Raw genomic sequence first — 115343 nt, 5'->3', positions numbered from 1 at the left:
ATCAATTAACCCACTGAGCAAGGCGCTCATCGCAGAATCACCATACATTTATCTGCACAAGCAGGCCCGGTTTGGCGAGATCGCTGATGCAGATGCATGTCCACGCAGGCCACCTTCGCAAGGAAAGCGGCCGTTTTCCTTGCGCTCAGTAAGGGCAGTACAACTTGTAGCCCACGCCGTGATGGGTGTGCAGCAGCGGCGTGTCAAAAGACTTATCGATCGCCTTGCGCAACAGGTAGATATTACTGCGCAAACTATCGGTATCCGGAGTATTGGTACCCCAGATTGCTTCTTCAAGTTCCTTTCGCTTTACCACCAACGGACTTTTGCGCATCAGCAATTCGAGAAATACCAGATTGGTCGGGTTCAGCTTGAGCAATTTGCCGCCACGACAGACTTCGAGAGAGTCCAGATCGTAGGTCAAATCGTGGACTTGAAGCATGCGATTACTTAACCCCGTTGAGCGGCGGGCGACCGCTTCGACGCGAGCAAATAGTTCGGATAGAGCGAACGGCTTGACGATGTAGTCATCCGCACCCACTTTGAACCCGGCCAGCCGATCACTCAATTCATCCCGGGCTGTAAGCATCAGGATGGGAACATGTTGCCTGGTATTTTCTCGCAGGTTTTTACACACCAGATTACCATCCATGCCGGGCAGCATAAGGTCCAGTATGATGGCATCGTAGTTGCCTGTTACTGCCAGATGCAGTCCCGCCAAACCGTCCAGGGCGCCGACAACTTCACACCCTTTAAGCGTGAAATATTCGATTATATTGGCGAGAATATCCTTGTGATCTTCGATAACAAGTATTCGCATATATCCCTCTTCATTATTATTCAAATGCGGCCCTGCCCATCCCTGTCGATAAACGGGACAAAACACGTCTGACTGTCGAATTGACTATAAGCGACCATTCGAATCAGCCTGTACGTACCGTTGAACCAGACGCAGGCCCGCCAGCGGCAGCCCGATACCCGCAATAAACATGCTCAACACAATGCCTTCGAGGCCGAACGCAATCAACGCTGCGCCCACGAAAGTTGCCGGCAATACCGGAAATAGCGCTATACAAATCAGTAATGCGTGAGGACCCAACAATTTTTTTAGTCGGCCTTTCGCGTTGAAGATGCAGACTATCCAGAGCAAAATCCAGAAACCGATGCTCACTAAATAAAGGGCTAGATGGAGTAAATCCCCCACCATTCCATACCCATGCATATCCATTCCTCCATACCCGCTTACGGCTAAACCCTTGAATCTGTAGACGGTTGCCTGCGTAGCGTACTCCATTTCCCGACAGTAAATGCGCAGCAATCCGTTGCGGGCCGCCGCGTCTGTCAACGGTCACTGTTTAGTTGGTGTTTAAATGATAGTGAACATCTGCAGGCAAAAACCAACTGCAGCGATCGTATCGTCTAACCATAGGCAGCCGTGTTTACGGCGAGGAGAGATAAAGCTCAGGCAAAGCTGCACAGCCCCAGGCTCGAATGGGGAATCGAGCCCGAAGCGCTTGAATCAGGCCGCCTCGGCTTCATTCTTGAGGCTGTTCATGTCAATCACGAATCGGTACTTCACGTCGCCTTTGAGCATGCGCTCGTAAGCTTCGTTGATGTTCTGGATGTCGATCATCTCGATATCCGAAACGATTCCGTGTTTGGCGCAGAAATCCAGCATGTCCTGGGTTTCCTGAATGCCACCGATCAACGAACCGGCCAGGCTGCGCCTTTTGAAGATCAGGTTGAACACGGTTGGCGACGGGTGCGGGCTGTCGGGCGCACCGACCAGGGTCATGGTGCCGTCGCGCTTGAGCAGCGAGAGAAAGGCGTCCAGATTATGCGGTGCGGCCACGGTGTTGAGAATGAAATCCAGGGTGTTGGCAAACTTCGCCATTTCATCCGGATTCTTCGACACCACGACTTCATCGGCCCCCAGACGCAGGCCGTCTTCGCGCTTGTTCGGCGAGGTGGTGAACAGCACCACATGCGCGCCCATGGCGTGAGCGATCTTGACCGCCATGTGCCCCAGACCACCGAGGCCTACAACGCCGACCTTCTGGCCTGGCCCTACTTTCCAGTGGTGCAGCGGCGAATAGGTGGTGATGCCGGCGCACAGCAGCGGTGCAACGGCTGCCAGATCGGCATCGTCATGAGCGATGCGCAGGACAAATTTCTCCTTGACCACGATGTTGTCCGAGTAACCACCAAAGGTGTTTTCGCCGCCGAAGACCGGACCATTGTAGGTACCGGTAAAGCCGTTTTCGCAGTATTGCTCTTCGCCTTCGGCGCAGGACGCACAGTGCTGACAACTATCGACCATGCACCCTACGCCAGCGAGGTCGCCGACCTTGAACTTGCTGACGTTGCCGCCGACTGCGGTCACGCGACCGACAATTTCATGGCCCGGAACCGAGGGGTACAGGGTGTTCTGCCACTCATTGCGTACGGTGTGCAGGTCGGAATGGCACACCCCGCAATACAGAATCTCGATCTGCACATCGTCGGCGCCTGGTGCGCGACGTTCGAAGGTGAACGGCTTGAGCGAATCTTTGGGACTCTGCGCTGCGTAGCTATAAGTCTTGGCCATTGCAATCACCTCTAGATAGACGTTGAGTACAAGCTGACCAGCATAGCGGCTCAATCGTTCAAGCGAATGACAGCCCGATCCCCGGCTACATTGCCGCCTTCACCAGCACGGGCTCATCCTGATAACGATCAGGATACAACTGCTTCAACTGCGCCACTTTGGGTAGATCGTTAATCACGATGTACGGATGCATGGGATGGCGGGTCAGGAAATCCTGATGTTCCTCCTCGGCCGGGTAGAAGCCATTGAACGATTCCAGCTTGGTCACAATGGGCTTGTTGAACGAATGCGCGGCGTCCAGCTGAGCGATGTAAGCCTGGGCAACACGCTGCTGTTCGTTGCTTTTGGTGAACAGTGCCGAGCGATATTGGGTGCCGCGATCCGGGCCCTGGCGATTGAGCTCGGTTGGGTTGTGGGCCACCGAAAAGTAGATTTGCAGCAAAGTGCCATAGCTAACTTGAGCAGGATCGAAGGTGACTTCGACGGATTCCGCATGGCCGGTATCGCCCTCGCTGACCCGCTCGTATTGGGCGGTGTCGGCAGCCCCTCCGGCATAACCGGAAACGGCTTGCTTGACGCCTCTGACATGCTCGAACACGCCCTGCACGCCCCAGAAGCAGCCACCGGCAAACACTGCCGTTTCACTGTGGGCCTGGGTCATTTCGTCAACGGCTGGCGGGGCCAGGAGCACCCCCTCTTCACCGGCAAAGGCGGCTACGGAGCATTGACCGATAAAGCCAGCTGCAGCCAGTTGCAACACAATCCGGCGCAACGTAAATGGGGTTTTCATGAGCGCGACTCCTGAATCAATGAATGATGATCAACCGAAAGTAAACGCATACGCCGACACGCCCGGATCGAGAAATTCGATGCTGAAGGTTCGGTCCTGCACGCTGCCGGGCTGGCGCACCAGCTGATACAAGCGTTGTTCTGTCACGCTGCCGCTGCCGTCAGGGGCTACGTCGCTACCGTGGGCGTCGCCGGGCGCTTTGCCGTCGATCAGCACCTTGAAGCGCACCGGTTTGCCATCGGCTCCAGGCCCGAGTACCAGATGCAGGTCCCGCGCATGAAAGCGGTAAACAATGCGACTCGCCGAGGCGTCGGCAGTGGCCTGCTCGGAGCCGACGGTCCATTTGCCTTCCAGACTCCAGTCATTGAGCGCCAGTTGCGGCGCCGGGCTGTAGGTCTTCACGGCGTCCGGCAACAGGCCTTTGGCAGGGACGAACTGCTCCGCGCGCTGGTAACCGACGTAGGTTTCCGGGGATTGCACGTCGTTCATGTCCGCCGCCTGTTGCACGCCCTGAGCGTTGGTAGTGATCAGGCCGTCGGCGACCTTGGCGGCACCCGCTTCACGCAGCAATTGCTGGATGACCCGTTCCGACTCAGCGTAATCGCCTTCGCCAAAATGGTGGTAACGAATACGCCCCTGAGCGTCGGCGAAATAGTGCGCCGGCCAGTACTGGTTATTGAAAGCACGCCAGATCGTGTAGTCGTTATCGACGGCCACCGGGTAATTGATACCCAGGTCTTTCATCGCCTTGGTGACATTGCCGATAGTGCGTTCGAAGGCAAATTCCGGCGCATGCACGCCAATCACCACCAAACCCTGATCGCGGTACTTCTCGGCCCAGGCTTTTACATAAGGCAGCGAACGCAGGCAGTTGATGCAGGAGTAAGTCCAGAAATCCACCAGCACGACTTTGCCTTTCAAAGCCTGGGCAGTCAGTGGTGGCGAGTTGAGCCACTGTACCGCGCCATCCAGCGACGGCAGATTGCCCTCGATCGGCAAGCTGTCCGACGCCTGATTGGCGGCTTTCATCATGCTCCCGCTAGCTGGGTTCTGCGCCATCATCGCCCCGCTGCTGCTCGGCGATTTACCGGCCAGCCGGCCAACCAGCGCCTGTTCGATACCGCCGGTTGAGGCCGTCGATACCTTGGCCAGAATTCCGGTATCCAGCCCCAGTGCAATCGCTGCCACGCCAGCCAGCATGGCGACGCCCAAGCCTCGCCTTACCCATTCGCCAGCGCCGATGGAACGCTTCATCGCCGCGAAAACCTTGCCGCCCAGCAGCAACGCAACCGCGAGTGAGGTGCAGGCACCTGCGGCGTAAGCCAGCAACAACAGGGTTGTACCGATACTCGCGCCTTGCAGCGCCGCGCCGGTCAGCACCAGGCCCAGAATCGGTCCGGCGCAAGGTGCCCAGAGCAAGCCGGTAGCGACGCCAATCAGGAACGACGCACCGGGACGCGGCCGGGGATCATTGCCCGCGGCTTCCGACAGTCGACCACCGGCCGCCACCAGTGGCCGGGTCAGACGCTCGGCCAGCTTTGGCAACACCAGCGTCAGGCCGAACAAGGCGACGAACAGCAACGCCAGCCAGCGCCCGTATTGATTGACCTGCACCACCCAACCGCCGCCTACCGCTGCCAGCGTGGCAACGAGAGCGAAGGTCAGCGCCATACCGGCCAACAGCGGCAAGCCACTTTTCATGAACGGCTGCCCGGTGCGGGCGAAGACAAACGGCAGTACCGGCAAAATGCATGGGCTGACAATCGTCAGCACGCCGCCAAGATAAGCAAGGATCAGAAGCCACATAAGTTCGACCTGCATCAAATAATTGAAAGTAATAAATCAGCGGTCATGCCGCCTGGGGTTTGAAGTTCATCGCCACGCCGTTCATGCAATAGCGCAAGCCGGTGGGTTTGGGGCCGTCGCTGAAGACATGGCCCAGATGGCCGCCGCAGCGCAAGCAATGCACTTCATCGCGTGATACCCCGAAAGACCGGTCAGTCTGAACCGCCACAGCCTTGTCCAATGACTGCCAGAAACTCGGCCAACCAGTGTGGCTGTCGAATTTGGTCGCCGAGGAAAACAACGGCAGATCGCAACCGGCGCAGACAAAAACACCGTCACGATGCTCGTCGCTCAGCGGGCTGCTGTAAGGTCGCTCGGTGTCCTGTTCGCGCAGCACCTGATATTGCTCGGCGCTGAGCAAGGCGCGCCATTGCGCATCGCTGTGCGTTACCTCGAACACCTGCGCTGCGCTGGCGTCATCGATCAGCATCGGGAACCGGCTCGACACGCCGAGCGCCAATGCTGCAAGGCCTGCCCCGCCGCTCACTATCAGAAACTGCCGCCGTGAAAACATGATCTTCTCCGAAACATCCAGGTGGATGGCATGCAACACAGCCTAGGCGCGCAGTGATCGCCAAATCCTCACGTGAAGTTAAACAATTCGTGATAACTCGGGCCGCGGAAAACCCGCACAATGGCGCCATCGCGTTGAAGGATTGAACGGAATGGAACAGACCAAACGGGTTCTCGTGGTCGAGGACGACGTGCATATCGCCGACCTTATTTGCCTGCATCTACGCGATGAGCAGTTTGAAGTCGTGCACTGCGCCGATGGCGATGAAGGCATGCGTCTGCTGCAGCAGGGCAATTGGGACGCGCTGATCCTCGACCTGATGCTGCCCGGTGTCGATGGCCTGGAAATCTGCCGCCGCGCCCGCGCCATGGCCCGTTACACGCCGATCATCATCACCAGTGCGCGGTCCAGCGAGCTGCATCGGATTCTCGGTCTGGAGCTGGGCGCCGACGATTACCTGGCCAAACCCTTTTCCATGCTCGAACTCGTGGCGCGGGTCAAAGCGCTGCTCAGGCGCGTGGACGCCATGGCTCGCAACCTGAAGATGGACGCCGGCAGCCTGATCACCGGCGGGCTCAATATCGATCCGATCACCCGTGATGTGTCCCTCGATGGTCGTCGCCTGGAACTCACGCCTCGGGAGTTCGACCTGTTGTATTATTTCGCCCGCCAACCCGGCAAGGTGTTCTCGCGCATGGACCTGCTCAACGCGGTATGGGGTTACAGCCACGAAGGCTACGAACACACGGTCAATACCCACATCAATCGCCTGCGGGCGAAGATCGAAGCTGATCCGGCACAACCGGCGCGCATCCTTACGGTATGGGGCCGAGGCTACAAATTTGCCGCCGCGGAGGAACAGCCATGAGGCTGACCCTGACCAAGCGTCTGTCGTTGGTGTTCGCCGTGTTGCTGCTGGTGTGCTGCGGCACGTCAGCGTGGATGCAGGTGCGCGCCAACCGGATGCATGAACTGGAAGTCGTACAAGGCCTGTCGCGAGATCTGGCGCAACACATTGCCCGGGATACGGTGCTGATGGACAGCAAAGGCATGATGCCGGGCGCGGTCCGCAACCTGTTCAATCAGCTGATGCTGGTCAATCCCAGCGTCGAAGTCTATCTGCTCGACACTGACGGGCGGGTCGTCGGCAGCGCTTCGCCCGAGGGTCGCATACGTCGGGACAGGATTGATCTGGCGCCCGTCCATCGTTTGCTTCAAGGCGATGCCTTGCCAATACTCGGTGACGATCCGCGCAGTGACCAGGCGCGGAAGGTGTTCAGCGCGGCGCCGCTGACCGTGGATGGCAAGCCGGCTGGCTATCTCTACGTGGTGCTGCTCAGTGAAGAACACGATCGTCTGGCCGAGCGCGGTGCCACCAGCGCGGCGCTCAACACCGCACTGCTGTCCATCGGACTGGTCGCGCTGTTGTGCCTGATCGCAGGCCTTACGGCTTTCGCCCTGATCACCCGACCGTTGCGGCGCCTCACCGAAACCGTCAGCCAGTTCGATATCGACGGCGCTCCAGTCGCTCCGCCGGCAACAGCACCCGCCGAACACGCAGCCAGCCACGATGAAATTGCCATGCTCGACGCCGCGTTCCGGCAAATGCAGGAACGCCTCAGTGCTCAATGGAATTCGTTGACCCGCCAGGATCAGGAACGCCGCGAATTGGTTGCGAACATCTCCCACGACTTGCGCACGCCGCTGGCTTCACTGCATGGCTATCTGGAGACCTTGTCGCTCAAGGACGCCACATTGTCCCCCGCTGATCGCCGCCGCTATCTGGGCATCGCGCTGGATCAGAGCCGCAAGGTCGGCGGGCTGGCGCAATCGCTGCTGGAACTGGTGCGGCTGGAGCACGGCTTCGTGCAGCCGGTGCTGGAGCGTTTCCCGCTGACTGATCTGGTGCAGGACATCTTCCAGAAATTCGAACTGACGGCCGAGGCGCGGCGCGTCGAACTCAAGGCGTCCTTCGCCCCCAACGTGTCTGCCGCCTGCGCTGACCTGGGGCTGATCGAGCGCGTGCTGACCAACCTGTTCGACAACGCCTTGCGCCACACGCCCGAAGGTGGGGAAATCGAGCTCAGCCTGCGCCCGCAAGGCGCCTTAATAGAAGTCACGATCAGCGACACCGGCCCCGGCATTGCTGCTGAACTGCGCGAAGGCCTGTTCCTGCGGCCGTTCAACATCGGCGGTTCACGGCGCGATGGTGGCCTGGGGTTGCGCATTGTGCATCGCATCCTGCAACTGCACGGCCGCGATATCCAGTTGGTCGACGTGCCCGGACGCGGCGCGACGTTCCGTTTCTCCCTGCCGGTGGATCAGCAAACGGCGGAGCAATGGGCGGTGCGCTCGATGAATGTGAATTCACTGGGGAAATAGCTGATCGTTTCGATCAGGGGAGGTTTAAACCACCCATTTGATCTTCGCCGGGAGTCGGGCAATAAAAGCTGTTCCCGCCTCCACAGTCGACGTCACGGTGAGACTGCCACCGTGTGCGCTGACAATCTGCGAGGCGATGTAAAGCCCCAGGCCCAGCCCCTCCCCGCGCTGTCCTGCTTCCGAACGGGTAAACGGCTCGAACAGCAACGGCATCAGTTGAGTAGGAATCGGCGGCCCTTGATTGATCACGGACAGGACGATCTCGTCATTTTCCGAATAGGCCCGAACCTCGACAGGTGTCCCGTTTGCCCCGTGAGTCACTGCGTTGCCCAGAAGGTTTGACAGGAGCTGCGTGATACGCAGCGCATCGCAGTAGACACCCGTCGGCAGGTCCAGAGAATGATCCAGAATTGCAAGCGGGTGCGAGGCTTGTACTTCATCCAGCGTCAACTTGAGCGTATGTCCCAGATCGTCGACCAGTTGGCGCTTGACGGGAATGCCGCCACCCATCCGCCCACGGGCGAAATCCAGGACATTCTCGATCAGGACGCCCATGCGTACCGAGCTGTTGCGGATGGCGGAAATCAGATTGAGTGATCGCTTTTCCGTTGTTTTGCTTTCCAACAGGTCCGCGCTCATCCGGATTGCACTCAAGGGCGTACGCAAGTCATGCCCCAGGACAGCAATGAACTGGTCTCGCAGCATTCCCGTTTCATTGGCGTTGACCAGCGCCGCCTGGGTTGCCTCAAGGTTGCTCTGGGTATCGAGACTCATCGCAATCAATTGGGCGAACAGCGTCAGGGTCTTGACGATAGCCGGTTCTTCAAGACTCGCCGGTACCGAATCGATCGCACATAACGTACCGAAGAAGTCGCCATTGGCCTTGATGATCGGGATGGAAATATAACTTTCCAGTCCATACAGCTTGGGGGTGTGGTGTGACGAAAAAACGGGATGCGCGCTGGCGTGTCCGAAGATCACAGGCCTTTGGTGTTGCCGAATTTCATGACAGATGGTCGACTCCAGCACCAGCTCGCCACCGGGCTTCAAACCAAAATTGATTGAATCATCGACAGCACACGCCACCCAGTTTTTTTCAGTGACCCTGGCGACAGCGGCGAAACGCATCCCGGTCAGGTGTTTGACCATGCTCAAAATGACCGGAACGGCTTCAATAGAGCCGACGGCTTCAATATCAACAGAAAATTCAGATCTGGTCATCGGTCAACGGGTCAAGTGAACGTGTGGCAAAGATTATCGTGAAACCTGCAGAGACTCCTAAACAAAAAGGTGGTCGGCAATCGCCTGATAGCCGATCGCTGCGAACGACTGAACTCATGGCACAACTGGCTTTTTGCCCATCAGCTGCAGCAGTGGCTCGTATTCCGCATGGCTGGCCGGGACAATACCGGAAGCGTCCTGAGCCTTCAGAAATGAGGCAAGGCCCTGCTGATCGTTCAACATCGCGGCGCGAATGCGTTCTTTCAGCAATGGACACAGGCTACCGCCGAACACATAAGGATCGTAGTAGATCGGAGTCGAGCGCCACAGCACGTTGAACGTGTCACGCGTGATCCGCCCGCTGTTCAGGTACGCGTCAACCCGCACGCTTGCCACAAATGCCGCGTCCACCCTGCCATCCAGGAGCGCATCCAGAGACTTGTCGTGGGAACCGGAATACACCACAGAGCTGAAAAACTGCGTCAGCGGCAACCCCGCTTGCGCCGAAAATTCGGCATTGGGCACGACACTGCCTGACGTGCTCGCCGGATCGCTCAGTGCGACCTGAGTGCCGCGCAATGCCTCAAGGCTAGTGGCGTCCTGGCGACGACTCAGCAAGAGTGACTGATAGTGATGCCCGGCCGGGGTGAAATAGCCGGGGCTTATGGTCAGGCTGGCGAACGGTTCAATACGGGGGTCGCGCTGGCGGGCGAGGATGTAGGACGCCGGTCCAAGCCAGGCAATGTCGACGCCACCGGAGACAATTGCATCGATCACGCTTTCATAGGAAGAGGCCGGGACTATTTCCACCGGAATTCCCAGCGCAGTGCTCAGGCGCGTCAGCAGCGGCTGATACTCAAGCACCAGCACTTCTACAGTCTTGTTGGTCTTCGGGATGATTGCGAAGCGCAGACTCTGTTGACTGCACTCGGCATGAGCCAGGGTGCTGGACAGCATCGTCATCAGCAGAACAGTCAAAAATATTACTGCGCGCATGCTTTTTCCATCGCGTTGGTAAAGGGGAGATATTCATGAAGCTGGGCCGACGACAGCGGTCGACTGAAGTGATAACCCTGAACCATGTCGCAGCCCGCCAGCTTCAGGCAAATGACCTGCTCGCGGGTTTCCACGCCTTCGGCGACCACCTCCAGCCCGAGGCGTTTGGCCAGAATGATGGTAGAGGCGACGATGGGGTTGTCATCAGGGCTGTTGGACAACGGCGCAATCACCGCGCGATCGATCTTCAACTTGGTCAACGGCAGCGATTGCAGGTGGGCGAAACCTGCGTAACCCTGACCGAAGTCGTCCAGGCTGATAGCCAGACCTGCGGCGCGCAGGGATTTAAGGTGCTCGATGCCCTGCCCTTCATGATCCAGCACCGAGGTCTCGGTAATTTCCAGCTCCAGTTGCTGCGGCTCGATGTCGTAGTGGTCAAGTTCGCTGAGGAGCCTTCGGCTGAAGTCGGCCTGGCGCAGCTGTATCGCCGAGATATTGATTGCCAGTCGTGCGCGATTGCCCTGTTCCTGCCAGCGCGCCAGATCCTCACACGCCAGGCGCAGCACTTCCCAGCCGAGCGCAATGATGAAACCGCTGCGCTCAGCCAGGGAGATAAATTGATCCGGATAGAGCAATCCGAAGTCAGGGTGCTGCCAGCGCACCAATGCTTCGTAGCTTTCCACGAGCATGGAGTCCAGGCGGATCTGGGGCTGGTAGTGAAGCAGAAACTGCCGCTCGCTCAGCGCCCCGGCAAAGGCCTGCTCCAGCGTGAACTCCTTGATGTCCGCGACGTTGAGCGACGGGTCGAAAAACCGATATTGTCCGCGCCCCGCTCTTTTTGCCGAATACATCGCCGCATCAGCGCAGCGGATCATGCCTTCGACGTCCTGGCCGTCACGCGGGCAAATGCTGACGCCAACACTGGGACTGGTGCTGAGCTCATGCTCTTCGAGGGAGTAAATCGCTGAAAGCTTGTCCACCAGCATTCGAGCCCAGGCGTCGATCTGCTCCTCACTTCGTTCTCCGGCCAGCAGCACGACAAATTCGTCGCCACCGAAGCGCGCCGCTGCGTCACATGGCTCCAGCAAGCGACTAATGCGTCCGGCAATCGCCTGCAACAGCAAATCACCGGTCCGGTGTCCCAAGGAGTCATTGATCGATTTGAAGCGGTCCATATCGATGAACAGAATGGCCAGCAACTGCCGCTTGCCACGCTGCTGCGTCAAAACCTGTGTCGCAACCTCCATGAACTGACGCCGGTTGTGCAGACCGCTCAAGTGGTCCGTGGCTGCGGCATGACTGCTGCGCCGGTGCTCTTCCTCCAGCCGGCTTATCAAGTCCTGATTGATTTGCTGGGCCTGTTCCAACTCCGCAAATGCTTCCTGGCGCCGGTGTAACACGCGCAGGGTCCAGATCAGGCTGCCCAGAATGAACAGCGTCATACAGAGATTCAGCCAGAGCTGCCGCTCATAGGTGAGTTGCGATGGGGCAAGGATTTCGTCGCGCTGTTGACTGACGATCACACTGAAGCCGCGCTGTGACGTGCGGCGATACAGGCTCTGGAATTGCGCGGTAGCGGAGTATTGGGTGATTTCCCCAGACTCAACGCCACTGCTCGACAGTTCCGGGTTGAGTGCCACGCCGGAAACCACAACGCCGCTGCTGGTCAGCCGCAACCGCTCATGGCCATCGTTATCGAGCAAACGCATCATGCCGCTGCGGCCCAGATCAATGTGTTCGAAGAGTGCCGCCAGGTAACCGATATCCAGCTGCACCAAAAGGATGCTGTCGAGCTCCCGCATCGAAGGATCGGCCAACGGCAACAGGAAAGGCAGGCGCCAGTTCGGCGGCGCGGATTCGTTTTGTGAGTCGGGCAACCCCGGCAGGAAGGGTTTGAGGCCGTTGCGATCAATGTGGTGCTGCAATTGCGCCAGCCAATCCCCGGGCAGTTGCTGTGGCTCGTCAACATGAGTGCCGGAAAGCAGACGCCCATCGCGGCTGTACAGGCTCATGCGCTTGAGCACCGGGTCTTCGGCAAGCATGCGCACCAAACCCCAACTGCGTTGGTCCCGGTCTTCGATGTCACTTCGCGCAACCTTGCCGATGGCCTGGGCGCGGTCGACCAGTTGACGCAGGTTTTCTGCAGCTATCGTAGCCAGGTTCAGATGTTCGGCCGCCTTGGCTGCCAGCGCTTCGTCATGGGAAGTGGCTTTCTGCTGGAAAAACAACCCCCACAGAAATACAAGTGTGGCCGCGCACAGCATCACCAGGAGCAGTCGCAACAGGCCCAGCGAGGAAGAAAACAGGCGAATCACTACTATTCTTCCAGCCGCGAGAAAGCGCCAAATTACTCCCGGTATGTAACGGAATTATTACACTAACGATTCTGCCATGGCCGCCGCCAGTCCCAGGATAATGGCGCCCACTGCTGTTGACCTTAATCCCTTGACCAAGCTGGCACATCAACTATGATTCAACTCCAATCACTTTGAATCAAACTGTTGAGGACTTGTCATGGGCCAGAGTACAGACACCCGCGTGGTCACGGCGCACGTTCCATTGCCTTTGGCGGAAAAAGTCGATGAGCTGGCTTTACGCCTCGAACGCTCCAAAGGCTGGATCGTAAAACAGGCCCTGTCGGCCTGGATTGATCAAGAAGAAGAGCGCAGCCGTTTGACGCTGGAAGCGCTAGCCGATGTTGATGCTGGACGTGTTATTGATCATCAATCGGTTCAGGCATGGGCCGATAGCCTGGCTACAGACACGCCCCTGCCGGTGCCCAAGTAATGGAATTGAAGTGGACCAGCAAAGCACTCTCCGATCTTGCCCGCCTTTACGAATTTCTTGCCTTGGTCAATCGCGCGGCCGCCGCCCGTACTGTCCAACAACTGACGTCTACACCAACGATGCTTCTCAACAATCCACGGCTGGGTGAGCGCCTTGAGGAATTTGCGTCCCGGGATGTCCGGCGATTGTTGATCGGGGGCTATGAGCTACGTTACGAAATTCAGGGCTCGACGATCTATCTGCTGCGGTTGTGGCATACGCGAGAAAATCGCTAAGACGGCTCCTGATTTTTCGCCGTCCGCGATCGAATGACTTGATTACGGCGCGGCATCTTCCTGAGACAACTGCGTGATCAACGCCACGGTCAGGTAAAGCCTCGGAGCAATGCTCGACAGCTCGATGTATTCGTCATCGGCGTGCAGGCCGGCACCGACGACGCCCATGGTTTCAAGCACGGCCGGTTTGGCGCTGTCCGGTACGTAGGCATAGCCTGCATCGGTGCCGAAACGCATGGCGATAGGCTCAATGTTGTGACCGATTTCGCCATAAAGCGCCTGTGCGGTTTTTGCCAGTTGCTCGGAGCCCGGATTTTTCGCCAATGGTGGGCGGCCTTTTTCCAGGCGCAACGTCACTTCAGTGCCATCAATGAGTTTTTTTGCCACGATGCGTTGGGCATCGGCGAGTACCCGGTCGGTTTCACTCAGGTCGGAGTAACGCATGTCAGCCTCGGCCGAGGCGCTGGACGGGATGATGTTGCGCTTCTCGCCGCCCTTGATCAGCGTCCAGTTGACCGTGGTGCCTTTGGCCGGATCGCCGAGATCCTTGAGCTGCAACATCTGGTGCGCCAGCTCCATGGCCGCATTGTGCCCGGCTTCAGGCGCGGAACCGGCGTGGGATGACTTGCCCTTCACGTCGAGAATCAAACCGTTGATGCCGTTGGTGGCGACAGTCACTGCGTCTCTGTCTGGCGGCTCAAACGAGAATACGTAGTCGTGCTGACGGGCCAGTTCAGCGATGATTTTTTTCGAACCAGCGGAGCCGGTTTCTTCATCGGGGTTGAACAGCACCGTGAGGGTACCGAAATCCTTGAACTTCTCATCCTGCAGCAACCGCAACGAATGCAGAATCATCGCCACGCCACCTTTGGCGTCAGCAACACCGGGACCATAGGCGCGTTCGCTGTCGAGTTTGAACGGACGTTTCGCCGCTGTGCCTGGCCCGAACACCGTATCGTAGTGGACCATCAGCAGAAAATTCTTGCTGCCAGTACCCTTGAGAGTGCCGACGATGTTGTCGCCAGCGGACGGGTTCGCAGGTGTCGTGGTGACTTCAGCACCCAACGCCTTGAGCCGCTCGACCAGCACCGCGCTGACGGTTTTCAGGCCAGGCGCCTGGCCGGTTCCGGTATCAATGTCCACCAGCTGTTTGACGGTGGCCAGATAGGATTTTTGTTCAGCCTCGGCTTTTTTCAGCAGTTGAGCCGGTGCCAGGTCATTAGCGAACGCGGTACAGGACAAGAATGAAAACGCGAGCGCGGCGGCGATGGGTGAGCGTCGAATAAGCATGCTGGTTCCTTCAGATCATTGCGAATTGAAGGTCCATCTTTACCCATTGATCCCCTCAACGCCACCTACCGCTGCAGGCGCTTACGTAAACCGGTCAAAAAATACCGGGCACTCATCGCCACTCGCGTAGTCTCCTTAAGACACTTCAAACCTGTCGCCGGAGACCTCATGATTACCGTCCACCACCTCAACAACTCCCGCTCGCAACGCATCCTCTGGCTGCTCGAAGAGCTGGGCCTGCCCTACGAGATCAAACGCTACCAGCGTGATCCGAAAACCAATCTCGCCCCGCCGGAACTCAAGGCCATCAACCCGCTGGGCAAGTCCCCGGTGATAGAGGACGGTCCCCACGTACTGATCGAGTCAGGTGCCATCGTCGACTATCTGATCCGCCGTCATGGCCACGGCAGGCTGCAACCGGACCCTGAGTTCGCCACCTACGATGAATACGTTCAATGGCTGCACTTTGCCGAAGGCTCGGCGATATTGCCGCTCATGCTTAACCTCTACGTCGGTCGCCTGGGCGATGCCGGCGCACCGCTGCTGCCGCGCATCAACTCGGAACTGGATAACTATCTTGGCTACCTGAACAACGCGTTGGGCCTGACGCCGTATCTGGTTGGCGAAGAACTCAGCGGTGCCGACATCCAGATGAGCTTTATCGGCGAGTTCGCCAAAGCGCAGGGCAAAACTGGCCCCTACCCGCATCTGGCGGCCTGGGTAGAAAGGTTTCAGGCGCGACCGGCCTATAAAAAAGCGATCAGCCGGGGCGGCGAGTACGCGTTCGCCAAATAAAGGTTTCGAGCCAGGCAACGATTCTGTTGTTTCCTGTGGGAGGTTCCGCCCCGTCTTCGACGCCGTGCTGTCGCGCAGCAAACACCGGCACCCGTTGGAGCGAGGCTTGCCCGCGAAGAACGATGACGCGGTAGCGCTGGGTCACCGAGGCGTCTGATTCGCGGGCAAGTCGGAACGCCGCCCGCTCGCTCCAACGGATCGTATTCCAGCCGATTAACCACGATGCGTGGATGACGCGATCACCAAAGCGCTGTTGATTGCAGGGAAGGATTCAATAAGCTGGGGCGCGCGAAACAATGTTGAGCGAGTCACCACCAAGGGAGTCACTTCATGTTCACCGGATTCCACAAAGACACACGCCAGGTCAACGGGGTCGAGATCAGTTATCGCAAAGGTGGCGCGGGTCCCGGCCTGTTGCTGCTGCACGGGCATCCGCAAACCCATGTGATCTGGCATAAAATCGCCGAACAACTCGCCCTGGAATTCTCCGTGGTTGCCGCCGACTTGCGCGGTTACGGCGACAGCAGCAAACCAGCCGCCAATGACGATCACAGCAACTACTCGAAACGGGAAATGGCCCGGGACGGCGTCGAACTGATGCAGGCGCTGGGCTTCAGCAAGTTCTCGGTTCTGGCCCACGACCGTGGTGCACGGGTCGCCCATCGCCTGGCGCTTGATCATCCCTTGGCGGTACAGCGAATGGTGTTGCTGGATATCGCGCCGACGCTGTCGATGTACGCGCAGACCAACGAAGCTTTCGCCCGTGCGTATTGGCACTGGTTCTTCCTGATACGCCCGGCCCCGCTGCCAGAAAGTCTGATCGAAGCCAATCCCGAGCTTTATTTGCGCAGTGTCATGGGCAGCCGCAGTGCCGGCCTGAAACCATTTACCGATGAAGCGTTTGCTGAGTATTTGCGCTGCCTGCAACTGCCGGGCGCGGCGCGAGGTATCTGCGAAGACTATCGCGCCGCCGCCAGCATCGATCTTGAGCATCATCGCGCCGACATCGCCGCCCACCATCATCTGAACCTGCCACTGCTGGTCATGTGGGGCGCAGAAGGCACTGTCGGTCGCTGCTTTGATCCGCTTAAGGAATGGCAGCAAGTGGCAACCGATGTGCGTGGCAAAGCCTTGCCAGCCGGGCATTACATCGCCGAAGAAGCCCCAGAGTTGTTGCTCGGCGAAGTCTTGCCTTTTCTTCGTTAAGCGCAGTCGAGCGGTCGCGTCAGCAATGCCCCCATTCGATGTCCCCGTCTAAAACGAGCAAACAATAACGAAATGTGAAAATTTCGTTATTGACTGATAACAATTTGCAATTACGCCTGATAGTATTTGCGCCTAAGAATCAATCGTATTGCCAGGGAGGCTTTTACCATTCTCACGCGTCTCAGGTATTCGTCCCATGGTCTTCGCATTTCCGTCGCGCCCTACCCTGCTCGCCCTCTGCTGCTCCGTCAGCTTCATGGCCCACGCCGCAGATCCGGTGGAGCTCGGTGCTACCGATGTCAACGCCGAAGCGGTCAAGGCAAACTCGAATACGTTGCCTGAAACCTTTGCCGGTGGGCAGGTCGCACGAGACGGGAAAATGGGTGTACTGGGTAACCAGGACAACATGAATGTGCCGTTTACCATGACCAGTTACACCTCGAAGCTGATCGAAGACCAGCAAGCCGAAGACGTCGGCGACGTGCTGCTCAACGATCCTTCGGTACGCCAGTCCTACGGCTTCGGTAACCAGGCTCAGGTGTTCGTGATTCGCGGCCTGCCGCTTAATGGCGATGACATTTCCTACAACGGCCTGTACGGTGTCCTGCCACGACAGATTCTGTCCACCGACGCCATCGAACGCGTCGAAGTGTTCAAAGGCCCGAACGCCTTCATCAACGGTGTCAGCCCGACCGGCAGTGGCCTGGGCGGTAGCGTAAACCTGCAACCCAAGCGCGCCGGTGACGTCCCGACGCGTCGCTACACCCAGGACATCAGCTCCGACGGTCGTATCGGCGAGCATCTGGACCTCGGCCAGCGTTTCGGTGATGACAACCGCTTCGGCGCGCGGGTCAACCTCAGCCAGCGTGAAGGTGAAACGGCGGTCAACGATCAGGATCAGCGCACCAAGCTGTTCGTTGCTGGCCTCGACTATCGCGGCGACAAGTTCCGCGTATCCACTGACTTCGGTTATCAGAAGCAGCGCATCAACCACCTGCGCAACACCGTGCAGCTCGGGACTGCGACCAGCATTCCGACCGCTCCAGATGCCAGCCACAACTACGGCCAGAGCTGGACCTACACCGAGACTGAAGACACCTTCGGTATGATGCGCGGCGACTGGGACCTGAACGACAGCTGGACCGCCTACCTCGCCGGTGGCGTCAAGCACACCCGCGAAACCGGGGTTTACGGCACCCCGACACTGGTGGGCAACACCGGTACCGCCACCATCAGCGGCTCGGAAATTCCGCACAATGAAGACAACACCAGCTTCAGCACCGGCCTGAATGGCCGCTTCCAGACAGGCCCGATCAGCCATCAGATCGCAATTGGCGCCACGACCATCTGGACCGAGCAGGAAAACGCCTACACCTTTTATCGACCTACCGTTGGCAATACCAATATCTACAACGCGAACAAACTGGCCAAACCTACCGACGGCTACTTGACCGGCGGCGACATGGGCGATCCTGGCGTCACCGGTAAAACCCGCAATCGCAGCCTGGCGATTTCCGATACCGTTGGCCTGTTCGACGACAGCCTGTTGCTCACCTATGGCGTGCGTCGCCAGCAACTGCGCGTGGAAAACTACCTGTACGACGGCAGCACCTCCAACGGCTTGGCCAACCCAGCCAACGACGGCAGCCGCAGCTCGATCTACGACGAGGCTATCACCACGCCGGTGTACGGCATTGTCTACAAGCCCACCGATATCATTTCGCTGTACGCCAACCGTATCGAAGGTCTGGCCAAAGGGCCTGTAGCGTCCGGCACAAACATCACCAACCTGGGTGAAGCTTTCCCGCCGGGTCGCACCAAGCAACTGGAAGCCGGCATCAAGCTGGACATGCAGACCTTCGGCGCCAATCTGGGTGTGTTCCGCATCGAGCGGCCTACCGACGGCTTCGTGGATGCCGCCAGCCGCTTGTATGTGCGTGACGGTCAGCAGGTCAACAAAGGGATTGAGTTGAGCGTATTCGGCGAGCCGATCGAAGGCCTGCGTTTGATGGCCGGCGGCACGCGGATGACCTCCGAACTGAAAAACACCTCCGGCGGCCTCAACGACGGCAACCACGCGATTGGCGTGCCGACCTTCCAGCTAAACGCAAGTGCAGATTGGGATATCCCTGGCCTGGAAGGCGCAGCGCTTAACGCTCGCATGTTGCGCACTGGCGGCCAGTACGCAGATCAGGCCAACAACCTGAGTCTGCCGACCTGGAACCGCTTCGATGCAGGCGCACGTTACAAGATGCGGGTTGAACAGAAAGACCTGACCTTGCGCGTGAATGTGGAAAATATCACCGACAAGAACTACTGGGCATCCGCCAACGGCGGTTACCTGACCCAGGGCGAGCCACGTCTGGTGAAATTCTCGGGCACCATCGACTTCTGATTCACCCGATCCACAGGACCGGCTTTAGCCGGGAGATTGGTCTCCCGGCTAAAGCCAGTCCTACGGAAATCATGGCGTTTCAGCGGGTTCCACGTTGACCTCCAGTGGATCGGGGAGATCAACGTGCTGCGCGACTGGCACATCTCTCGATTGTTCCAGCAAATCGTTCAAATCAGCATGCAAGCGTTGCAAAGCACCTTCCTTGTCGACCCACCATTCGGTGGACCACAACCGCAGCAAATCCCAGCCCAGACCGCGCAGTATCGCTCCACGCACCTTGTCGCGGTCACGGGCGGTTGCCGCGCTATGATAGGTCGCGCCGTCGCATTCGACACCCGCCAGGTAATCGCCGGGACGGTCGGGATGCACAATCCCCAGGTCAATACGGAAACGCGACACACCAATCTGCGACACCACTTGCCAGCCCATCCGTCGCAACCCTTGCGCCACCGCTTCTTCAAAGGGCGAATCGTAACCGCCCACCGAACCCTGCACCGCCTCGGCCAATGCCCTCGGGCCGCGCTGGGCGAACTCGATGAAATGCTTGAGATCACGCACTGCGCGGGCGTTGGTACGGTTGAGGTCAATCATTGAAGGATCGAACGACGAAAACACCAGCATCTCGCGACGCGAGCGGGTAATGGCGACGTTCAGGCGACGCCAGCCGCCGTCCTTGTTCAGTGGTCCGAAGTTCATCGACATCACTGGCGCACCCGGCTCGGTAGGCCCGTAGCCAATGCCGAGCATGATCAGATCGCGCTCGTCGCCCTGTACGGTTTCCAGGTTCTTCACCACAACCGGCTCAGTCTGGCTGTCCTGGAAGAAGGGTTCGATCTGCGGGTATTGCTGACGGGCAGCATCCATCAAGTCGTTGATGAGCTTCTGCTGATCGGAGTTCAGCGTGATGATGCCGATTGAGTAGCCCGCAGCAATGAACGCCGGATCGGTGAGACGCTTGACCGTTTCATGGACGATGGCCTCGGCTTCTGCCTGGTTGCAACGCCCCTTGCCCTTGGCATATACACCTTCGACGCGTCGCCACTCGACGGCGCTGGCCCGGGTTTCAGCGGCCGGAAAGGTGATCAGGCTGCTGTCGTAATACCGGTGATTGGAAAACGCGATCAGGCTTTCATGCCGACTGCGATAATGCCAACTGAGGCTGTGACTCGGTACACCGGCACCCAGGCATTCGTCGAGAATGCTTTCCATGTCTTCGGCCGTGTCGTCGTCCTCGGCATTTGCACTCCGGTTGAAAAAGTTGGTGGGCGGCATCTGGCGCGGGTCACCGGCAATGATCACCTGTTTGCCCCGCGCGATGGAGCCGATCGCGTCCCAGGGCGCGATTTGCGACGCCTCGTCAAAGATCACCAGGTCGAACGGCGGCTGATCGGCCGGCAGGAACTGGGCAATCGACAGCGGGCTCATGAGCATGCACGGCGCCAGCCGGTTCAGCGCATCGCCCATCTCGATGGCCAGTTGGCGAACCGGTTTATGCCGCCGGGATTTCTGTAGCTCATGCTTGAGGATGGCAAAGCCGCTGTTCTTGGCAATGTCGTTCTTCGACGGGATCAGGCCGCACAGTTTTGCGCGAATGTAGCGCACGGTTAGCTTCGCCAGCTCGTCGTCCAAGCGGTTGAACGTGGCGATGTCGCTCATATGCTCGGCAGCAACGAAGGTTCTCAGCAACGGCTCGCCGTCGATGCCAACCGTGGCAAACCAGTGCGAATACGCGGTAACAAACGTATCTTCGCAGGCCGACGGCAGCACGTTGCCGCGTTCCAGTGCCTGAGCCAAAGGTGCCAGACCTGCTGCGCCCGCCTGCTCGCGGACCCGACACCAGTCGCACCACGCCTTGAGCTGTCCTTCCTGTTGCTGGATAGCGGCACACGTCGCACGAAGCTCGGCAACGCCAGGGAGCATTTCGCTCGTGGTCACGGCCAGTTCGGCAAATAACTGAGCAGCGTCATCGTAGCGGGCCAAGGCCTGCTGCAAGGTCACCAGTGTCGTAGCGATCTGACCGCCCGCCCCCAGCATTTCATTGGCCTCGATCACCAACCGTGCCACGGCACTGCGCAAGGCGATCAACTGTTCAGGTGATTCAACCAGCGCCCTGAGCCGGGCACGCATACTTTCGGCCAGCACCACGGCCTTGAGCGTGCGCGAGCTGTCGCTGGCAAGTCCGTTCCAGCCGGGAATCGATTGCAATTCGGGGGCCAGATTGTCCAACTCCAGCAGCTGCGCCTGCAACCGTTCAAAGATCAGCAGATCACCTGGAACGTCCGGCAGACCCGCAGCACCACCGACCGAAGCCAGCTGCGTGGCGACCTTTTTCCTGGCGAGACTGGCGAAGAACCAGAACTTGCCTTCAGCCTCTTGCCAGTCCCTGCGCAGGGCCTCGAACGGAACCCGGCGACAGGCTTCGTCGGCGTAGTTCAGCGACAGACTCTCTTCCAGTTCGCGGTAATCAGCGAGCAGCTGGCAGGCGTGCCGGGCAGCCTCGATTCGCATCATGGCATCCGGCGCGAAGGCGAACGACAGGTTCACGCCATGGCTCTCAACGAGCAAACTGACCAGTTCCTCAAGCTGCACAAGTTGCGCCACTTCCGTCACCGGCAGCGACAAGTGCGTCAACGCCAGCATTCTTTCAGCAGCGCTGATCAGTGCATCAAGCGCCTGGGGCAATTCGCGGGCGGCGCTGACGATCTGCGCTTGCCAGGCGTTCGACCATTGCGTCTGCCCCAGCACACCGAATTTGCCCGACAGGTCACGAGCGGCGGCACCGTTGAGCCCCAGGCGGCGGGATAGGTCCAGCAACAAGGCGTACTCGTCCGCATCGTGTGCAGTGCCTGCCGACCACGCCAGACGCGGCGTCGTGGGGCCATGGTCGCGCACGACACGACCGATAGCCTGATGCAGCGACAGGCCGTTGGGCCAGCGTCGATGCAACACCTCGACCAGTTGATTGAGTCGCGAACGCAGCGTCTGCACGCGCTCGGCTTCACGCTGCCAATCCTCGGCGCTCAAGGTGTCGCGTACGTCCCAGGCACGGTCCAGTTGCTTGAGCACTTCGACCTTGGACGTCTTGCTTGAATGCAGCTCCAGGCAAAATTCGCCCAGGCCTTTCTCTGCCAACCGGCGATACACCACGTCGAGTGCTGCACGCTTTTCCGCCACGAATAGCACGCGACGACCGAGTGCCAGGTTGTGGGCGATCATATTGGCAATGGTCTGGGATTTTCCGGTACCGGGCGGCCCGTCGAGCACGAAACTATGTTTACCCGCAGAAGCCACCACTGCCGAGAGCTGCGACGAGTCTGCCGCTAACGGGGTAAACAACTGTGCCGGTGTGACGGTCGCGTCGAGTTGCTCGGGGCGCGGGAATTCATCGGACCCGGCAAACGCTTCGCCGCCTGAATCCCGCTCCAGCAAGTGCCGGACCAGCGGGCTTTGCAGCAACTGCGCTGCGTTGGCGTTGAGGTCTTTCCACATCAGGTACTTGGCAAACGAGAAAGTGCCGAGCACCAGTTCGGTACTGACTTCGAACCCTGGCACATCGCGTACGGCGCGGCGCACCTTATTCCAGATGCCCGCGACATCAATGCCGCTATCGTCGCTCGGCAACTCGCCGTCCAGCCCCGGAATGACCAGCTCGAAATCGTGGCGCAGAAGTTCCAACAACGTCAGGTTGAAGCGCGGCTCTTCGTCCAGCAGGCTCAGGGTTACCCCCGACAAGGCGCTTTTGCGTTCGAGTTTGACGGGCAGCAGAATCAGCGGCGCAGAGTAGGTTTTCGGGTCGTCGACACTTTTCTTCCACTTGAGAAAACCGATTGCCAGGAACAGAGTGTTCGCACCGCCCTCCTCCAGATCGCTGCGTGCCTTGCGGAACAGATCAATCAACGTCGCTTCGAGTTTGGGTTTTTCCAGACTGGCGAGCACTTCGCCACGGGCCAACGCCTGACGCGCAACTTCATCGACCAGACTTTCATGATTCTGCTGTTCATAGAGTGCGGTATCACGGCCGCTGCTGTTCAGGTCCGGCACGGCCAGCACGCGAATGCGCTGGCCGCTGGACAGCAGGTCTTCCAGAGCCGCCGGATCAGGACACAAAAGCCGCACGCCTTTGGCACTCTCCGGCAAGTGCAGCAAGCGATTGCGGGTGGTGAGGTCGAGAAGCTTGCGTTGCCAAAGCGTCAGCTTGCCTGCGGGTCCGTCGCTGCTATCGTTGATTTCTACGTCGAAACCAGGCAGTAGCGGCGCTTCCTCAAGGCTTTCGACGGTCGGTGGCGCGTCATCCGCCGCAGCAGGCGTGCTCGGGTCCGGCGCCAACGCAATCGGGCGAATCTTCTGCATCCGCGCGCGATGCACGTCAATGGCCATGATGAATTGCTCATCGTCCAGTTGCCGCTCAGCGGCGGCAACTGCCTGACTGAAACCTGGCACCGGCGCCTGAGTCGCCAGGGTGGTTTCGAACACCACCATCTCCTTCAGATCCAGGCGCTTGCGCACCGCCGAGGCTTCATCGGTCAATAGCTGCGAGAACTCTTGAGGCTGTAACCAGACACCGGCGAAAGCGTGGCCTTTAGTCATGATCAGCAAGGCATTCAACCCGGCCTGTTCCAGCGCGGCGGCAAACAGCAGCGCGGTATCCAGGCAAGTCGCCACGCCGTTTTCCAGGATCATGCCCGGCGGCCGGATTCTCTGCCCTTGCTGTTCGAAACTGGCGGGCGGCAGTGCGTAGCTCAGCTTGAAACTGCAGACTGCGGACCAGATCGCGGACGTCAGTTCCCAGGTCCGTGTGCGTGACTTGCTTTCATAGCCGTCGATGCCGTCTTTCTTCCCGGCGCGTCGCAATACCTGTGAAGCGGCTTTGAGCACACGGTCGACCGCAGGATCATTGGGCATGCAGAACGCGGCCAGCAACTCAGGCATGGCGCTGAGGCCGCCCCACTCCGTGCGCGCCAGCAGTTCAGTCACAACGCGTTGTTCGGCGATCAGTTCATCGCCCCGAGACAAGCGCAGCACAACTTCCGCGCCAAGGCTTTCAGTAAGGCCAGCCAGATAACCCGCGTTGAGTTTGATATCGCGTTCGTTGATGCTGAGACGATCGCCGGGATTCAAGCGATCGATGTTCCAGGTCCGGGTCTCGACAAAAGCAGGGTCGGTGCCGAGGCTCAGCACCAGGTCTTCAAAAGGTTGTTCGCTCTGGTTCCAGAGGCTCAGTTCACGTACCAGAGGCACGGCATTCTGGTGGGAGGCGAAGCCGATCTTGCGGGCGATCAGCGCCTCAATCTTGATGCTCATTCATGGGCTCCTCGAGCGGCCTGCGCTCGCCCCCCTGACGGGAGGGGGCGAGAAAAAGACGCCTATAGTCCATGACTGTCTGATGATTTGAAATGATTTATCCCGCAGGCCAGATGAAATCCGCCGAACGTCAGCGGCGAATAGAATCCGGATGCTCGGAATCGTCGCGCACCATCAGCATGATCGCGTCGCGTTTTTCCAGGAGATGGTGACGCAGAATGCTGCTCAAGCGCTTGCCGTCCCGCGTCTGCAAGGCCTCGATCATTTCTTCGTGATCGTGCAACGCCCTTTCCCACTTCGGCGCCTGTTGGTTGGACAGAAAACGCAACGCCTGAATGCGCCGGTTCAGTGACAGATACACCTGACGCAGCGCCGAGTTGCGCGCCGCAAGGTTGATCAGGTCGTGAATCGCCCGGTTGCGCTGGTAGTAACCCGGCAGGTCATTCTGATTCTTGCTGACCACCATCGCATAGTGCAGCGCCTTGATCTCATCAAGCTCTTGTAGCGTGATGCGTTCACAGGCCAGCTCACCGGCGAAGGCTTCGATGCCGCTCATCAGCTCGAAAGTTTCGCGAATTTCCAGCTCCGACATGCGCGCGACGCTCGCACCGCGGTTCGGATTGATCTCGATAAGGCCTTCGACCGCGAGCACCTTGAGCGCCTCACGTAACGGCGTCCGGGAAATGCCAAGGGTTTCGCACAGTTCGCGCTCGTTGAGCTTCCTTCCGGGTGCCAGCACGCCCTCGGTGATAAAGCTGCGCAGGTGCTCCACGACCGTGTCGTGCAAGCGTTGGCGTTCGACCTTGACCATCGGTCGGGGACTGCCAAGCTCGACCAGACCCTCAATATTTTGCATGCAAAATCCTCATCTGCATCGCTTGAGTGCGATGCCTTATTCGATAACAGCCCAACTAATGCCGAATATTAGCCCAAATATGACGTTTGACACAGCAGGAAGGCGTGCTAACGTATTTTGAATTCAAAATACAAAAACAAGAAGGAGTCACTCATGCTGAAGCTTGATTACCATCCCGCCGGCCGTCACTTCCTGCAAATTCCTGGTCCGAGCCCGGTCCCGGATCGCATTTTGCGCGCCATGAGTTATCCCACCATCGACCACCGTGGTCCGGAGTTCGGCGAACTGGGTCTCAAGGTGCTGGACGGCATCAAACAGATTTTCAAGACTCGTCATCCGGTGGTGATCTACCCCGCGTCTGGTACCGGCGCCTGGGAAGCTGCGCTGTGCAACACGCTGAGCACCGGCGATCAGGTGCTGATGTTCGAAACCGGCCATTTCGCGACGCTCTGGCAAAAAATGGCCCTGAGCCTGGGTCTCAAACCACAATTCATCGGGCATCCGGGCATCGAAGGCTGGCGCGGCGGTGTCGACGCGCAAATGATCGAGACACACTTGCGCGCGGACAGCAGTCACGCCATCAAAGCAGTCTGCGTCGTGCATAACGAAACCAGCACCGGCGTTACCTCCGATATCGCTTCGGTGCGCAAGGCCATTGACGCCGCCGGGCACCCGGCGCTGCTGTTGGTGGACACCATTTCCGGTCTCGGTTCTGTCGACTACCGCCATGACGAATGGGGCGTGGATGTCACCGTGTCCGGCTCGCAAAAAGGCCTGATGCTGCCTCCCGGTATCAGCTTCAATGCGGTCTCCCCCAAAGCGCTGGAAGCCAGCAAAACCGCAGGCTTGCCCCGCAGCTTCTGGGCCTGGGACGACATCATCGAAATGAACAAAACCGGCTATTGGCCGTACACCCCCAACACCAACCTGTTGTATGGCTTGTCCGAAGCCTTGGACATGATCCTTGGGGAAGGCCTGGAAAACGTATTCATCCGCCACAACCGCCTGGCCCACGCTTGCCGCACCGCGGTGAATGCCTGGGGCCTGGAAATCCAGTGCGCCGATCCAGCGGTATACAGTCCGGTGCTGACCGGAGTGATGACCCCAGAAGGCATCGACGCCGATGCCGTGCGCAAGATCATTTACGAGCGCTTCGATATGTCGCTGGGAACGGGCCTGGGCAAGATGAAAGGCCGCATGTTCCGGATCGGCCACCTGGGTGACTGCAATGATCTGATGCTGATGGCAACCCTGACCGGCTGTGAAATGGGCCTGCAAATGGCCGGGATCAAGCTGCAATCCAGTGGTGTATTGGCGGCCATGGATTATCTGGGAGGGCAATCCGTACCGTTGCGGCGCGAATGATGTGAAAGGAGCTGCGATCACCCGAATATCGCAGCTCCTCGATGTGACTCAACTATCCCGAATCATCGCGTTGGTCAGCGATAACAATAAGAAACTGGAGATAGATCATGAAGTTTTTACGTCTGCGCCCCACCACGGTGGTGCTGTTCATGCTGTGCGCCATGTACTTTATTACCTATCTGGACCGCGTCAACGTCAGTACGGCGGCGGTCGGTTTCGGCAAGGAATTCAACCTCACCAAAACGGAGATTGGCATTGTCTTCTCCGCGTTTGCCTATCCCTATCTGGTCTTTCAAATCATCGGCGGCTGGGTCAGCGACCGGTTCGGCGCCAAGCGCACGCTGATTGTCTGCGGGCTGATCTGGGCCGGTGCGACCGTCTTGACCGGGCTGGCTGGCGGCTTTATCTCGCTTATCGTGGCACGGGTGCTGCTGGGACTTGGCGAAGGTGCCACCTTCCCCGCTGCCACAGCGGCGATGTCGCGTTGGGTACCCAAGGAAAAACGCGGCTTTGCCCAAGGCATCACCCATGCGTTCGCCCGTCTTGGCAATGCGTTGGCGCCAGCGGCGATGATCGCGGTGATGGCGACTTATGGCTGGCGGGAATCGTTCTACGTGTGCGCCGGGATCAGCTTTGTCTGGGTCATGCTCTGGGCCGTGGTTTTCACCGAACTGCCAAAGGACCATCCGCGCATTTCGCAACAGGAGCTGGCGGTTTTACCGGCGCCTAAAGTGAAAAGCACTGTTCCGCTGGCCTGGGGACGATTGTTCAAGCGCATGGCGCCCGTGACCATCGTGTATTTCTGCTACGGCTGGACGTTGTGGCTGCTGCTCAGCTGGGTACCGATGTACTTCATGAACATGGGCCTGGATCTGAAAAACACTGCGATCTTCTCCTCGACGGTGTTCTTCGGCGGCGTGGTGGGCGATACCCTGGGCGGCATCGTCAGTGATCGCATCTACACCCGCACCAAAGACCTCAACAAGGCCCGCAGCCAGATGGTCGCCATCTGCCTGACGCTGACGCTGATTTCCCTGATCCCGTTGATGTTCACCAAGGACATGCATGTGTCCCTGGCGTGTCTGGCCATCGGCTTTTTCTTCTCCGAGATGACGATCGGGCCAATGTGGGCCATCCCGATGGACATTGCGCCCGATCATTGCGGTACGGCCAGTGGCATGATGAACACTGGCTCGGCCATGGCCGCGATTGTCAGCCCTGTGGCAGCGGGATTGTTGATCGACAAATTCGGCAACTGGCAGCTACCCTTCCTGGTCAGCATCGTGCTACTTGCGATTGGGGTGATTCTGTCCTTTCGCATGAAGCCGCAGAACAAATTCGAGTATGCGAAACCTGCGACCACGCGAGCGCCCGATCCGCAAGCCTCGACCATCATCAGCAAATAACCGGTAGCCAGCCTCCGCCTGCGGGCGGGGGTCTGGACACAAATGGAGCGCCCCCTTGAACTCAGCAACCTCACCTTCGCGCCTGGCGCAATTGCTTGTCGATGCACACCAAGAACGCAGCCCATTGGGCGAGTTCGACGCTGATTTGCAGCCAACTGACAAGGACGCTGCGTACCAGATCCAGCAGGACATCCTCCGTTTGCGTGGCGTGAAGCCCGGCGGTTGGAAGATTGGCTCGAAATCCCTTACCGGTCCGATTCAGGGATCGCCGCTGCCACAGAACTGCCTGTTCGCCTCGGCCAGCGAATTTGATCGCGCCGGTTACCCGCAGGTGGGCCTGGAACTGGAAGTCGCCTTCCGTTTCAATCGCGCATTTACTCCGCGCGACGAGGCCTACAGCGACGATGAGGTCATGGCAGGCATCGGTGAAATGGCCGCGACCATTGAACTGGTTTCCAGTCGTTTTGCCGCCTGGCCGAAAATCGAACCGCTGACGCAACTGGCCGACCTGCTCAATCACGGCGCGTTAATCGTCGGCGAATTTGTGCCTTACGAAGACAGCTTCGATTTCGTTAATCCAACCCTTGAGCTGACGCTGAACGGCGCCAGCATCGTGCCTTCGGCGGTCGCCAATCCAGCGGGTGATCCGCGACGTTTACTGCCGTGGCTGGTCAACCATCACACCCGCCAGGGTTTGACCGTCCCCAAGGAGTTCGTGGTTACCACCGGTTCTTACACCGGGATATTTTTCGCTGAAAGTGCCGGGCAGGTGCAAGGCCGGATTCAGGGCTTACCGGCGATCTCACTGACGCTTGTATAGCCGCACATGAGACGCGAGAGCTGAGTTCCTGAGCAAAAAAAATCCCGCCAATCCGGCGGGATTTTTCTGCCTCGGTGTTTATTCCGGGCGACGCTCGTAGTTCCGATAAACCGGATACCAGAAATGCTCGTCGATGGCGTCCCGCAGCGTTTGTTCAGACGCTGGCTCGGCGACCAGATCGCGCTGCGCAGCCAAACCGACCGCCAGGGCGATACGCTTGCTCACCGCCTGGACATCTCGCAACGGCGGCAACATCTGCCCCGCCCCGGCACTGTCGGCCAATGCCTGGGCCGAGGCCATGAGCATGCCGTCGGTGATACGCGTTGCCTTGCTGGCAATCGCGCCCAGGCCGATACCGGGGAAGATGTAGGAGTTGTTGCACTGCGCGATGGGGAAGGTTTTGCCAAACAGCTCGATAGGTAGAAACGGGCTGCCGGTAGCGACCAGCGCCTGCCCGTCGGTCCATTGCAGGATGTCTTTGGGATGGGCTTCGATCTGCGAAGTCGGATTGGACAACGGCATGATGATCGGTTGCGCACAATGCGCATGCATGGTCTGGATGATCGGCTGGGTGAACAAACCAGCTTTGCCTGACACGCCAATCAAAACCGTGGGTTTCGCATTGCTCACGACGTCCTGCAGCGACGGCCAGTCAGCGTCGAAATCCCATTGCGCCAGAGACTCGCTGGAATGTGCCAGGCGTTGCTGGAAATCGTAGAGATCCGGCTGGCGATCGGTCAGCAAGCCTTTGCTGTTAAGCAGAAATACCTGGCTGCGCGCCTGGGCGTCGCTCAAGCCTTCCAGTTGCATCGCCGCAATGATCTGCTCGGCAATCCCGCATCCGGCAGAGCCGGCTCCTACAAACGCAACGGTCTGGTCTGACAGGCGCTGGCCCTTGACCTTACAGGCTGCCAGCAATGTGCCTACGGTGACAGCGGCGGTGCCCTGAATGTCGTCATTGAAGCAACACAACTGGTCGCGATAACGCGCCAACAGCGGCATGGCATTGGTCAGGGCAAAGTCTTCGAATTGCAGAATCGCCTCGGGCCAGCGACGCTGAACGCCCTCGACAAAGGCCTGAAGGAAAGCATCATATTCAGCGCCGCGAATGCGCTGTTCCCGGCGCCCGAAATACAACGGATCAGCCAGCAAACCCGGATTATTGGTGCCCACATCCAGCACCACTGGCAAGGTGTAGGCCGGACTGATCCCGCCGCAGGCCGTATACAACGACAACTTGCCGATAGGAATGCCCATGCCGCCAACGCCCTGATCGCCGAGCCCCAGAATGCGCTCGCAATCACTGACGACGATGATTTTTACATGGTCTTTGGTGACATTGTTGAGGATCTCGTCGATGCGATCCCGGTCGGCAATACTGATGAACAAGCCGCGATGGCTGCGATAGATCCGCGAGAATTCCTGGCAGGCCTTGCCCACCGTTGGCGTGTAGATAATCGGCAGCATTTCATCGAGATGCTCGTCGACCAGGCGGAAGAACAGGGTTTCATTGAAATCCTGAATCGAGCGCAGCAGGACATGTTTGTCCAGATCGGTCGTACAGCCCTGAAACTGGTGATAGGCGCGCTGGACTTGTTGCTCGATGGTTTCAATCTGCTGCGGCAGCAGGCCTTGCAAATGCAACGTGTCGCGTTCGTGCTGGGTAAACGCCGTGCCCTTGTTCAGCAAGGGCGTACCGAGCAACGTCGGACCCACAAAAGGGACTAATAGGGCTTGATCGGTGGAATCACTCATTTCAATCTCCTGCGTCGTTTTTGTATTTTGAATTCAATATACACCGATGAATTCGGATTGAAAGATGACGTGCAGCAGAGAAGATAGTCCGTAGAAACGAACTTGTTCGTGAAGGGCTTGGTTTAGGTTTCGAAATAAGGGCGGACGTACCTACGATTCGCGGGCAAGCCTCACTCCAACAAAGCGTCGGCACAGACAATGAAGGCGGGGCAAGTGGATTGAGGTGGGCTGGCGTCTCGGGGACAAGTCCCCTCCTACCGGTTTTGCATCGGCCCGGTAGGACCGGACTTGTCCGGGAAGAACGATAACTCGGTAGGTCTAGCCCACCGAGGTGCCAGATTCACGAGCAAGCCTCGTACCGCGACCTGGAAACCGTTCTACCAAGAGCAAAGAGCTGGCGGATTCAGCACCACTCAGGCCCCGGTCATGCTGGCTCGCAAACTGCGCGAGTAGCCTTCACTCTGCTAAAAAATCAGAGCGAATAGCAATCCAAAGCTACTTAAGGACTTCCACACGACCAAAGAATCTCCAACGGGTAGAGGCGGTTCGCGAAGGGCTTTGTTTCGGTTAATGGGCAGAGGCCGGGCCGACGCATTGCACGTCGGCCCAGCCTGTCGGTTACCGCTACAACCTTACGGCTTGGCGATGTCCGTGCGCGACACCGCTGGCGATTCCTTCGGCAGCGTGTCTCGCAGTTGCTTGACCTGTGCGGCATTCACCGCCGGCGCCTGATTGCCCCAACTGCTGCGGATGAAGGTCAGCAGTTGCGCCACCTCTTCGTCCGACATACGCCAGGCGAAACCGGGCATGCCCAGTTCGGAAGGTGCAGTCGCGGTAGCGGGCAACTTGCTGCCTGCCAGTACCAGGCGAATCATCGACACCGGATCCTCCGAAAGCACCGATGAGTTGCCGGCGATTTTCGGGAAGACCCGCTCGTAGCCTTGACCGTTGGTGCGGTGGCAGGCGGAGCAGTTGTCGACGTACAACTCGGCGCCACGACTGGCCTCTTCCCCGGCAGCCAATGCTTTGGCGGTAGTTGGATCGGCCTTGAAATTCGATACCTGACGATCGCTGGCTGGCAGCGTTTTCAGGTAAGCGGCCACCGCTTGCAGGTCGCCATCGTTGAGGTGCTGGGTGCTGTGAACCACCACATCACCCATTGCGCCACCCAATACCGCATGGGTCGAGCTGCGTGCGCTGCGCAGTGTCGCGACGATGTCCTCGGCGCTCCAACTGCCCAGGCCGTCTGCCGGATTGCCACGCAGGTTGACCGCCAGCCAGCCATCAATCACCGGCCCGCCCGACAGGTAAACCGGACTTGACTCATCCAGCGCCTTTTCCTGCAAGGTCAACGCGCGCGGCGTGTGGCAACTGCCGCAATGCCCAAGGCCTTGAACCAGATAGGCACCGCGTGCCACCTGGGTGTCCTTGTAGCCGTCGGCCTTGAATGCCACTGCATCGGGCTCCGGTGCGAACACCTTGCGCCAGATCGCCAGCGGCCAGCGCATCGACAATGGCCACGCGACATCGTTGGCGCGGTTCTCGGCATTGACCGCTGTGACGCCGTGCATGAAGTACGCGTACAGCGCCCGCAAGTCGTCGTCACCGATCTTCGCGTAGGCCGGATAAGGCATGGCCGGGTACAGACTGTCGCCATTGGCAGCAATGCCGTGACGAATCGCGCGGTCAAAATCATCCAGCGAGTAAGCGCCAATACCGGAGGCCTTATCGGGCGTGATATTGCTGCTGTACAGCGTGCCGATCGGCGAGGCAATCGGTAGGCCACCGGCGAACGGCTGGCCACCTTTGGCCGTGTGACAAGCCGTGCAATCGCCTGCATCAGCCAGGTAACGGCCCTTCTCGATCAACGCCGCCTGCTGCGCTTCAGGTGCGGCCTGCAGCGCACGGGTGTGCGTCGGCCAGAACGCGAACGCCAACAACACGACCAGCACTACTACGCCCAGTCCAACCAGACTCAGGAGAAACTTTTTCATGGGTTTCGCTCCTTATGCCTGAACCAGCGGGCCGGGGTTTTTCAGGTACTGCTCGCGAATGGCCTTGGCAGACCAGTACGCCAGCGCACCCACCATTCCGGTCGGGTTATAGCCGTTGTTTTGCGGAAACGCATTGGCGCCGATGGCGAACACGTTATGCACGTCCCAGGATTGCAGATACCGGTTCAGCGCCGAGGTCTTCGGGTCGCTGCCCATGATCGCGCCGCCACAGGTATGGGTGCTCTGGTACTTGGTGATGTTGTAATGCTCGCCCGGTTTCTTCGCATCGCCAGCAACGGCAGTCGGGTTGAGGATTTTCGACATTTCCAGCGCCTTGCCTACCAGGAATTGCGAGGCCTTGATTTCATTGTCGTGCCAGTCGAAGTTCATCCGCAGCAGTGGTCGCCCGAAGCCGTCCTTGTAGGTCGGATCAAGACTCAAGTAATGCTGACGGTACGACATGCACGCGCCCTGCACTTCGAAGTAGAACGAGTGACGGAACGCATCGCTGGCCGCCTGTTTCCACTGTGTGCCCCAGGCTGGGGTGCCCGGCGGTACGTTGATCCCGCGCACCGGACCGGCACCGGGCTGACGGGCCCAGATGATGCCGCCACCGACAAAACCGGCCTTGGCATTGTCGAGCTGGTTGCCGTTGAGATTGTCCATGGTCGTGCCCGCGCCACCGATACCGATGAACTGGTTGGCTTGCACTTCCTTGCCGAAAAACAGCACCACACGATTGAGGTTCTGGTACGAGTAGTTGCGGCCGATGGTGCCTTCACCAGTCTGCGGGTCGTAGGGTTTGCCGATACCCGAGAGCAGCATCAGATGCACATTGAACAGGGAAAATGCGCAGAGCAGGACCAGATCGGCCTGCTGCTCGACTTCACTGCCCTGGGCATCCAGATAAGTAACGCCGGTCGCCTTCTTGCCATCGCTGTCGAGATTGACTTTCAGGACCTGCGCATTGGTGCGCAAGTCGAAGTTCTTGCGCTGGCGCAGCACTGGCAGAATGCTGATGTTCGGGCTGGCCTTGGAGTAGTTCAGGCAACCGTAATCGCTGCAAAATCCGCAGGCGTTGCACGGGCCCATCTGGCAGCCATACGGATTGACGTAAGGTGCCGATGCGTTGGACGCCGGGATCGGATACGGATCCCAGCCCATCTCGCGAGCCGCGCCGTAAAACATTTCGGCGCCGAGATAATTAGGATTCGGGCCCAGCGGGAATTCACGCGAGCGCGAGCCTTCAAACGGGTTGCCGCCCAGCTGTTTGGCGCCTTGAATCACACCGGCCTTGCCGGAAGTGCCGCACACGTATTCAAAGTGATCGAAGTGCGGTTCAAGGTCTTCGTAGGTGACCGGGAAATCCTGGATAGTCATGTCGCTGGGAATGAATTTCGCGCCATAACGCTGTTCGACATTGCTGCGCAGCTTGAAGTCTTCCGGCAACGCGCGGAAGTGACAGCCAGACCAGTGACTGCCCGCGCCGCCCACACCGGTGCCGGGTTTGAACGAGCCCATCTGCCGATACGGAACGGCGGTGGAAGTCAGGTTATGCCGCGCGGTGACGGTTTCCTGGGACAGGCTTTGCAGGTAGCGGCGATGCACCGAACCTTCGAGTTCATCGACGACTTTCGGGTAGGCAAAATCAGGTTGCGTGTCACGATCAGCACCGCGCTCCAGCACCACGACCGTAAGCCCCGCATCGGTGAGTTCCTTGGCCATGATCGCCCCGGTCCAGCCCATGCCGACAATCACTGCGTCTACTTTTGGTTTAACGCTTGCCATGCTCAACCCCTCCGCCCGGCCAGATCGACCGGGGGCAGCGGGTACGGCTTGTCACGCACCGTCACCCAATCCATGTAATCGGCACGCATGCCGGGATAACCGATCATCTTCCACGCGCCCATGTTTTTATTGCCGCCGTGTGAAGGGTCGGCGAAGTAGCCGTTACGCACCTCATTGAGCAAGTTGGTGAAGAACAACTTCGAAGAAATGTCCTCCAGCACCAACTTGCCACTCTCGGCATTCTTCAGCAGCTCTTCCTGCTGGGCAGTCGTCAGCTGGGCGAAGGTCTTGCCGGAAAAGGTTTTCTTGCAACTGGCGTCAACGGCCTTGATGCCGACCCGCAACGTTTCGCGCAGTGTCAGACGGCCCTGGTAACCGAATTCCGGTGCTGCCTGGATAAACGGGCCCTGCATGTACCAGATGCCACCGTTGGCGTAGGGCGTCTGCATGTGGCGGTCGAGAAACTCCGGCACGCCCAGTTCGACGGCGCCGGGACCTACCTGGTCGGACGGGATTAACCGGTCGCAGGCGGCAAAGAGGAATGCCCATTCTTCGGGTGTGAAAAACGTGGGTTTGTAATCGCTGGTTTTGACTGCCGACGACGCGCCTGACTGAGCGTCACTCGCGGGAGTCTGGGCGAAAGCGGAACTGGGAAGGCCGGCACTGGCCAGGGTTACAACGGGGATCAGCGTCAACGACTTACGCAAGAAGTCGCGACGGCCGGGGGAGGTATCGTTATCAGACATTACTACTCACTCCTGGATCTAAACACGGGTGTGCTTCGGTCTTTCTGATTTTTCTTATAGGTTGCCGCGTGGGCGGCAACTGGATTGCTGCCTAATCATGATCAAGCTAACTAATCAGTCATGACTAAAACAGTTATCGCTGCCTGTTGCCAGGCAAGCGGCAACTTAAACGTTTCATTAGATCTTGAATTGGCGAACCAGGCTGGCGAGGTTAGTGCCCAGCGATGACACTTCGCGCATGGTGCGTGCGCTCTGCTCGGTTTCGTCGGCAAGGCTCTCCACGGCGCCAGCGATCTGGTGCACGCTGCGGTTGATCTCTTCGGCGACCGAAGTCTGCTCCTCCGCTGCGCTGGCGATTTGCGCGTTCATCGCGTTGATCGTGCCGATCAAACCCGAGATCGAATCCAGTGACGCGCCGACCGCATTGGTCTGTTGATTGGCACCCTCGCCAGCTTCGGTTGAGCGCTGCATGGCGGCGACCGAAGCCGTGGTGCCAGCCTCAAGGCGGGTGATCATGCCCTGAATTTCCTGAGTGCTCTGCTGGGTACGGCTGGCCAGCGCGCGCACTTCATCAGCGACTACCGCAAAGCCGCGACCGGCTTCACCGGCGCGTGCCGCTTCGATTGCGGCGTTGAGCGCCAACAGGTTGGTCTGATCGGCGATGGAGCGAATCACGTCCAGCACCGAAACAATGGACCGCACGTCTTGCTGCAGGTTGTCGAGGCTGGTGCCACTCATACGAATGTCGGACACCAACGCGCTCATGCCAATAATGTTGTTGCCGACCACTTTGCGCGCGGCATGCCCTTGCTGATCGGTCTCAGCGGCAGCTTCGGCGGCCCGTTGGGCGCTCATTGCGACTTCCTGGGCTGCGGACGACATTTCGTTGATGGCGGTTGCCACCTGATCGGTCTCGTTGCGCTGGCGCTGCATCGCTTGCTCGGAGCGCAAGGTCTGCTGGGTTGCTTGAACGACGAGGCCGTCCAGCTCGGTGGTCATCTGCGCCACCTGACGGACCATGGCGTGGATTTTGTCGACGAAACGGTTGAACGACGCGGCGAGATCGCCCAACTCGTCGCTGCTGGTGATGACCAGGCGATGAGTGAGATCGCCATCACCGGCCGCGATGTCATCCAGGTTGGTCTTGAGCATGCGCAGTGGACGTACCACACCGTTAGCGGTCCAGATCCCCGCAGCGGCGGTTACCAGCAACAACACCAGGGTCACAAGGAAGATGCTGCCCAGCAAATTTCGGGTGCGCTCGGTAACCGCAGCCTGCTCCACGAGCATGGCGGCGTCGATGTCATCCATATTGATGGCACTGCCAAGCACCATGTCCCACTTTTCCAGGTAAACCGTGTAGCCAAGCTTGGGAACCTGAACAGTCTCCTGGCCAGGTTTGGGCGCAGCGTAATCAATATAGTGCTTGCCGTTTTTAGCCACTTCCACAAAGGTCTGGTAGTGGTAGGAACCGTCGGGATCCTTAGTATCCCAGAAACTCTTGCCTACACCTGCGGTGCTGTCGCCACGGAAGGTCCGTACGCCTTTGCCGTCGTAACCGAAGAAGTAACCCTCATCCCCGAACTTGACCGGCTTCAGAACTTCCAGCGCCTTGTCCCGCGCAGCCATATCGCCATTCGCCGACGCATCATGCAAAGGCTTGATGGTGGTCAGAGCGATGTCCACGTAGTTCTTCAGGATTTCGCGATTGCGCTTGACCAGACTGTCGCGGGTCTCACGCATTTCCTGATCGGCGCTGCTCTGTAACATCCACGACGCAAGGCCGCTGATGATCAATGCGAACAACAAAGCGGGGATAATGGCTAAGCACAGCAACTTGTGTTTGACGGTGAGTTTCATGAACTAGATGCCCTCCTGGTTAGTGTGGTTTTTGAGAGTATCGGCGCTGTAAGACCTATCTTGAAAAAATAGATGGAATTTTGGCGCCAATATTTAGTTGATGGCCATTTAACATCATGAGTCGTTTGGTTACAACAAAAGTAGCAACGAAGCGCCGTAGACAAAGGCCCCAACCAGAAACGTCGCGAAGGTAAAACCCAGTACCCGTTGCACGCCGACACCGGCCATCGCCACCACTGGCGCGGCCCAGAATGGCTGCAGCATGTTGGAGACCTGCTCGCCCATGGCCACCGCCATGGTGGTCCCCGGCAACGAAGCATGCAGCGTGACAGCCGCAGGAATGACGAAAGGCCCCTGCACCGCCCAATGACCGCCGCCGCTCGGAATCAGGAAGGTCACCACCAGCGAACAGATGTAGCTCCAGAACGGCAGCGTGTGCTCGTTGGAGATGGCCACGAACGAATTAGCGATCACGCCTGGCAAACCGGTGGCTTCCATGATGCCCATCAATCCCCCGTACAACGGGTATTGCAGCATCATCGATCCGCTCTGCCTGGCGGCATTCTTCACCGCATTGGCGTAGGCCAGTGGATAGCGATGTAACAGGATCCCGGCGGTGAACATCACGAAAATCACCGCGTTGACGCCGGTGAACTGCAACTGCCCGAAGTAGGCGAAAACCATCACCGCAATCCCGCCACCCCCCATCAGCACGCTGCCCAGCCATGAATACTCCAGACGCTGGGCGAAGGTCCATGGGCCTTCAGGCGGACGTTCAATAACCGGGTCCGGGTGTTTGCTGATGTCCAGTGCAATCACGTCATCGCCACGCGGGCGCAGCACAGCCAGGACGAACGGAATGACCAGCAACATCACCAGATTGGGCACCAGATTGAACGGTGCGAACACCATATCGCCCAGGTTCAGCACCTGACCGGTGACTTTCTCCACCACGTTCATCGGGCTACCAGCCGTCGATTGCGCCAGTACGATAGAGCTGGAAAGTCCGCCGGCCCAGACCACCCAGCCGGAGAAGCCTGCCGCGACGATCCAGGCGAAATCCACATGCATGCGTTTGGCGATTTCCCGAGCCAGCAGCGCACTCATCACCAGGCCAAAACCCCAGTTGAAAAAGGACGTCACCGCGACACTGACGAATATCAGCGCGCCTGCCTGTGCCGGTGTACGGGCCAGGCTGATCAACCGGGTGAAAAACCGCTGCACCACTGGCGCATGAGCCAACGCATGCCCGAGCACCAGTACCAAAGTAATCTGCAAGGCGAAGGTAAAAATGTTGAAGAAGCCTTTGTACCAGCCGGACAAAACGTTGGTGACCGAAGCCTGCGGGCCCCAGATCAGCGCCGCCAGGGCGATCACGAAAGTGAGGAAAACCGCCAGTACGAAGGGGTCGGGGATGGTGCGTTCGAACACCCGAATCGTATTGTCGGTCAGCCGCGTGCGCAGGCTGCGAGGTTTGCTGAGCGCTACAGTCATTCGGGCTTCCTCCGCGCAACGCGAGACAAGCCCAGGTATTGCACCAGGTTGATTGGCATGACGTGAATCCTATTGTGATTGTTATGGACATAGCTGCTCGGGCGCTCAGTGCGCCCGATTTACAAGGGTGATCGTTTTACAGCAGCGCTCCGCAATCGCGCAGACCGCTGATTTGTTCGTCAGTGAAACCATGGGCGCGCAGCACCTGGTCAGAATCCTGGCCAAACGCTGGCGCCGCGAAGGGTTGCGGGCCAGGCGTGCGGCCATAGCGGATCGGGCGAGTGAAGCCGCGATAATGTCCGACTACTGGATGCTGGTAGTCGGCGATCAAGTCTTCGGCCGCGCATTGCGGGTGGTCAAACATGTCTTCGATACGGCGCGACGCGGCGCACGGTACGGCGTCGCCAAATACGACTTCCCATTCCAGTGCGCTGCGCGCCGCCAGGGCCGCATGCAGTTGCGGAACGATGACCGCGTGCTGCTCGGCACGCTTGCGCACGCTGTCGTAACGCTCGTCCAGCAGATTGAGCAATCCGGTCTTCTCGCACAATGCTTGCCAGAAGTGCGGGGTATTGGCCGACAGATACAAGTGCCCTTCCCGCGTCGGGTGAATACCGGTGATGCCGCCGGAACGCATGTCGCGATCAATCTCGGCGGGCTCACCTTCCGCCCAGATCAGCCGCGCCGATTGCATGGTCAAGGCGCTGCGCAGCAGGGATACGCCAACGTACTGCCCTTCGCCGGTTCTTTCCCGTTCAAACAACGCCGATGACACCCCGCCCGCGACCAACGCCGCCGCGTAGTAATCCACCACCGAACCGTAAAGGACTTCCGGCGCGCCGCCCGTTTTACCTTGAGCGGCGCACATCCCGGTCATGGTTTGCAGCACCTGGTCGTAGCCGGCTTTTTCTTTCAGCGGGCCGCTTTCGCCATAACCGGTGACGGCGCAGTAGATCAGACGGGGGTTGAGTGCCTTGAGTGTTTCGTATCCGATACCCAGCCGACCCGGAACGCTGGGACGAAAGTTGTGCACCAGCACGTCGGCGTCTCGCACAAGCGCGTAAAGGGTCTGCAGCCCTTCCGGACGCTTGAGGTCAAGCACCACGCCGAGCTTGCTGCGATTGACGCCGAGGAAGGCGCGGCTTTCGCTGGCCAGGGTCGAGGGGTACTTACGCAGGTTGTCGCCGCTGGGCGGCTCGATCTTGATCACCTCGGCGCCTTGGTCGGCCAACAGCGAACAACCGTAAGGCCCGGCAATATAGGCGCTCAGGTCCAGCACCTTGATCCCGCTTAAAGGACCCGCCGGGCCCGAGCGTTCGAGGCGTGAAGAAGGGATTGGGCGCTCACTCATGAAATATCTCCGCAGTGCTTTTTATTCGTATGGCGCCCACGCGTCCCTCGGGATCGCTAATCGGCGCAGCATTGGAATAAAGTCTGAGCTTCGCAACAGGAGATTAAAAATAGTTTTCAATGGCTTCAGAGTGAAATAAAACTGAACCCTTATGCGTGTTTGCCGGCCGCTATCGGGTGTTCATAAAGCACTTCGCAGAACGCGTCGATCAACTTGACCTTGGCCGAATTGCGCTTCCACAGCACCCCGATGGGACGATGCAGGCCGGTGCCGGGCAAAGGCAACTGCGCCAGCGCATCCAGATTGGCGTGCAGCGGTTGCCAGCGCGGTACCAACGACACCCCAAGGCCGCCGCCGACCATGGCCGCGATTGCGTCTAGGGTATCGATTTCGAAACGTTCTCTGGGGGCAATCCCCGCTTCCAGCAAGTACCGATCCGCCAGCAGGCCACCCCAGGATCTGCGGTGGTAACGAATAAACGGCTCGCTGGCCAGCACTTGATGCGCCTCGCGACCTACCAGTTGCGCCGGGGCCAGCACCATGAACGGCTCGTCGTGCAGAGGTCGCCAAGTGAATTCCTTGGGAAGGTCGAAGCCAGGCCGGACCATGAGCCCGACGTCAATGTCACCCGCAACCACTTTGCGATACAGCTCAGTGGACACCGCAGGCTCAAGGTGCGTGCGCAGATGTTTGTGGCGTTCGATCAAGGTTGCCAGCACCCGTGGCACCAGATACGCCAGCGCCGTGGAGATGCAACCGATGCGCAAGTCTCCGGCGACCACGTCCAGCGCCGCGATGGCGCTCAAGTCCCGCGTGCGACGCACCAGCTCGCCCGCCGGCTCGATCAGCGCCAGACCTGCCGCAGTCGCCTGCATATTGCGTCCGGCACGCGTCAGCAGCGTGGCGCCGATCTCATGTTCCAGCGCTTTGATGCGTTGCGCGACGGCGGTGGGCGTGAGGTTGAGTGCGCGAGCGGCCGCAGCGGTGGAACCCAGCCGCGCAACCTGAAGGAAACTTTCGAGGTAACGAGTGTCCATAGTGAATTTTTTGTGGACTCTAATTCAAGTAATACGCACTTTAGTTATCTTCCTGCGATTTGCAATATAGATCCCGCCGCGTCTTCCTTGCCGTGGCCCATAAGAAAAACACCGAGGATCGTCAATGCGCAGCAAACTCTTCGTGCCCGGGTCGCGCCCCGAGCTCTTCGCCAAGGCCCTGGCTTCCAAGGCAGACGCCATCAGCTTCGATCTGGAAGACGCCGTCGACCCCAGCGCCAAAGACAGCGCCCGCCAGCAGCTTGCGGACTTTCTGCGCACCCTTGAGCCGACGACCAAGACCCTCGTGGTACGGGTCAACGATCAGTCGTCGCCGCATTATGAAAACGACCTGATTGCTCTGGTTGGCACTGCGATGCAGGTGATCAATCTGCCGAAAGTCGAATCCGCCGAACAAATTCGCTCTCTCGCCCTGCGCCTCGATGAACTGGAGGCGCAACACGGCATTGCTCAACCGATCATGATCCTGGCCACCATCGAGTCGCCCAAGGGTTTACGCAATGCGGCGGCGATTGCCGCCGCCAGCCCTCGGGTCAACGGCCTGCAATTGGGCCTCGCTGATTTGCTGGAACCGTTGGGCATTGACCGCAAAGACCCATGGACGCTGCATCAGATCCGCCTCAATTTGCGTTTGGCAGCCGGTGAAGCCGGTGTTGCGACCTACGACTCGGCATTCGCCCGGGTCAATGATCCTGAGGGCTTTGCCGCTGAGGCCAAGACTGCACGGCAATTGGGCTATATCGGCAAGTCCTGTATTCATCCATCGCAGATCGAGCTCGCCAACCAGGCCTTTCTACCCGATGCCGAGCAGATCGCCCATGCGCAGCGCGTCGTCGAAGCGGCGGCAAAAGCCGAAGCCGCGGGCATCGGCGCGTATCTGGTGGACGGCCAAATGGTCGACGGGCCGTTCGTGCGCAGCGCTCGGGCACTGCTCAGTCAGGCACGCAGCTCAGGCCTGACCCAGTAACAACTAACGCAGCAGATGACCAGAACGCAGCCGTTTCGATGCTGCGTCGAAAACAACAATAAAGAGGTGGCTATGCACAACGCCGAACCACTCGCTACGCCAATCGCACGTTCGCCGGCCAACACCGCCGCGTTCTGGCTGGAAACGCGTATCGGGTTTATTCCCTTGATTATTTACATTCCGTTGGCCTTGTTGATCGCGGGTCTGATTCTCACCCACGAGTTGAAAGCCGATCTGCCCATGATGATCGCCGTGATCGGCATGGGCGGCGCAACCTGCGCGGAGATCGGCAAGCGCATTCCGCTGCTCGGTAAAATGGGCGGCGCGGCCATCGTCTCCGCGTTTCTGCCCTCCTACCTGGTCAGCCTCGGCTGGGTTCCCGCTGACCTGATCAAGCCGGTGACGGATTTCACCAAAGCCAGCAATTTCATTTACTTGTTCGTTTCGGCCGTGGTGGTCGGCAGCATTTTCACCATGGACCGCGAGCTGATCATCAAGGGCTTCGCGAAAATCTTCCTGCCGCTGGTGGTGGGTTCGGTATTGGCGCTGGCGGCGGGCGCAGCGGTGGGTGTCGCGTGTGGCATGCCGCTGCGCCAGGTGTTGTTTTTCGTGATCATCCCGGTGATGGGTGGCGGGCTGGGCGAAGGTGCCATTCCGTTATCAGTCGGTTATGGCGAGGTCATGGGCGTCGACTCGGGGCGCATTCTGGCGCAACTGCTGCCGGTGATTCTGCTCGGCAACCTTACGGCAATCATGATTTGCGGCTTGCTCGACATGATCGGCAAGCGCTACCCGCAACTGACCGGCAACGGCCGCCTGCAACTGGGCGAAAAGCCTGCTGACGATCAACCCACAGCTACGGAGAAATCGACGCCGGACAGCGGTGAGCTGGTCAATGACGTGATTGCCGCCGGCATGTGCGCTATCGGGCTGTATCTGGCGGGGGTGATGATGCACGCCTTGTTCGGCCTTCCCGGACCGGTGTGCATGCTGTTTCTGGCGGTATTACTGAAACTGCTCAAAGCCATTCCGGCACGCCTGGAAAGCGGCGCGCGCACCCTGTTCAAATTCTTCACCACCTGCGTGACCTACCCGCTGCTGTTCGCCAATTCCATTGCCGTGACGCATTGGAGCGAGTTGAGCTCGGCGTTCCACGTCGGCAATTTGCTGACCATCGTCACCACAATCGGCGTACTGGTGTTGACCGGTTGCGTGATGGCGCGGAAATTGGGCATGTATCCAATCGAGGTCGGCATCGTCAACGGCTGCCACAGCGGGCTTGGCGGAACCGGCGATATCGCGATCCTGACCGCAGCCAACCGCATGCAACTGTTGCCCTTCGCGCAGATATCCACGCGCATCGGTGGCGCCATTACTGTCATGCTGGCATTGCTGCTGTTCTCGCAGCTGCCTGTCGCCTGACCCTGGAGCGAGCCTGATGAGCGTATCCGCAGTGCCTCACTCGTCGTGCATCGAGCGCCCAAAGCCCGTGCTGCCGACGAATGCGTGCGATGCCCATCTGCACATCCTCGATGCGCGCTTTTCGCCCGCCATTGCCGGCACGCGGACTCCGGCGAATATGCGCTGGGAGGATTACGGCGTTTTGCAGCGGCATCTGGGGTGCAGCCGCGCGGTGATTGTCCAGGCCAAACATTACGGCTTCGACAATGCCTGCCTGCTGGACGCGATTGCACGCAGCAACGGCCAGGCGCGCGGCATTGCCGTGGTCTCGACCGACATCAGTGACGCCGAACTGGAACGTCTTGACCGTGGCGGCGTTCGCGGGCTGCGTTTCAGTGTGTGGAACAGCCGCAATGCCGTCGCCAGTTGGGAAACCCTCGCGCCGCTGGCGGCGCGCATCGCCGAACTGGGCTGGCACATTCAGTTGCACGCTGCGGCTGATCAGTTGGTCGCGCACCAGCAACTGATCGCCAGCCTGCCCACGCCGTTGGTGATTGATCACATGGGCCGCTTGCCACCGCGCGAGGGGTTGCAGCACCCGGCAGCGCAGCTGTTACGCCGTTGGCTGGACGAGGGGCAAACCTGGATCAAGCTTTCAGGCGCGTACCTGAACAGTGACAGCGGCGCGCCGGACTATCCGCCGACGCTGGCCACTGCACGGCAGCTGGTGGAATGGGCGCCGACGCGAATGTTCTGGGGCAGCGACTGGCCCCACGTGACGGAAGATCACAAACCTGACGACACTCTTCTAGTGGACCTGCTCCAGCAATGGGCGGGTGAGCACTGGCAGCGGATTCTGGTCGACAATCCATGCGCGTTTTATGGTTTCAGCGAGGCTGGAAACCTTTAGCCTTCGCGGCACAATCGCACCATTTGGTCGGAGGCCATGGCAATCCACGGAACCGATTGTCCCGCGTTGCGCTCTGCATTCTAGTTGGCTCAACGCCTAGCCCTGGGGGTCGCAATGCTCAAGAATGTCGATGCAGGTGTGCTTAACATCACTTTTGATGAAACAGGGCCAAGCGATGGCTGGCCGGTGATATTGCTCCACGGCTTCCCCTACGACATCCACACTTATGACCAGGTCATCCCGATCCTCGTGGCACAGGGTGCGCGAGTCATTACTCCGTACCTCAGAGGCTTCGGCCCAACTCGCTTTCTGGACGAAGTCACACCACGTTCAGGCCAACAAGCGGCCATCGGTCACGACCTTCTCGAATTGATCAATGCGCTCCAGCTGGACTCGGCCTATCTGGTCGGATACGACTGGGGCGGTAGAGCTGCGTGTATCGTCGCCGCGTTGTGGCCGGAGCGGGTGCTTGGCCTTGTCAGCATTGGCGCCTATGCCATTCAGGACATTGCATCGGCGATGAAACCCAAGAAGCCCGAGGCCGAGTTTCCGTACTGGTATCAGTACTATTTCCACAGTGAAAGAGGCCGCAATGCGCTGACTGAGAATCGCCGGGCATTGTGTCATCTGCTCTGGCAGCAATGGTCACCCACCTGGAAGTTCTCCGAGCGCAGCTTCGAGCAATCGGCGCAGTCGTTCGATAATCCGGATTTCGTTGATGTCGTCATTCACTCCTACCGGCATCGATTCGGGCTTGTGCAGGGTGATCCGGCCTACGCACACACCGAAGCCAAACTGGCCAGGCTGCCCTCCATCCAGACACCGACCTTTGCCCTTGATGGCGCGGACAGCGGCTTCTCACAAGACGGTATCGAAGCCCACGCCGAGCGTTTCAGCGGGCACTATCAGCACCGCATGATCAAAGGTGCGGGGCACAACGTTCCTCAGGAAAAACCCGTCCAGCTGGCCGCCGCTATCGTTGAACTGAAACATCACGTCACGCGCACTATCCAGTGAACCCGCCCGGTAACACGGTGAGACGACGAATACCGAGCAACGGTCTATGTGAGGCGGGCAGACAAAACACCCGGGAAGGGTCGAAGTCTGCCGTCAAACCGCAGAACTTCGCTCCCTTCTCATTTGCGTGATCAAGGTAAAACGATCTTCAGGGTGAGTGGTTTCGGACACCACCATCACTGCGCCCTCCTCGTCCCTGTATTGACGAATGATGTTCAAACCTGGCGAGCCCGCCTCGGCATTGAGGCTCTTGGCAATATCGGCCGTCAGCAGCACGGCACGCACTTGTTGGTCCACCACATCGATATGCCGGCCAAAGTGTTGCTCAATCAACGCAGCAATCAACTCATCCGGATGCTGCTCAGCCAATTCGATGACCGCCGCATAGGTGTCCTGGGCGTAGACATCGGTCCAGCACAGCGGCGCCCGCAAGTTTTCTTCGTCGACCCGGATACTCGATACGCAAAAATAGTGCTCGCCGGGAATCAATCCCAGCCGACGGGCCAACGCAATGTCCGCGACAAAGTGATGGACCTTCTGAATGCTGCGAACCTGAGTTTCCGCCAAATGCACAAGGTCAGACACCGACGCCAGCGACTGCGAATAACCGCCCTTGGGCGACGCGGCTTCGACGCGCGTGCCCACCCGTTTGCGTCGGGAAACCAGCCCTTGGTTCTGTAACTGGGTGATGGCTGCGCGCACCGTGTGTCGGCTCACTTCGTAGAGTTCGCACAGCTCGAACTCGGTGGGCAACAGCGTACCGACCGGGTAACGACCGCTGGCGATCCCCTCCATCAAGTCCTTTGCAACGACTGCATAGCGCGTCTGGTTCATACCTTTCATCAGTCCCGAGCGATCACCGAGTTGACAGTGTATCAGCGAGCACGTAAGAATTATGTACGGACATATTTAATATGTCCGATCAATAACAACATATTCAGGATGTCCTCATGTCCAGCACCGTCTTTGACTCCGCCCTCTTCCGCGACATGTTCGGTACCGCCGAAATGCGCGGCGTGTTTTCCGACCAAGCCTTGATCGAACGCTACATCGAGGTGGAAGTGGCGCTGGCCCGCGCCGAAGCGCGCTGCGGCGTGATCCCTGCCGAAGCCGCCGAGCAGATCGCGGAACTGGCGACCTACGCTTCCCTCGACATGGCCCTGATGCAACACGAGACCGAAATTGTCGGCTACCCGATTCTGCCACTGGTGGAACAGCTGTCGAAAACCTGCGGTGAAGCCGGGCGCTATGTGCACTGGGGCGCAACGACTCAGGACATCATGGACACCGCCGTCGTGCTGCAGGTGCGTGCCGCGCTGGCCATTGTCGAGCGGGATATCCAGGCCGTACGCGGCTTGCTGGCTGACCTTGCCAAACGCTATCGCGACACGCCAATGGCCGGCCGCACCCATCTGCAACACGCGTTGCCAATCACCTTTGGCTACAAGTGTGCGGTCTGGCTGAGCATGTTCGACCGCCACGCCGAACGCCTGGTCGAGCTGCGTCCTCGGGTGGAGATCGGTCAGTTCGCCGGAGCTGCCGGCACGCTGGCGTCGCTGGGCGACAAAGGTCTGGAAGTCCAGGAAGCCTTGATGGACGAGCTGGGCCTGGGCGTGCCGCAAGCCACCTGGCACGTTGCCCGTGACGGCCTCGCTGAAACCCTGAACTTCCTCGGTCTGGTCACCGGGTCGCTGGGCAAGGTCGCGCTGGACGTAATGATGATGATGACCAGCGAGCTGGGTGAGGTGTACGAACCGTTCGTCAAAGGTCGTGGCGCCAGCAGCACCATGCCGCAGAAGCGCAATCCGATTTCCTGCGAATTGATGTACGCCGCCGCCAAGGGAGTGCGTCAACACGCCGGACTGATGCTCGACGCCATGATCCAGGACTTTGAGCGTTCGACCGGCCCGTGGCAGGCCGAGTGGATCGCCATTCCCGAAGCCTTCGCCTTGAGCGCGGCATCGCTGGGCCAGGCCAAATTCATGCTCGCGGGGCTGGAAGTACGCACGGAACGTATGCGCCAGAACCTGGACATGACCCAAGGCCTGATCGTCGCCGAAGCCGTAATGATGGGCCTCGCCCCGGCGCTCGGCCGTCAAGTGGCGCATGACGTGGTGTATGCCGCGTGCCGCATGGCCAACGATCAGGGCACCAGCCTGCTCGATGCGTTACTGGCTCAAGGTGAAGCCACCGCGCAACTGGATATCGAGGAACTCAAGCGCCTCACCGATCCCGCCAATTATCTGGGCCTCGCGCCGCAGATGGTGGATATCGCCCTGGCGCGAGAAGGCTCCGTCAAACGCTGATCTTCACCGGGCTCGGCATGACCGGGCCCGCCTTTCTCTGCCAATAAAAACAACGAGATCGAAGACATGTCCACGACTGCAAAAAAACCGTTTTACCGGGACCTGACCTTTCAGGTCATCGCCGCCATGCTGCTGGGTATCGCCTTCGGCTTCCTGGCTCCGGAGCTGGCTGCCAAGTTCAAAATCCTTGGCGATATCTTTCTCAAGCTGATCAAGACTGCGGTCGCACCGCTGGTGTTTTTTACCGTCGTGCACGGCATTGCCTCGGCAGGCGATATCAAGCGCGTCGGCAAAGTCGGCTTGCGTGCACTGATTTACTTCGAAGTGGTGTCGACCATCGCGCTGGCCCTTGGCTTGCTGTGGGGCAACTTGTTGAGCATCGGTTCGGGCATGCATGACACCCATCCGAGCAGCGCCACAGCGGCGGCAGCCAGTGCGGCGGTCGCCAAAGGACACGGTCCGACGTCGACCATGGATTTCATCTACGGCATCTTTCCGGACAACTTTGTCGGCGCTTTTTCCGGCGGCCAACTCCTGCAAGTGTTGGTGATTTCCGTACTGTTCGGCTTTGCCCTGCTGGCCCTCAAGCCTGAGCGTCGCGCTGTCATTGAAGAGGGGCTGAGTCGTATCTCGGAGTGCTTCTTCGAGTTCATCAACCTAATCATGAAGTTCGCCCCGCTTGGCGCGTTCGGTTCGGTGGCCTACGCCGTCGGTAGCAACGGCACGGCGGTACTGATCTCACTGGCTAATCTGGTGCTGATGTTCTACGTGGCGATTGCCTTCTTCATTTTCGTGGTACTCGGCGTTGTCTGCCGATTGTCCGGGTTCAGCCTGTGGCGCTTCCTCAAGTACATCAAGGATGAAATTTTCATTGTGCTGGGCACTGCCTCGTCAGAAAGCGCTCTGCCAAGACTGCTCCAGAAGCTCGAAAAGTTTGGTTGCTCCAAGCAGAGCGTTGGTCTGGTACTGCCCACTGGCTATGCGTTCAACCTTGACGGCACCTCGATCTATATGTCGTTGGGCGTGCTGTTCATTGCCAATGCCTACGGCGTGCCGATGACCTGGGAGCAACAATTGGGCACGGTCGCCATCATGCTGGTGACGTCCAAAGGCGCGGCGGCAGTGTCGGGCGGCAGCTTCGTAGTGTTTGCGGCGACGGTGACCGCTATCGGCATACTTCCCGTGGAAGGCCTGGCGTTATTGTTCGGGGTCTACCGTTTCATGTCGATGGCCATCGCCACCTGCAACACCATCGGCAACAGCGTGGCGACGGTGGTGGTTTCCAAATGGTCGGAGGAATTTACCGAGCACACCGCCAAAGCCGAATACCATCGAGTGTTGGGTAGAAAGTTGGAGGCTGCACTTTAAGTTCGGCAGTTGTCATCGATCTCTACCTTGGCTCAAACAGGGTAGAGATTGAGCCTGCGTAACGTGCGCATATAGTTTTTCGAAATAAAAACCTGGTCACTTACTTTGTTTGGCATTAGATCATTCAAGAATTGGTCCTTGCCTATTACTGCGGCGCTTCTATATTCAACTGAGTTTTGATACTTCTCACTCATTGAAGAAGCGTTCATGACCCGACTTGACTCACTCATCATTTGCGAATATTGCGACGCTGTCTACGACACCGCCCCGCTGCTCAAACAGCAGAAAGCCTATTGCGTTTGCTGTGGCGCCGTCATTCAGCGTTACTCCGCCGTTACGCTGCAACAGCGAATGGCGTTATGTGTCACTGCCGCCGTCTTGCTGGTATTCGCCAACTTCTATCCCGTGATGAGTATCAGTTTGCAAGGGTTGAAAAACTCGGCGACGTTATGGGATTCCGTCGCTGCCCTGAGTAACGGCCCCATTCTATTCATTGCTCTGGTGGCTGGTATTTCCATTATTGTCGCGCCTGTTTTGCAGGTCATTCTACTGATCTGGGTGCTGGCGTTTGCCATGGCCAGGCGGCGCTCGCCTGCCTTCAGCTTTTGCATGCGCTGGCTGGAATCTTTGCGCCCCTGGAGCATGCTTGAAGTCTGCCTGCTGGGCGCCATGGTCGCGGTGTTCAAACTGGCCGGATTGCTGGACGTCGTGCCCGGTATCGGGCTGGCCGCCCTCGCCGCACTGAGCATTCTGATGATCAAGATCGCCGGACGTGATGTCCGGGTTTTATGGAATCAACCGTGAACACGCCGCCGCGGGCAGCGGATCTGAACCTGTGTCTTTGCCACAGCTGCGGCCGGGCTTGCGACGCCACCGACCATCCGCAGCAGTGCGACCGCTGCGGGGCGCCCTTGCATGCGATCAAACCCGATTCATTGACGCGCACCTGGGCCTATTTGCTGGCCGCATTGATTCTCTATGTACCGGCCAATCTGCTGCCGGTGATGAACACCAGCATGCTCGGCAGCGGCGCAGACAGCACGATCATCACTGGCGTACTGGAATTCTGGGAAGCCGGTGCCTGGGACATTGCCGCGATTATCTTTATTGCCAGCATTGGCGTGCCCGCGATCAAGTTTGGCGCATTGACGTTGCTGCTGGTCACCTCGCAACGGGGCAGCAACTGGGCTTGCCGGCAACGTTCGAAGTTATTTCGCTTTGTCGAACTGGTGGGCTACTGGTCAATGCTGGATGTGCTGGTGGTCGCACTCGTGGCAGCGTTGGTCAGGTTCGAGGCGCTGGGCACTATCGAACCCCGTGTCGGGATTCTGTTTTTTGGCATGGTCGTGGTGTTCACCATGCTTTCGGCCATGAGCTTCGACCCACGCCTGATCTGGCAGACCGCACCAGCCGCTGCACCAAACAGGGACGCCCACCATGGCCCTTGAAACCTCGCAGGGCCCGCCCGCACCCGGCGCGATCAAGACCTCCAGCCGCTGGAGTGTTTCGCTGGTGTGGATCGTGCCGATCATTGCCTTGCTGGTCGGTATTTCGCTGGTGGTCCATAACCGCATGCAGGCCGGTCCCGAAATCACCATCACATTCAAGACCGGCGAAGGCCTGACCGCTGAAAAAACCCAGGTCAAATACCGCAATGTGGTGATCGGCCATGTGTCGGAAGTCGAGCTGAGCGAAGACCAGAAAAGCGTCACAGCGACCGTCAAACTCGCCAAACAAGCTGCGTCATTCACCCGGGAAGATGCGAAATACTGGGTGGTGCGCCCGCGCATCGGTGCCGGTGGTGTGTCGGGGATCGACACGCTGCTGTCAGGCGCCTTCATCGGCGCTGATTCCGGCGCATCGCAACGCACCGTCAAGACCTTCATCGGGCTCGAAGCACCGCCGCCGATTACCTACGGCGAACCGGGAAAACGCTTCACTCTGGTGACCAAGGATCTGTCTTCCCTGGATATTGGCTCACCCATTTACTACCGCAAAATCCCGGTGGGTCAGGTCGTCGGCTATGCGCTGGATAAAGACGGCAAGGGCGTCGAAGTTGAGGTGTTCATCAATGCACCGAACGATGCCTACGTCACTACCAATACCCGCTTCTGGAACGCCAGCGGCATCGATATCGGCGTGGGTGCCAACGGGTTTTCAGTGAAAACCGAATCGCTGTCAGCGGTACTCATCGGTGGCATCGCGTTCGGCGCTCCCGAATATGGCCTTGCCAGTACCGTCGCGTCCGAAGGTAGCCGATTTGATCTGTTTACCGATGCACCGTCCGCCCTCGCTCCGCCGCCCGGCAGAGCGCAATACATGGCGCTGCGCTTCGACCAGGCGCTCAGAGGCCTGAAAGTCGGTGCTCCGGTTGAATTTCAGGGACTGGAGATCGGCAAGGTGGTGTCGATCAATCTGGATTTCGACCTCAAGACCCGCAACTTCCCGATCATTGTAGGCATCGTGATTTATCCGGAAAGCATGGGGCAGGCACACGTCAAGATGCTGGCCTTGCTCAAGCATGACCCCAGCGACCTGGAAGGCGGTATTCGCATCATCGGCAGTTTCGTTGAACACGGGCTGCGCGCTCAGGCCCGCTCGGGAAACCTGTTGACCGGGCAACTGTACATATCCCTGGATTTTTATCCGAAAGCGGAAAAAGTCACGTTCGACCCCAATGCCCGTCCGATCATGCTGCCTACCTTGCCCAGCAGCCTCGAACTCTTGCAGGAGCAACTGCAGGCAGTCATCGAAAAAATCGCCAATCTGCCGCTTGATCGTATCGCCACCAATCTGGATGGCAGCCTGAACGAGCTGCGTAACGGCCTCAAACAATTCAACAGCCAGACTCTGCCGGGCGTTCGCACCACCTTGGATGACGTGCGAAAAACCTTGAAATCGGCCAGCGCTACCCTGGCCGACGACTCGCCACAACGTGAACAGCTCAGTGATGCGATAGACGAGCTGGGGCGGATGTCGCGCTCGTTGCGCGATCTTTCCGACTATCTGGGTCGCCATCCCGAGTCGCTGATTCGTGGCCGCCCCAAAGACTCCCAATTCGACTCCCAGTCTGAGAAGCGGAGTCCATGAACCGACCACCCAAAGGAGTGAATCCCCCATGCGGGCGACTTTCAACGCACCTTTGCTCATGATTGTTTTGTTGCTGGCCGCCTGCCGCAGCGACCCGGTGCATTACCACACGCTAACGCCGTTGCACTCCGGCGCCCCGCGTTCAGCGCAAGTCGGCGAAAGCCTGCGAATCGAGCGCGTCATGGTGCCGCCACAAGTTGATCGTTCGCAGATCGTCATCCGCCAGGGCAGCAATGAACTGGTCCTGCTGGAAACCGAATGGTGGGGGGCGAGCCTCGCCGATGAAGTGCAAAGCGCGCTGATCAATGAGCTGAACAGTCGACCGGGAGGCAGGGAAAGAATGACCTTGCGCGTAGAAGTGCAACGCTTTGATCTGGTCCCGGGTCAATACGCATTGATCGATGCCCGATGGCGGATGCGCGCAGGGCAATCCGGCGATCAGATCAGCAACGAATTGATCTGCCAGACCGTTTTGCAGCAACCTTCCGGCGCTGCAGTCCAGGATCTGGTCATGGCGCAACAAGCCAATCTGCGCAAGCTGGCAATCATTGTCAGTGACGCCAACCGCGCAGGAGCCCAACGTTGCCCATGACCGGGCTCGGGCTGGAGAATCGGCCGTATGAGCGACTTTAGTCGCGAAGGCCTCAATTGCCCTCCCGGCTAAAGCCGGTCCTACAGCAAGCCCCGCACCAACGAGTCCCGGCCCCTTCCCGGATGAATCCGGTCTCACATAAACAGTCCCCCCGACGCGCGTTTGCGGTGTCTTCCGGATCGCGGCAGAGAACCGCGAAATCAAAATTACCGTTTGGAGCGAGGCTTGCCTGCGAATCAGGCGCCTCATTGAACCAGACCCAGCACGTTATCGTTCTTCGCGGGCAAGCCTCGCTCCAACGAATCGCATTTCGGCGCCACTTGAAGCAAGCTAATTAATAGCCCGCTATCTATCATCGACGTATACTTTCGCCTTGGCTCAACTTTTAATAAATAAAAAGCCTTCCTAAAAATTAGAGCATCAACAGGTGGTGGGATAATCATGCTGTTAAGAATTACAAGTATCGTCATGGCTTTACTGGGGTTTGCCGTTTTATATATGGGCGGCACTCTCCTGGCGGCGGGCGGTACTCCGGCTTACGCCGTCATCGGTCTGGGGGTGCTGGTCACGGCGCTGTTGCTGTTCCTGCAGAAAAAATCGGCACTCACGTTTTATGCCCTGCTGATGTGGGCGATTCTGGCCTGGATCATCTACGAGGTCGGCTTCGACAAATGGCAGTGGATTCCGCGCGGCGATCTGTTCGCCCTGCTCGGGCTCTGGCTGGCATTGCCCTGGGTGGTGCGCCGCTTGTCACACGCGCAGACGCCAGCCGAGTCGCGAAGCTTTCATCCGTTCCTGGGCGGCACCGTGGCGGTGATGATGGTGATCGTCGTCGGCGTCATGTTTTATGACCCCTACCCTGTTCAGGGCAACATCACCAATCCGGTGTCTGCCAAAGGTGCGGGCGGCGCGGGTGACGAGTGGGTCGCGTATGGCGGTTCCAACGACGGTCAGCGTTTCTCGAAACTTGATCAGATTGATGCGGGCAATGTTAAAAAGTTGACGGTCGCCTGGGAATATCACACCGGTGATCTGCGCGATCCAGCGAAAGACGCCAGCGAATACACCTTCGAAGCGACTCCGCTGAAAGTGAACAACAAGGTTTACCTGTGTACCGCACACAATGAAGTGCATGCGTTGAATCCGGAGACCGGGAAACTGGACTGGAAGTACACGCCGGAAAAAAGCCGTTCATACCTGCAACAACATCAAACCTGTCGCGGCGTGAGTTATTACTCCGTTGCTGCTGATACGCAGGTCAATAGTGCCTCGCCGACTCAACCGGCGCAGTGCGCAAAACGCATCATCACCGCTACCGCCGACGCCAAGCTGGTGGCGCTGGACGCCGACACTGGCAAAGCCTGCAGCAACTTCGGTGATAACGGCGTTATCGACCTGAGCGCCAACATGAGCAAGATCCGCCCGCACGCGCTGATGCAGACCGCAGCGCCGCTGGTTGCGGGCAATCTGATCATTGTTGGCGGTTCAGTGATGGACAACGGCTACAACGCTGGCAACCCGTCCGGCGTGATCAGGGCTTACGACGTGATCAGCGGCAAGCTGGTGTGGAACTTCGATCCGGCCAACCCCGAAAATACCCAGCCGATTGCTGCCGGTCAGGATTATCCCCAGGACACCCCCGTGGCATGGGGCACCTTGAGTGCCGACATGCAGAACGGTCTGGTCTTCGTGCCGTTCGGCAATGCGTCACCAGATGAACTGGGCATTGGTCGCGACCCCGCCAGCAACACCGAAAAATTCCGCGATACGATTGTTGCCCTCGACCTGAAGACCGGTGCTTTCAAGTGGAAATTCCAGACTTCGAACAACGATTTGTGGGACCGTGATAATCCTTCGCAGCCGTCGTTGGTCGATCTGGGCAAGGATGGCAACAAGCAACCTGCGCTGGTGCTGCCGACCAAAGTCGGCAATATCTTCGTCCTGAACCGCTTGACCGGTGAGCCGATCATTCCTGTGGATCAGGTCAAGGTTTCCGCTGAAGGCGGCGTTGCCGGCGAGCATTTCGCAACCAGTCAGCCGGTCTCGAAACTGAATTTCATCCCCGAGCCGCTCTCTGAAAAATCCATGTGGGGCCTGACCCCGTTCGATCAGATGTCCTGCCGTACCAGCTTCAAGAAACTGCGTTACGACGGCAACCCATGGACGCCCAGCACCGAGTCCGGGACGCTGGTTTTCCCCGGCAATATCGGCGCGTTCAACTGGGGATCCGTGGCTGTGGACCCTGAGCGGCAGATCCTGATCGGCGCACCTGTGCGTCTGGCTTACAAATACACGCTGATCAAGCGCACTCCGGAAACCGAAGAGAAACGTTTGTTCACGGCCGAGGGTACGCCTTACTGGAATGAAAATTTCAAAGGCGATTACGCAATCAAAATCCAGCAGTTCGCTTCCGAGCTGGGTATTCCCTGCATCGCGCCGCCTTGGGGCCGCATGGTCGGGGTGGACTTGAATACCGGCAAGACTGAATGGATGCGCCGCACCGGCACCACCAAGAACCTGAAAACCAGTTTCTTGCCCGGCCGCTTCCCGATCGGCTTCCCGATGGGCATGGTGGCTCACGGCGGTCCGCTGATCACGGCGGGCGGTGTGGTGTTCCACGGATCAACGGCTGATAACTTCATCCGCGCCTACGACATCAACACCGGCGAAATCCTCTGGCAAACCGAACTGCCAGCGGGCGGCCAGGCAACCCCGTCGACCTACATGGGCAGTGACGGCAAGCAATATGTGGTCATCGCCGCTGGCGGTCATGGTTCCCTGGGCACCACCTTGGGCGACAGCGTGATCGCGTTCCGTCTGGACTGATAACGCCTGAGCTGTATCGGGCCGTGCGCGCAAGCGTTTCGGCCCTTTTTTTCAGGGTTTCAACACCACTTTAAGCAGCGGATCGTTCAGGTACGCGACGTTGAGCCTCGTCCAGGGATTGATCCGCGACTGCTCCGGCGAAAATATATGACCGGGCGCGATCATGAATCCCTTGGGCAGCAATTTTCGGGTCAGCTCCCGGGCATCGTCGATGTGCGCAAACCTGGCCCATAGATACAGACTCTGTTCCGGGCGATAGAACACCTCGGCACCGATCTCATCCAACACCTGCAAGCCCTCTGCGGTTGCCGTTTTCAGACGTTCCTGGAGGCGGATCAAATGCCGCAGGAAATGCCCCTCGGTGAGAATCACATCGACGGTACGCTCGCAGAACTCCGATGAGCTGGTGTGCAGCAACATCTTCAGATCGCCCAATTCATCGATGACTTCTTTGCTGCCTGCAATAAAGCCAACCCTGAGCGCCGCCGACACCGACTTCGAGAAACTCCCGACATAAAGCGAATGTTTCAGCTGGTCCAGCGCCGAGACCTTGATCGCCGAAGCCGGCTTGAAATCTGCCAGCGCGTCGTCGTCCACCAGAATGAAATTATGCTCCTCAGCCAACTGCACCAGTCGGTGGGCTTTACTCGGTGACAAGTCGGAACCCGTCGGGTTGTGCCCTACCGACTGGATAAAGAACAACTTGGGCTTATACACGCGCAAATACTGCTCCAGCACAGCCATGTCCGGCCCATCGGGCAGGCGCGGCACCGCGAGCATCCGCGCGCCCTGTAATTGCAGCTTGCCGAACAGCGGGTAGTAGCCGGGATCTTCGACAAGCACCGAATCCCCGGCCATCACGAAACGGCGGATGATCAAGTCCAGCGCATGATTGGCCCCGTGGGTGGTGACGATTTGTCGTGGGCTGGCCAAAATCGAATAGGTCGCCAGTTTCTGCACCAGATGCTGCCGCAACCCGGCATTGCCCAAGCGATTGCCATAGCGAAACAGCGTCGTCACGCCTGTACGCATGATCTGTCGGGTGAATTTGTCCAGGCGCAGGTCCATCAGCCACTCAACCGGCGGAAACCCCTCGCCCAGCGGCGAATGGCCCGGCTCGCGAACGAACTGCTGGCGCATGAGCCAGATCGTGTCCATTGCCCGTGCGTATGGCAACGGCTCTTCCGGCTCAGTGCTGCTGGGGGCGCCTTGTTTGACGAAAAACCCCTGCCCGTGACGCGCTTCGATCAGCCCTTGGGAAGCAAGGGATTCGTAGGCGTTGATCACGGTATTTTTCGAATGACCCAGCAACCGCATGCATTCGCGCAGCGACGGTAAACGGTCGCCGACGCGATAGGTGCCATTGGCGATCTGCTCCGCCAATGATGCCGTCAACTGTTGGGCCAGCGTCAACCGCGCCATGGTTCAGTCCTGAATAAATATTCACCGAGGGTACAGCTTAGGTACTGTCTGTCCAAACTGTACCTTCTTTGCCGGTACAGACCGGTCTAGGGTGGCAACCACTGAAAAACAATAATCGATACAGGACCCCTCTCATGAGCATTGACTCACGCCTTCCCATGTTCCGAGGCATGCCCCCCGCCGAACGCCTGGACCACCTGCGCGAACTTCTTGATCTGCCCGCCGACGACGTCGCCCTCCTGCGTGACGCTGGTGCGCTGCCGCTGGAAATTGCCGACGGCATGATCGAAAACGTGATCGGCAAATTCGAACTGCCTTATGCGGTGGCGAGCAACTTCCAGATTAATGGCCGCGACGTCATCGTGCCGTTGGTGGTCGAGGAGCCTTCGGTGGTTGCGGCGGCTTCGTTCATGGCCAAGCTGGCCCGGGAAGCCGGGGGCTTTCAGACTTCAAGCTCGCTGCCTTTGATGCGTGCCCAGGTACAGATTGTCGAAGTGTCCGACCCGTACAACGCCCGTTTGAGTCTGATGCGGCGCAAGGATGAAATCATCGAACTGGCGAACCGCAAGGATCAACTGCTCAACAAGCTGGGCGGCGGCTGCCGTGATATCGAAGTTCATACCTTCGCCCAAAGTCCCCGTGGGCCGATGCTGGTCGCGCACCTGATCGTCGACGTGCGCGATGCCATGGGCGCCAACACGGTGAACACCATGGCTGAAGCGGTAGCGCCGTTGATGGAGGAAATCACCGGCGGCAAAGTCAGGTTGCGGATTCTGTCCAACCTTGCCGACCTGCGCCTGGCTCGTGCCCAGATTCGTATCGCCCCGGAACTGCTGACCACCACTACCTTCAAGGGCGAGGATGTCATCGAAGGCATTCTTGATGCGTACAACTTCGCGGTGATTGATCCCTATCGGGCGGCCACCCACAACAAAGGCATCATGAACGGCATCGACCCGCTGATTGTCGCCACGGGTAATGACTGGCGCGCGGTTGAAGCCGGGGCCCATGCGTATGCCTGTCGCAATGGGCATTACGGCTCGTTGACCACCTGGGAAAAAGATGGTCAGGGCAATCTGGTGGGAACCCTGGAAATGCCCATGCCCGTCGGACTGGTCGGCGGCGCCACCAAGACTCATCCGCTGGCGCAACTGTCCTTGCGCATTCTGGGGGTGAAAACCGCTCAAGAATTGGCCGAAATCGCCGTCGCGGTCGGCCTGGCGCAGAATCTGGGCGCATTGCGCGCACTGTCCACCGAGGGCATACAACGCGGGCACATGGCGCTGCACGCGCGCAACATCGCGCTTTCGGCCGGCGCCAAAGGCGATGAAGTCAGCTGGCTGGTCAAGCAGATGGTCGACGCGGGGGATGTGCGCTCCGACCACGCGGCTGAGCTGCTCAAGCAAAAGCGGGCGCAGTGATGAGCGCCGTTGGCGAACAGGCTGTCCGGCTGGTTGAAGTTGGCGCCCGTGATGGCTTGCAGAACGAGCCACTGACACTTGCGCCGCAGCTGCGCGTGCAATTGCTGGAACGCCTGGCAAACGCGGGATTGCGAACCCTTGAGGCAGGTGCTTTTGTTTCACCCCGCTGGGTGCCGCAAATGGCCGGTTCGGACGAGGTGTTCAAGGCCTTGCCGGTGCGTTCCGGCGTGACCTGGACAGCGCTGGTGCCGAATGTGCAAGGACTCGAAGCCGCGCTGGCCGCAGGCTGTCGTGAAGTGGCGGTATTTGCTGCCGCATCGGAAGCTTTCTCGCAAAAGAACATCAACTGCTCAATAGCCGAAAGCCTTCAACGTTTTCAACAGGTCATGGCCCGCGCGCAAGATGCGGGTGTCAGGGTGCGCGGCTATGTTTCCTGCGTCATGGGCTGTCCGTTTACAGGTGAAGTCAAACCCGAGGCCGTCGCGGCTGTCAGCGCTTCGCTCTACGAAATGGGTTGTTATGAAATCAGCCTGGGCGACACCATCGGCGCAGGCACGCCTGCGGCAACCAAAGCGATGCTGAAAGCCTGTAGCGAAGCCGTACCCATGAGCGCGCTCGCAGGCCACTTTCATGACACGTACGGGATGGCCATCGCCAATATCTACGCGGCACTGGAGGCCGGCGTGCGGGTGTTCGACAGCTCGGTCGCGGGTTTGGGTGGTTGCCCTTATTCGCCCGGAGCGACCGGCAATGTGGCCACCGAAGACGTGATCTACCTGCTGAACGGCCTGGGTTTGAGCCACGGGGTCGACCTTGAGGCGTTGATCGAGACGGGCGAATTCATCAACGCCGAGCTGGGTCGCGAAACCGCGTCCCGGGTATCCCGCGCCCTGCTCGCCAAACGTCGAACGGTCGCGCTGAATTAAGCTGCATCTCTTCACCTTGATAACAATAAAAGCCCGCAAGGGCAGTGGGAGAATCCTTTGAAATCCGAACTGTATGAAGTTTGGGGCGACACGGTAGACGGTCGCCATCTGATCTACGCCATCGCCATCGGTGCATTCGTCAGCCTGGGGGCGTTTTTCATCGCCCAGCACCTGCTGGTCGGCTGGGTCGCTTCTGCGCAAATGGCCCGCGCGTATGCCATGTTGATCGGCATCGTCGGCTGCCTGGCGGGTGGAGCCATCAGTGCCGCGTGCTTCAAACCCAAGCGCCATGTCATGGAACACCAGGCCGACCCCGCCTGGCGCGCCCAGGTTTTGCTCGAACTGCAGAACGAGTTCGGCGATCTGGGCAAGCTCTCCGACTTGCCGTCGGCCACCATTGCCGAGCTTCGCGAGATGGATCTGTATGAGCTGTTCGCGGACTATGAGCGGGCACAACGTGCCCCGGCCGATGGCCCGGAACTGCCCGCGTTGGATGTGGAGAGCGCAGTGAGCATCAAAGGTGGTCGGTCATGATGGCGCCTTTGCTGGATCAGCTCCTCATCGCGTTGGGCATGGGCATTCTCGGTGCGGTGATCTTTGCCGGGATTGGACTTATTTCCGGCAGCGACGAGACCACGACCCTCGCGCCACTGACCTTGCTGGTCGTGCTGCTCGGCGTTCCTGCCCCTGGCATCCTGACCTTCTTTCTTGCCGGCGCCGTCGCCAAGCACATGACCCACGCCGTACCGACCGCGTTGCTGGGGATTCCCGGCGACACCATGGCCACGCCGCTCATGCGCGAGGCTAACTTCCTGCGCAACCTCGGCGTTCCGCACATCGCCTTGCGCAAGATGATTTCCGGCGCCGTGATCGCGGCGTTGATCGCCGTCCCCATGGCTGTATTGTTCGCGGTGATGCTCGCGCCGTTCGGCGACATGATCAAGCGCGCCGCCCCGTGGGTGTTCCTGGCAGCGGCAGTCGCCATTGCCTGGTTCTCAAAAGGTCGTCTGGCGGCGGTGCTGACCCTGATTCCGTTCGTCATGATCATCGTTGGCCTGCAAAGCATGACCGGGCAGTACGGCGTCAAACTCAGCGTCAGCTACTTCCTCGGCATCGCCATCGGCCCATTGATTGCTGCGCTGTTCTCGATGCTCGCGCCCGCCGAACGGGAAAAAATGCGTCGCCAGGAGGTCCGCACGTTCTCGTTGTCGCCGGACGTCAAAAGTTGGGGAGGCTTCTTCCCTAACCCGCTCAAGGTTCTGGACAGCAAGCAAAGCATGTGGACAGGCATTACCGCCGTCATCTCCAGTGCCACCTTTGTCTTCAGTCCGGTGGCGATGACCGTGATCATGGGCGAAATGGTCGGGTCGCGGGTCAAGCATGTCTACCATCGCCTCACTACCGTAATCACCGCGCGCAACGGCGTCACCGAGGCGACTTACATCGCCGAAGCATTGATTCCGCTGATCGCCTTCGGTCTGCCGCTCAGCCCTGTCGCGGCGGGCCCGGCCGCGCCGCTGTTCAACGCGCCGCCGCGTTTCAGCGTGGATGCGGCGACCGGGCAAGTGAATAACCTGCACTCGCTGCTCAGCACCTGGGAGTTTCTCGGCTACGGCATGCTGGCAGTGGTGGTCGCCATCCTGATCGCCTATCCGTTCACCATGAATTACGCACATCGAGCCGCTTCTTATGTGTCGCGCAAGATCAGCCACGAAGCCGTCATCGCCACTTTTGTCGGCCTGATTCTGGTGATCGGCATCTGGGAAGGTGGCCTGCTCGGGCTGCTGGTGATCGTTACTGTGGGGCTGCTGGGTGGATTTTTGTCACGCTTTCTGGGCTTCAACATCGGCGTGCAATTCATGGGTTATTACACGGCGGTGCTCACCGTTCCGGCGCTTGTCGCCCTGCTGGGTGCATGACGCATCGCAATCAAAAACAACAATAATCAGGTGTTCTCAATGCATGAAAAAATCCTGGCTTCCCTGCTTTTCCTGCTCAGTGCCGGCGTGATCAACGCACAGGCCGCAGAGTCGATTCCGACGCTCAGCTACCCTGCCGAGGGCCAACAGCTACAGGCGATTGCAGCCGCTGAAAAAGACCTGCCCACCGTCACCGCCCAGCAATGGCTGAAGGTTTCGGAAAATGGCCTGCAGCTGGAAGGACCGTCTTTCGACCGGGAAGGCAATCTGCTGTTCGTGGAAGTCTTCGGCGGGCAGGTGCTCAAGGTCGACACCCAGGGCAAGCTCAGTGTCGTGGTGCCGAAAAATGCCTTGGGTTCAGCGGGGCTGGCGATTCATAAGGACGGTCGCCTATACGTCGCGGGGCTGGGCAACTTCAAGAACACCGGCAACTTGACCGCCTACAAACCCGATGGCTCGGCGCAGCAAGTGATGATTGCCGGCAACAAAAACTATCTGGTGGATGATCTGGTGTTCGACAACACCGGCGGTTTTTACTTCACGGATTTCAAAGGCACGTCCACCGAACCCACCGGCGGCGTGTATTACGTACCCGCAGACGGCAAAAGCATCGTGCCGATCCTGCCCAAACTGGCGATTGCCAACGGCATCGCCTTGTCGCCCGACGGCAAGACCCTGTGGGTCACGGAGTTCGCCACTGGCTTGCTGCACCGCATCGAGCTGAAGGACGCAACGACCATTGCCCCGTTTGGCGAGGCAGTGATCTATCGCTTCAACGGCCCTTCCCCGGATTCGATGCGCGTGGACCAGGATGGCAATCTCTACGTGGCGATGTACAGCCAGGGCAGGGTTCTGGTGCTGAATCCGAACGGCCTGCCTATCGGCCAGATCCTGATCCCCGGCCGCGAAAAAGGCCACTTCCTGCGCTCGACCAGCCTGGCAATCAAGCCCGAGACCAACGAGGTATACCTGGTTGCCAGCGACGGTGATCTCGGCGAAGGCAGTGCCATATTCAGAGCCCGGGGATTTGCCAAGGCGTTGAAGCTGTATTCGCATCAATGATTTCAGCCGACTTTGATCACGACCTTGCCGACGGCGCCTCTGGCCAGATGCTCATAAGCTTCGCGGGCCTGCTCGAATGGGTAAACCTTGTCGATCACCGGGCGAATTTTGTGCTCATTGAGGAACACATTCATGCGGTCGAACGATGAGCGCGGCGCCACCGCGATGCCACGAATCGTCGTCTGGCGGAAGATCAGCGGCATCAGGTTCAACTGCACGGTCTGCCCGGTCAGGAAGCCGATCTGGGCGATACGGCCAGCGGCCTTGGTTGCCGCAATCGACTGGTTGATACCGCTGCCACCCGCGATATCGAGCAGCAGATCGACGCCTTTGCCATCGGTCAGCCGGAGCACTTGCGCCTCCCAGTCCGGCGTGGTCCAGTAATTGATTCCAGCGACGGCACCCAGCGCTTGCACGGTTTGCAGATTCGCATCGCTGCTGGACGTCGCGATGACGCGAGCGCCAAGCGCAGTTGCAATCTGTACGGCGAAAACTGATACCCCGCCAGTGCCCTGGACGAGCACGGTCTGGCCTGGCCGGATCTGCCCATAATCCACCAGCGAATACCAGGCCGTGAGTGCTGCGATAGGCAAGGTTGCTGCTTCTTCGTCAGACATGTTCTGCGGCGCGGCGACAGCGCTGTCCTCATGGATGATCATGAACTCAGCCAATCCACCCGGCAGCGGCGAACCGAAACAATAGTCCGGCTCATGCGGGCCCGGTTCACCGTCCAGCCAGCGCGAATACAGATGGGAATTGACCCGATCGCCGATCCTGAAGCGCGTCACGCCGTCGCCAACGGCAACCACGGTGCCTGCGGCATCGCTGACCGGGATCAGCGGCTTGGGCACCCTGTGTGGTTCGTAGATACCATCGACGATAGCCTTGTCGCGAAAGTTGAGAGACACCGCGCCCACCTTCACCAGCAACTCCCCAGCCTTGGGTTGCGGGGTCGGCACCTCGCCCATCTGCAGGTTATCGAGTCCAAAATCTTTCAGTAGCCAGGCTTTCATTGCGCGTCTCCAGGTCTGTCAGGGCGATCTGCCGTGTTCTGAAGCCATTGTTGCCCCTCGCCGCGAGGCAATAAATGCGCAGGAATTAACATGATTGTTGTTTTCAGCGGCAACAATCGATGCGATTGATGTAGGATCGAGCGCAACTGAGAGGCTACGGGGAAGAAAAATGGAGTTGCTGCAATCGATGCGATTGTTTGCCAGGCTGGCCGAACTGGGGAGTTTCACCAAGGCAGCTGAGTCGTTGCAGATTGGCCGCCCGCAAGTGACTCGTTCCATTCAGGAGCTGGAGACATCGCTGGGGGTTCGCCTGTTTCAGCGCACCACGCGCCAGGTAAAGCTGACCACGGAGGGAGAGCGCTTTTACGACCGTGTTAAAGAAATCCTCGGCACTATCTCCGACGTCACCTCAATGTTCGACCGCTCCGGCTCGACCCTTGGCGGGCGACTGCGCATCGACATTCCAACGGCCTTTGCCCAAGTCGAACTGATGGACAGTCTGCGCGCGTTCAGCAGGCTGTTCCCCGAGATCGACCTGGTGCTCGGCGTGACTGATCGAACGGTGGATCTGGTGGGTGAAGGCATCGATTGCGCCCTGCGCATCGGGGTGCTGCCGGACTCAACCTTGATAGCGCGCCCCATCGGCCTGGCAACCATGGTGACCTGCGCCGCGCCCAAGTATCTGCGTGAACACAGCGAGCCCACCACTCTGGAGGATCTGGATAATCATCAGGGGGTCAGCTTCCTGTCCGGCCAGAACAACCGAACCTTGCCCTGGCATTTCTCGGTCAATGGCCAGGACAGAACCTACCTGAGCCACGCAGGTATTGCCGTCACCGAATCCAATGCCTACGTGCAATGCGGCGTTGCCGGCTTTGGCATTCTTCAGGCTCCCGGCATTGCCGTGGACCAATACCTGGCCAGCGGCGCGCTGGTGGAGATCCTCAAACCTTACCGCCCACTCCCTCGGCCGATCACAGTGCTTTACCCCAGCCGCAAGCATCTGGCGCCGCAAGTGGAAGTGTTTCTGGATTGGCTCCAGGAACAGTTCCCCAAACTTCATTCGCAGTGGCTGGAAGGTTGAAGAACTGATCGCGGCGATTGTTAAACAGGCGCAGGATCGGTGGGATTTACCCCGACACTCTGGATCGGCTGCTCATCCACATACAACTCATCCAGGGCGATCGACACGGCTTTGTGCTCGCCGGCCAAGGTCACCTGGAAGAATTGGCCCTGGTTATTTGCTTCCAATGAATGGAGATAGGTCTGGTTTTTGCCTGAGTCATAGTCACGCTTGAGCGTGCCGTTGGTGCCATCGCCCAACTTGGTGAAGCCTAAATCCAGCGCATAAAGAATATCGCCGGACTCATAATCGGTGATTACGTCGGAATGATCTTCGGTAGCGGTGCGATAATTCGAAACTCTTGAGATACGTCGCGTCCTGGGCTGCGTTATATAAGGGCTTCAGGCTGCTGCCGTGGCCGTCGCCAAGGCTTGTGTAACCCGGCGTCGTGAGGTCGAGCTTGTCCTGCCCGGCATCAAAACTTTCGATCGTGTCTGAGTGGGAGGTCGTGGAGTCCCGGCAGCTGTCGGTAATGCTGGTCAAGCGCAGTTGCAGCTTCCACTGATCAATTTCACTCGCCCGCTGCGTAAGCAGGCGCGTGAAAACATCCTTTACGTTAAAGGCAGGAAAAGCTCTGTAATTGCTTCGCTCTCAGGGACGTCTGGAAAGAATTTTATGCGCTGACAATAAAGCGGAAAATCCCGAAGCTCCTCGCCGCTGGCTGGGAACCATTCGCTGTAAAGGTACAAAGCGGCTTGCTCAAGGTTATCCGAACTTCCCACGACCTTTAGGACAGCGCAACGACCAGCCGGAATGTTGCCGGCTATTATCGGGACATCGGTTAGCTCAATTGGTTGGTCAGTGCCAGCGCACAAGTCGAGACGAAACTCGTCCGGCGGCGTTGTACGGGGGTCAGAATAAAACACATTGAAAGTCTTGCTGACCGGAGGAATCAGACCGGTGCTTTGCCGCCAAGCTATGAAACGTTGAACTCTCGCACCTACATTTGAAGGGCTACCTTGGTGCTGCATAATTGCCACCCGTGTCGAGGGTACGCTTCGGATAGTCACATCACTGGACTGATAAGTTGTCAGCATGCACTTGTTCCTCGCGGCGTGGAGTGGCTCGAACGTAGTCAACCATCGCTCCCAGTCAGGAGCTTTCCGAAAAACTGAGGGCCTTTGTCCTAGCCTCTGCCGAAAAGCGCGCGCAAAGGCATCTGGTGCTCCATAACCAGCATCCATGGCTATCTCTGTAACCGTTTCGTTTCGCCTAAACGCCAGTTTGTAGGAGGCGCGCTTCATGCGAGCGAGCTGGACATAGCGATTCAAGGGTAACCTGACGATAGCCAGGAACTGCCTGTGAAAATGGAATTTAGAAAAGGCTGCGATACTGCTCAACGTTTCCAGATCAAGGCAGCCATCAAGATTCACGTCTATGTGATCAAGCACCATTTGTATGCGGGATTGGTAATGCTTAAGCCTTGTGGTCATGGCCGTCCCTCGTTGAGGAAACCAGAATGAAGTCAGCAAGCGTAACGTGCCCGACCGATATTGCTATATTAGGTTCGCAGCCTGAAAGCGACCGTCTGCCTGAATCACCTTGCGCGAGCCAAGTAGCTATCCAGTTATGCGGAAGCAACTGACCGCCTCAACTCAGCCTCGATAGCCGCGATATCCGTATCAGGCAGGTCATCGAGCAAAGCTACCTTGATCAGGGCTCATTTGATCGAGGCTGGGCGTGGAAGTCATGCCTTGGACTTTACCAAAGCAGACCGCCTGCGACCGCAGGCGCAGGCGTTCCTACCGCAATCCTGTGCCCCCTCTGTAGGAGCGAATTTATTCGCGAAGCAGTGTTTCAGGCGCTGGATCTCTACCGGATGTACCGCCTCTTCGCGAACAAGTTCGCTCCTACAGCGATATTCCGTGTAGCGGACCGCCGCGCTGCTAAAATCGCTGATCGTCGTCCCTGCGATGTTCTGGTCGCCAGCGCCAGAAGCGTCACTAGCGCAGCCTTCGAAGTCGGCTACGAAAGCGCCACCCAGTTCGGCCGTGATTATGCGCGGATATTTGGTCTTCGCCCGGCCCGGGATGCCGCGAGAATTCTGGGGGAAACCAAAGGCGCCGTCAGCTCTCGATCAGACTCTTGATCCGCACGGCCAGGCCTTCGACCGAAAAGGGCTTGGTCATGACGTGCATGTTGGGATCGAGATCGCCGTTGCCGATGACGGCGTTTTCTGCGTAGCCGGTGATGAACAATATCTTCAGATCCGGACGACTTGAGCGGGAATAATCAGCCATCTGGCGACCGTTCATGCCACCTGGCAAACCGACGTCGGTGACCAACAGATCAACCCGGGCATTGGACTCGAGAATTCGCAGCCCCGATGCGCCATCGGCGGCTTCCAAAGCGGTGTAGCCCAACTCTTCCAGAATTTCTGCCACCAAATGACGCACTGTGGGTTCGTCATCGACCACCAATACAGTTTGCCCCTCTGACGCCCGGGGCATTTCCAGGGGTTGCAAAGGGACCTGCTCGACGTGTCGGGTCGTTTCCTGCGGCAGGTACAGTCGCACGGTAGAGCCTTTCCCGACTTCCGAATAGATTTTCGCCTGCCCGCCGGATTGCCTGATGAAGCCATAGATCATCGACAGGCCCAAGCCGGTGCCCATACCCAGCGGCTTGGTGGTAAAAAATGGCTCGAATGCCTTGGCCACCACGGCCGGGCTCATGCCGACGCCTGTATCGATAACGCTCAATGACACGTAGTTTCCAGGGGAGAGATCAAAGGCATCGGCAGCACGGACGTCCAGGGCACAATTGGCGGTTTCGACCACCAGCTTGCCGCCTGCGGGCATCGCATCACGGGCATTGATACAGAGATTCAACAAGGCATTTTCCAGCTGATTGCCGTCGACGTTACTGGTCCACAATGCCTCGTCGAGCAGCATGCGGGTCTCAACCGCCGGGCCTACGGTGCGAGCGATCAGATCCTGCATGCCGGCGACCAGACGATTGATATCAGTCGGCTTGGGATCAAGTGTCTGTCGCCGCGAAAACGCCAGAAGCCTGTGAGTCAAGGCGGCCGCCCGCTGGGACGATCCGTGCGCCGAGTTCACATATTTTTCGAGTTCATTGATGCGCCCTTGCCCTATCCGGGTCTGCATCATCTCTAGGCTGCCGGAAATCCCGGTCAGCAGGTTGTTGAAGTCGTGGGCGATGCCGCCGGTCAACTGCCCTACCGCCTCCATTTTCTGGGATTGCCGGAGCTGCTCTTCAGAACGCATCAACTCTTGGGTTCGGTCCTGGACAAGCTGCTCCAGAGAGGCGTTGATCTGCCGCAGATCGTTTTCAGCCCTGCGCCTGGCGATAGCACTGCGCGTGCGCCCCGCTGCATCTGCGGTAAACCGCATCTCCGCTGCCGTCCAGGCATACGGTTCATTACGGATAGCACACAGAGCGGCCACCGTTTTGCCGTTTTCCACCAATGGCACGCTGAGCAGCGACCCTATGCCAGCCCGCAACACGCCCTGCGCATCGCAGCAACGGGGATCGTTCGCGACATCAGCTATCGACAGTAGCTTGCCCAGTGCCAATTGACTGGAAAACCAGTCCGATTCATTCCCGCTACAGAGTCCATCCAGCGCGGTTTCTGCAGCGTCTGGCCAGCACCGACTGTCCAGTACAAGCTGCCCGTCAGGGTTCACCGACAGATAACAGGCAGCATCACATTCGAGGACGCTGCCCAAGGTTGCAGAGACGCTGTACGCCATGTCTTCGGGTTCTTGCATGTCACGTAAAACGTCACTCAGTTCGAGCAGTGCCTGGCGCCTGACCAGCGCACGATGAGCCTCGGTCACTTCCTGAAAAATGATCGTGAATCTATCGTCCTCCAGCGGATGCACACGGCCTTCGAACCAGCGCCTTATGCCCGCAACCTGATGATTGAACGCTGAAGTTTTTTGCTGATTGACCGCTGCTGCAACCTCGTCGATCCAGAAATTTTCGATGTCTGGAAACAACTCCCGGACTGTTCGACCCTGCACTTGTGCGTTGGTCACACCGACCAGCTCAGCCCAGGCCGGATTGACGTCCAGGTATCGCCAGTCGCTGACCGTCCCGTCTGCCTCACGAATGAGCTCACCGAGAACGAACCCGTCGTCGAGCCGTTCAAAAATGCCGCGCCAGTACTCTTCGCTTTGTCGCAGCGCCAATTCCGCATTCCGGCGCGCAGTGATATCCGTGAACAGCACTGCAACGATCTTCTGCTCCGTGTTTATGGCCGTGGCATGAACTTCAAACCATCGACGCAGCGCCTCTCCATAATGTTCAAAGCGTTTTGGTTCACCGGTGTCTGCCACTTTTCCGTAGACGTCGAACCAGTGCTGGTCTTGATCGGGCACCATGTCCCGAACCCATCTGCCTTTGGCATCGGCCAGGCCGGAATGCTGTTCGAAAACGCGATTGGTCTCGATGAACCGGTAATCGCACGGACGCCCATCGTCATCAAATTTCATTTCGATGATGCAAAAGCCGGTTTCGATGGAATCCAGCAGCTGTCGGTATTGTCTTCGCGCGACGGACAGATCGGTCTTGAGCCGTTCGTTTTCCGTTTGAAGAGTATGGGTGTCAGCGTGACTCATGGACGTCCCTGTGGGTGACGGTTTTCGGCGCCATCGACGATGGTTTGGGTGACGACAACACAGATAAGCTTGTTGAACTTGAACCGCTCAACTTTATCATCCAATCATTCGGCCTGACCCGCAGTTTCTAACGACATTCCCTGACCAACATCACGAATGACCTCGATGAACGCTCTCAAGCCCCTCGGCACATGGCGATGGCCCGGATAATACAAAAACAATCCGGGGATCTCTGGACACCAATCCTCCAACACCTTCACCAGTTGTTTTTTCGCCAGATACCAAGCGGCGGTCTGCTCCGGCACATAAGCAATGCCTAACCCGCGGGCCGCCGCGTCGGCCATGATCTCGGCGTTATCCAGCGTTAGAGTTCCAGAGACATCCAGCGTCAAGGATTGGCCGTGCTTTTCAAACTCCCAGCGGTAGGGCTTGCCGCTCGGCAGGCGAATGCAAATACATTGATGACGACGAAGATCGTCAGGAGTAAGCGGCGCGGGATGCTCCTGCAGATAGGTCGGCGAGGCCAAGGCGAGAAAGCGTGTATCCGCCCCCAGGCTCACGGCGATCATGTCCTGCGGCACCGATTCCCCCAAACGAATGCCGGCGTCGAAACCGTCAGCAACGATATCGACCAGTCTGCCATCAGTGACCAGATCGACCGCCATTTGCGGAAAGCGTGACAGGAACGCCGGAAGTATCGATTCCAGCAGAAAGCGCGCCGCAGGCTCGCTGGCACTGATCCGCAACGTGCCGCCGGGAAGATCGCGGAACTGATTGACCTCTTCCACCGCCAACTCGAACTCGCGGAGCATTGGCGCGAGCCTTGTAACCAGCCGTTCGCCCGCAGCAGTAGGCGCGACACTGCGCGTGGTGCGATTGAGCAGACGCACGCCGAGGTTGGCTTCCAGCGTGCGCATCATGTGACTCAGGGTAGAAGCCGAAAGCCCAAGTTCATCGGCGGCCTTGCGAAAGCTGCGATGGGCAACGATCAGCGTCAATGCGCTCAGCTCGGCAAGGGACAGCGGCAACTGATTCATGGGCTTATTTCACCAGTGCATACGGTATTGACCGGATAGTAACAGCAGTCATCACGCACTAGGGTGGTCTTGCCGATGGGCACCATGCTCAATCACGAGGAGGTTACAGCGATGAATAAAACATGGTTAGTTACCGGAAGTTCTTCAGGAATAGGCCGGGCGCTGGTCGAACAGCTGCTGCAACGCGGTGAACGGGTGGCGGCCACTTTGCGCAAAACAGAGGCGCTGAGTGACCTGAAAGCACGTTACGGCGAACAGCTGTGGCTGGCGGCGCTGGATGTAAACGATCCAGTCGCCGTTCGCGACGTCATGCGACAAGCGTTCAGCAAATTGGGGCGCATCGATGTGGTGGTGAGCAATGCGGGTTACGCGCTGTTTGGTGCCGCCGAGGAAGTCAGCGATGAGCAGATCAACCAGCAATTGCAGACCAATCTGATCGGTTCGATGCAGGTCATCCGCGCTTGTCTGCCGTATCTGCGAGAGCAAGGTGGCGGCCGGATTTTACAAGTGTCGTCCGAGGGCGGCCAACTCGCTTACCCCAACTTCAGTATCTATCACGCGAGCAAATGGGCCATCGAAGGCTTTGTTGAATCCGTGGCTCAAGAGGTTGCGCCGTTCGGTATCGAATTCACCCTGGTGGAACCGGGCCCGACCCGTACCAATTTCGGCGCAGCGCTGGTCAGCCCGCCGGTGATGGACGTTTACGAGCAAACTCCCGCAGGTGAAGTGCGCCGCGCGATCACCAGTGGCGCATTCCCCCTCAACGGCGACCCGCTGAAAATGGCCAACGCCATGATCGAAGCTGCCAACGCCCAGCCTGCACCAAAACGTTTGTTGCTTGGCAGTGATGCCTATGACCGGGTCCACACGACGTTGACTGAGCGACTGCACCAGCTGGAGCAGCAGGAGGCGCTTGCCCGGAGTACCGAGATTGATTGAGTGGGCGAAAAGGCGTCTATAACGGCGGTACCGCGCTGACCGGCGCATGTTGTGCCATCAACTCGACAACCCAATCGATGAACACGCGCAGCTTCACGCTGATATGCCGGTTCGGGGGAAATGCCACGTACATCGGCATGGAGTCCAGACGCCAGTCTGCAAACAGCGGCACCAATTCGCCACGCGCGACACTGGCCTGGGCCATGTAGTCAGGCAACCAAAGCACCCCGAGGCCCGCCAGGCCAGCGGCGAGATAAGCATTGCCATCGTCGACCGCCAGAACGTAGCGGCCCTGGATATGCACGCTTTCATCGTTCAAGCGCATGGCATAGGGCAGCGCCTTACCGGTGCGCGCCCACAGAAAGCCGACGATGCGATGCTGCGAATCTTCCAGCTCTCGCGGATGTACTGGCGTGCCGACTCGCTCCAGATAGCTCGGTGCCGCATAAACGCCCAGCTGGAGAGTGCCAACCCGACGGGCCATCAAAGACTGGTCGGTCAGCTCGCCGCCACGCACCACGCAATCGACATTCTCTCCGACGATATCAACGATCCGGTCGCTCACACCCATGTCGATCTGGATATCTGGATAGCGCGCATGAAAGGCGGGCAACGCCGGCACCAGAATCATGCTCGCCAGCGGGCTGGGCACATCCACGCGCAGTCGTCCCCTTGGCGATGTCGACGCGGCGGACAGGCTGGTTTCGGCGTCGTCCAGATCGGCGAGAAGCCTGACCGCTCGCTCGTAAAACACCGAGCCATCGGCCGTTACGTTGACTTTGCGCGTGGTGCGATTGAGCAATTTGACCTGCAACCGTGCCTCCAACTGCTGGACCAGTTGCGTCACGCTGGTCTTGCTCATATGCAGCGTCTCGGCCGCCTTGGTGAAGCTGCCCGCCTCCACCACTCTGACGAAGGCCTGCATCGCGTCGAACCGGTCCATTACTATCCTCTGCGGGCTGGATTACTGCCTTGATTGTTTCGAATTTGCAAACAGTGCTGGCTAGAGTTGCCTGTTTATCGGGCCGGAACAAGTCCCTAAAGTCCCTTCATCGCTGAGCGGGTCGCCTTCGACTCGTTCCTTAACCTCATGAAGGAGTTAGATATGACAATCCGTGACGTGGTTTTTCCACCCGACCGCCAGGCGCTTTATGAGCGCAATCGTTATTCGCCGGCGATCAAATCCAACGGTTTCCTGTTCGTATCCGGACAGGTCGGCAGTAACGAAGACGGCTCGCCCGAGGCAGATCTCGAAAGCCAGGTGCGTCGCGCCTTCAACAATCTCAATGCCATTCTCGGCGCTGCCGGTTGCACCTTTGACGATGTCATCGACGTGACAGTGTTCATTGTCGATCCAGAGTCGAAGTTTGAAACCATCTGGAAGGTGATTCCAGAGTTCTGGGGTAACGCGCCACACCCGACTCTGACGGGGGTTGGTGTGACCTGGCTGTATGGCTTCCAGTTTGAAATCAAAGTCATCGCCAAACTTCCGGAATCCGCTGCTGCATGACCTGACAGGCGATTTGGACGGCAGGTGTGCGGACGGCAAGCTACCCTGATCTCAATGCAGATTCCCGCAGCGAGATGAAGACATGCCTAATGACTCCCGCCCTGCCGTGCTCGGATTGATCGGCAATACCCCGCTGGTGCGCGTCACCCGCTTCGATACCGGCCTGTGTACGCTGTTCCTCAAACTCGAATCGCAGAATCCCGGCGGTTCGATCAAGGACCGCATCGGTCTGGCGATGATCGATGCGGCCGAGCGCGATGGTCGCCTGCGCCCCGGCGGCACCATCATCGAGGCGACGGCTGGCAACACCGGCCTGGGGCTTGCCCTGGTCGGTCGCGCCAAAGGCTACCGCGTCGTGTTGGTGGTGCCGGACAAAATGTCCACCGAGAAAGTCCTCCACCTCAAGGCGATGGGCGCCGAGGTGCATATCACCCGCTCCGACGTCGGCAAGGGCCATCCCGAATATTATCAGGACGTCGCCGCGCGGCTCGCGCAGGAGATTCCCGATGCGTTCTTCGCCGATCAATTCAACAATCCGGCCAACCCGCTGGCTCATGAGTGCAGCACCGCGCCAGAGATCTGGGCGCAGACTGAGCATGATCTGGATGCAATCGTCGTCGGTGTCGGTTCGGCTGGGACGCTGACCGGGCTGACGCGTTTTTTCCGCCGGGTGCAGCCGGATCTGGTCATGGTGCTGGCCGATCCGGTTGGCTCGGTCATGGCGGATTACAGTCGCGGCCTGCCGCTTCCGACGCCCGGTTCCTGGGCCGTGGAAGGCATCGGCGAAGACTTCATCCCGTCTATCGCCGACCTTTCCAGCGTGCGCCAGGCCTATTCCATCAGCGACGAGGAAAGCTTCGATCATGCCCGGCAACTGTTGCGCGCCGAAGGCATTCTCGGCGGCTCTTCGACCGGCACGTTGCTGGCGGCGGCGCTGCGCTACTGTCGCGAGCAAACCGAGCCCAAACGCGTCGTAAGCTTCGTCTGCGACACGGGCACCCGCTACCTGTCGAAGGTGTACAACGATCAATGGATGACCGATCAGGGCTTGCTGCAGCGCAAGCGTTACGGCGACCTGCGCGACCTGATCGCTCGGCGTTTCGAGGACGGCAGAGTGATCAGCGTCGGCCCGGATGACACGCTGCTGACCGCCTTCCAGCGCATGCGTCTGGCCGATGTGTCGCAGCTTCCGGTGCTGGTGGATGGCCAGCGTCTGGTGGGCGTTATCGACGAATCCGACATTTTGGTCGGCGTCCATGAAGACCCATCGCATCTGCATATGACTGTGGCCAGCGCCATGACCGACAAATTGGAAGTTCTGCCCCCGGACGCCAGTCTGGTTGAGTTGCAAAGCAAGCTTGATCGAGGGCTGATAGCGATTATTGCTGACGCGGTGTGCTTTCACGGTTTGATTACCCGCGTCGATCTGCTCAATCATTTACGGAGATCACTATGAATCAACACGATGAAACCACTCCGCCACAGGCCTTCGCCACCAGAGTGATCCATGCAGGCCAGGCGCCGGACCCTTCCACCGGGGCATTGATGCCACCCATTTACGCCAATTCGACCTACCTGCAACAAAGTCCCGGCGTGCACAAGGGACTTGATTACGGCCGTTCACACAACCCGACGCGCTGGGCACTGGAGCGCTGCGTGGCGGACCTGGAAAGCGGAACCCAGGCCTACGCCTTCGCGTCCGGGCTGGCGGCGATTTCCACCGTGCTCGAATTGCTCGACGCCGGCGCGCACATCGTTTCCGGCAATGACCTGTACGGCGGCACTTTCCGACTGTTTGACAAAGTGCGCCAACGCAGCGCCGGGCATCGCTTCAGTTATGTCGATCTAACCGATCTGGCCGCATTCGAAGCGGCGCTGCAGGACGACACGCGGATGGTCTGGGTCGAGACGCCGAGCAACCCACTGTTGAGTCTTACCGACCTCGCCGCCGTGGCGCGCATCTGTCGCGGACGCGGCATTATCTGCGTCGCCGACAACACCTTTGCCAGCCCGTGGATTCAGCGCCCGCTGGAGCTGGGCTTCGATATCGTGGTGCATTCGACTACCAAATACCTCAACGGTCACTCGGACGTGATCGGAGGCATCGCAGTGGTGGGCCAGAACGCAGAATTGGCCGAGCGCCTGGGCTTTCTACAAAACTCGGTGGGCGCCATCGCCGGGCCGTTCGACGCCTTTCTGACCCTGCGCGGCGTGAAGACCCTGGCCCTGCGCATGGAACGCCATTGCAGCAACGCGCTGACGCTGGCGCAATGGTTGGAGCAACAGCCGCAGGTCGCGCATGTCTATTATCCGGGCCTGGCTTCGCATCCTCAACACGAGTTGGCGCGGCAGCAGATGCGCGGATTCGGCGGCATGATTTCTGTCGACTTGAACACCGATCTGGCTGGCGCGACGCGCTTTCTGGAAAATGTTCGGATCTTCGCCCTGGCCGAAAGCCTGGGTGGCGTGGAGAGCCTGATCGAGCATCCTGCGATCATGACCCACGCGAGCATTCCGGCAGAAACCCGCGCACAGCTCGGCATCGGCGATGGGCTGGTGCGGTTGTCAGTGGGCGTCGAGGATATCGATGATCTGCGCGCGGATCTGGCTCAGGCGCTGGCCCGGATTTGACTTGCCGCAGCTGGGCGCTGCTGAAAATAGGTGAGTAGAATCGGCGCAATCCCATCAATAACATCGGAGTCACTATGAGCGCCTATGTAATCGTTGAAATCACCGATAAAGATGACGCTGCGAAAAACCGATACGCCCAGGCGGCAGGGCCGATTGTAGAAGGCTTCGGCGGCAAATTTGTCGCACGGGGACCGGTGACTGTCCTGCACGGCGCGGGCGCGCTCGAACGGGGCTTGGTCATCGAGTTTACCGACCGCGAGGCAGCGCTGACCTGGTACCACAGCCCTGAATATCAGGCGCTCATCGAAATACGCAACATTGCCTTTGACAGCCGCTTTGTGTTGATCGGCTAAGCTGCGCCCTTCGCGTCTGGGTCGCAGCTATCTGACTGGCGACTCAGCCCTTGGCAGCCATCGCGGTCACTTCCACACGCATCCCTTCAACCGCCAGGGCAGCAACGCCAACAGCGGCGCGAACCGGCCAGGGCTTACTGAAGAAACGCTGATAAACCTCATTGAAGGCAGGACGGTCGGCCATGTCGGTGAGGTAGATAGTCAAATGCAGGACCCGGTCCATGGAGCTGCCGGCGCCTTCCAATGCAACCTTCAACGCCTGCAGCGTGCACTCGCTCTGCTCGACGATGCCGCCCAGCTCCAGACTGCCGTCGGCGCGGGTCGGAATCTGAGTGGAGACCAGCAGGCCGCCGATACCGGCCACGTCTGAGGAAATGGAGTCCGGATCGGCGTCGGCGACAAAAGTAAGGTCTTGGTTTGCCATGGGGATCTCTTGCTTGAGGGCTAGCGGGAATTTTGCAGGCCGCCAGTCTACCAACCCCATGGCAGGTTCGTGAATTAGCGGCGCTGTCAGCGCGCATTGCCAGTAATCGGCGCAGGCCGCGCTATCGCCAGCGCTACCAGCGCCGCAATAAAACACAGCATGCCGGCGATGAAAAACGACGGTGTGTAGGTTGCCAGCACGGTGCGGATCATCCCGGCACCGTAGGCTGCGAAAGCCGCACCCAATTGATGGGCAGCGAAGATCCAGCCGAACACGATATTGGCGCGCTGTACGCCAAAGGTGGCAGCGGTCAGCTTGATCGTTGGCGGCACCGTGGCAATCCAGTCCAGCCCATAGAGGATGGCGAAAATCGACAGTCCGAAAACGGCAAAATCGGTGAACGGCAGGATGATCAGTGCGACGCCACGCAGCCCGTAATACATGAACAACAGCCAGCGATTGTCGTAGCGATCCGACAGCCATCCAGAACCAACCGTGCCGATGAAGTCGAAAATCCCCATCACTGCCAGCAGCCCCGCCGCGCTGGTGGCAAGCAGACCGAAGTCGCCACACATGGTGACAAAGTGCGTCTGAATCAAACCCGACGTGCTTGCGCCGCAGATGAAAAATGTTGCGAAGAGAATCCAGAAGGTCATCGACCCGGAAACATCGCGCAGTACAGTCAGGGGCATCAGCAACATCTGCCGCAGCGTTCCGGTTTTTGCGCTAATCGCTTGCGGTTCGGTTTCGCCGTACAGCGGCAGGCCAAGGTCTGCGGGGTGATCACGCATCAACGCAAGTACCGCGACAACAGCCACTGCCAGCATCACGCAGATAAAAGCGAGTGCCGTGCGCCAACCGAAGTTTTCGGTGAGGCGCGCCAGCAGCGGCAGGAACACCAGCTGGCCGGTAGCAGAACTCGCGGCTAACAAGCCGATGATCAGACCGCGTCGGGACGAGAACCAGCGAGTTGCGACTGTCGCACCCAACACCATTGCGGTCAGGCCGGTGCCAGCGCCGACCAGGACGCCCCAGCACAAGACCAGTTGCCAGAACTCGGTCATGAACAACAATGAGCCTCCAAATCCGATCATCACCACGACAATGGCAGTCACCATGACTTTGCGCATGCCAAAGTGGTTCATGAAGGCGCCGGCGAACGGCCCCATCAACCCGAACAAGGCAAAACGAATCGCCAGGGCCGAAGAAATATCGGCCGTTTGCCAGCCGAACTCGTTCTGTAAAGGAACGATGAACACGCCCGGCGCGCCTACCGCTCCGGCCATTACCAACATCGTCAAAAAGGTCACGGATGCGACGATCCAACTGTAATGAATCCTGCGCCGCATCAATGACCCTGCGAGTAGCGATGCCAGCATTGCCGTGTCCTTGCTTGAGATGGTGGGAGTAGTGACGACCAGAGCGGTGTGGTCAGGAGACCTGTCACCTTCATATGGCGTGGTGCATTCACCCTTGCCGGAAGGCCAGTTTTCCCGCCTGGTTTCGTGGGATGGCGGTTAACACAAGCAATCTGACTCATTAGATTTTAGTCATCATATTATCCAACCCAAGATTCATCAAGCGCATAATTAAAAAAATCTAAATGTGAAATATGCATGCTATTGCGGAACCTCAAGGCGTACCTTCAGCAAGGCGGCTGCTCCAGCCCTTCCCTGTTTGCTATCGATAGTGAAGGTATGTCTGGCCCGCCAATCAATCTATTAGGGGTGGTATTGTTGTAACGATCAATGGATCAGCCAGCGCTTACCCGATGAACTCGACATCTTTGGCCACCTGACCCAAACCTTGCGCTCATAGCCTGTTCACCCGGATTTCTTTAGGATCGCACGACCATTCGCAAGGAATTGCCCAGATGGATTGCCTGATTCGAATCGCAACTCGCGAGGACACCTCGGCCATAAGCACGGTCATTGTCAGCGCCTTACGCCAGTCCAACGCCCACGACTACTCACCTGAAATCATCGCCCGGGTTGAACACAGCTTTTCCCCGAAGGCGATCCTCGATTTGTTGATTCAACGTCAGGTTTATGTGGCGACAGTCCGCGGTCAGGTGGTTGCAACAGCCAGCCTGGATCGGGACATTGTTCGGAGTGTGTTCGTCGACCCACTCCATCAAGGGACAGGCATAGGACGACAACTGATGACGCTGCTGCTGGCAGTAGCCGCCAGCAATGGAATAGAACGATTGCGTGTCCCCTCTTCAATTACCGCAGAAGGTTTTTACTCTTCACTTGGCTTCAACAAAATTCGAGATGAATTTCATGGAGCTGAGAACACGATCATCATGGAAAGGATGCTTGGGCTAGCGTAAATCAATCATTCCGCACACCCGGACCCTCGGCGTCCTGATACCAGGTATCCGAGGGGCGCGGCAGCTTGACATCAGGGTCTTTCAGCAAGGGATTCCCGCTGTGCCTGTGGCTCTTCGATCCGGGCGGCCTGCTTGGGCTTCAATCCTGCCAGCGACCGGCGGATTCGGCTTGCCAGGGAGCTGCGGCCATGCACGTTCTGGTAGTGAAAAACGGCAGTTGATCGAATGACACTAGGATCGGCAGGAAGATTAGTGTGCAGCGAGCGATAACCCCAGAACAGATACATATCGCCTGGCCGCATCCGTATCCGCACAAACTGCTCGGCATGTCTGGCGTGACGCTGGGCCAGGCGTCGCTGAGACCATCGATTGTCGATCAGCAGCTTGTCCAACAGGTTCAGGGCATAATTTTGCCGAATGGGCCTGTGATTGGGGAGCATGATCAGATCACCTGGGTCGCTCTGTTCTGGCATACAAACAGGCATGATCGCCGTCAGCACAAATGAGTCGTAATGGAAGATCAACGACTCACGCTGACCGCGCTCGCCAATCAGGCAGCGCAATACTTGATGCAGACCTGGCTCGCTGGGTCGCTGTCCTGTTTCTTTTGCCACCACACGTTGGCATAAATCGAGGAAGTCGGGCGAGCTGCCCCACTCGTGCAAAAGCGAACCGGCTACGGCCTGGCTGCCGGTTAACGCAACGTATTGATTACCTGCGGCACTGACCGCCTGGCTGACCATCGCTTGTAATTCAGCCAGCTCAACGTCGCTCGCCCAACCACGTAGAACGGCGAAGCCATCGGTGTTGATCGCGTCGACCAGCGTCTCGATCTGCGTTTCAGAGAACTTTTGATATTGCATCGGGTGCGTACTCGCGGCGGTGGAGTGAGCATGTCCGCCTGTACCAACCCTGACGCCGGGATAGCGATCAGATGATGTTCAGGCTGACTTAAACCGAAAGCACACACCGTCTCACTAACCGGATGTTGTCTGGCAATGAAATTTGCGACGCCCGCTGCCTTTTTGAAACAGCACAAGCAATCGTCGTCAGCTTAGTAGAATGATACGCATTCCGTAAATCAACTTTCGTATCTTCTGCTTGACATGATAGCCCGTGGCCGCCTGTAAAGGAGTTGTTCAGCACGTGGTCATCCCCTGAACCTCTGCAACGGTGTCAATTACTGAAGTACTGCGATGGGCGTAAGCCGGATGTGACAAAACGCAGAAAGCGTCCACGCTGGCCTTCTTCCCTGGAGAGCCCGTCAAGTGACTCTGACTACCTTATATGACAATTGAAAATTGAATCCAGAAAATGGGAAGCACCGTCTCTCCGTAGAACCCGAAGGAGGTAATTGGTAGCCAGCAGCCCCATAAATCCAGCGATACAGGCTGACAATATATTGTAAAGACAGCTGGCACGTGGTGACCGCTTGTCCGTTTCACAGCAGCCTTTTGCGTTGACAGGCCTGTCACCCGCCAGGGCTTCGATATCATCCCTGAAGTGCTCCACGTAACTCCCTGACATAGATCAAAATCGACGTAACTGGAAGGTCATTGCCAAGGTTTGCCATCCGTTGAAGATCAGGCCGTAGACGAGCGCAAACGGCTTTGCGAAGGCGGCGTGGATTCGTATTTTCCCCAGATGCGCCGCAAATGACGCGCCGACCCGAAACCTGCGCGTTGTGCCACCGTTTCCATATCCAGGCTCGAATGGATCAGCAATTCCCGTGCAAGCGCTATCCGCAGTCGATGCAGGTAATCCAGCGGGCCGCCCCCTGCATATTCATGGAACAGCCGCCCCAGATGACGGCTGCTGGTGCAGGCAATACCTGCCATCTGCTCTACCGTCCAGTCGCCGCCGGGGTCGGTAGCCACTGCATCCTGCACCCGGTGTAGCGCGGGGTGCAGGTGATTACGTCCCATAATCCATGGCGACAACTGCGGATCGGCACCGCCCCGACGCATATACACCACCATCTCCCGCGCGACGGCACACGCCAGCCGTGGTCCGCTCAACTCCGCCAGCACCTGCAGCATCAGGTCGATACCCGCTGTAATGCCAGCGCTGGTGCTGATTCGACCGTCGGTGACGTACAGTCGGTTTTCCAACACCCTGGCCTTGGGGGCGAGTTCCTGCAACGTCGCGCACAGGGAGTGATGTGTGGTGCATTGGCGGCCATCAAGCAAACCTGCTCGGGCCGCGCTCAACGCCCCCGCGCACACGCACAGTAACCGCTCGCCGGTGGGTGCCAGAACCCGTCGAAGCCATTCGGTCAGAACAGCGCTGCTTGCTTCGAACTCACGCAGCTGCGCCGGGGATACTGCCGACGTTGAACCGACCAATACCACGAGAGTTCCCGGCAACAGGCTTTCCGGCAGCGGCGCCAGACCCGCCAAAGGCAGGCCGATAGACGTCTGCAAGTCCGCCAGCGGGCTGACGTACTGCAGCTCAAACTCCACGCGCTCCTCGCCTTCTGCCTGGGGTTCTCCGGACTCGATCCGGGAGGCGAGCCGCAGCACTTCGGCCGGACCCGCCAGATCCAGCATCAGAACATTGGGCAGCAGCACGAACAGCACCGGAATCGCCATGGTTTCAGCCCTCCAACGCCTGCACGACCGTGGCGATGCGTGCGAAACGGCCTTCCAGCACCAGCTCGGTACGCTCGCGAATCTCGGCGGCACTGTAAGTGCGCCCACTGCGGGCGTGGGTCATGGCGAAGGTCAAGGTGGCCTCACTCACATAGTCCACGGCAAAACCGCTGTCCGAGGCGTGGCGCGTGGTCGTTTCACAACATTGTTCGGTGCGGATGCCGCTAATGATCAGCTTGCCGATGCCCCGCTTCGTCAACCATGCCGCCAATTCGGTGCCGGCAAGTGCGCTGTGATAATGCTTGTGGAAAACCACGCTCGGGCTGATCGAAAGCTCTTTCAACGTCCGGACGTGGCCCGACGCCACGGAAAATGGCCCGTGCTCGCCGACGTGGAATATCTGGATCACTGGAAAGCCCTTCTCTACACAGCCGTCAATCAACGCCTGCTGTTTTTCGAGGAAGTCCGGCAGGTCAGTTTCGGACCAGTAAGGTGCGTGACGAAAGGACTCTTGTACGTCGATGACGATAAGGGCGCTGAGGGTCATTTTTAGCTCCGTGGCGAATGCCATGCTGGTGATAATGGCTGCATGGTAAAGCGCGCACAAGCACCGCAACAGACGTTGGCAGGACCAATGTAGGACGTTTTCGGACACGCATGTGTGGGAGCTGCGGAAAGCCGCGTCTCAAATTACAGGGACCGCACCTGAACCATTCAAATTATCTGCTAAACCTAAGAATTGCTGTCGGTGACGCTCAAAACCAGACCTGCTGAAATAGCAGGCACCACCTCTGAAGGAATTAACACAATGTTCAATAACTGGTCCGAACTGCTGCCTACCATCCAGAAGTCTTTCGCTGCGCTGGGCAAAAGCAACCCGAAAATGGTCAAGGCTTATATGGCGCTCGATGAAGCCTCTGCCGAGAACGATGTGCTGGACGCCAAGACCCGTGAGCTGATCTCCATCGCCGTAGCCATAACGACACGCTGCGACGGTTGTATCGGCGTACACACCGACGCGGCAATCAAGGCCGGCGCTACCCGCGAGGAAATTGCCGCGACCCTGGCGACCGCCATTTCGCTGAATGCCGGGGCCGCCTATATCTATTCGCTGCGGGCGCTGGAGGCTCATGACGCATTGAAAAAATAAGCAACGTCGTCTTGTAGGAGCGAACTTGTTCGCGAGGGAGTTTGCCTGTTTACGCAGGACCAATTTCTCGCCAGCCCGCGAAGGCGTCGTTTCTGGTTTGGAGCTTCGGATCATGTACTGGCCTCTTCGCGGGCAAGCCTCGCTCCCACGGGGTTGTGGCCGACCTGGAAAATTGCTCTGGCTTTTGATGTTCGCTTTTCCGTGCCACGTTCTGGCAGACGCCGCCAAACGCGCGTCGGGAGGCTGAGCGCAGGTGGTTTCGTCCTTTTGCCGAAACAAAAGGACTCGACCGTCAGGGCGAAACCTCAATAAGCCACACCGCAAACTCTGTTGATACGACCCGATTCCACGCGCGGCGCCAGAATAAATAACGCCCGGCCAACCTCTCGCCAACAAGTTGGCTCCTACAGAGGTTGGCATTGCTGTATCAGGAAAAAACCTTAAGCAGGATCGTCGCAATGATCACGGTGGCCGCACCGCCAATCCGGGTCGAGATCTGGGCAAACGGCATCAGTTGCATGCGATTGGCCGCCGAAAGAATCGCGACGTCGCCCGTACCGCCCAGACCGCTGTGACAACAGGTCACGATCGCTGCCTCGATGGGGTACATCTTCATCAGGTTCCCCACCAAAAATCCCGCAGCGGTCATCGAGACCACGACCGCAAGGCAGACCACCACATAACCCACCGAAAATACTTTCACGACGCTGTCGAGCGGCACGTACAACATTCCGAGGCCAATCATGACGGGCCAGATAAATGCCGACGAGACAAGTTTATAAAAAGTATGCGCCCCCTTCTCCAGACGCTCCGGCAACACCCGAATGTATTTAAAAGCGACTGCGGCAAGAATCATCATCACCGGGCCGGGAATGCCCACGACTTTTTCCAACAGGCCGCCTAATACGAAGAACGTGCAGATCAGCAAAACACCTGCGCCCATTAAACGGAAATCGACCGGGCCTTTATCTTCTTCCTTCACCTGAAACTTGTCGTTCTCATCCTTGGCCCGAATCAGCGTCCCTTCACCGTTCAACGATGGACGCTTGAGCGCGATACGTGCCAGCACTCCGGAACAGATGATGGCGATGATGTTGCCCACTACCGCAGCCGGGACCAATTGGGCGACGTATTGATCTGGGGTTCCGCCAAGAATGGCCGAATAAGCCAGGGACAGCGGCAGAATCCCTTCACCGATACCGCCGCCCAGAATAGGTACGATGATGTAGAAGAACGTGTGGTGAAACGTATAGCCAAACAGCTCTCCCACCAGTAGACCGGCTATTAAAGCGGCCAACGTACCCGCGAGCAGGGGAACAAACATTCTGATCATGCCTTGAACCAGAGTGAACCGGCTCATCCCCAGAATGCTGCCGACCACCAGGCTGGCAATCACGAAATAAAGGAAATTTGCATCCTTCATGAGCATCTTGGTGGCATCAATTGTGGGCGCACCAAAAAACCCGAAAAACACCAGGACAGAGGGCAACATCAAGCACAGAATCGCCCCGCCACCAATCTCTTTCAATATCGGAAGACGCTGCCCCACCTGACCGAAAAACACGCCCATGGTCATGATGACGGCCAAGCCGCCAATCATGTTTTTCGGCAGTAAACCCAGGTGGGCCGACAGAAAAACGATAAAAGCGATGCCCAGGAATATCGGCAGCGGAATCACACCGATCTCATAGGCACACAGGCTGTTCAAGCGGTTGCGTATCCCTGAACCGGATAAACCGTTGACCTTTAGAGATTGCTCATAAGGCTTGTTCATGTATGTATTCCTCTAGTTATTTTTATCGAGGATTTATGTAAGTCACGGAGAGCCCGATACGATTAATCAAGCGTATTTCGATGTTATCCTTGCGCCAAAACATGATAAATAGCGAAGTCATGAGGCCTATGAACACGAATCGTGAGCAATCCCTGTTACCGGATGACCTACGGGTTTTTCTCACCGTGATCCGCAAAAATGGTTTCAACCATGCCGCTGAGGAACTGGGTTATTCACCGGCCTACGTCAGCAAGCGCGTGTCGATTCTGGAGGCGACCCTGGGTGCCAGGCTTTTGCACAGGACTACCCGCCGCGTAGCACTGACCGATGATGGCGAACGGGTTCGCGTCTGGGCCACGCGCTTTCTGGGGGACATGGATGATTTCATCAGCGAGCTGACCGACGCTCGACAACAACTAAGCGGCAGCCTGCATATCTGCAGCACATTCGGTTTCGGTCGCAATCATGTGGCGCCGGCTATAACCACGCTGTCTCGGCGGTATCCGAAACTGGAGATTCGTCTGGACGTATTTGACCGCGTTGTCGATATCGTCAATGAAGGATTCGATCTCGAAATCCGCGTAGGCGATGATTTGCCCAATCAATTGCTCGGAAAGAAGCTGGTGGCCAATCGCAGGGTGCTTTGCGCGACTCCGGACTATCTGCAGCGACGTGGCATACCGAACTCTCTGGACGACCTGTCCAGTCATGACTGCCTGGTCCTCAAGGAACGCAATAATGCCTTCGGCCTCTGGAGCCTTACCAAGGGTGAAGTCGAAGAGTCGGTCCGGGTCAGCGGGCCACTGTCGTCGAACAATGGCGAGATTGTATTGCGCTGGGCATTGAGCGGCGCAGGCATCATCTTGCGATCTTTGTGGGATGTTAAACCCATGCTGGAAAGCGGAGAGTTGGCCCAGGTGCTCGACGAATACACGCAAAGTGCCAACGTCTGGGCGGTGTACCCAACGCGGGTCAGCCAGTCGGCAAAACTCAGGGTCTGCATCGAGTTTTTCGAAGAGCATTTCCGCAGCTTGTCGCTGGTTTGATCACGGAGGAACTGTCGTTCCCCAGTGATCGCCCAACGCCTAGCTCAACCAGGGATTCTCTGCGAGGTGCCGAGTCTCGAAATCACGAATCTGCGCTGACCGTTGCAGTGTGTTGCCGATGGCATCGAGCCCCAGCAGCAGCGATTGCTTGCGCAAATCGTCTATCTCGAAGGCGATGACCGAACCGTCACTCAAGCGAATCGCCTGATTGGGCAAGTCGACACTGATCGTCGTGGTTGCCACATTGCTGACCACCTGGCCGAGCCTTTGGTGTTCAGTCTCGGATAACTGAATCGCCAGCACGCCGTTACGCTGGCAATTGTCATAGAAAATACCGGCGAAGCTGGTGCCGATCAGCGCTCGAATACCCAATTGCTTGAGCCCCCAGACCGCATGTTCACGACTGGAGCCGCAACCGAAGTTTGGCCCGGTCACCAGAAAATGGGCACCGCTCCAGGCTGGCTGGTTGAGGACAAACTCTGGATTCAGTTCACCCGACTCAAGGAAACGCAGGTCGAAAAACAGGCCCTTGTCCAACCCGCTGCGGTCGATTCCCTTCAGGAACTGCTTGGGCATGATGACGTCCGTGTCAACATTCGACGCGAGGAACGGGGCAGCTTTGCCAGTTACGGTATCAAAAAGTTGCATGGCTCAAGCCTCCTCGGCAAACGAGCGAACATCGGTCAGATGGCCACGGATCGCCGCTGCTGCCACCATCGCCGGGCTCATCAGATGGGTTCGTGCACCCGCGCCCTGACGCCCTTCAAAATTTCGGTTGGTACTCGACGCGCAGCGGTCACCCGGGGCCAGGACGTCGTCGTTCATGGCCAGGCACATGGAGCAACCGGACTGGCGCCACTCGAAACCGGCATCGAGGAAAATCCTCGCGAGCCCCTCCTCTTCTGCCTGATTGCGCACGAGGGTCGAGCCCGGCACGATCATGGCCCGCACGCCGGGGGAGACACGCTTGCCATGAACAACCCGCGCGACGTCGCGCAAATCCTCGATTCGTGCATTGGTGCATGAGCCAATGAATGCATGGCTGATCTTCACCTCGCTCAACAACATCCCGGCCTCCAGCCCCATGTATTTCAGAGCCCGCTGCATACCCTGGCGCAGGATCAGATCAGCTTCCCTGGCCGGATCAGGAACGGTGCTGCCGACCGGGGCGGCCTGATCGGGACTCGTACCCCAAGTGACCATAGGCTCAAGTGCATTCACATCGACCCGCACTTCGCGATCAAAAACCGCGCCCTCGTCGGTGAACAGCTCACGCCACTTTTGCTCGGCAGCCACCCATTGCTGGCCTTGCGGCGCGCGAGGTTTGGATTTGACGTAGGCGAATACTTTATCGTCCGGCGCCATGAACGCACCTCGTGCGCCCGCCTCCACCGCCATGTTGCAGATCGTCATTCGCGCCTCGACGCTCAGCGTCGAGATGGCCGGACCGGCGAACTCAATTGCGTACCCCGTGGCACCCGAAGCGCCGATCTGCTGGATCAGGACCATGATGATGTCCTTGGACGTCACGCCCATGCCGAGGTCGCCGGTCACGGTGACGCGCATGGTCTTCAAGCGCTTGTAGACCAGCGTCTGGGTGGCAAGCAGGTGTTCGATCTCGGAGGTTCCGATACCAAAACCAAATGCGCCCAGGGCGCCATAGGTGGTGGTGTGACTGTCACCGGCGGCGACCACCATGCCGGGCAGAATAAATCCCTGTTCGGGAGCGACGACGTGCTCGATGCCCTGGCGCTTATCCAGCACATCGAACAGCTCAATGCCGAAATCCCGGCAGTTCTCTTCGAAATAGGAGACCTGCAGCGCACCCCCGGCGTCGGGCATCGCGGCGACGCGCTCAGGTGCTGTCGGGTTGACGTGGTCGACAACGGCCAGGGTCGCCGAAGGTCGCCATACACCGCGCTTGGCCTCGCGCAGACCGCTGAACGCTTGCGGACTGGTGTATTCATTGGCGACCTGCCGATCGATATACAACAGCACGTGCCCCTGATCATCCAAAGTGCAGACGGTATGGCTGTCGATGTGTTTTTGATAAAGGGTACGTGGACTAATCATGGCGATGCACTCTTCTCATTGTTATGCGAGATCACGGTTACTCATGAACCCAGCATATTCCGAATGAAAACTACATCAATGGCCTTCAAGTGATCATGCAGAACACGAATTGTGAATAATCTGCCGATGGGCGAATGAAGGTCAGAAGTGGAACAACGGCAGGGTCATGACAAACTCGCTGCCTTTACCATCGCCATCGCTCATGCCCGTTACGGTCCCGCCATGGGCTTCGACCAGCTCGCGCACCACCGTCAAACCAATGCCCAGCCCCACGCCGTTGAAGCCGACCGCGTGGGAATCCTGTACGAATGGCTCAAAGATAAAGGGCAGCGCTCGGGCAGAAATCCCGATGCCGTTATCACGAATCCGTATCTCCAGACTGTCCGCATTGCTCGATACCGAAAGCGCGACCAGACCGCCTGATGGCGTGTATTTCGCGGCGTTGCCAAGCAGATTGCCGAGAATCTGCGCCAACCTCACCGGATCGCCATCGACGATCAGTGCGCACTCGGGTTGTTCGACGCGGAAGTCCAGGTGCTGGGCGACCATTACCGGGCTGCAAACCTCGATGGCTTCCCGGATGATCGGTGACATGTCGACCAGACGACAATCCAGGCGAAACTTGCCGGTATTGGCGCGTGATACGTCGAGCAGATCTTCCACCAGACGCGACATATGCTGAACCTGACCTTCGATCAACTTCTGCATGCGCGGCAGTTCTTCCTTTGGCACCCGCACCAGCCGCCCGGCAATCATGCTGATGGGGGTCAGCGGATTGCGCAGTTCATGCGCCACCAGGGTCAGGACTTGTCGTTGCCGCTCCAGAGCGTGTTCGGCCAGATCCTGCAGATGCTGCGCGCCGAGGGCTGCAATCACCAACTGTTCGTTGGCTTCACGAACCTCCAGGGAAGAGCGCTGTTCTTCCAGCGTGTGCGGTGGTTTTTCCGCATCCGCTTGCGCCAACAGGATCGCCAGTACCAATTGCTGATTGGCCTCGACCAGTTGCTCAAGCTGCCGGCTTTCAGCCAGGCGGTCGTTGGTGTCACTCAACTCTTTTTGCAGCGCCGCCAGGACTGCCCTTGCTTCGACAGTTTTCTGCCCGAGCAGGAGCAACTCGCGAGCGGCATTCGCCTTAACGTCCTTGTCCTCGGCGTTGGTCATGAGGTTGAGTTACGCATTGTTTATGCCCGGGCGCTGCCGGGTCGGCCGCCCACCCAGTAAACCTTCCTGATCCGGCAGCATCTCGCCGATCTGCAAACCCTTATCGTCGATGCTGTACAGGCGTAATTCATCGGAGTGGGCGCTGGCGCGAACCTTGACCACCGCCATAATGCGCAGCAAGCGACTCTGCACTTCGATGTAGCGCTGGACGATGATCGCGTCGGTGAGAAACGCCGTGCCATAAGGGCTGAAACGCAGGTCGGTGTAGCGATCTTCCAGTTCGGACGTCATCAATACGCTGACTCCCGCGCTGGTCAGCGCGGTCACCATACGCGACAGCGATTCGCGAAAGTCTTCGCGGAAAGTCGGTGCCAGCGCCAGCTCGAAACCTGAGAGCGAATCGATCACCACACGAGTGGCTTTGAGCTGGCTGATCTCGCTGAGCAGCAAATGGACGATTTCGTCAATCGACAGATCCGGAGCGCGACTGTCCACCAGCGCCACCATTCCACTCTGGATCAAGTCAGAAAGCGTGGCGTTTTGCGAGTGATTGGGGCGCTGCTCGAAGACCGCGATGACGCCTGTTTCGCCATTGCGCGCACCCTCGGCCAGGAAGGACGCCGCGAGAATACTTTTACCCGAGCCCGACGGCCCTGCCACCAGCAAGGAATACCCGCGAGGCAACCCGCCACCAAGCATGTCGTCGAGCCGGGGCACGCCCATTTTCAGGCGTTTGACCGGGAACTCCAGAGGCGCCTCGTTCAGGTTGCGCGCGGCCGGCGCGAACACTTTGATCCCGGAACTGGCGATCCGGAAGGTGTGCAGCCCCGGCAGTGTCGGCTGGCCGCGCATCTTCATGATTTCCATCTTGCGCACCATGGAGTTGCGCTGGACGCTCTGACGCAACCAGATGAGGCCGTCGGCCACGGTGAAAATCGGGTTGGTGTCGGTTTCGGTGAAATATTCCCCAATCAGGAAAGTCGTCGCCTGCCAGGTGGTCATCAACATGCCCAATTGCTGAATGAACTGCGGCAGATTGTTGTTGGGGTTGTCCTGGGTCTGGCTCGCCAGCACCACGGAACGGAACGAGTCGACGAACACCAGCGACGGGTTATGAATCTCCACCTCGCTGACGATACGACGCAAGACTTCGTCAAGATCTCCGGCCAGTGTGTCGTCGACCAGATTCACGTAGCGAATCGACTTATTTATCGCGTCACTGTCGAAAAAATCGAACTGCTGCTGATAACGCAGCATCTTCAGCGGCGGCTCGCCCAGTACCGTAAAGAACAAGGCCGGGCGCTCGGGCGTCGCCAGGGCAAACATCATCTGATGCGCCAGGGTAGTTTTACCGCAGCCAGGCGGGCCCGCGATCAGATTGAACGAAAACTCCGGCAAACCTCCGCCCAGCACCTCGTCCAGTCCTGGCACGCCGGTGGCCAGACGGTTGATAGTCACTTTGGTGCTCATGGCGATTTTTCCTGCGAAGGGGTGTCGCTCAAAGAAGGCTCCCATACGTTGCAAAGCAAACGCGCGGTTAACGAAGGCCCGATCAGCGTGGTCAGCAACCCGTAATACGTGGTCAACAAGACTTTCCCAAAAAACAGCCCGTTGGTTTTGCTTTGCTCGACGAGTACGGCTGCGATGGCAGTCAGAATAGGCGATGCCTGCAAGCTGCCATAGCTGGCAGCCAGACTTGGATGAGTCGTCACACAAAGATGGAGGCTGCGCCGCAACAGCGCCGCCGCCCCTTGTTGGCCGATGACAGGCGTGAGCGCTACGTCCATATCCTGCAGTATGGAAACGACCGCTTGAGCAATTGTTTCAATGTCAGCGTTGGGGCCAACGCGGTGCGCCAGAGAAGCTACGATCTGACGGCTCTCTTCGCTGAGCGTGGGCATGGCTGATATCCGAAGGACAGACTCAGATGGTACACCCTATTGCCGGTTACCGAGGGCTGATTGAAAAACGCAGTGCAACTAATTGATTTGTGTCAGCAGATGCCGACTTGCACAAACGCTCCAAACCCCAGCAAGCACGGTCGAATCCCCGGCAATCCAGATGCTGCGCCGCCTTGAGCGCAATCGAATGTCAGGCCGGCTCGGACATGGTCACCCGGTTTTTAACGCTTGGACGTTCCTGCATCCTTGCGTACCAGGCTTGCAGTGCCTGACATTCTTCAGGGACCGCCAGCTCTACGAGCCCCGCAAAGATCAAACCGCCGATAACGGTGATGTCGGCCATTGAAAACGTTTCACCCGCGACGAACGGCCGGGTTTGCAGAACAGCATCGAAGTAATGCATGCCGCGCAGGGCTTTATCACGCTGGCGAAAACCCCATTCGGCATTCTGGTAAAGCTCGACGTCAGGACCAAGCCCCGGCGTGGCGTGATGGAAATACACACTGACGGCGTCCAGCAGTTCCAGTTCGGCGCGCTTGCTCATCATGTGGATCACGCCCTTCTCCAGCGGCGTGCTGCCGGTGAGCGTGGGCGCGCCATCAAGGCTGTCGAGGTATTCGGTAATCGCGGTGCATTCCGCGATGAGGGTCCCGTCATCGAGCTCCAGCACCGGGAGCGTGCCGGAGTAATTCTTTGCGAGGAACTCCGGAGTCTTGTGCTCGCCTTTCCAGAGATCGATTGAAACGAAACGGGTGCGCGATTGCAGCTCTTTCTCTGCCAGGGCGATGCGTACACGTGCCGGATACGGGCCTGTGTGCCAGTCGTAGATGATCAGCGTACTTGTGTCTGAGGGGGTGTTGGAGTTCATAATGAGATTCTACCTATCTGCCAGTTGGTAGGTAGAAGGTAACGACTGAAAATTTAACGGTCAAGTGCTTTGTATCGCTTAATATGCGCAGCCATTGAACCGAGGAGGCAGTGAAGTGAGTTCAAACCATCGAGAAGCCATTCTGGCCGCCGCCAAGGACGCCGCGCAGGCCCGTGGCTACAGCGGTTTGAATTTTCGTGATCTCGGCGAAGTCGTGGGCATCAAGAGCGCGAGCATCTACTACCACTTCCCGAGCAAGGCCGATCTTGGTGCAGCCGTAGCCCGGCGCTATTGGCAAGACACGGCGGCCGAACTGGAAATCATGCTGGCCGAAATGCCGGACCCGGCCAGCTGCCTGCGCCGATATCCCGAGCTGTTTCGCCGCTCGCTGGCGAACGGCAACCGGTTGTGCCTGTGCAGCTTCATGTCCGCCGAATTCGACGATCTGCCCGAACCAGTCAAGATCGAGATCCAGACCTTCGCCGACATTAGCGTGGCCTGGCTCGGCAAAGTCCTGTCTGCTGCGAACGGCTCCAGACCCGAGGACAACGAAGCGCAAGCCCGCGCGATTTTCGCTGCGGTCTCCGGCGCTCAGCTCATGGCAAGAAGCCGCGCGGATATCGGGCTCTATGACACGCTGATTGCAAGTTATCGTATGGCGGGATTGCTGCCGGCGTAGACACAGAGCTTCGCGGCTTCCGGCAGCATCGGTTTAGTCGCCCCCAGGCACAGCACACCGGTAATCAGTTACATATCAAGGGCGTTGGAACCGGTAGTGGTGGTAATCCAGCCGATCAGGTGCGGCGAGCAGAAACGCGCTGGCGCACTGGTCAGCCCTGATCACTTGGACAAGGTGAAGTCTTACCCTGACTACGCCAGGACATCGTGTACGGCGGCGATACTCAGAACGATGCCTTCGTACAACTGACGGTAGTCGATGGTGTCGATCGGGACCGTCGACTGCTCCAGGAAGAAATCTTTGGCACGGTGCTGTCGGTTACCACCATACGCCTGGCGCGGTGATGATTCAGCCGGCGCGATACATCCGCGATCTGGCAAATCTTCAGCTACCGCTACCCCCTGAAAAACGCTTTACCTCAGCAATCATTGAAGTGACTAGCATCATGAGCGAACAGCTGGCGAATGTAGAGCGAGCCATTGAAGTCCCACGCCCGCAGCTGGGTATTTTCCTGTGCCTGCTGTCCATGCTTATCTTTGCGAGCCAGGACGGCATAACCAAAGTGCTCGTCAAAGACCTCCCCGTCGCACAACTGATGATGGTGCGCTATTGGGTGTTTGTCGTATTTGCGCTTGGGTATGCAGCCTATCGAGGCGGTATCCGGGCTTCCATCGTCAGCAGGCATCCTTGGCAGCAAGTTGTTCGAGCGCTGGTGGGAGTGGCCGATGTGGCGCTTTTTGCAATTGGACTGCGCTTTCTCGGCCTGGCGGAAATGCATGCCCTGTATGCGGTATTTCCGTTGATGACGCTGGGTTTAGCCGGATTCATGCTGAGTGAGTTTATCGGGATGCGTCGCTGGATAGCGGCCGCGATAGGTTTCTCGGGAACCCTCGTCATTCTTCGCCCCGGTGCAGGCGTTTTCGACCTCGTGGCATTGATCCCCCTGGTGTCCGCACTGGGTTTTGCCCTGTTCAACGTTCTCACGCGCCGCATCAGCCAACACGACTCCTTCGCGACGAACATGCTTTACATGGCGGTCGTCGGCGCCACAGCGGTAACCTTTGTCGGGTTGCCCGGCTGGGTTGCGCCGACTGCGTCCGAATGGGTTTTGATGGGCGTACTCTCGCTGACGGGTGTGGTCGCCCAACTCCTCCTCATTCAGTCCCTTAGATATGCAACAGCCGGAACTCTGCAGCCGTTCAACTACGCACTTTTGGTATTCGCGACCCTTATAGGCTTTGCCGTTTTCGGCGAAATTCCTGATACCTGGACTGTTATCGGTGCGGTATTGGTAATACTCGGGGGCATGTATTCCATCAAGACCAAAGGATGAATGCCGCGCCTGGTATCCGCTGAAGTGTTGATCGAGATCCGTCAGTGCTGCGTGATCGATGTGCCCTGAATATGCCTGTGTGGAATGATTGTTACCGGATTGAAATATATGACCGGGCAATTTATTTCACTTAGATTAGGGCTCATTAATCGCCTTGACTGGACCTTCGTGAGCAAACTTCTGATCGTCGACGATGACGTCGAAATCCTCGACCTGCTGAAAAGATTTTTCGTCCGGCACGCCTACGAAGTTGAAGTTGCGGGCGACGGAATCAGCATGTGGGCGGCGATAAAGAGTCAGCGTCCCGACATCATCATTCTTGACGTAATGCTGCCTGGCGAAGGTGGTTTGAGTCTTTGCCAGAAGATTCGCACTGAGTCGAACACGCCGGTGGTTATGTTGACGGCGATGAGCGAAGTCAGCGACCGGATTATCGGCCTGGAACTGGGCGCGGACGATTACCTGACCAAACCTTTCGACCCGCGCGAACTACTGGCGCGGTTACGCTCGGTGCAAAGACGCACCCCGGATCACCCCGTGCGAACAGCGGATAAAAGCCACCCGCTGATCCTGTTCGGCGACTGGCAGTTTGACCTGACGCGCCGGGAACTGCGCTCGGCGCAAGGCGTCATGGTTCCGCTGTCAGGTGGCGAATATGACCTGTTGCGAGTGTTCATCGAGCACCCGCAACGGATTCTCACCCGCGAGCAATTGCTCGATCTGGCGCGCGGGCATACCCACGAGGCATTTGATCGCAGCATCGATGTGCAGGTCAGTCGGTTGCGCCGCAAGATCGAACCCGACAGCAAGCGGCCCGACATCATCCGCACCGTGCGAAACGGCGGTTATATATTCACCGCCGATGTGAGCCGGCGATGAGCGCTCTGCACGGATCCAGGGACACCATCGTGCGCTGGATCGCGCTGACGATCATCGCCGCGATGGTTACCTGTCTGGCGCTGTACGCGTTATTTGTGCAGGCGGCAGGCGTCTGGTCGCGACCGTCACTGGAGCAGATCGGCCTGCTCGAAGAAGCCTCGGCCATCACCCGCCTGGTCGAAGTAGCGCCGCCTGAGTTACGCCCCAAACTGGCCGTCGCTGCCAGTAATTCACTGTTCACCGTGCACTGGTACACCGATCACCAGAGTATTGGGGCGCCGTTGACAGGCGATGATTTCAGCGACGCGTATGTCATCCAGCAGCTCACCCATTCCCTGGAACGTCACGTAGAAGCCTACGAACCGGACGATTGGCCGCAGGCCGATCCTCAGGCCCGCTACATGCTGGCGGTGCAATTGAGCGACGCGACCTGGCTGGCATTCGTCGCGCCCGACCGTACCTGGGGCATGTCACAACTGGCTCGAAACAGCGTGCTGGCGCTGCTCGGTCTGATTGCCGTAGTCCTCGTCGCCTGGTTCGCCACGCGCCGGCTGGCCAGTCCACTAAAACGTTTCGCCCACGGCGCACGGCGTTTTGGCGGTGACTTCCACTCCCCCGCCATCACGCCCGAAGGCCCTTATGAGATACGCCAGGCGATCATCGCGTTCAATGCCATGCAGGCGCAGATTCGGCACTTTGTCACTGACCGCACGCAGATGCTCGCGGCCATCTCCCACGATTTGCGGGCGCCATTGACCCGCATGCGCTTGCGCGGCGAGTTCATCGAGGATGAAGAACAGCAGCGCAAACTGTTTCGCGACGTGGATGAAATGCAGTCGATGATTACCTCGGCCTTGGACTTTTTCCGCGACGACGCGCGGCTTGAGCCTGCCACGGCTTTCGATCTTTCCGAATTGATCCAGACCATCATCGATGACTACCGGGATCAAGGTGTGCTGGTGGAGTTTTCCGGACCCGGTAATCAGGTGTATTTCGGACGTCCGCTGGGTATCAAGCGCGTGGTGATCAACCTCACTGACAACGCGATCAAATACGCCGAAGCGCCTTCCATCAACCTGACCCGCTCCGCAAACTCGGTGGTGATCGAAGTGGCCGATAGCGGACCGGGTATTCCCGAAGCGTCGCTGGAAAAGGTCTTCGAGCCTTTTTTTCGGCTGGAGTCGTCACGGAGCCGCAGCACCGGGGGCGTCGGCCTCGGGCTTTCGGCAGCGCGAGCAATTGTGCTGGAGCACGGCGGCGAACTGCGTCTTTTTCGTCGACCACGTGGCGGCACACTTGCGCGGGCAATATTGCCGACCCAGTGAGGTCAGGACTGAATGCCGATCAGGCCGGACCGCTTGGGAGCGAGCTGTCGACGCTCAAACTGTCGAGGTTTCAATTTCCCGATGCGTACCGGCCTGTCGGGTTGCCGCTCCCTGCTCCTCAAGCATTTGCACGAACACCGTCAAACTTTGTGAAATCGTTCCCCTGCGCCAGACCAGCCAGGTGCGCAGGAAACGAAACGCTTCGGACAACGGCCAGACGCTTACCGTCGCACATCCCGGCATGCTTTCCAGCATGCTGCGCGGCATCAAGGCCAGTCCGGCACCAGCGCTGACGCACGCCAGCATGCCGTGATAAGACTCGATTTCGAAGATTTTCCCCGGCACAGCAGCATCCTGGGCGAACCAGTTTTCCAGATGATGCCGATAGGAACAGTTGGCCCGAAAGGCATAAACACTGGCGCCGTTGACATCCCGGCCACGGTGAATCGGCGCGTGGCCCAGCGGCGCGATGATCACCATCTCTTCCTCGAAAGTCGGTACGCCCTCCAGGGCCGGATGCAGGACCGGACCATCGACGAACGCCGCAGCCAGCCTGCCAGACAACACCCCGTCGATCATTGCCCCAGACGGTCCAGTGGACAAATCCAGTTCGACCTTGGCGTACTTCTGGTTATAGGCCGCCAACAGGCCAGGAATCCGCACCGCAGCGGTACTCTCCAGCGACCCGAGGGGCAGCGGCCCGCGCGGTTCTGCTCCGGCTACGGTCACGCGGGCTTCCTCCACCAGGGCGAGAATGCGCCGGGCATAGTCGAGAAAACTCCAGCCGGCAGGCGACAGGCGCAGACGACTTTTTTCGCGAATGAACAGATCGACCCCGAGATCCTGCTCCAGCTGTTTGATCCGCGTCGTGAGGTTCGACGGCACGCGGTGAATGTGCTGTGCGGCTGCGCTGATGCTGCCATGTTCAGCCACGGCTTTGAAAATCTCCAGCTGGACCAGATCCACTTCATTCTCCAATCGTGAACGATATGCTCAGTATTATTCAGTTTCTAGAAGCTTAAAGCCACCGTACTCTTTGTTCATCCCCATAAGCAGGACGGTGACATGACTTCCATATCCAGCCTTACCCATGCCCTATCCATCAATCCGGTCAACGGCGAGCAGATCGGCCACTACCCTTTCGAATCGGCAGCGGCACTGGACGGCGCGCTGTCCCGCGCAGCTGTCGGCGCTTCGGTCTGGCGGCGGACAACGCTCGGGCAACGCGCAGAGTTGCTGGTCGAGCTGGCCCGAGCGCTGCGTGATGATGCGGATCAACTGGCGACCAGGATCACGCTGGAAATGGGCAAGCCCATCACTCAGGCGCGAGGCGAAATCGAGAAATGTGCCCAGCTCTGCGAATGGTATGCCGCCCATGGTCCAGCGATGTTGAGCGCCGAACCGACGCTGGTCGAAGGTGGCAAGGCGCGCATCGAGTACCGGCCGCTGGGTACGATTCTGGCGGTAATGCCGTGGAACTTCCCGATCTGGCAGGTCGTTCGCGGCGCAGTACCGGCGCTGATCGCTGGCAACACTTATGTGCTCAAGCACGCGCCGAATGTCATGGGCTGCGCCTATCTGTTGCTCGATGCCTTCAAGCGTGCGGGTTTTCCTGAAGGCGTCTTCGAAGTCATCAACGTCGATGCCCAAGGTGTTTCCACAGCCATCGCTGACCCGCGCATCGCAGCCGTAACCCTCACCGGTAGTGTGCGAGCCGGCATGGCCATCGGCGCTCAAGCCGGTGCGGCGTTGAAAAAATGCGTCCTGGAGTTGGGCGGCTCCGATCCGTTCATTGTGCTCAATGACGCCGATCTGGACGAAGCGGTCAATGCCGCAGTGATTGGCCGCTATCAAAATACCGGGCAAGTCTGCGCCGCTGCCAAGCGCCTGATTGTCGAGCAAGGCGTGGTCGAAGCCTTCACCGAAAAATTCGTCGCAGCCACACGCCAGCTGGTTACGGGCGATCCATTGGCGACTGAAACCTATATCGGCCCCATGGCGCGTTTCGATTTGCGTGACGAACTGGATCAGCAGGTTCAGGACACTCTGGAAGAAGGCGCGACCTTGTTGCTCGGTGGCAAAAAAACCGCTGGCCTTGGCAATTTCTATGAGCCTACGGTGCTGGCCGAGGTCACCGATCAGATGACCTCATTCAAACAGGAACTGTTCGGCCCGGTGGCATCGATCATCACGGCGCGAGACGCCCGGCATGCGCTGGAACTGGCCAACGACAGCGAATTCGGTCTCGCCTCGACCATCTATACCCGTGATATTGCCCTGGCTGAAAAGCTGGCCGCCGAACTGGAAACTGGCGGCGTGTTCATCAACGGCTATTGCGCATCGGACCCACGGGTCACCTTCGGCGGCGTGAAGAAAAGCGGATTCGGCCGCGAGCTGTCGCATTTCGGGGTACGTGAGTTCTGTAATGCCCAGACTGTGTGGCTGGATCGGAAGTGATTGGGGCTGTCCGCCCTCATCAAACAACACAACCATTGAATTGAAATGCGCTTCGTTGGAGCGAGCGGGCGGCGTTCCGACTTGCCCGCGAACCAGACGCCTCGGTGACCCGGATCTACCGCGTCATCGTTCTTCGCGAGCAAGCTCGGCTCCTACAGATTTAGAGATTTGTTGGAGCGTGGCTTGCCCGCGAACCAAACGCCTCGGTGACCCGGATCCACCGCGTCATCGTTCTTCGCGAGCAAGCTCGGCTCCTACAGATTTAGAGATTTGTTGGAGCGTGGCTTGCCCGCGAATCAGACGCCTCGGTGCCCCGGATCTACCGCGTCATCGTTCTTCGCGAGCAAGCTCGGCTCCTACAGATTTAGAGATTTGTTGGAGCGTGGCTTGCCCGCGAACCAGACGCCTCGGTGCCCCGGATCTACCGCGTCATCGTTCTTCGCGGGCAAGCCTCGCTCCAACGGAAAGGCGGCTATTTACGCGCCAGCTCATGATTGACGCATTGCTCGTAATAGGTCTGTTTGATGCCAGCCGGCTTCAGGCGTGAAGCACTCTTATAAGTCTGCTCGGTGATGCCCATGGCCGTCATGCGCATCCAGGGTTGGGTAAACTTCCGGGTTTGCAGCTTATTGCGTGCGCCATAGAGGGTGACTCCCGCAAGCTTTGATTCCTGCGCGCCTGCGGCAATGCCCGAACCCCAGGCGCAAATAGCGCGCCCGTTCATGCTCGGCTCTTTCGCCTGAGCCGTAAGCGAAACATTGACCAAGACCAACGTCGCCGCAATCAATCCAAAGATCCGCATCAAGCCAGCACCTAACTTTATGAAAAGAAAGACAGTTTGACGGGCAATCCGAGATTGCGGGGCCAGCAATGTGCCTCATTTCCGCATGAAACTACTGACGGAAGCTGGCGGTTAGCCATTTATTCTGGCTAACATGCCCACAGTCCAGTCGTCAGGTCGCGCCCATGTTCAAAGCAAGTCTCCGTAGCCACCTGACCCTCTGGTTTACCGGCTTGTCCCTGCTCACGCTGCTGATCGTTGCCCAGACCATCTGCTCCGCCATTGCCCAAGCCGCGTTTGCCGTGGTCGGGCACGCTGGCGCGGGCATCGGACGCCAATCCGGCGGCGCTGATCAATCGCGCTGATCAGCAGCTTTACCAGGCCAAGCGCCTGGGCAGAAACAGGGTCGCGTCGTTTGAGCAAAGTTCGTGACCCCCGCAGCGGATGCGCAAAGTGAAAGCGCCTGATCTTTTCCGGGCTGAGGGCAATCAGACTGGGCTTGGCAAAGCTAAAAGCCACTCGTTCTGCAGGACCTGGCTGAAACGTTTCTTCTTTTTCCTCAAACCTCGCGTTTCATAGGGAACTAGCGCGTTCGGCTGTCCCCTAACATCCCAAGCCAGCTGGCCAGCATTCACGTGCCAGACCCTGAAACCGGCGTGAAAAAGGTCTCATTGCAGTCATTCATGTCGTCCCGCAGCAACGTTCCTTCTTCGCTTCCCTTCAGATCGACCACAGGATTTTGCAGTTCATGTCTTCGAGCACTACTTCCTCAGCCCGCCATGAACAGGCCGGGCAAAACACGTCGTCAAAACGGTTGATCTTTATTTCCGTACTCGTCGCCACCATGGGCGCGCTTGCCTTCGGCTACGACACCGGCATCATCGCCGGTGCCTTGCCGTTCATGACGCTGCCAGTAGACCAGGGCGGGCTGGGTCTGAATGCCGTCACCGAGGGTTTGGTCACTTCCTCGCTGATCATCGGCGCCGCCTTCGGTTCGCTGGGCAGCGGCTATGTATCCGACCGTTTCGGGCGGCGCCTGACGCTGCGGTTGTTGTCGTTGCTGTTCATCGCCGGCGCCTTGTGCACGGCCATTGCGCCGTCGATTCCGTTCATGGTTGCCGCGCGCTTCCTGCTGGGCATCGCGGTGGGTGGCGGTTCGGCCACGGTTCCGGTGTTCATCGCCGAGATCGCCGGCCCGAAACGACGCGGACGTCTGGTCAGCCGCAACGAACTGATGATCGTCAGCGGCCAACTGCTCGCCTACGCGCTCAGCGCCCTGCTGGCCGCGCTGGTACAAGTTCCGGGGATCTGGCGCTACATGCTGGCCATCGCCATGGTGCCGGGGATTCTGCTGCTGGTGGGAACCTTCTTTGTGCCGGCCTCGCCACACTGGCTGGCGTCCAAGGGCCGCTTCGATGAAGCCAAGGACGTGCTGGAAAAACTCCGTGACAGCCCTGAGGATGCCCAGAGCGAAGTCGAGGACATGAAAGCCCAGCACCAACAGGTCCGCAAACGCCCGCCGGTTGGCGAACTGCTGCGCCAGGGCTGGGTGATCAAGCTGCTGCTGATTGGCATCGGCCTGGGTTTCACCGCCCAGTTCACCGGGGTCAACGCCTTCATGTACTACACGCCGATCATTCTCAAGAGCACCGGAATGGGCACCAATGCTGCGCTGACCGCCACCATCGGCAACGGCATCGTCTCGGTGATCGCAACGCTGCTGGGAATCTGGGCCATCGGCCGCTTCGGGCGCCGTCATCTGCTGATGACCGGCCTGGTGATGGTGGTTATAGCGCAGGTTGCGCTGGGTTGCGTGATGACATTCATGCCGCAGAACCTGACCCAGAGCTACGCCGCCCTCGCCTGCATTCTGCTGTTTCTGTTATTCATGCAGATGTGTATCGCGCCGGTGTACTGGTTGTTGATGTCGGAACTGTTCCCGATGCAGGTTCGCGGCCTGCTGACCGGCACTGCTGTGTCGATGCAATGGCTGTTCAATGCGGCGGTTGCCTTTACCTTTCCAATGGCACTGGCAGCGCTGGGTAATCCAACCTTTTTTGTCTTCGCGGTGATCAACGTTGGCTCTTTGCTGTTCGTGTTCTTCTGTCTGCCGGAAACCAAGGGCAAGTCCCTGGAACAGATCGAACGCCACATGAAGAAAGAGCTGGTTTAATGTCGCCCGCCGTACCTAATTTTTGCGAGGTTTCATGACTACAACTGCCGACGCGCAACCTACCAGCTGGATCAGTGTCTGCACGCTGGCCGTCGCTGCGTTCATCTTCATCACCACCGAGTTCGCTCCGGTGGGCTTGTTGAGCGCCATCGCCAGCAGCTTCGGCATGACCCCGGCGCAAGTGGGGCCGATGTTGACGGTCTATGCCTGGACCGTGTCCCTGATGTCGCTGCCGATGATGCTGCTGACCCGTAACGTCGAGCGGCGTCTGTTGCTCAAAGTGGCCATCGGCACGCTGATCGCCAGCCATATCATCCTCAGCCTTGCGCCCAGTTTCACCATCGTGGTGATCAGCCGTATCTGTATTGCCCTGGCGCACTCGGTGTTCTGGTCGATTACCGCATCCCTCGCCGTGCGCCTGGCGCCGGCCGCCAATCATGGCCGCGCGCTGAGCATCCTGGCCATGGGCTCGTCCCTGGCGATGGTGCTCGGCATCCCGATTGGCCGTCTGTTGGGTGAAGGCATGGGCTGGCGCGCAACCTTTGTCGCCATCGCGCTGGTGGCCTGTCTGATCTGGTTTTTGCTGGCCAAGAAGTTGCCGCTATTGCCGAGCCAGAACAGCGGCAGCCTGACCAGCCTGCCTCTGCTCTTCAAGCGTCCGGCTCTGGTGTCGCTGTATGTCATCACCGCGCTGGTGGTGACCGCCAACTTCACCGCCTACACCTACATCGAGTCGTTCGTGCAGTCGGTGGGCGGCTTCAGCCAATCGACCACCACCTGGCTGCTGCTGTTGTTCGGTCTGGCTGGATTGCTTGGTTCGATTTTCTTCAGCGTCTTGCACACGCGCTTCCCGGCGACCCTGACCCACATCGCGATTGGCTGTTTATGCCTGTGCCTGGGCTTGATGTTCTGGGCATCGTTGAGCGTCTATGCGCTGGTTGCAGTCTTTGCGGTTTGGGGCCTGGCGATGCTGTGTTTTGGCGTGCAGATGCAATCCCAGGTGATTCGTATGGCGCCGGACGCAACCGACGTCGCCACCGCGCTGCACTCGGCCATCTACAACATTGGCATCGGCGGTGGTGCGTTGTTGGGCAGCATCGTGGTCCATCATCTGGGCGCGGCCTGGGTCGGCTTTGTCGGCGGCCTGGTGGCGATCATTGCGCTGGCAATCTGCTGGGTGACCAGCCGCCGCTACAGCAGCGCTATCTGATCTTTTTCAGGCGCTTCGCGAGTGGCTCAACCGGGCCACTCAATAGGCGTACTGCCCAATCACCTGCCGGACTTCAGTGAGCGCCACCTCAAGCAGCGGCAAGTCGACGGAACCCAATGCCAGCCGAATCGCGTGGGGTACAGGGCCAGACGCGACAAAAGACTCAGCCGTCGACACCGCGACATTGGCCCGCAACAGGGCAGCGGTGACCTGATCAGCGCGGACCTCCTCCGGCAGCGGCAGCCAGAGAAAATAAGAGTTGGGGTGACCGATGCAGCGCAGACCAGCCAGCACCTTTCTGGCAATCGCCTGCCGGGTCGATGCATCCTCGCGCTTCTCAATTTCGAGCCGGGCGACGGTGCCATCCTCGATCCAGCCACAGACCAGTGCAGTCATGACGCCGGGGGTATTCCAGGTCGTCGCTCTTATCGCTCGTTCGAACAGTGGCACCCAATCCAGCGGCGTGACAACAAAGCCAACGCGCAAACCTGTGGCGAGGTTTTTCGAGAAGCCGGAGACGTACACCGTCAACTCCGCTGCCAATGTCGCCAAAGGCGCCGGCGGGTTCTCTGCGAGAAAGGCATAGGCGGCATCCTCGATCAGCAACAGTCCGTGCTGTCGGGCAATACCGACCAGTCGTTCGCGCCAGGCCAGATCCAACACCCAGCCCATGGGGTTATGCAGCGTCGGCATGCTGTAGACCGCCTTGACCCGACGCCTGGCGCACAAGGTTTCAAGCGCATCCAGATCAGGCTCCCGGTCTGTTATCGGGATCGACACCAGCTCCAGACGATGCGCGTCCGCAACCACCTTGAATCCGGGGTACGTGAGCGCGTCGACGGCAATCACATCCCCCGGCTTGAACAGCGCCATGACGGTGATAGCCAAACCGTGTTGAGCGCCGCTGACAATCAGCAGCTGTTCAGCGGCGACCGCCAAGCCACGACCGGTCAGATGACGCGCCAGACACGCGCGCTCGTGCAGACGGCCGGCGTGGGGCTGATAGCGCAGCAGTGCTTCCAGATCCCCCGCCACCGCCAATTGCCGCAGCGCACCGCGCAACAGCTCAACCTGACCGGGCAGTGACGGGTAATTGAAACTGAGATCCAGCATGCCAGCCGCCACTTCCTGCTGATCAATGCCGCGCCCCGGCGGCAACGCCGTTTCCCGGACAAAGGTACCCCGCCCCGTTTCGCCGCTGATCAAACCCATGGTCTCCAGCTCGGCATAGACCCTGGACGCCGTCACCAGCGCCAGTCCCTCGCGAGCCGCCAGTTCCCGGTGCGTGGGCAAGCGGGTACCGGGCGGCAACGCGCCCGAGCGAATGTCGGCAGCGAATGCATCCACCAGGGTTTTGTAACGAGCGCGGGCCATATGAAGATGTATCCATGACGATTTTTTGATTGTCATGATCTTCAGCCATACGATGGCCAGACGCAACCGGCAATACCCCGACCACAGTGAGTGAAGCGCTATGCAACAGACCTCAAACCCGGCAATCCATGCCGACACCAAACCTGCCAGCGGATGGCTCAACGGCCTGATTGGCGTCGTCATCTTCAGTGGCTCGTTGCCCGCAACACGCCTGGCGGTCATGCAATTCGACCCGGTGTTCCTGACCGTGGCACGGGCAAACATTGCCGGCGTATTGGCGCTTGGCCTGCTGATGCTGTTGCGACAGCGGCGACCGGCCACCCATCAGCTCGTGCCCCTGGCAATCGTGGCAATGGGCGTGGTGGTCGGTTTTCCATTGCTGACGGCGCTGGCGCTGCAATACGTAACTTCAGCGCATTCCATTGTTTTCGTCGGCCTGTTGCCGCTGGCCACGGCGGTGTTTGGTGTATTGCGCGGCGGCGAACGCCCGCGTCCAGTGTTCTGGTTGTTTTCAGTGCTGGGCAGCGCGCTGGTGGTGGGATTTGCCGTGTCTCAAGGCCTCAGCGTCGCGCCAGCAGGCGACATTCTGATGTTACTGGCGATCCTCGCCTGCGGGCTGGGCTATGCCGAAGGGGCCAGGCTTTCAAAGACATTGGGCGGTTGGCAAGTGATCTGCTGGGCCTTGGTGCTGGCCCTGCCGGTCATGGCGCCGCTGGCGTGGGCCTTGAGCCCGCCGTCATTTTCGGGCATCGATCTGCCAGCGTGGCTTAGCCTGGGCTACGTCTCGGTGTTCAGCATGCTGATCGGCTTCGTGTTCTGGTATCGCGGGCTGGCCCAGGGCGGGATCGCCGCAGTCGGCCAGCTTCAGCTGCTCCAGCCATTCTTCGGCCTGACCCTGGCGGCCACACTGCTGCACGAACAGGTCAGTATCGGCATGCTCGGGGTTTGCCTTGCGGTGATCCTCTGCGTTGCGGGGGCGAAGAGGTTTTCCCGCTGATCAGACCTGTCGACTGGCCCGGTATACATGACTGGCGGGCTGACCCGGCACGTCGTCGAGGGAATCCATGCTCTGCCCTGTCAATTACTCGCCACCTGGCCGGAGGTTACCAGCGCCCTCAAAGATGCGTCGAACTGTTTCAGTGCGTTCACTTGCAGCTCTCGTTGCTGGTCCACTTGCGCGGCAATCTCCGCAGCGGCCTTGTCGTGAACCCATACCGAGGACATCTGCCTGGCACCATAACCTTCAGCCTTGCCGATGTATTGCAGGTTCGCGTCGTAAAACCTGGCAACGTAGCGCGCTTCGACCTGCGTATTGCGTTGAGTGACCAGTTGGTTATAGGTGTCGAGCATCACCACCACATCTGGCCCGGCCTGCACCAGCGTATCGAGATCCTTGTAGACGGTGACCGTGGCAAATTCCGTGTCCAGCGACTCTTTGAGCCAGCCGATTGCCAGTTGCGGATCTGAACTGTCGATGAACGCCGAGCTGATCCGCGGATCCAGCACGCCGCTCTTCTGACCTTTCACGGCGACTGAGTGATATTGCTCAAGGTAAGCCAGGTTGCTGACGGTGTTTTCGCTGTAGAGAACGCCCACTGACTGGGAATGCTGCAAGCTCGCCGCGCTGTTGGCCACCGGCAGCAAATGGCAGGACTGCGCGTCGGCAGCGTAGGAAGGTGCAGCGACAGCAGCGCCACCGGTCAATACGGCGACAAGAGCCAGCAGGGTTGAAATTCTCATCGCGCGCATTCCTTCAAAAGCTTCCGGCAGAAGCAGGTTGGTATGACGCTATCCTCCTCCTTTGCCAAAAAAACAGAACTCGCAATATTTGATGGTCACTATCAATTGAACGAATGATGCCCGGGCTTTGCTGGGCCACTGTTTATTGCTGCGGGGCGTGGGCATGAAGCGATCCGCGTGCATAATGCGACTCATTCTCAAACTAGCCTCTACCGTTTCTCATGCACGAAACCTCCCCCAACGATTGTCTGATGACTGCGCTGGCACTTCATTACGATGACTTGATCGAGCACATCCGGCAACGCTTCAAGGGTCGGCAGTTCGCCCGGGATCTGGTTCACGATGTCTGCGTCCAGGTGCTGGAGAAACCGCCACAGGAGCCCTGTCATCCAGCCTTTGGCTTTTTTGCGCAAGATGATATTCAACCGGGCGACTCTGCCCCCCTTTGCCGACGCGCTGCGCGATCAGGTGCCCTCCAGGGAAGCCCTGCTCAACGAAGCCAAGGCGTTTTCCCAGCGTCGGCGCAGGACCCGCACTGCGCTGGGCGCGGGATTATTGACTCTGGCGCTGCTGGGCGCGGTCTGGAAAGTCGATCCTGCCTGGCAGACCGAAGACGTGTGGGTCGCCAAAGGCACTCGGCAACAACTTCAGCTTCGTGATGGCAGCCAGGTCACCGTGGATTCCGGTACGCATCTGCGTATTGAACGGAGCCTGCGCAGCCGCCAGCCGGAACTGTTCGAGGGCCAGGCGCTGTTCAGCGTGGTACATGCCGACACGCCTTTCATCGTGCGCAGCCAAGGCGTCGAGGTCCGCGACATTGGGACTGTGTTCAGCGTGCGCAGTGATAAACGCGATGTTGATGTGGCCGTGCTGGAAGGGGGAAACCACCGAGGGTACCGTGAACATCACCGGCCCTTTCACCCTCGGGGGTCGCGAGCATGAACTGGTGGCCGGGCATCTACAAAGCCATCGACGGCGCGACCACCAAAGGCGTGGAACTGGAACTGACCGGCCTGGGCAACTTCGATACCACCTACTACGGCGAGCCGCGCAATCTGATGCTGACCACCAGGTGGGATTTTTAGAGGCTGCCGCGCAGCAGGCGTAGCGCGAACGCTGTGTGGAATTCATTGGGGGCCAATGTCTCGCCAACAAGTTGGCTCCTACAGCGACGCGGCTGACTTGACACTGAAACTCGCACGCCCGTTGGAGGCTTGCTGTAGGACCGGCTTTAGCCGGGAGGGCAATTGACGCCTTCGCGACTAAAGTCGCTCCTACGGCCGATTCGCGGGCAAGCCTCNCTTTAGCCGGGAGGGCAATTGACGCCTTCGCGACTAAAGTCGCTCCTACGGCCGATTCGCGGGCAAGCCTCGCTCCAACAGATTCTCAATACTTTGTGGGACCAGATTTATCCGGGAAGGTGCCGGTTCTGGCAGTCCTTTGTAGATACCGTCTTGACCCTCATCGTGCAAGCGCGATGAGGGTCAAGACGGTATCTACAGTGCGAGGCGATTTTGCAGGTGGCGCCATTAGTTGTTGGTGCCACCCGATTCTGACCAGCACCTCACTCAGCCCGAAAATCCCAGACAATCTCCACCATGCGAAATGCCAGGATCAGATACACCACGCAGAAAATCACTTGCACCGCCCGATGATGGGGAAGCCTCGCTAGCCGGTTCAGGCCGTCACTGATGTTGAGCAGCATCAGCAGCGCGGAAATCCCGATCAACACCCACCCGGAAATAGTCGCCCCCGCAAGCCCCATGAACACTTCATGTTGAGAACGCAGGACATTGGTCCCCGCCGCGAACAACAAGGCGCAGACCAGCAGATTCTTGACGTTGTCAAAGATCTTGGTATTCAGGTCCAGGTCCAGCTGGTGCACATAACGTTTCCAGAGTTTTCGCATCATCACGGTCTCAGGTTGAATGGCTACTGACGCTCGTGCTGTTTGGGTGGTGAATAAACCGTAGCTGACAGCGCAGGACGCGCCGCCAGATTTGTTTCGATCTGTCCGGACAAGTAATAGACCGCCGCCATGACGCCGGTCTCCCGGTTCTTCATGATGCCCAGCCATGCACCGTCGAAAGCGGTGCCCAGGTTGTGCCGCAGTTGGGCTTCCATTTCCGCTCGGTCACTTTCGTGAGCCATTGCGCGATATCCCGCCACGCCCACGGAAATCAGCAAGCCAGCTACCCGCCCGGCCGCCGCTGCCGCAGCACTGGCTACGCCCCGGCTGGCAAACTGTGCCTGGAGCTTTTCACTCGTGCGCTTGGCGACGGAGGCCATGGCTTCCTGGGATGACTGAACCCTGGCCGTGTGAATCTTGTCCTGCAATGCAAGCCAGGCAGGAAGCACCGTCAGTGGCACGGAACGAACCAGCTGATACAGCGAGGCATTGCGCGGTGGCGGAGGACCGAGGGTGATCGCCAGCACGCCATTCAGATGCTGGTTCATTTGCTCGGCCGGTACGCCATGGCGCTGAGCGATGCGTTGAAAGTGCTGGCCCAGCAGCTGCACATAGAACTGCGTCGATTCCTGCATGATCGCGTCCGGATCAATCTCCACCGCGACCGGCGCGAGAACGCGACCGCGATACTGTTCCTGCAGATAAACCGCCAATCGATTCGCCGAAGCATCCTGATCGTCCCCCGCGCTCATGCTATACCAACCGACTTTCATGGCCAGCCATTCCTGGGTCCAGTAGCTGCTGAACCACGGAATGAACGCCTCTTCAGTCTGCTCGTATACCCGCAGACGCCAATGGTCCATGGAACCACGGGCGTAAACACCGGCCTGTCCGGCCGCATCCTGCGATGCGGCAATGATCTCTACGTCGACCTGCCGCCAGGTGTTCTGCGAAATCACAATCGGCGGCGCTGGCGGGGCAAGCGGTGCGGTTGCGCAGCCCGTCAGCAGCAGCACCAGGCCAACGATCAAGGCAATGCTTACGGAGCGCAGATTCAAAATTGCGATCTCCTGCAAGGTTGAATGCGTGTGAGCCCTACCCGCCCGGATGGGTTTTAGCCACGCAGCGTTGAGTATAGGTGGACAATTTTCGGCGAGAAATTGCCTGACCAGACGCCAGCGCGGGCTGACATCTAGACCAATCGCGGCCCCGGCAGCGGGTTCTGCACAGCCGCATCGCCAAGACGCTCCTGGACGAATGCCCGCGCCTGTCGGGTCATCTGGTCCAGATGCCGGTCACGCTGTTTCTCGGCATCGACCATCGCCCGCTTGCCATGTTGTTGCAGCAAGTAGGTGTGAATCTGCCGCACTTCCAGCGAGTTGTAGATCGGCGCGATATCCAGCACCGCCAGCAGGCCGTCGGTGCCATGGTCGCGTGTGTTCATCAATACCTGCGGGCCGCGCGCGCCCACTACCTGAAAGCCCAGCGCCTCGAAATACGGCACTTTGGCAATGAAACACGCCAGTTCAGCATGGGGATATCGGCTGAGCACTGTCTGCAACATCGCGCGCGCGACGCCCTGATGACGATGTCTGGCCTGCACCGCCATGTAGGCCACTGCACAGGCTTGAGGATCGTCCTGCACCGGCAAATACAGCAGAAACCCGATCACGGTTTCCGGCTCCTGTTCGTCCGTAGCGACGATCAATTCAACCGGTATGCCCCGGGAACCGTCCATCGCCTGCAAGTACAAATGCACTTCGTAGCCAATGCCGTATTGATAGAGGTTGTACAGCGGATTGCTGGGCGCGATGGCGACCATGCTGATATCGGTCACGTAATCGACCACCATTTGCATGATCTGACTGTTGATGGCCTCTGGTGGTGGCGTTTCATAGCGGGTGACGATGGACATGCGCGATTGTGGCTCCGGAAAGGCTGGATGCGCCCATCATACCCGTCTGACTTTATTGGCCGTTACCGCAAACATTGCTTTAATAAGGCGACACCCGCCCAAGGAGAGCAGTAGATGGAACGTCTCACCGCGAAAGATTTTTCCCCGGAACTGCTCGAACTTTACGACTTCTACGCCCATGGCAAGATCAACCGCCGGGAGTTTCTCGACCGCGCGGCGGCGTTCACGTTGGCGGGGCTGACGGCTGGCGCCATGCTCAGCGCCTTGAGCCCCAACTACGCGCTGGCGCAACAGGTGGAATTCACCGATCCCGATATCGTCGCCGAGTACATTTCCTATCCATCTCCCAAGGGGCATGGCCATGTGCGGGGGTACCTGGTGCGCCCGACCAAAGCCAGCGGCAAAGTGCCGGGCGTGGTCGTCGTACATGAGAATCGCGGGCTCAACCCCTACATTGAAGACGTCGCACGGCGCGTGGCGAAGGCCGGGTTCATCGCCCTGGCGCCGGACGGCCTTTCCTCGGTCGGCGGCTACCCCGGCAACGACGACAAAGGCCGCGAACTGCAGGAAAAGGTTGATCCGGAAAAACTCATGAATGATTTCTTCGCCGCCATTGAATGGCTGATGGCGAATGATTCCACCACAGGGAAAATCGGCATCACCGGGTTCTGCTACGGCGGCGGCGTCGCCAATGCCGCTGCGGTGGCCTACCCCGAGCTGGCGGCGGCTGTACCGTTTTACGGACGTCAGCCCAAAGCTGACGATGTTGCGAGGATCAAGGCTCCGCTGCTGCTGCACTACGGAGAACTGGACACACGCATCAATGAAGGCTGGCCAGCGTATGAAAAGTCCTTGAAAGCCGCTGGCAAAACCTATGAAGCTTATATTTACCCAGGCGCCAATCATGGATTCCACAATGATTCCACGCCTCGCTACGACGAAGCCGCCGCCAAACTGGCCTGGGACAGAACCCTGGACTGGTTCCGCAAGTATCTGGTTTAGGGCACGAACTTATTGGGGGAGCAAGCTTGCTCGCGAAGCAGCGTACCGACGCTGCACCTCGCCAACAAGTTGGCTCCCACAACCCGGTTTCTGCTGCTTTATTGCCTTGCCAAATATTCAATATAAACAATGGTGAATTGCCCGCCCGTTGATACTTTTATACAAATAAGGCGCTTTATTAAGCCTTGTCGCCACTGCCGTTTACACCTTGTGTTAAACATAAACAGTCCTAGAGCTGACACCACCGCTGCACTATTTTGAATACCGCCTTGTACCACCCGAATTGCCTATTGCGCCGTCTCATCCGGCCAATCCTTTTTTGCGTGCATGAGGTAGTCAATGTCATCTCGACGATTTCAAAAACTTGTAATGAGTGCAGCAGTTACGCTGGCGTTATCCAACGCTGTCGCAGCAGAAGTGACTGATGATCCAACGATCAAATTGCCCGCGAGTCTCCAGGCCAGCAAAACCCTGAAAATCGCCTTGTTTGCCGGGTTTCCGCCCATGGCATCCAAGGTCCCGGAAACCGGCGAACTGGTCGGCATCGATGTTGACCTGGCGAACTACGTCGGCAAGCGTCTCGGCGTGGCGATCCAATGGGAGGACGTATCCTACGAGTCGGCAATCAATTCCCTGATGACCGGCCGCGTCGACATGGCTTTTAGCTTGCTGGATGCGCCTGAGGCTGCGGATCGCCTGGATTATCTGCCTTATCTGACGTCCGGCATGCAGCCTTATGCGTTGGCGAGTCACGCACCCATTGCCACTGCCGAGGATATTTGCGGCCTGAAAGTCGGCGCCAATCGGCGTAATGCGTTCGATGCGGCAATGAAAAAATGGAGCGACACCCACTGCGTCGCCAAGGGCAAACCGGCCATTGAAGTCCACTCCACCGACGGTACCGCCATGGCCCGCCTGGACCTGAAACAGGCACGGGTCGATGTTGCCGTGCAGAGCAGCGAATCAGTTCCCGCAACCATGGCACTGGAGAAAAGCACCTATGTCACCATCGGCAAGCCGCTGAGCTCGCTGTTTATTGTTGCCGGTTTCCCAAAACAGTCACATGAATTGCGCGACGCGGTCTCTGCGGCATTGCAGGACGCGGTCAAAGACGGCAGCTACGCGACAATGCTGGCTAAATACAACCTGACCGACAATACGGCCGCGAAGACCATCACCACGCACTGAAAGACCCTTGCCGGTCAGGAGTGAAGCATGTCCAGCGCCGAACTGTCCTGGGGCCGTTTGTATTACGAAGACGCTGGAAGCGGCATGCCGTTGCTGCTGATCTCGGGACTCAACGGCCTGGCGCGCCCCTGGACCGGCATCGTCTCATCACTGGCCACCCAGTTTCGCGTGATTACCCATGACCATCGCGGCCTTGGGGCCAGTGATGGCTGGGACGGGCCTTACAGCGTCGAGCAAATGGTCGCCGATGTGCTGGCGCTGATGGATCGCCTGCACATCAACCGCGCGCATATCGTCGGCCATTCGCTAGGCGGTGCCGTGGCCCAAGCGCTAGCGGTCGAGCACCCCGAACGCGTGGCTGGGCTGGTGATCTACGCCAGTTGGTGCGGGCCGGAGCCTTATTTCTGCCGGGTCATGAACATGCGCCGGGAAATGCTCACCGGCCTGGGCGTCGAGGCCTTCGTGCGCACCGGCCCGATCGGGATTTACCCGCCGGACTGGATCGCCCGCAACGACGCCGCGCTGAGCGCTGGATTTGAAGCGTCATGCGCAGCCTTTCCCGGCACCGACGTGATGCTGCGGCGCATCGATGCCTGCCTCGCCCATGACCGCCGGGCAAGCATTAGCCAGATTGCTGCGCCGACGCTGGTGCTGGGTTTGCAGGATGACATGAGCACCCCCGCCCATTGCTCGGAAGAAATTGCCGCGCTGATCAGCCACTCTCAACTCAAGCTGCTGCCTTACGGCGGGCATAACGCGCATCTGGTGGTACCGCGACTGATTCACCAGGCGATCAGCGAGTTTCTGCTCGGATTAAGCGTGAAGTGTTGAACGCCTGAAGCCCGCGCTCAGCTGTTCCAACCCGGTTGAATCTTCGTGTCTGCGGGCTTTTCAGGGGAACGATTTGGCCTGAGCGAAATCCCTTTGTGCCTGATGCGAGAAAATTGCGCATGATAGGCGCACTCAGCTCAAGGGAGAGGTTCATGGGATTCATTTCATCCGCGCTGCGTCTGACAGCGCTTTTGCTCGGGCTGTTGCTCGCCACCTCCGCCGTGGCGAGCGAGGAAACGCAGTTGATCGACTCGATCAATGCCTACCGCAGTCAGGGTCAGCGCTGCGCAGACGAGGTTTCCCTTGAGTTGCCGCCGCTGGTAAGCGATCCGCGTCTGGTGTTGTCCGGCAACAGTGTCGGTGACCTGCAAAAGGCGCTGGCGCGGGCGACTTATCCGATGGTCAATGTGCAGGCGATCAGCCTTTCCGGCCCTCGCGATGCCAAGGCGGCCATGGGTGTGGTGCTGGAAAGCTTCTGTCAGGTGGTGCTGGACCCGCAATTCGTCGATATCGGTGTCAGCCGCGAAGGCCGTGACTGGCGCATCGTCCTGGCGCGTCCACTGCTGGCGGCGCGTCTGGGCGACTGGCAGGCGGAGGGCCAGAAGCTGCTGGAAATGATCAACCGCGCGCGCACCCAGCCACGTCAGTGTGGCGGCCAGGAGTTCGCCGCAGCCTCCCCGTTGAGCTGGAATGCAACCTTGGGCAGCGCGGCCCAGAGCCATAGCCGAATCATGGCCAACAACAATTTCTTCGATCACATCGACCGTGACGGCCGCACGCCGGGCGACCGGGCCGAGCTGGCAGGCTACGTCGGGCAACAGATCGGCGAAAACATCGCCGCCGGCCAGGATTCAGTGCGCAAGGTGCTGGATGGCTGGCTGGCAAGCCCTGGCCACTGCGCCAACCTGATGAACCCGCAATACCGCGACCTGGGCGCTGCCTATGCGACCGACCCGAAAAGCGATGCTGGAATTTACTGGACAGCGATGTTTGGTAGTCAGTGAGGCGTTTGGCATCAGCAGATACGTTGGAGCGAGGCTTGACCGCGCCGGAACACAATCCAAGGTTATGCCAGCCTCTGGGAGAGGACTTGTCCTCGATGGCTGTCATTGCAGCACTGCATGTGGGTCAGGCGGATCAGGGTCGTCTGGGCTGGCTATCGAGGACAAGTCCTCTCCTACAAGGCCCCTTTTCACACTTCTTTGTACATCGGAATATTACAAACCGCCGTCACATCCTCTGCGCTTAACCCCCCGCCCCTGTCTCCCGGCACTCTTACGGATTCATGACTCCTGCTCATGACTCTATGTCGCCACGCCTCTAAAACTTATCGAAAAATCGTCGAGTCATAACCTGATGCACTCCATTTGCCAAGCCGGAGACCGTTCAACGGCGCGTAGACGCCGCTAAATCATTCCACAGGAATTGACCTAATGGACAACCGTGATCTGATGCCGATTACCCGGCGTAAATTTCTTATCGTGGGCGCCGTGACCGCTACGGCGGTCGCCCTTCCCCCTTTTATTTCCGCACAAGCCTCTACTGCCAATCAGGCACGCCCGGTCAGCAACACAATAACGATGACCGTCAACGGCACCGCGCGGGACATGAACCTCGACACGCGCACCACGCTGCTCGATGCGCTGCGTGAGCATCTGCAGCTGTCGGGCACCAAGAAAGGTTGCGACCACGGCCAGTGCGGCGCCTGCACAGTGATCGCCAACGGCAGGCGAATCAATTCGTGCCTGACCCTGGCCGTCATGCACCAGGGCTCGAAAATCACCACCATCGAAGGTCTTGGCACCCCGGACCAGCTGCATCCCATGCAGGCCGCGCGCCTTATGCGTATGAACAACACGAGGCCGTGCCTGATCAGGCCTATGGCTATGTGGTGACCTCAGCCATCGCCAAGGGACGCATTGCCTCGATCGATCTGGATGCTGCGAACGCTGCATCCGGCGTGCTAGGGATTGTCACAGCGGCCAATTCGGGCAAGCTCGGCAAAGGCAAATACAACACCGCCCACCTACTCGCCGGTCCGGAGACTCAGCATTACCATCAGGCCGTCGCGCTGGTGGTGGCGGAAACCTTCGAACAGGCGCGCTGCGCCGCACAACTGGTGCGCGTGGAATATGTCCGCGCCAATGGCCAATACGATCTGTCTGCCGCGCGCGCGTCGGCAGTGGAACCCAAGGAAGAAATGCCGGACACCCGTCGCGGAAATTTCGAGACGGCGTTCAGCGCCGCAGCGGTCCAACTCGATGCGACCTACACCACGCCCGATCAATCCCACGCCATGATGGAGCCCCACGCGACGATGGCGGCTTGGGAAGGCGACAAACTCACCCTGTGGACCTCCAACCAGATGATCGCCTGGAGCGTTGGCGATGTCGCGACCACCCTGGCCATGCCCAAGGAAAACGTGCGGCTGATCTCGCCGTACATCGGCGAGGGCTTCGGCGGCAAACTGTTTGTCAGGTCCGATGCGATATTGGCGGCCCTTGGCGCGAAGCTGACCGGCAGACCGGTGAAGGTTGCCCTGGCCCGTCCGCAGATGATGAACAACACCACGCATCGGCCCGCGACCATCCAGCGCATCCGTATTGGCACGGACAAGGACGGCAAGATCAGCGCCATCGCCCACGAAGGCTGGTCAGGTGACCTGGCGGGCGGCGGTATCGAAAAGGCCGCGCAGCCGACCCAGTTTCTGTATGCCGGGGATAACCGTCTGACCGCCATGCGCCTGGCCACCCTGGATTTGCCCGAAGGCAATGCCATGCGCGCCCCCGGCGAAACGCCCGGCTTGATGACCCTGGAAATCGCCATGGATGAAATGGCCGAAAAGCTCGGCATTGATCCCATCGAATTCCGGGTAATAAACGACACTCAGGTCGATCCCGGCAACCCGGAGCGTCCGTTTTCCCAGCGCAATCTGATCCAGTGCCTGCGTACCGGCGCTGATCGTTTCGGCTGGAACAAACGCCACTCCGAGCCCGGGACGCAGCGCGAAGGTCGCTGGCTGATCGGCATGGGCGTCGCGGCAGCCTATCGCAACAACGCGCTGATGAAATCCGGGGCCCGCGTGCGGCTGGACCGCGACGGCACGGTCATCGTTGAAACCGACATGACCGATATCGGCACCGGCAGCTACACGATCATCGCCCAGACGGCGGCGGAAATGATGGGCGTCACGCTGGATGACGTGGTGGTTCGCCTGGGTGACTCCAGTTATCCCGTTTCGGCCGATTCCGGCGGCCAGTTCGGCGCCAACTGCTCCACGGCGGGGGTCTATGCCGCCTGCGTGAAATTGCGCGAGGCCGTGACCCAACGTCTGGGCTTTAGCGCTCTGCGCCGCCGGGCGGATCCTGAATCCGACTTCGGCGCGCAGTCAGGTTATCGGCGCGATGACCATGGGCGTCGGTGCCGCGCTGATGGAAGAGCTCGCGGTGGACAAGCGGTTGGGGTTCTTCGTCAACCATGACCTGGCCAGCTATGAAGTGCCGGTGCATGCGGATATCCCCCATCAAGAGGTGATTTTCCTCGATGAGACCGACCCGATATCCTCGCCCATGAAAGCCAAAGGGGCTGGCGAACTGGGCCTGTGCGGGGTCAGCGCGACTATTGCCAACGCGATCTACAACGCCACCGGCGCCCGGGTCCGGGAATACCCGATCACCCTGGACAAGGTGCTGCGCTCGTTGCCGGAAATGATCTAAGTGCAGACGCGTTGGAGCGAGCGGGCCCGCGAATCGGTATTCCAGTTGATATTTCTATCACCTGAGATGACGCCTTCGCGGGCAAGCCTCCAACGGGACGCAGATTCGCTGCGTGCAAAGTGGCAACGCAGATCAGGCCTAGGGTGACCAGAATGAATTCCGGACGATTGTCGGCTATCCGATTCCGATGCTTTGAGGGGCTGTCACTCGTACGGAACTCG

The 115343-nt window shown here is 58.9% G+C and carries 97 protein-coding genes and 6 pseudogenes; 54 read left to right on the top strand and 49 right to left on the bottom strand.

Features of this window, described 5'->3' with window-relative positions:
- Positions 1-145 precede the first annotated feature (145 nt).
- The 6 genes from AFK24_RS05165 to msrB form a co-directional block, all read right to left on the bottom strand.
- On the bottom strand, positions 146-820 hold the full coding sequence (locus AFK24_RS05165) for a response regulator transcription factor (protein WP_065832222.1): 675 nt from the start codon (positions 818-820) through the stop codon (positions 146-148).
- An 84-nt stretch (positions 821-904) separates the two neighbouring features.
- On the bottom strand, positions 905-1222 hold the full coding sequence (locus AFK24_RS05160) for a hypothetical protein (protein WP_139110449.1): 318 nt from the start codon (positions 1220-1222) through the stop codon (positions 905-907).
- Between the two features lie 297 nt (positions 1223-1519).
- Entirely contained in the window at positions 1520-2587 is a 1068-nt protein-coding gene (locus tag AFK24_RS05155) for an NAD(P)-dependent alcohol dehydrogenase (RefSeq protein ID WP_065832220.1), read from the bottom strand.
- An 85-nt stretch (positions 2588-2672) separates the two neighbouring features.
- A complete protein-coding gene (gene msrA / locus AFK24_RS05150) occupies positions 2673-3377 on the bottom strand; it encodes a peptide-methionine (S)-S-oxide reductase MsrA (protein ID WP_065832219.1) in 705 nt (234 codons plus the stop codon).
- Between the two features lie 30 nt (positions 3378-3407).
- On the bottom strand, positions 3408-5183 hold the full coding sequence (locus tag AFK24_RS05145; RefSeq protein ID WP_065832453.1) for a cytochrome c biogenesis protein DipZ: 1776 nt from the start codon (positions 5181-5183) through the stop codon (positions 3408-3410).
- Positions 5184-5226: 43 nt separating this feature from the next.
- A complete protein-coding gene (msrB, locus tag AFK24_RS05140; RefSeq protein ID WP_065832452.1) occupies positions 5227-5736 on the bottom strand; it encodes a peptide-methionine (R)-S-oxide reductase MsrB in 510 nt (169 codons plus the stop codon).
- 151 nt (positions 5737-5887) lie between these two features.
- Here msrB and AFK24_RS05135 point away from each other — a divergent pair, with 151 nt between their 5' ends.
- Positions 5888-6604 carry a response regulator transcription factor gene (locus AFK24_RS05135; RefSeq protein WP_065832218.1) on the top strand — a complete coding sequence of 239 codons (717 nt, stop codon included), beginning with the start codon at positions 5888-5890 and terminating at the stop codon, positions 6602-6604.
- Entirely contained in the window at positions 6601-8118 is a 1518-nt protein-coding gene (locus AFK24_RS05130; protein WP_065832217.1) for a sensor histidine kinase, read from the top strand. The genes AFK24_RS05135 and AFK24_RS05130 overlap by 4 nt, the downstream gene beginning before the upstream one ends.
- A 24-nt stretch (positions 8119-8142) precedes the next feature.
- Here AFK24_RS05130 and AFK24_RS05125 read toward each other — a convergent pair whose 3' ends face one another.
- The 3 genes from AFK24_RS05125 to AFK24_RS05115 all read right to left on the bottom strand — a co-directional run bounded on the left by AFK24_RS05125 (position 8143) and on the right by AFK24_RS05115 (position 12650).
- Entirely contained in the window at positions 8143-9339 is a 1197-nt protein-coding gene (locus AFK24_RS05125) for a GAF domain-containing sensor histidine kinase (RefSeq protein WP_065832216.1), read from the bottom strand.
- 114 nt (positions 9340-9453) lie between these two features.
- Positions 9454-10335, bottom strand: a complete 882-nt coding sequence (locus AFK24_RS05120; RefSeq protein ID WP_065832215.1) for a phosphate/phosphite/phosphonate ABC transporter substrate-binding protein — start codon at positions 10333-10335, stop codon at positions 9454-9456.
- Complete coding sequence (locus tag AFK24_RS05115) at positions 10323-12650, bottom strand: bifunctional diguanylate cyclase/phosphodiesterase (protein ID WP_065832214.1); 2328 nt, start codon at positions 12648-12650, stop codon at positions 10323-10325. The genes AFK24_RS05120 and AFK24_RS05115 overlap by 13 nt, the downstream gene beginning before the upstream one ends.
- 199 nt (positions 12651-12849) lie before the next feature.
- On the opposite strand from AFK24_RS05115, the gene AFK24_RS05110 reads away from it, so the two are divergent.
- Together AFK24_RS05110 and AFK24_RS05105 are read left to right on the top strand one after the other, a co-directional pair.
- Positions 12850-13122 carry a CopG family ribbon-helix-helix protein gene (locus AFK24_RS05110; protein WP_065832213.1) on the top strand — a complete coding sequence of 91 codons (273 nt, stop codon included), beginning with the start codon at positions 12850-12852 and terminating at the stop codon, positions 13120-13122.
- Positions 13122-13397, top strand: a complete 276-nt coding sequence (locus AFK24_RS05105; RefSeq protein ID WP_065832212.1) for a type II toxin-antitoxin system RelE/ParE family toxin — start codon at positions 13122-13124, stop codon at positions 13395-13397. The genes AFK24_RS05110 and AFK24_RS05105 overlap by 1 nt, the downstream gene beginning before the upstream one ends.
- A 42-nt stretch (positions 13398-13439) precedes the next feature.
- Here AFK24_RS05105 and AFK24_RS05100 read toward each other — a convergent pair whose 3' ends face one another.
- Positions 13440-14687 carry a M20/M25/M40 family metallo-hydrolase gene (locus tag AFK24_RS05100; RefSeq protein WP_065832211.1) on the bottom strand — a complete coding sequence of 416 codons (1248 nt, stop codon included), beginning with the start codon at positions 14685-14687 and terminating at the stop codon, positions 13440-13442.
- A 168-nt stretch (positions 14688-14855) separates the two neighbouring features.
- On the opposite strand from AFK24_RS05100, the gene AFK24_RS05095 reads away from it, so the two are divergent.
- From AFK24_RS05095 to AFK24_RS05085, 3 genes are all read left to right on the top strand, one after another.
- Positions 14856-15482, top strand: coding sequence for a glutathione S-transferase family protein (locus AFK24_RS05095; protein WP_065832210.1), 627 nt, complete (start codon positions 14856-14858; stop codon positions 15480-15482).
- 330 nt (positions 15483-15812) lie between these two features.
- Positions 15813-16688, top strand: coding sequence for an alpha/beta fold hydrolase (locus AFK24_RS05090; protein WP_065832209.1), 876 nt, complete (start codon positions 15813-15815; stop codon positions 16686-16688).
- 196 nt (positions 16689-16884) lie between these two features.
- Positions 16885-19083, top strand: coding sequence for a TonB-dependent receptor (locus AFK24_RS05085; RefSeq protein WP_065832208.1), 2199 nt, complete (start codon positions 16885-16887; stop codon positions 19081-19083).
- Between the two features lie 69 nt (positions 19084-19152).
- Here AFK24_RS05085 and AFK24_RS05080 read toward each other — a convergent pair whose 3' ends face one another.
- A complete protein-coding gene (locus tag AFK24_RS05080) occupies positions 19153-24384 on the bottom strand; it encodes a DUF4011 domain-containing protein (RefSeq protein WP_065832207.1) in 5232 nt (1743 codons plus the stop codon).
- 130 nt (positions 24385-24514) lie between these two features.
- Positions 24515-25240: a GntR family transcriptional regulator gene (locus tag AFK24_RS05075; protein ID WP_065832206.1), complete on the bottom strand. Its 726-nt coding sequence runs from the start codon at positions 25238-25240 to the stop codon at positions 24515-24517.
- A gap of 153 nt (positions 25241-25393) precedes the next feature.
- On the opposite strand from AFK24_RS05075, the gene AFK24_RS05070 reads away from it, so the two are divergent.
- The 3 genes from AFK24_RS05070 (at position 25394) to AFK24_RS05060 (ending at position 28831) form a co-directional block, all read left to right on the top strand.
- Positions 25394-26605 carry a pyridoxal-phosphate-dependent aminotransferase family protein gene (locus tag AFK24_RS05070; RefSeq protein ID WP_065832205.1) on the top strand — a complete coding sequence of 404 codons (1212 nt, stop codon included), beginning with the start codon at positions 25394-25396 and terminating at the stop codon, positions 26603-26605.
- A 107-nt stretch (positions 26606-26712) separates the two neighbouring features.
- The gene (locus AFK24_RS05065) at positions 26713-28011 is read left to right on the top strand and encodes an MFS transporter (protein ID WP_065832204.1); all 1299 of its coding nucleotides are present in this window, start codon (positions 26713-26715) and stop codon (positions 28009-28011) included.
- Between the two features lie 55 nt (positions 28012-28066).
- Positions 28067-28831, top strand: a complete 765-nt coding sequence (locus tag AFK24_RS05060; RefSeq protein ID WP_065832203.1) for a 2-keto-4-pentenoate hydratase — start codon at positions 28067-28069, stop codon at positions 28829-28831.
- A gap of 78 nt (positions 28832-28909) precedes the next feature.
- On the opposite strand, the gene AFK24_RS05055 is transcribed toward AFK24_RS05060, so the two are convergent.
- The 9 genes and pseudogenes from AFK24_RS05055 to AFK24_RS05020 form a co-directional block, all read right to left on the bottom strand.
- Positions 28910-30586, bottom strand: a complete 1677-nt coding sequence (locus AFK24_RS05055; RefSeq protein ID WP_080482039.1) for an NAD-dependent malic enzyme — start codon at positions 30584-30586, stop codon at positions 28910-28912.
- 632 nt (positions 30587-31218) lie between these two features.
- A complete protein-coding gene (locus AFK24_RS05050; protein WP_080482038.1) occupies positions 31219-32580 on the bottom strand; it encodes a cytochrome c in 1362 nt (453 codons plus the stop codon).
- Between the two features lie 12 nt (positions 32581-32592).
- Positions 32593-34368 (bottom strand): GMC family oxidoreductase, encoded by a 1776-nt coding sequence (locus tag AFK24_RS05045; protein ID WP_065832201.1) that lies wholly within the window; start codon positions 34366-34368, stop codon positions 32593-32595.
- Positions 34369-34370: 2 nt separating this feature from the next.
- Positions 34371-35114, bottom strand: a complete 744-nt coding sequence (locus AFK24_RS05040; RefSeq protein WP_065832200.1) for a gluconate 2-dehydrogenase subunit 3 family protein — start codon at positions 35112-35114, stop codon at positions 34371-34373.
- A 177-nt stretch (positions 35115-35291) separates the two neighbouring features.
- A pseudogene (locus tag AFK24_RS31945) lies at positions 35292-35780 on the bottom strand (methyl-accepting chemotaxis protein); the annotation flags it as partial.
- A gap of 369 nt (positions 35781-36149) precedes the next feature.
- Positions 36150-36857, bottom strand: a pseudogene (locus AFK24_RS31940) (cache domain-containing protein); the annotation flags it as partial.
- 246 nt (positions 36858-37103) lie between these two features.
- Positions 37104-38468: a TIGR00366 family protein gene (locus tag AFK24_RS05030; protein ID WP_065832198.1), complete on the bottom strand. Its 1365-nt coding sequence runs from the start codon at positions 38466-38468 to the stop codon at positions 37104-37106.
- A 136-nt stretch (positions 38469-38604) separates the two neighbouring features.
- On the bottom strand, positions 38605-39819 hold the full coding sequence (locus tag AFK24_RS05025) for a CaiB/BaiF CoA transferase family protein (RefSeq protein ID WP_065832197.1): 1215 nt from the start codon (positions 39817-39819) through the stop codon (positions 38605-38607).
- A 149-nt stretch (positions 39820-39968) separates the two neighbouring features.
- Positions 39969-40856: a LysR family transcriptional regulator gene (locus tag AFK24_RS05020; protein ID WP_065832196.1), complete on the bottom strand. Its 888-nt coding sequence runs from the start codon at positions 40854-40856 to the stop codon at positions 39969-39971.
- A 124-nt stretch (positions 40857-40980) separates the two neighbouring features.
- On the opposite strand from AFK24_RS05020, the gene AFK24_RS05015 reads away from it, so the two are divergent.
- The 4 genes from AFK24_RS05015 to AFK24_RS05000 all read left to right on the top strand — a co-directional run bounded on the left by AFK24_RS05015 (position 40981) and on the right by AFK24_RS05000 (position 45169).
- Positions 40981-41841 (top strand): HpcH/HpaI aldolase/citrate lyase family protein, encoded by an 861-nt coding sequence (locus AFK24_RS05015; RefSeq protein WP_065832195.1) that lies wholly within the window; start codon positions 40981-40983, stop codon positions 41839-41841.
- Between the two features lie 72 nt (positions 41842-41913).
- Complete coding sequence (locus tag AFK24_RS05010; protein ID WP_065832194.1) at positions 41914-43263, top strand: 2-hydroxycarboxylate transporter family protein; 1350 nt, start codon at positions 41914-41916, stop codon at positions 43261-43263.
- Positions 43264-43279: 16 nt separating this feature from the next.
- Positions 43280-44152: an amidohydrolase family protein gene (locus AFK24_RS05005; protein ID WP_065832193.1), complete on the top strand. Its 873-nt coding sequence runs from the start codon at positions 43280-43282 to the stop codon at positions 44150-44152.
- A 114-nt stretch (positions 44153-44266) separates the two neighbouring features.
- Positions 44267-45169 carry an alpha/beta fold hydrolase gene (locus tag AFK24_RS05000; protein WP_065832192.1) on the top strand — a complete coding sequence of 301 codons (903 nt, stop codon included), beginning with the start codon at positions 44267-44269 and terminating at the stop codon, positions 45167-45169.
- Positions 45170-45262: 93 nt separating this feature from the next.
- On the opposite strand, the gene AFK24_RS04995 is transcribed toward AFK24_RS05000, so the two are convergent.
- Positions 45263-46003, bottom strand: a complete 741-nt coding sequence (locus tag AFK24_RS04995; protein ID WP_065832191.1) for a GntR family transcriptional regulator — start codon at positions 46001-46003, stop codon at positions 45263-45265.
- A 116-nt stretch (positions 46004-46119) separates the two neighbouring features.
- On the opposite strand from AFK24_RS04995, the gene AFK24_RS04990 reads away from it, so the two are divergent.
- The 7 genes from AFK24_RS04990 (at position 46120) to AFK24_RS04960 (ending at position 55351) form a co-directional block, all read left to right on the top strand.
- The gene (locus tag AFK24_RS04990) at positions 46120-47475 is read left to right on the top strand and encodes a class-II fumarase/aspartase family protein (RefSeq protein ID WP_065832190.1); all 1356 of its coding nucleotides are present in this window, start codon (positions 46120-46122) and stop codon (positions 47473-47475) included.
- 66 nt (positions 47476-47541) lie between these two features.
- A complete protein-coding gene (locus tag AFK24_RS04985) occupies positions 47542-48843 on the top strand; it encodes a cation:dicarboxylate symporter family transporter (protein ID WP_065832189.1) in 1302 nt (433 codons plus the stop codon).
- A gap of 207 nt (positions 48844-49050) precedes the next feature.
- On the top strand, positions 49051-49647 hold the full coding sequence (locus AFK24_RS04980; protein WP_065832188.1) for a paraquat-inducible protein A: 597 nt from the start codon (positions 49051-49053) through the stop codon (positions 49645-49647).
- Positions 49644-50291: a paraquat-inducible protein A gene (locus tag AFK24_RS04975; protein ID WP_065832187.1), complete on the top strand. Its 648-nt coding sequence runs from the start codon at positions 49644-49646 to the stop codon at positions 50289-50291. Before AFK24_RS04980 ends, AFK24_RS04975 begins: the two co-directional genes overlap by 4 nt.
- Positions 50281-51933: an intermembrane transport protein PqiB gene (locus AFK24_RS04970; protein ID WP_065832186.1), complete on the top strand. Its 1653-nt coding sequence runs from the start codon at positions 50281-50283 to the stop codon at positions 51931-51933. Before AFK24_RS04975 ends, AFK24_RS04970 begins: the two co-directional genes overlap by 11 nt.
- Before the next feature lie 28 nt (positions 51934-51961).
- Positions 51962-52525 carry a PqiC family protein gene (locus AFK24_RS04965; protein ID WP_065832185.1) on the top strand — a complete coding sequence of 188 codons (564 nt, stop codon included), beginning with the start codon at positions 51962-51964 and terminating at the stop codon, positions 52523-52525.
- Between the two features lie 441 nt (positions 52526-52966).
- Entirely contained in the window at positions 52967-55351 is a 2385-nt protein-coding gene (locus AFK24_RS04960; RefSeq protein ID WP_065832184.1) for a membrane-bound PQQ-dependent dehydrogenase, glucose/quinate/shikimate family, read from the top strand.
- 51 nt (positions 55352-55402) lie between these two features.
- Here AFK24_RS04960 and AFK24_RS04955 read toward each other — a convergent pair whose 3' ends face one another.
- Positions 55403-56773: a PLP-dependent aminotransferase family protein gene (locus tag AFK24_RS04955; RefSeq protein WP_065832183.1), complete on the bottom strand. Its 1371-nt coding sequence runs from the start codon at positions 56771-56773 to the stop codon at positions 55403-55405.
- Between the two features lie 134 nt (positions 56774-56907).
- On the opposite strand from AFK24_RS04955, the gene AFK24_RS04950 reads away from it, so the two are divergent.
- Genes AFK24_RS04950 through AFK24_RS04930 form a run of 5 tightly spaced genes read left to right on the top strand, consistent with a single transcriptional unit; the run spans position 56908 to position 62101 of the window.
- Positions 56908-58194, top strand: a complete 1287-nt coding sequence (locus AFK24_RS04950; RefSeq protein WP_065832182.1) for a hydroxymethylglutaryl-CoA reductase, degradative — start codon at positions 56908-56910, stop codon at positions 58192-58194.
- Complete coding sequence (locus AFK24_RS04945) at positions 58194-59120, top strand: hydroxymethylglutaryl-CoA lyase (RefSeq protein WP_065832181.1); 927 nt, start codon at positions 58194-58196, stop codon at positions 59118-59120. The genes AFK24_RS04950 and AFK24_RS04945 overlap by 1 nt, the downstream gene beginning before the upstream one ends.
- Before the next feature lie 57 nt (positions 59121-59177).
- A complete protein-coding gene (locus AFK24_RS04940; RefSeq protein WP_065832180.1) occupies positions 59178-59654 on the top strand; it encodes a hypothetical protein in 477 nt (158 codons plus the stop codon).
- Positions 59651-61039 carry a tripartite tricarboxylate transporter permease gene (locus tag AFK24_RS04935; protein WP_205884851.1) on the top strand — a complete coding sequence of 463 codons (1389 nt, stop codon included), beginning with the start codon at positions 59651-59653 and terminating at the stop codon, positions 61037-61039. The genes AFK24_RS04940 and AFK24_RS04935 overlap by 4 nt, the downstream gene beginning before the upstream one ends.
- 39 nt (positions 61040-61078) lie before the next feature.
- On the top strand, positions 61079-62101 hold the full coding sequence (locus tag AFK24_RS04930; protein ID WP_065832179.1) for an SMP-30/gluconolactonase/LRE family protein: 1023 nt from the start codon (positions 61079-61081) through the stop codon (positions 62099-62101).
- 2 nt (positions 62102-62103) lie between these two features.
- Here AFK24_RS04930 and AFK24_RS04925 read toward each other — a convergent pair whose 3' ends face one another.
- Entirely contained in the window at positions 62104-63114 is a 1011-nt protein-coding gene (locus AFK24_RS04925; protein WP_065832178.1) for a zinc-dependent alcohol dehydrogenase family protein, read from the bottom strand.
- Between the two features lie 169 nt (positions 63115-63283).
- Here AFK24_RS04925 and AFK24_RS04920 point away from each other — a divergent pair, with 169 nt between their 5' ends.
- Positions 63284-64198 carry a LysR family transcriptional regulator gene (locus tag AFK24_RS04920; protein WP_065832177.1) on the top strand — a complete coding sequence of 305 codons (915 nt, stop codon included), beginning with the start codon at positions 63284-63286 and terminating at the stop codon, positions 64196-64198.
- A gap of 20 nt (positions 64199-64218) precedes the next feature.
- Here the strand turns inward: AFK24_RS04920 and AFK24_RS04915 are convergent, their stop codons facing one another.
- Together AFK24_RS04915 and AFK24_RS04910 are read right to left on the bottom strand one after the other, a co-directional pair.
- Positions 64219-64437, bottom strand: a complete 219-nt coding sequence (locus AFK24_RS04915) for a hypothetical protein (protein WP_065832176.1) — start codon at positions 64435-64437, stop codon at positions 64219-64221.
- Positions 64438-64788: 351 nt separating this feature from the next.
- Positions 64789-65670 (bottom strand): AraC family transcriptional regulator, encoded by an 882-nt coding sequence (locus tag AFK24_RS04910; protein WP_065832175.1) that lies wholly within the window; start codon positions 65668-65670, stop codon positions 64789-64791.
- 482 nt (positions 65671-66152) lie between these two features.
- On the opposite strand from AFK24_RS04910, the pseudogene AFK24_RS31465 reads away from it, so the two are divergent.
- A pseudogene (locus AFK24_RS31465) lies at positions 66153-66326 on the top strand (AraC family transcriptional regulator); the annotation flags it as partial.
- Here AFK24_RS31465 and AFK24_RS04900 read toward each other — a convergent pair.
- Complete coding sequence (locus tag AFK24_RS04900; protein WP_065832173.1) at positions 66304-68820, bottom strand: ATP-binding protein; 2517 nt, start codon at positions 68818-68820, stop codon at positions 66304-66306. The pseudogene AFK24_RS31465 and the gene AFK24_RS04900 overlap by 23 nt on opposite strands.
- A gap of 104 nt (positions 68821-68924) precedes the next feature.
- Entirely contained in the window at positions 68925-69857 is a 933-nt protein-coding gene (locus AFK24_RS04895; RefSeq protein ID WP_065832172.1) for a LysR family transcriptional regulator, read from the bottom strand.
- A gap of 111 nt (positions 69858-69968) precedes the next feature.
- On the opposite strand from AFK24_RS04895, the gene AFK24_RS04890 reads away from it, so the two are divergent.
- The gene (locus tag AFK24_RS04890) at positions 69969-70796 is read left to right on the top strand and encodes an SDR family oxidoreductase (protein WP_065832171.1); all 828 of its coding nucleotides are present in this window, start codon (positions 69969-69971) and stop codon (positions 70794-70796) included.
- A gap of 16 nt (positions 70797-70812) precedes the next feature.
- Here AFK24_RS04890 and AFK24_RS04885 read toward each other — a convergent pair whose 3' ends face one another.
- The gene (locus tag AFK24_RS04885) at positions 70813-71739 is read right to left on the bottom strand and encodes a LysR family transcriptional regulator (protein ID WP_065832170.1); all 927 of its coding nucleotides are present in this window, start codon (positions 71737-71739) and stop codon (positions 70813-70815) included.
- Between the two features lie 162 nt (positions 71740-71901).
- On the opposite strand from AFK24_RS04885, the gene AFK24_RS04880 reads away from it, so the two are divergent.
- The 4 genes from AFK24_RS04880 (at position 71902) to AFK24_RS04865 (ending at position 75290) form a co-directional block, all read left to right on the top strand.
- Entirely contained in the window at positions 71902-72306 is a 405-nt protein-coding gene (locus AFK24_RS04880; protein ID WP_065832169.1) for a RidA family protein, read from the top strand.
- 82 nt (positions 72307-72388) lie between these two features.
- On the top strand, positions 72389-73762 hold the full coding sequence (locus AFK24_RS04875; protein ID WP_065832168.1) for a pyridoxal-phosphate dependent enzyme: 1374 nt from the start codon (positions 72389-72391) through the stop codon (positions 73760-73762).
- On the top strand, positions 73759-74937 hold the full coding sequence (locus tag AFK24_RS04870) for a cystathionine gamma-synthase (RefSeq protein ID WP_065832167.1): 1179 nt from the start codon (positions 73759-73761) through the stop codon (positions 74935-74937). Before AFK24_RS04875 ends, AFK24_RS04870 begins: the two co-directional genes overlap by 4 nt.
- 74 nt (positions 74938-75011) lie before the next feature.
- Positions 75012-75290, top strand: coding sequence for a DUF1330 domain-containing protein (locus tag AFK24_RS04865; RefSeq protein ID WP_065832166.1), 279 nt, complete (start codon positions 75012-75014; stop codon positions 75288-75290).
- Between the two features lie 43 nt (positions 75291-75333).
- Here the strand turns inward: AFK24_RS04865 and AFK24_RS04860 are convergent, their stop codons facing one another.
- Positions 75334-75714: a RidA family protein gene (locus AFK24_RS04860; protein WP_065832165.1), complete on the bottom strand. Its 381-nt coding sequence runs from the start codon at positions 75712-75714 to the stop codon at positions 75334-75336.
- An 86-nt stretch (positions 75715-75800) separates the two neighbouring features.
- The gene (locus tag AFK24_RS04855; protein ID WP_240500333.1) at positions 75801-77024 is read right to left on the bottom strand and encodes an MFS transporter; all 1224 of its coding nucleotides are present in this window, start codon (positions 77022-77024) and stop codon (positions 75801-75803) included.
- A 563-nt stretch (positions 77025-77587) separates the two neighbouring features.
- On the opposite strand from AFK24_RS04855, the gene AFK24_RS04850 reads away from it, so the two are divergent.
- Positions 77588-78046, top strand: coding sequence for a GNAT family N-acetyltransferase (locus tag AFK24_RS04850; protein WP_065832163.1), 459 nt, complete (start codon positions 77588-77590; stop codon positions 78044-78046).
- A 71-nt stretch (positions 78047-78117) separates the two neighbouring features.
- Here AFK24_RS04850 and AFK24_RS04845 read toward each other — a convergent pair whose 3' ends face one another.
- The 3 genes from AFK24_RS04845 to AFK24_RS04835 all read right to left on the bottom strand — a co-directional run bounded on the left by AFK24_RS04845 (position 78118) and on the right by AFK24_RS04835 (position 81184).
- Positions 78118-78909 (bottom strand): hypothetical protein, encoded by a 792-nt coding sequence (locus AFK24_RS04845; RefSeq protein WP_065832162.1) that lies wholly within the window; start codon positions 78907-78909, stop codon positions 78118-78120.
- 720 nt (positions 78910-79629) lie between these two features.
- A complete protein-coding gene (locus AFK24_RS04840; RefSeq protein WP_065832161.1) occupies positions 79630-80637 on the bottom strand; it encodes a GlxA family transcriptional regulator in 1008 nt (335 codons plus the stop codon).
- Between the two features lie 4 nt (positions 80638-80641).
- Positions 80642-81184 carry an isochorismatase family protein gene (locus tag AFK24_RS04835; RefSeq protein WP_065832160.1) on the bottom strand — a complete coding sequence of 181 codons (543 nt, stop codon included), beginning with the start codon at positions 81182-81184 and terminating at the stop codon, positions 80642-80644.
- 261 nt (positions 81185-81445) lie between these two features.
- On the opposite strand from AFK24_RS04835, the gene AFK24_RS04830 reads away from it, so the two are divergent.
- Positions 81446-81787 (top strand): carboxymuconolactone decarboxylase family protein, encoded by a 342-nt coding sequence (locus AFK24_RS04830; protein ID WP_065832159.1) that lies wholly within the window; start codon positions 81446-81448, stop codon positions 81785-81787.
- A gap of 427 nt (positions 81788-82214) precedes the next feature.
- Here AFK24_RS04830 and AFK24_RS04825 read toward each other — a convergent pair whose 3' ends face one another.
- Positions 82215-83561 (bottom strand): 2-hydroxycarboxylate transporter family protein, encoded by a 1347-nt coding sequence (locus tag AFK24_RS04825; RefSeq protein WP_065832158.1) that lies wholly within the window; start codon positions 83559-83561, stop codon positions 82215-82217.
- Positions 83562-83689: 128 nt separating this feature from the next.
- Between AFK24_RS04825 and AFK24_RS04820 the strand changes: the two genes are divergently transcribed.
- Positions 83690-84607 carry a LysR substrate-binding domain-containing protein gene (locus tag AFK24_RS04820; protein WP_065832157.1) on the top strand — a complete coding sequence of 306 codons (918 nt, stop codon included), beginning with the start codon at positions 83690-83692 and terminating at the stop codon, positions 84605-84607.
- Between the two features lie 39 nt (positions 84608-84646).
- Here AFK24_RS04820 and leuD read toward each other — a convergent pair whose 3' ends face one another.
- From leuD to AFK24_RS04790, 6 genes are all read right to left on the bottom strand, one after another.
- Positions 84647-85255 (bottom strand): 3-isopropylmalate dehydratase small subunit, encoded by a 609-nt coding sequence (gene leuD, locus AFK24_RS04815; protein ID WP_065832156.1) that lies wholly within the window; start codon positions 85253-85255, stop codon positions 84647-84649.
- A 3-nt stretch (positions 85256-85258) separates the two neighbouring features.
- Positions 85259-86680 carry a 3-isopropylmalate dehydratase large subunit gene (gene leuC / locus AFK24_RS04810; protein WP_065832155.1) on the bottom strand — a complete coding sequence of 474 codons (1422 nt, stop codon included), beginning with the start codon at positions 86678-86680 and terminating at the stop codon, positions 85259-85261.
- 141 nt (positions 86681-86821) lie between these two features.
- Positions 86822-87841, bottom strand: coding sequence for a sensor histidine kinase (locus AFK24_RS04805; protein ID WP_065832154.1), 1020 nt, complete (start codon positions 87839-87841; stop codon positions 86822-86824).
- Between the two features lie 9 nt (positions 87842-87850).
- Complete coding sequence (locus tag AFK24_RS04800) at positions 87851-89311, bottom strand: ATPase domain-containing protein (RefSeq protein WP_065832153.1); 1461 nt, start codon at positions 89309-89311, stop codon at positions 87851-87853.
- Entirely contained in the window at positions 89308-89742 is a 435-nt protein-coding gene (locus AFK24_RS04795) for a hypothetical protein (RefSeq protein WP_065832152.1), read from the bottom strand. The genes AFK24_RS04800 and AFK24_RS04795 overlap by 4 nt, the downstream gene beginning before the upstream one ends.
- 190 nt (positions 89743-89932) lie before the next feature.
- Positions 89933-90577, bottom strand: coding sequence for a glutathione S-transferase (locus AFK24_RS04790; RefSeq protein WP_065832449.1), 645 nt, complete (start codon positions 90575-90577; stop codon positions 89933-89935).
- A gap of 148 nt (positions 90578-90725) precedes the next feature.
- Here AFK24_RS04790 and AFK24_RS04785 point away from each other — a divergent pair, with 148 nt between their 5' ends.
- From AFK24_RS04785 to AFK24_RS04770, 5 genes and pseudogenes are all read left to right on the top strand, one after another.
- Positions 90726-91289, top strand: a complete 564-nt coding sequence (locus AFK24_RS04785; RefSeq protein ID WP_065832151.1) for a TetR/AcrR family transcriptional regulator — start codon at positions 90726-90728, stop codon at positions 91287-91289.
- A 129-nt stretch (positions 91290-91418) separates the two neighbouring features.
- Positions 91419-91615 (top strand): annotated as a pseudogene (locus AFK24_RS29675) (aldehyde dehydrogenase family protein); the annotation flags it as partial.
- A 17-nt stretch (positions 91616-91632) separates the two neighbouring features.
- On the top strand, positions 91633-92622 hold the full coding sequence (locus AFK24_RS04780) for a DMT family transporter (RefSeq protein ID WP_240500332.1): 990 nt from the start codon (positions 91633-91635) through the stop codon (positions 92620-92622).
- 168 nt (positions 92623-92790) lie between these two features.
- Positions 92791-93501 carry a response regulator gene (locus AFK24_RS04775; RefSeq protein WP_065832150.1) on the top strand — a complete coding sequence of 237 codons (711 nt, stop codon included), beginning with the start codon at positions 92791-92793 and terminating at the stop codon, positions 93499-93501.
- A complete protein-coding gene (locus AFK24_RS04770) occupies positions 93498-94826 on the top strand; it encodes an ATP-binding protein (RefSeq protein ID WP_065832149.1) in 1329 nt (442 codons plus the stop codon). Before AFK24_RS04775 ends, AFK24_RS04770 begins: the two co-directional genes overlap by 4 nt.
- 54 nt (positions 94827-94880) lie before the next feature.
- Here the strand turns inward: AFK24_RS04770 and ptrR are convergent, their stop codons facing one another.
- A complete protein-coding gene (gene ptrR / locus AFK24_RS04765) occupies positions 94881-95792 on the bottom strand; it encodes a putrescine utilization regulator PtrR (RefSeq protein ID WP_065832148.1) in 912 nt (303 codons plus the stop codon).
- Between the two features lie 99 nt (positions 95793-95891).
- Here ptrR and AFK24_RS04760 point away from each other — a divergent pair, with 99 nt between their 5' ends.
- Complete coding sequence (locus tag AFK24_RS04760; protein WP_065832147.1) at positions 95892-97283, top strand: aldehyde dehydrogenase family protein; 1392 nt, start codon at positions 95892-95894, stop codon at positions 97281-97283.
- 472 nt (positions 97284-97755) lie between these two features.
- Here AFK24_RS04760 and AFK24_RS04755 read toward each other — a convergent pair whose 3' ends face one another.
- Complete coding sequence (locus AFK24_RS04755) at positions 97756-98085, bottom strand: hypothetical protein (RefSeq protein ID WP_065832146.1); 330 nt, start codon at positions 98083-98085, stop codon at positions 97756-97758.
- Between the two features lie 164 nt (positions 98086-98249).
- Between AFK24_RS04755 and AFK24_RS31330 the strand changes: the two genes are divergently transcribed.
- From AFK24_RS31330 to AFK24_RS04740, 3 genes are all read left to right on the top strand, one after another.
- A complete protein-coding gene (locus AFK24_RS31330) occupies positions 98250-98429 on the top strand; it encodes a hypothetical protein (RefSeq protein WP_065832145.1) in 180 nt (59 codons plus the stop codon).
- A 383-nt stretch (positions 98430-98812) separates the two neighbouring features.
- Positions 98813-100237 carry a sugar porter family MFS transporter gene (locus AFK24_RS04745; protein ID WP_065832144.1) on the top strand — a complete coding sequence of 475 codons (1425 nt, stop codon included), beginning with the start codon at positions 98813-98815 and terminating at the stop codon, positions 100235-100237.
- A 34-nt stretch (positions 100238-100271) separates the two neighbouring features.
- Complete coding sequence (locus AFK24_RS04740; RefSeq protein WP_065832143.1) at positions 100272-101447, top strand: sugar transporter; 1176 nt, start codon at positions 100272-100274, stop codon at positions 101445-101447.
- A 39-nt stretch (positions 101448-101486) separates the two neighbouring features.
- Here the strand turns inward: AFK24_RS04740 and AFK24_RS04735 are convergent, their stop codons facing one another.
- Positions 101487-102821 (bottom strand): PLP-dependent aminotransferase family protein, encoded by a 1335-nt coding sequence (locus tag AFK24_RS04735; RefSeq protein ID WP_065832142.1) that lies wholly within the window; start codon positions 102819-102821, stop codon positions 101487-101489.
- Positions 102822-102921: 100 nt separating this feature from the next.
- Here AFK24_RS04735 and AFK24_RS04730 point away from each other — a divergent pair, with 100 nt between their 5' ends.
- Positions 102922-103818: a DMT family transporter gene (locus AFK24_RS04730; RefSeq protein WP_065832141.1), complete on the top strand. Its 897-nt coding sequence runs from the start codon at positions 102922-102924 to the stop codon at positions 103816-103818.
- Between the two features lie 80 nt (positions 103819-103898).
- On the opposite strand, the gene AFK24_RS04725 is transcribed toward AFK24_RS04730, so the two are convergent.
- Both AFK24_RS04725 and AFK24_RS31800 read right to left on the bottom strand, forming a co-directional pair.
- Entirely contained in the window at positions 103899-104561 is a 663-nt protein-coding gene (locus AFK24_RS04725) for an ATPase (protein WP_065832140.1), read from the bottom strand.
- Between the two features lie 209 nt (positions 104562-104770).
- On the bottom strand, positions 104771-104902 hold the full coding sequence (locus tag AFK24_RS31800; protein WP_276204939.1) for a hypothetical protein: 132 nt from the start codon (positions 104900-104902) through the stop codon (positions 104771-104773).
- Between the two features lie 73 nt (positions 104903-104975).
- Between AFK24_RS31800 and AFK24_RS04715 the strand changes: the two genes are divergently transcribed.
- Together AFK24_RS04715 and AFK24_RS30515 are read left to right on the top strand one after the other, a co-directional pair.
- Positions 104976-105503, top strand: coding sequence for a FecR domain-containing protein (locus AFK24_RS04715; RefSeq protein WP_240500350.1), 528 nt, complete (start codon positions 104976-104978; stop codon positions 105501-105503).
- The gene (locus AFK24_RS30515; RefSeq protein WP_170826289.1) at positions 105500-105646 is read left to right on the top strand and encodes a hypothetical protein; all 147 of its coding nucleotides are present in this window, start codon (positions 105500-105502) and stop codon (positions 105644-105646) included. Before AFK24_RS04715 ends, AFK24_RS30515 begins: the two co-directional genes overlap by 4 nt.
- A gap of 479 nt (positions 105647-106125) precedes the next feature.
- On the opposite strand, the gene AFK24_RS04710 is transcribed toward AFK24_RS30515, so the two are convergent.
- The 3 genes from AFK24_RS04710 to AFK24_RS04700 all read right to left on the bottom strand — a co-directional run bounded on the left by AFK24_RS04710 (position 106126) and on the right by AFK24_RS04700 (position 108385).
- Complete coding sequence (locus tag AFK24_RS04710) at positions 106126-106470, bottom strand: hypothetical protein (RefSeq protein ID WP_065832447.1); 345 nt, start codon at positions 106468-106470, stop codon at positions 106126-106128.
- Positions 106471-106493: 23 nt separating this feature from the next.
- A complete protein-coding gene (locus AFK24_RS04705) occupies positions 106494-107528 on the bottom strand; it encodes a hypothetical protein (RefSeq protein WP_065832138.1) in 1035 nt (344 codons plus the stop codon).
- Positions 107529-107662: 134 nt separating this feature from the next.
- Positions 107663-108385 carry a GNAT family N-acetyltransferase gene (locus AFK24_RS04700; protein ID WP_065832137.1) on the bottom strand — a complete coding sequence of 241 codons (723 nt, stop codon included), beginning with the start codon at positions 108383-108385 and terminating at the stop codon, positions 107663-107665.
- 114 nt (positions 108386-108499) lie between these two features.
- On the opposite strand from AFK24_RS04700, the gene yghX reads away from it, so the two are divergent.
- From yghX to AFK24_RS04670, 6 genes and pseudogenes are all read left to right on the top strand, one after another.
- Positions 108500-109387: a YghX family hydrolase gene (gene yghX, locus AFK24_RS04695; RefSeq protein WP_065832136.1), complete on the top strand. Its 888-nt coding sequence runs from the start codon at positions 108500-108502 to the stop codon at positions 109385-109387.
- A 369-nt stretch (positions 109388-109756) separates the two neighbouring features.
- Positions 109757-110575: a transporter substrate-binding domain-containing protein gene (locus AFK24_RS04690; protein WP_170826288.1), complete on the top strand. Its 819-nt coding sequence runs from the start codon at positions 109757-109759 to the stop codon at positions 110573-110575.
- 27 nt (positions 110576-110602) lie between these two features.
- Positions 110603-111406 (top strand): alpha/beta fold hydrolase, encoded by an 804-nt coding sequence (locus tag AFK24_RS04685; protein WP_065832134.1) that lies wholly within the window; start codon positions 110603-110605, stop codon positions 111404-111406.
- Positions 111407-111558: 152 nt separating this feature from the next.
- Positions 111559-112410, top strand: a complete 852-nt coding sequence (locus AFK24_RS04680; RefSeq protein WP_065832133.1) for a CAP domain-containing protein — start codon at positions 111559-111561, stop codon at positions 112408-112410.
- Positions 112411-112857: 447 nt separating this feature from the next.
- Positions 112858-113241: pseudogene (locus AFK24_RS04675) on the top strand (2Fe-2S iron-sulfur cluster-binding protein); the annotation flags it as partial.
- Positions 113235-115122 (top strand): annotated as a pseudogene (locus AFK24_RS04670) (molybdopterin cofactor-binding domain-containing protein); the annotation flags it as partial. The pseudogenes AFK24_RS04675 and AFK24_RS04670, both read left to right, overlap by 7 nt.
- Positions 115123-115343 lie beyond the last annotated feature (221 nt).

Origin of the sequence: Pseudomonas syringae (assembly GCF_001698815.1) — a bacterium.
In the GTDB taxonomy this organism is placed as follows: domain Bacteria; phylum Pseudomonadota; class Gammaproteobacteria; order Pseudomonadales; family Pseudomonadaceae; genus Aquipseudomonas; species Aquipseudomonas syringae_A.
This window is presented reverse-complemented; position numbering and strand designations above follow the sequence as displayed.

Bases quoted from the DNA above. Each gene is read 5' to 3' on its own strand.
- AFK24_RS05010 (WP_065832194.1), top strand. From the start codon at position 41,914: ATGCACAACGCCGAACCACTCGCTACGCCAATCGCACGTTCGCCGGCC.
- AFK24_RS04845 (WP_065832162.1), bottom strand. From the start codon at position 78,909: ATGCAATATCAAAAGTTCTCTGAAACGCAGATCGAGACGCTGGTCGAC.
- AFK24_RS05055 (WP_080482039.1), bottom strand. From the start codon at position 30,586: ATGAGTGATTCCACCGATCAAGCCCTATTAGTCCCTTTTGTGGGTCCG.
- AFK24_RS04840 (WP_065832161.1), bottom strand. From the start codon at position 80,637: ATGGCGATTCCGGTGCTGTTCGTGCTGCTGCCCAATGTTCTGATGCTG.
- AFK24_RS04680 (WP_065832133.1), top strand. From the start codon at position 111,559: ATGGGATTCATTTCATCCGCGCTGCGTCTGACAGCGCTTTTGCTCGGG.
- leuC (WP_065832155.1), bottom strand. From the start codon at position 86,680: ATGATTAGTCCACGTACCCTTTATCAAAAACACATCGACAGCCATACC.
- AFK24_RS05160 (WP_139110449.1), bottom strand. From the start codon at position 1,222: ATGCATGGGTATGGAATGGTGGGGGATTTACTCCATCTAGCCCTTTAT.
- AFK24_RS05050 (WP_080482038.1), bottom strand. From the start codon at position 32,580: ATGAAAAAGTTTCTCCTGAGTCTGGTTGGACTGGGCGTAGTAGTGCTG.
- AFK24_RS04880 (WP_065832169.1), top strand. From the start codon at position 71,902: ATGACAATCCGTGACGTGGTTTTTCCACCCGACCGCCAGGCGCTTTAT.
- AFK24_RS05070 (WP_065832205.1), top strand. From the start codon at position 25,394: ATGCTGAAGCTTGATTACCATCCCGCCGGCCGTCACTTCCTGCAAATT.
- AFK24_RS05145 (WP_065832453.1), bottom strand. From the start codon at position 5,183: ATGTGGCTTCTGATCCTTGCTTATCTTGGCGGCGTGCTGACGATTGTC.
- AFK24_RS05110 (WP_065832213.1), top strand. From the start codon at position 12,850: ATGGGCCAGAGTACAGACACCCGCGTGGTCACGGCGCACGTTCCATTG.
- AFK24_RS05000 (WP_065832192.1), top strand. From the start codon at position 44,267: ATGCTCAAGAATGTCGATGCAGGTGTGCTTAACATCACTTTTGATGAA.
- AFK24_RS04850 (WP_065832163.1), top strand. From the start codon at position 77,588: ATGGATTGCCTGATTCGAATCGCAACTCGCGAGGACACCTCGGCCATA.
- AFK24_RS05080 (WP_065832207.1), bottom strand. From the start codon at position 24,384: ATGAGCATCAAGATTGAGGCGCTGATCGCCCGCAAGATCGGCTTCGCC.
- AFK24_RS05090 (WP_065832209.1), top strand. From the start codon at position 15,813: ATGTTCACCGGATTCCACAAAGACACACGCCAGGTCAACGGGGTCGAG.
- AFK24_RS04955 (WP_065832183.1), bottom strand. From the start codon at position 56,773: ATGGCGCGGTTGACGCTGGCCCAACAGTTGACGGCATCATTGGCGGAG.
- AFK24_RS04725 (WP_065832140.1), bottom strand. From the start codon at position 104,561: ATGAGAATTTCAACCCTGCTGGCTCTTGTCGCCGTATTGACCGGTGGC.
- AFK24_RS04770 (WP_065832149.1), top strand. From the start codon at position 93,498: ATGAGCGCTCTGCACGGATCCAGGGACACCATCGTGCGCTGGATCGCG.
- AFK24_RS04920 (WP_065832177.1), top strand. From the start codon at position 63,284: ATGGAGTTGCTGCAATCGATGCGATTGTTTGCCAGGCTGGCCGAACTG.
- AFK24_RS04990 (WP_065832190.1), top strand. From the start codon at position 46,120: ATGTCCAGCACCGTCTTTGACTCCGCCCTCTTCCGCGACATGTTCGGT.
- AFK24_RS04985 (WP_065832189.1), top strand. From the start codon at position 47,542: ATGTCCACGACTGCAAAAAAACCGTTTTACCGGGACCTGACCTTTCAG.
- AFK24_RS04780 (WP_240500332.1), top strand. From the start codon at position 91,633: ATGATTCAGCCGGCGCGATACATCCGCGATCTGGCAAATCTTCAGCTA.
- AFK24_RS05005 (WP_065832193.1), top strand. From the start codon at position 43,280: ATGAGCGTATCCGCAGTGCCTCACTCGTCGTGCATCGAGCGCCCAAAG.
- AFK24_RS31330 (WP_065832145.1), top strand. From the start codon at position 98,250: ATGTTCAAAGCAAGTCTCCGTAGCCACCTGACCCTCTGGTTTACCGGC.
- yghX (WP_065832136.1), top strand. From the start codon at position 108,500: ATGGAACGTCTCACCGCGAAAGATTTTTCCCCGGAACTGCTCGAACTT.
- AFK24_RS04900 (WP_065832173.1), bottom strand. From the start codon at position 68,820: ATGAGTCACGCTGACACCCATACTCTTCAAACGGAAAACGAACGGCTC.
- AFK24_RS04760 (WP_065832147.1), top strand. From the start codon at position 95,892: ATGACTTCCATATCCAGCCTTACCCATGCCCTATCCATCAATCCGGTC.
- AFK24_RS04710 (WP_065832447.1), bottom strand. From the start codon at position 106,470: ATGCGAAAACTCTGGAAACGTTATGTGCACCAGCTGGACCTGGACCTG.
- AFK24_RS05040 (WP_065832200.1), bottom strand. From the start codon at position 35,114: ATGTCTGATAACGATACCTCCCCCGGCCGTCGCGACTTCTTGCGTAAG.
- AFK24_RS04965 (WP_065832185.1), top strand. From the start codon at position 51,962: ATGCGGGCGACTTTCAACGCACCTTTGCTCATGATTGTTTTGTTGCTG.
- AFK24_RS04910 (WP_065832175.1), bottom strand. From the start codon at position 65,670: ATGACCACAAGGCTTAAGCATTACCAATCCCGCATACAAATGGTGCTT.
- AFK24_RS05030 (WP_065832198.1), bottom strand. From the start codon at position 38,468: ATGACTGTAGCGCTCAGCAAACCTCGCAGCCTGCGCACGCGGCTGACC.
- AFK24_RS05075 (WP_065832206.1), bottom strand. From the start codon at position 25,240: ATGCAAAATATTGAGGGTCTGGTCGAGCTTGGCAGTCCCCGACCGATG.
- msrB (WP_065832452.1), bottom strand. From the start codon at position 5,736: ATGTTTTCACGGCGGCAGTTTCTGATAGTGAGCGGCGGGGCAGGCCTT.
- AFK24_RS05065 (WP_065832204.1), top strand. From the start codon at position 26,713: ATGAAGTTTTTACGTCTGCGCCCCACCACGGTGGTGCTGTTCATGCTG.
- AFK24_RS04945 (WP_065832181.1), top strand. From the start codon at position 58,194: ATGAGCGCCGTTGGCGAACAGGCTGTCCGGCTGGTTGAAGTTGGCGCC.
- AFK24_RS05105 (WP_065832212.1), top strand. From the start codon at position 13,122: ATGGAATTGAAGTGGACCAGCAAAGCACTCTCCGATCTTGCCCGCCTT.
- AFK24_RS04875 (WP_065832168.1), top strand. From the start codon at position 72,389: ATGCCTAATGACTCCCGCCCTGCCGTGCTCGGATTGATCGGCAATACC.
- AFK24_RS04825 (WP_065832158.1), bottom strand. From the start codon at position 83,561: ATGAACAAGCCTTATGAGCAATCTCTAAAGGTCAACGGTTTATCCGGT.
- AFK24_RS04685 (WP_065832134.1), top strand. From the start codon at position 110,603: ATGTCCAGCGCCGAACTGTCCTGGGGCCGTTTGTATTACGAAGACGCT.
- AFK24_RS05045 (WP_065832201.1), bottom strand. From the start codon at position 34,368: ATGGCAAGCGTTAAACCAAAAGTAGACGCAGTGATTGTCGGCATGGGC.
- AFK24_RS04805 (WP_065832154.1), bottom strand. From the start codon at position 87,841: ATGACCAACGCCGAGGACAAGGACGTTAAGGCGAATGCCGCTCGCGAG.
- AFK24_RS04860 (WP_065832165.1), bottom strand. From the start codon at position 75,714: ATGGCAAACCAAGACCTTACTTTTGTCGCCGACGCCGATCCGGACTCC.
- AFK24_RS04730 (WP_065832141.1), top strand. From the start codon at position 102,922: ATGCAACAGACCTCAAACCCGGCAATCCATGCCGACACCAAACCTGCC.
- AFK24_RS04715 (WP_240500350.1), top strand. From the start codon at position 104,976: ATGATATTCAACCGGGCGACTCTGCCCCCCTTTGCCGACGCGCTGCGC.
- AFK24_RS04890 (WP_065832171.1), top strand. From the start codon at position 69,969: ATGAATAAAACATGGTTAGTTACCGGAAGTTCTTCAGGAATAGGCCGG.
- AFK24_RS04950 (WP_065832182.1), top strand. From the start codon at position 56,908: ATGAGCATTGACTCACGCCTTCCCATGTTCCGAGGCATGCCCCCCGCC.
- AFK24_RS04970 (WP_065832186.1), top strand. From the start codon at position 50,281: ATGGCCCTTGAAACCTCGCAGGGCCCGCCCGCACCCGGCGCGATCAAG.
- AFK24_RS04995 (WP_065832191.1), bottom strand. From the start codon at position 46,003: ATGAACCAGACGCGCTATGCAGTCGTTGCAAAGGACTTGATGGAGGGG.
- AFK24_RS04930 (WP_065832179.1), top strand. From the start codon at position 61,079: ATGCATGAAAAAATCCTGGCTTCCCTGCTTTTCCTGCTCAGTGCCGGC.
- AFK24_RS04960 (WP_065832184.1), top strand. From the start codon at position 52,967: ATGCTGTTAAGAATTACAAGTATCGTCATGGCTTTACTGGGGTTTGCC.
- AFK24_RS04885 (WP_065832170.1), bottom strand. From the start codon at position 71,739: ATGGACCGGTTCGACGCGATGCAGGCCTTCGTCAGAGTGGTGGAGGCG.
- leuD (WP_065832156.1), bottom strand. From the start codon at position 85,255: ATGCAACTTTTTGATACCGTAACTGGCAAAGCTGCCCCGTTCCTCGCG.
- AFK24_RS04735 (WP_065832142.1), bottom strand. From the start codon at position 102,821: ATGGCCCGCGCTCGTTACAAAACCCTGGTGGATGCATTCGCTGCCGAC.
- msrA (WP_065832219.1), bottom strand. From the start codon at position 3,377: ATGAAAACCCCATTTACGTTGCGCCGGATTGTGTTGCAACTGGCTGCA.
- AFK24_RS04800 (WP_065832153.1), bottom strand. From the start codon at position 89,311: ATGAGCACCAAAGTGACTATCAACCGTCTGGCCACCGGCGTGCCAGGA.
- AFK24_RS30515 (WP_170826289.1), top strand. From the start codon at position 105,500: ATGAACTGGTGGCCGGGCATCTACAAAGCCATCGACGGCGCGACCACC.
- AFK24_RS04755 (WP_065832146.1), bottom strand. From the start codon at position 98,085: ATGCGGATCTTTGGATTGATTGCGGCGACGTTGGTCTTGGTCAATGTT.
- AFK24_RS05085 (WP_065832208.1), top strand. From the start codon at position 16,885: ATGGTCTTCGCATTTCCGTCGCGCCCTACCCTGCTCGCCCTCTGCTGC.
- AFK24_RS05165 (WP_065832222.1), bottom strand. From the start codon at position 820: ATGCGAATACTTGTTATCGAAGATCACAAGGATATTCTCGCCAATATA.
- AFK24_RS05015 (WP_065832195.1), top strand. From the start codon at position 40,981: ATGCGCAGCAAACTCTTCGTGCCCGGGTCGCGCCCCGAGCTCTTCGCC.
- AFK24_RS04865 (WP_065832166.1), top strand. From the start codon at position 75,012: ATGAGCGCCTATGTAATCGTTGAAATCACCGATAAAGATGACGCTGCG.
- AFK24_RS04835 (WP_065832160.1), bottom strand. From the start codon at position 81,184: ATGACCCTCAGCGCCCTTATCGTCATCGACGTACAAGAGTCCTTTCGT.
- AFK24_RS05025 (WP_065832197.1), bottom strand. From the start codon at position 39,819: ATGAGTGAGCGCCCAATCCCTTCTTCACGCCTCGAACGCTCGGGCCCG.
- AFK24_RS04980 (WP_065832188.1), top strand. From the start codon at position 49,051: ATGACCCGACTTGACTCACTCATCATTTGCGAATATTGCGACGCTGTC.
- AFK24_RS04895 (WP_065832172.1), bottom strand. From the start codon at position 69,857: ATGAATCAGTTGCCGCTGTCCCTTGCCGAGCTGAGCGCATTGACGCTG.
- AFK24_RS04925 (WP_065832178.1), bottom strand. From the start codon at position 63,114: ATGAAAGCCTGGCTACTGAAAGATTTTGGACTCGATAACCTGCAGATG.
- AFK24_RS05120 (WP_065832215.1), bottom strand. From the start codon at position 10,335: ATGCGCGCAGTAATATTTTTGACTGTTCTGCTGATGACGATGCTGTCC.
- AFK24_RS05020 (WP_065832196.1), bottom strand. From the start codon at position 40,856: ATGGACACTCGTTACCTCGAAAGTTTCCTTCAGGTTGCGCGGCTGGGT.
- AFK24_RS04935 (WP_205884851.1), top strand. From the start codon at position 59,651: ATGATGGCGCCTTTGCTGGATCAGCTCCTCATCGCGTTGGGCATGGGC.
- AFK24_RS04795 (WP_065832152.1), bottom strand. From the start codon at position 89,742: ATGCCCACGCTCAGCGAAGAGAGCCGTCAGATCGTAGCTTCTCTGGCG.
- AFK24_RS04740 (WP_065832143.1), top strand. From the start codon at position 100,272: ATGACTACAACTGCCGACGCGCAACCTACCAGCTGGATCAGTGTCTGC.
- AFK24_RS05155 (WP_065832220.1), bottom strand. From the start codon at position 2,587: ATGGCCAAGACTTATAGCTACGCAGCGCAGAGTCCCAAAGATTCGCTC.
- AFK24_RS04690 (WP_170826288.1), top strand. From the start codon at position 109,757: ATGAGTGCAGCAGTTACGCTGGCGTTATCCAACGCTGTCGCAGCAGAA.
- AFK24_RS05135 (WP_065832218.1), top strand. From the start codon at position 5,888: ATGGAACAGACCAAACGGGTTCTCGTGGTCGAGGACGACGTGCATATC.
- AFK24_RS05100 (WP_065832211.1), bottom strand. From the start codon at position 14,687: ATGCTTATTCGACGCTCACCCATCGCCGCCGCGCTCGCGTTTTCATTC.
- AFK24_RS05095 (WP_065832210.1), top strand. From the start codon at position 14,856: ATGATTACCGTCCACCACCTCAACAACTCCCGCTCGCAACGCATCCTC.
- AFK24_RS04820 (WP_065832157.1), top strand. From the start codon at position 83,690: ATGAACACGAATCGTGAGCAATCCCTGTTACCGGATGACCTACGGGTT.
- AFK24_RS04830 (WP_065832159.1), top strand. From the start codon at position 81,446: ATGTTCAATAACTGGTCCGAACTGCTGCCTACCATCCAGAAGTCTTTC.
- AFK24_RS04870 (WP_065832167.1), top strand. From the start codon at position 73,759: ATGAATCAACACGATGAAACCACTCCGCCACAGGCCTTCGCCACCAGA.
- AFK24_RS05130 (WP_065832217.1), top strand. From the start codon at position 6,601: ATGAGGCTGACCCTGACCAAGCGTCTGTCGTTGGTGTTCGCCGTGTTG.
- AFK24_RS05125 (WP_065832216.1), bottom strand. From the start codon at position 9,339: ATGACCAGATCTGAATTTTCTGTTGATATTGAAGCCGTCGGCTCTATT.
- AFK24_RS04700 (WP_065832137.1), bottom strand. From the start codon at position 108,385: ATGTCCATCGTCACCCGCTATGAAACGCCACCACCAGAGGCCATCAAC.
- AFK24_RS04745 (WP_065832144.1), top strand. From the start codon at position 98,813: ATGTCTTCGAGCACTACTTCCTCAGCCCGCCATGAACAGGCCGGGCAA.